Genomic DNA, 90,018 nt, shown 5'->3' with positions numbered 1-90,018 from the left:
CGCCGCGGACCGGGCCCGCCGCCGGTGCGCGGGCGGGGGCGGGCTCCGTACCCGGATCACCCGGCTCACCCGGCTTGCCCGGCGGCAGCGGGCCGCCTCCGCTGGGGCGGTTCCTGGTCAAGGCCGCCGCCGTGACGGCCGGGCTGACCGCCGCCGGGGCGGTGTTCGGGCTCGTACGGGACCAGACCATCGCGCACCTCTTCGGCGCCGGCCACGACAGCGACGCGTTCCTGATCTCCTGGACCGTGCCCGAGATGGCCTCGACGCTGCTGATCGAGGACGCCATGGCGCTGCTGATGGTGCCCGCCTTCAGCCAGGCCCTGGCCCGCCGGGCCGCCAGCCGGGCCGGGCTCACCCGCAGGGAGGCCCGCGTGGCCGACCCCGTACGCCTGCTCGTGGGGGCGACCCTGCCGCGTCTCGCGGTACTCCTGGCCGCCGTCGCGTCGGTGCTGATCATCGCCGCGCCGCTCGTGGTCTCCGTGCTCGCCCCCGGGCTGCCGGACCCCGGACTCGCCGTCGAATGCACCCGGATGACGGCCCTGACGGTCCTGTCGTTCGGGATCGCCGGGTACTTCAGCGCCTCGCTGCGGGCGCACCGCTCCTTCGTGCCGCCCGCGGCCATCTACGTCTCGTACAACGTGGGCATCATCGGCACGATGGTGGCCCTGCACGCCGTGTGGGGAGTGCGGGCCGCGGCCGCCGGGGTCGCCGTCGGCGGGCTGCTGATGGTCGTGGTCCAATTGCCCGCCTTCATCCGGAACGTGGGCTTCGGGCCGCCCCGGACCCGCTGCGCCCCGCGCAGCCAGCGCGACCGCGACCGGCCCACCCTCATCGCCTTCGGCGTCATCGCCCCGGTGATCTTCTTCGCCGTCTTCCGGCAGTCCCAGGTCCTCGTCGAGCGGTTCCTCGCCGCCTCGCTGCCGCCCGGCGCCATCTCGCACCTGAACTACGCCCAGAAAGTGGCGCAGATGCCGATGGTCCTCTCCCTGATGATCTGTACCGTCACCTTCCCCGTCGTCGCCCAGGCCATGGCCGGCGGCGAGCCGGAGAAGGCCAGGCGGCGCGTCGAGCAGGACCTCGCGCTCGCCTCCCTCGCCGTCCTCACCGGCACCGCCCTCGTCATCGGCTACGCACCCCAGATCATCCAAGTCCTCTTCGAACGCGGCGCGTTCACCCACCAGGACACCACCGCCACCGCATCCGTCATGCGGGTCTACGGCATCGGGCTCCTCGGCCACTGCCTCGTCGGGGCGCTGTCCCGGCCCTTCTTCTCGACCGCCCGGCCCACCTGGTTCCCGGCGCTCGCGATGGGTGCCGGACTCCTCGTCAACATCGTGGCCGGAGCCTTCGCCGTCGGCTGGTGGGGGACCTACGGCATCGCCGCCGCCAACGCCGCCGGCATCACCACCACCGCCGCGCTGCTGCTCACCGGCCTCGGCTCGCGGATCATCGCCATCCAGGTCCGCCGGGTGGCGATCAGCATCGGCCGGCTCTCGGTCGCCGCGGTCGCCGCCTGCGCCACCGGCTGGATCGCCGGGCCGATGGTCGCCGACCCGATGGTCAGCGCCGCCCTCGGCTGCCTGCTGGTCCCGGCCATGTTCGGGGCCACCGGCATGGCCATACGGGCCCTCGAGGTCACCGCCATGCCCGCCCAGATCGCCAAGCTCACCGCTTCGATCACCGCCCAGCTCACCCAGAGGTTCCGCAATGTCCGCTGACATCGACACGGCGCATTCCGCCGCGGTGGTACCCGCCCGCCGGACCGCATCGCCGTGGGTCCTGATGTACCACTCGGTCGCCGAGTTCACCGACCCCGCCGAGGACCCGTACGGCATCACCGTCACCCCGCACGTACTGGAGGCCCAGCTGCTGTGGCTGCGCTCCCGGGGACTGCGCGGGGTGTCCGTGGGCGAGCTGCTCCGGGCCCGCGCGGCCGGGCGCGGCGCCGGACTGGTCGGCCTGACCTTCGACGACGGCTACACCGACTTCCTCACCAACGCGCTGCCCCTGCTGCGCCGCCACGACTGCACCGCCACGCTGTTCGTCCTGCCCGGCCGGCTCGGCGTGGACAACGTGTGGGACCCGCTGGGCCCCCGCAAGTCCCTGCTCACCGCCGAGGGCATCCGCGAAGTCGCCGCCGCCGGGCAGGAGATCGGCTCGCACGGGCTGCTCCACCAGGACCTCACCACCACCCCCGACGACGTGCTCCAGCAGGAGCTCCGGGGCAGCCGCGACCTTCTGCGCGAGCTGACCGGACGGCTGCCCGAGGGGTTCTGCTACCCGTACGGGCACCTCGACGCCCGGGTCGTGGCCCAGGTGCGGGCCGCCGGGTACACGTACGCCTGCGCCATCGACCCCGGGCGGCTCGCGGGCCCCTGGGCCCTGCCGCGTACGCACATCAGCCAGGCGGACGGCGGGTCCCGGCTGCGCGTCAAGCGGCTGCGCCACCGGGTACGCGAGCTGCGGCGGGCGGTGACCCACCGGTGACGCTGAAGGCGCTGCACATCATCACGGGCCTGGGCGTCGGCGGCGCCGAGCAGCAACTGAGGCTGCTGCTGCGGCACATGCCGATGCGCTGCGACGTGCTGACGCTGACCAACCCGGGTCCGGTGGCCGAGGGGCTGCGGGCCGACGGGGTCCGGGTCGTGCACCTCGGGATGCGCGGGAACCGGGACCTCGGGGCGCTGCCGAAGCTGGTGACGTTCATCCGCCGCGGCCGCTACGACCTCGTGCACACGCACCTGTACCGGGCCTGCGTGTACGGGCGACTCGCGGCCCGGCTCGCCGGCGTCGGGGCGACCGTCGCCACCGAACACTCCCTCGGCGAGGGCGAGATCGAGGGCCGGCCCCTGTCGGGCGGGGTACGGGCGCTGTACCTGGCCAGCGAGCGGCTCGGCGCCGCGACGGTCGCCGTGTCGGACACGGTCGCCGCGCGGCTGGAGGGCTGGGGGGTGCCGGCCGCGCGGGTCCACGTCGTGCCGAACGGGATCGAGGCCGTCCGCTTCCGCTTCGACGAGGGCGTCCGCCGGGCCACGCGGGCCCGGACCGGGCTGTCGGACCGGGCGTTCGTGGTGGGCGGCGTCGGCCGACTGGTACCGGGCAAGCGGTTCGACGTACTCGTACGGGCGGTGGCCGCGCTCCCGGGGGCGCACCTGCTGCTCGCCGGGGACGGGCCGGAGCGGGCCGCGCTGCGCAGCCTGGCCGCCGAGCTGGGCGCCCAGAGCCGCATCCACCTGCTGGGGGAGCGGGACCCGCTCGGCGACAGCGCGGACGGGCGCACGCCGGGCATCCCCGCGCTGCTCGCGGCGATGGACGTCTTCGTCTCCCCGTCGCGGGAGGAGGCCTTCGGCCTCGCCGTGGTCGAGGCGCTGGCCGCCGGGCTGCCCGTGCTGCACGTGACCTGCCCGGCCATCGACGACCTTCCCGCCACCCAGGCTCCCGGCGCGCGCCGGATCGGTACCGGGACCGAGGAACTGGTCGCCGCCCTGCGCGGGCACATGGAGGCGGGGGCCCGTCGGCTTCCGCCGCCGCCCGTGGTCCGGCGCTACGACATCGCGCGCAGCGCGCAGCAGCTGCTGTCCGTCTACTCCGTCGCGCTGGCCGCGCCGGTGGATCCGGGCTCCGCCCGGGCTCCCTGGGGCTCCGCCCCGGACCCCGCGCCTCAAACTCCCCCAGCCACCGCTGGGAGGGGCCCCCAGGCGGGGCTGGATTCGCCCCGTACGGGATCCCACGAACCCCCTTCACTCAGGAAGTGAGCACCCTCATGGCCGACACCGCCGATCAGAAGAAGACCGCCCACCGCCGCCGGGGCCGGCTGCTGCCGCCCCCCGCTTGGTGGCCACTGCCCGCCTGCGCGCTGCTGGGGCTGGCCGCCGGCGGGGCGTACGGGGTGCTCAAGACGCCCGAGTACGCGGCCACCAGCTATGTCGTCGCCGTCCCGGACGACACCACCGAGCCGGCCACCGCCCTCGGCTTCGCCCAGGCCTACGCCCGCATCGCCACCAGCAGTTCCACCCTCGCGTACGCCCAGCCGCGCGCGGGCATCGGCGCCCGGCAGCTGCGTACCCAGGTGCGCGCCGAGACCTCCCCCGAGTCCCCGATGATCGCCATCACGGGCACCTCCAAGAGCCCCGCCGAGGCCGCCGACATCGCCAACGCCGTCGCCGACGCCCTCTCGCTCAGCAGCAACCAGGCCGCCAAGAACACCGGTGTCCAGCTGCTCCTGTTCAACCAGGCCGTGGCGCCCAGCGACCCCGCCTCGCCGTCCGCGCCCGTCAGCGGGGCCGTCGGGCTGTGCGCCGGCGGGCTCCTCGGCGGCCTGTGGCTCCTGGCCCGGCCCGGCCGGCGCAAGGAGGACGCGCCTGCGGAGGCCGCGGCGCCCGCCGTGGAGGAGTACGCCTCGCTGCCCGCGCAGAGCGAGCACACCGAGACCAAGGAGAAGGAGTCCGTTCGATGACGTCGGGCTCCGCCGGGGCCCTGTCGGTGACGCTGTGCCGCGACCCCCGGCAGTTCGCCGCGCTGGAGGAGCCGTGGAACAGGCTCGTCCGCGGCTGCCCCACCGCCACCCCCTTCCAGAGCCATGCCTGGCTGCACTCCTGGTGGCTCTCGTACGGGAAGGAAGGCCGGCTCCGGATCGTCCTCGTACGGCGCGGCGAGGAGCTGGTCGGCGTGGCCGCGCTGATGCTCGTGCACCGGCCGCTGCCGCTGCTCGTGCCGCTCGGCGGCGGCATCACCGACTACTTCGACGTGCTCGTGGCCGCGGAGTACGCCGACCAGGTCGTCCCGGCGCTGGCCCGCGGCCTGCACCGGGCCGCCCGGCGCGCCGTGGTGGACCTGCGCGAGGTACGGCCCGGGGCCGCCGCCGAGGCGGTGTACGGGCAGTGGCCCGGGGTGCGCAGGAAGCTGGCCGACTCCACTTGCATGGAGCTGCCCGCGATGCCGTTCGACGATCTGGTCAAGCGGATGCCGGCCTCCGGCGCGCAGCGGGTGCGGGCCAAGCTCCGCAAGACCGACGCGGCCGGGATCGAGGAGCACGAGGTCACCGAGCAGGAAGTGCCGCGTGCCGTACGGACGCTGCTGCGGCTGCACGAGAAGCAGTGGCGCGGCCGCGGGGTGACCCCCGAGCACCTCAAGCCGCGCTTCGCCGAGCACCTGACCCGGGCCACCCGGCGGATGGTGCGGGAGGGGGAGGGCAGGCTGGCCGAGTTCCGTCTCGACGGGAAGGTGGTGGCCGCCAACCTCACGCTGCTGTCGGGCTCGTTGAGCGGCGGCTACCTGTACGGGGCCGACCCGGACCTGCGCAACCGGAAGGTGGACGTGGCGACGCTGCTGCTGCGCTACGAGACGGCGCGGGCGCTGGAGGAGGGCCGCCCGGTGGTGAGCTTCCTGCGCGGCAACGAGCCGTACAAGAACCACTGGCGGCCCGAGACCGTCGTCAACCAGCGCCTGTTGATGTCCACGGCCGCGCTCGCGCCCCTGCTGCGGCTGCACGAGTCGCAGGTGGCGGGGCGCGGGCGGGTGGTGGACGTGCTGCGGGAGGCGCTGCCGGCGGCCCGGGACTGGCGGGCCCGGCTCAACGAACTCCGGGTCCGATGAGCGGACCGCCGTGCCGGGGCCGGGGCCGCAGCGGGGGCCGGGGGCTAGAAGGGCCAGAAGCCGGACCCCTTGCCCCAGCCGAGCTCTACGCAGACCGACTGCCTGCCGACCAGCTTGGAGAGCCATTCGCCGAAGTTGAGCGGCACGCACCACTGCGTGTTGTTGAGCGGCGGCTTCGGCGCGGGCGGCTCGGGCTGCGGCTCGGGCTGCGGCCGCGGCGCGACCGGGCCCGGCGTCACGGGCGCCGGGACCGGGGTCGGGACCTGCGGGGACGGCGCCTCGGGCTTCGGGACCACGGGCGGGGGCTCGGGCGCGGGGACGGACACCTCGGGCTCGGGCGCGGGCACCTCGGGCTCGGGCACGACCGGGCCGGGCACGAGCGGGCTGGGCACGGCCGGGCTGGGTACGAGCGGGCTGGGTACGAGCGGGCTGGGCACCGGGACCGGGGCCTCGGGGGCCGGGGCCACCGGCGACGGCAGGGGCAGCGGGACCTCGGGTGTGGGGACCGCCGGGGTCGGCACCACGGGCGTCGGGAGCTGGGGCATCGGGATGGCCGGCGTGGGGATCTGCGGTGTCGGCACCTCGGGCGTGGGGATCTGCGGCATGGGGATCTGCGGTGTCGGGATGACCGGCGTCGGGATCACCGGCGTGGGAATGACCGGCGTGGGAATGACCGGCGTCGGGATCACCGGGCCGGGCTTCTCGGGGGTCAGCGCGTCGCGGAAGGCCCTCGCGGACTCCGGGTTCTGCTTGCACTGCCACACGCCGTGCGGGCAGTAGTCGGTGATGGTGTGGTAGATCGGCCTGTGCTGTTCGATCCACTTCAGCATGCGCCGCACGTACTCCGGGTTGTCTCCCCGCCGGTACAGCCCCCACTCCGGGAACGAGATGCGCTTTCCGTGTGCTTTCGCGAAGTCGACGTGCTCCTGGAGCCCGTACGGCTGGCTGATCTGTTCGTCGAACGTCTGTCCGGGAGCCTGGTCGTACGAATCCATCCCGATGATGTCCACCACGTCGTCGCCGGGGTAGCACTTGCTCCAGCCGATGGCGTCCGCACCCCGGTTCGGGGCGAAATCGAACTTGAACTGCTGACCGGGCACGGAACGCATGGTGTTGACGACGCGCTTCCAGTACGCCTTCCAGTTCTCCGGGTCCGGCCCGCAGCGGTGGGTGTAGGTGGTGCCGTTCATCTCCCAGCCGAGCACGATCACCGTGTCCGGGACGCCCAGCGCCACCAGCCGCTCGGCGAGCCTCTTGAAGTGCTGGTCGTACTGGCCGCCGGCGCCCGCGCGGATCAGCTGGGCCACCTGGTAGTCGGGCACCCGGGACTCGTTGCGCTCCTGCATCGGCACGTTGAGGACGAACATCCGGTCGGCCTTCGCCCCGCGCCACTGCGCCCAGCTCTCCAGGAAGCCGACGTTGCCTTCGATGCCGGCCCACCGGTCACCGGGCAGATAGGTGTGCCCGACCCGGACCTCCTTGCCGCCCAGCCAGCGCGACAGGTACGGGATCCGGGCCACGCCCTGCGGCCCGTAGTGGAGATAGGCGCCCATGGCGATGTCGGAGTCGTCGGGCCGGCCCCGGTCGGGTGCCGCGAGCGCGGCCCCGGAGGCCAGCAGCCCGGCCGTGACCGTACCGATGCAGGTGCTGGCCAGTCGGCGGTTTGGTCTGGGCATGGCGTCTCCCGAGCTTTGCCGAATCGGTGTGCTTACCAGAGACGTTAGGCATCACATCCGACGAATGGCCTGTCCGGTGATCGCCGCATAGGCCATTCGCAGGTGCGCACACTCCCCGCTTGGTCCGACTAGGTGAAAGACACCGTTTCCATGCACGCGTATGCCAACCATGTGCCCGCTGTTCTGCTCAGACTCGATCGGAATCCGTTCCACCACGGAACCCTCGGCGCCGTCAGATCCCTTGGGCGCAAGGGCGTGGAGGTCCATGCCGTCGTCGAGGCCGGGGGAGGTCCCATGGGGCGTTCGCGCTATCTGCGTGCCGTGCATCCCGGACCCGACTGCGGTGCGGACGGGCTGGATCCCGAGGCGCCCGAGGCACTCCTCGAATGCCTGGTCGGCGTCTCCGAGCGGATCGGGCGGGAGGCGGTGCTCTTCGCCATGGACGATCTGAGCGCCATCGCCGTCGCCAGGATGGCGCCGATGCTCGCGGGCCGGTTCCGGATCCCCCATCAGCCGGACGGGCTGCCCGCGCGGGTCGCCGACAAGGCCGAGTTGTCACGGCTGTGCGCGCGGTGGGACATCCCGCACCCGGAGACCGTGATCCCGGCGGGCGGCGCCGAGGCGGCGGACGCCGCGTGGCGGCTCGGGCTGCCGGTGATCGCGAAGTGGAGCCGGCCGTGGCTGCTGCCGGCCGGCACGGACCTGCGCAGCACCACGCTCGTGCAGACCGCCGCCGAGGCGCGGCGACTGTACGAGCGCTCCGCCGAGGCGGGGAGCCGGCTGCTGCTCCAGCGGTTCCTGCCGGCCGGGCCGGACACCGACTGGTTCTTCCACGGGGCCTTCGCCCGCGGCGGGCGTCCGCTGCTGACCGGGTCGGGGCGCAAGGAGATGTCCTGGCCGGTGCGGACCGGCCTGACGGCGGTGGGGCGCTGGCTGCCGGACCCCGCGGTGGAGGAGGCCGGGCTGCGGATCGCCGAACGGCTGGGCTACCAGGGCATCTTGGACCTGGACTTCCGCCGGGACGAGCGGGGCTGCTTCCGGCTGGTGGACTTCAACCCGCGCCCGGGCGCGCAGTTCCGGCTGTTCACGGACGCGGCCGGGCTGGACGTGGTCCAGGCGATGTACCTGGATCTGACGGGCCAACGGGTCCCGGAGCCGTCCGGGGGTCCGGGCCGGGTGTTCGTGGCGGAGAACTACGCCCTGCTGGCCGCGGTACGGGGCCGGTCGCTCCCGCGGCGGCGCGAGCCCGCGGCGGCGCCGGAGCGCGGGCGGGTGGAGGCGGCCTGGTTCGCCGCCGACGACCTGCTGCCGTTCGCGGCGATGCTCGCCGCCTTCCTGGGCCGGGGCGCGGGCAAGGGCGTACGGGCGCTGCGCGGCGTACCGGAGCACGGGCGGCGGACCGCGCGGGCGGTGGTGCGCGCCCCGCGCCAGCGCGGCCGGGACCTGCCGGCGGCGTCGGGCGGGCCGGCGCCGGGCGGGCCGGTCTCCCGTAGCGCGCCGCCGGAGGCGTCGGCGGAGCCGGACGAGCTGGTGACCCGGTGACCCGGTGACCCGGTGAGTGGTGACCTCGTGAACGTGAAACTGGAAGGACGGCCGTGACGCGGATGCACGATCTCGTGGTGGTCGGCGCGGGCCCGTACGGGCTGTCGATCGCCGCGCACGCGGCGGGCGCGGGACTCGACGTACGGGTGCTCGGACGGCCCATGGCGTCCTGGCGGGACCACATGCCCGACGGCATGTACCTGAAGTCGGAGCCGTGGTCCTCCAACCTGTCCGCGCCGGGCGGCCGCCACAGCCTGGCCGACTACTGCGCCACCCGCGGGATCCCGGCGGAACACGGCACTCCGCTGCCGATCGCCACGTTCAGTGAGTACGGGCTCTGGTTCGCCCGGAACGCCGGGCCCGAAGTGGAGGAGGTCACCGTCACCGAGGTCACCCCGCACGGCGAGGGCTTCCGGGTCCATACCACCGAGGGGCCGCCGCTGCTCGCCCGCACCGTCGCCCTGGCGGTCGGGGTCATGCCCTTCGTCAACCACCCCGAGGCCCTGCGGGACCTGCCGCCCACGCACTACTCGCACAGCAGCGACCACCGAGACCTGACCCGGTTCGCAGGCCGGGAGGTCGCCGTGCTCGGAGCCGGGCAGGCGGCCCTGGAGACCGCCGCCCTGCTCGCCGAGAGCGGCGCCCGGCCCTGCCTGGTCGCCCGGCGCTCCCGGCTGAACTGGAACACCGTCCCCCAGCCGCTGCTGCGGCCCCCGCTGCGCGCCCTGCGCGACCCGCACAGCGGCCTGGGCACCGGCTGGCGCAGCTGGGCCTGGTCGGAGCTGCCGTGGGCGGTGCGCCACCTGCCCGCCCCGACCCGGGAGCGGATCGCGGCGACCGCGCTGGGCCCGGCCGGCGCATGGTGGCTGCGGGAGCGCTTCGAGCGGCGGGTGCCCGTCCTGCTCGGGCACCGGCTGCACCGGGCGGTCGCGGTGGGCGAGCGGACCCGGCTGGGGCTGACCACGGCGGCCGGGGAGTCCGTGGTCCTGGACACCGCGCACGTGATCGCGGCGACCGGCTTCACCCCGGACCTGGCCCGGCTGGGGCTGCTCGACGCGGGGCTGCGGGACGCCCTGGCCACGGTGGGGGAGGGCGGGACGCCGGAGCTGAGCCCCGGCTTCGAGTCCTCCTGGCCGGGGCTGTTCTTCGCGGGGCTGCTGACCGCTCCCTCATTCGGCCCTTCCATGCGATTCGTGCACGGTGCGGGCTTCACGGCGGGGAGACTGGTGAAAGGAGTCCGAAAGCGCCTCGGCGCCCGGGGTCCGCTGCCGGGCTCGACCGGTGGGGCGCGGCCGGACCGGACCACTGCCGGCAATCCGAGCACGTATCTGCGGTGAGAGGGGTCCGCGATGAGCGCGGAGCGAGCACAGGGGCGTGGCTGGGTACGCATTCCCGCCAGCCGCGGGGAACAGCCGGCCGGGGCCGCCACGGCAGGCACCGCCACGGCGGGGCCCTCGCCGTACGAGTCGTACAGACCGTACGAGCCGTACGAGCCGTACGAGCCGTACGAGCCGTACGAGCCGTACGAGTCGTACCGGCCGTACGAGGCGCCCGCGTACCCCCCGCATGCCCCGTACCCCCCGTACGCGAGCTCCTCGTACGGGGACCAGACCATGATCTACATGTCCCTGGTCAAGCGCTGGCAGGAGGCCGGACGCACCCTTCCGGGGCATCCTGACGAGGAGTGGGAGCGGCTCATCTCCCAGCCGTGCTGGCCCGGCCGTTAGGTGGTGTGACCTTTGGCAGCGAAGGACCGCCCGAACCCGGCGGATCGCCCGGAGCCCGTGACCGGGCCCGGGGAGCGGCTCGCGCTGAACGGCATGGGCAGCTTCGAGTGGGACCTCGACGCGGGGACGCTGGCGCTGGACGAGGCCGGGATGGCCGTCTTCGACCTGGGACCGGGCGAGTTCGACGGGACCCCGGAGGGTCTCGGGCTGCGGATCCCGGCCGAGGACGGCCTGCGGCTCGCGGACACCGTGATCGCCGTCCTGGAGGCCGGAGAGGAGGTGTACGGCGCGTACTTCACGGTGCAGCGGCGCGAGGGCCGCGACCAGTGGACGCACACCCAGGGCAGGGTGATCCGGCACCCGGACGGCCGGCCGCAGCGGATCCTCGGGATCGTCCGGGACGCGACCGCCGAACTGGAGCACGCCACGTTCCTGCGGAAGCTGGAGGCGGCGCGGGCCCAGCAGACGTCCATCGTGCAGCGGACGACGGAGGCCCTGTCGCGGGCGGTGACCGTGGACGACGTCACGGCCACGCTGACCGGCGCGGGCGCGCTGGAGCGGCTGGGGGCGGAGGGACTGGCGCTGGGACTGGTCGAGAACGGCGCCATCAAGATCATCGCGCTGAGCGGGGAGTCGCTGGAGATCCTCAGCGAGCGCAAGTTCACCCGGCTCGACGGCTCGCTCCCGCTGTCGCAGGCCGTGATCACCCGGCAGGCACGCTTCGTCACCTCGCTCACGGAGCTGGCGGAAGAGTTCCCCCTGCTCTCCGACTACCTGAGCCGGATCCGCTACGACGCGGCCGCCTACCTGCCGCTGATCGCCCAGGCCAAGGCGATCGGCGGGCTGGTGCTCTTCTACCGCCGGCGCAGCGGGTTCAGCCCGGAGGAGAAGAACCTCTGCCTGGGCCTGGCCGGCATCGTCGCCCAGTCGCTCCAGCGGGCGCTCCTGTTCGACCAGGAGCGGGAATTCGCGACGGGCCTGCAGGCGGCGATGCTGCCGCGCCGGATCCCGGAGATCACCGGCGGGGAGATCGCGGTCCGCTACCACTCCGCGTGGAGCGGACGGGAGGTCGGCGGGGACTGGTACGACGTGATCTCCCTGCCCCGCGACCGGGTCGGCATCGTGGTGGGCGACGTACAGGGCCACGACACGCACGCGGCGGCCATCATGGGCCAGCTCCGGATCGCCCTGCGGGCGTACGCGGGCGAGGGCCACCCGCCGTCCACGGTGCTGGCGCGGGCCTCGCGCTTCCTCGCCGAACTGGACACCGAGCGCTTCGCCACCTGCATGTACGCGCAGGTGGACCTGGAGACCGGAGGCGTACGGGCCGTCCGCGCGGGCCATCTCGGCCCGCTGATCCGGCACACGGACGGGCGCACCGGCTGGCCCAACGTGCGCGGCGGCCTGCCGCTGGGGCTGGCCTCGGTCTTCGAGCAGGAGGAGTTCCCCGAGACCCGGCTCGACCTGGTCCCCGGGGAGACGCTCGTGCTGTGCACGGACGGACTCGTGGAGGAGCCCGGCACCAACATCACCCAGGGCATGGAGGCCCTGGCCCACGCGGTCCGCAGCGGCCCCCAGGAGGCCGGCGCGCTCGCCGACCACCTCTCGGACCGGCTCTGGGAACGCTGGGGCTCCGGCGACGACGTGGCGCTGCTGGTGCTGCGCCGGGCTCCCGACCCGGGCACCCACCGGGCCCCGCGCATCCACCAGTACATCCACCAGGCGGACCCCGAGGGGCTGTCCGAGGCCCGCTTCGCCCTGCGGCAGGCGCTGCGGGACTGGGGCATGCCGGAGCTCGCCGACGACGTCGAGCTGGCGGCGGGGGAACTACTGGTCAACGCCCTGCTGCACACCGACGGCGGGGCGGTGCTGACCATGGAGGTGCTGCCCGAGCCGGTCCGGCGGATCCGGCTGTGGGTCAAGGACCGCTCCAGCGTGTGGCCGCGCCGGCGCACCCCCGGGGAGTCGGCGACGACGGGGCGCGGGCTGCTGCTGGTGGACGCGCTGGCCACGCACTGGGGGGTCGAGTCCCGCGGCGACGGCAAGGCGGTGTGGTGCGAGTTCGACGCCGCGGGCAGCGCGGCCCGCAGCGCCGGGTGACGGGCCGCTCACGCCGAGTTGTGGGGCGGGGGGAGTGGAGTGATGATGCGGCCATGGAACGGATCGTGCTGTGCGCAGGCTGAGCAAGAGTGCCGCGACGGGCGTCCTGGCCCTGCTCCTGCTGGCCGCCGGGGTGCCGAAGGTCGTGGACTGGACGACGGGACGTCCGCACGCGGACCCCGGCTGCCAGTCGGTGGCGTTCATGTCGATGACCGACGTCGCGCCCGACTGCCGCTGACGGCGGGCCGGTCCGGCCGGTCCGGGCGGGCCGGGCGGTCCGATCGGGCGGGGCGGTCCGGGCCCCGAGTGCCCGGGGCCCGGCAGCGCTCAGTTCTCCGCGTGGACCTCGACGTCCCGCGTGTCCTGGGCGAGGGTGGTGACCGACTTCGGCATCAGGCCCGAGAGGCGGATCTCCTGGAGCTCCCCCGTGACCGTCGCGCGGCCCGGGTGCACGCTGCCCGAGGCGAAGCCCGGCGCGTGCGCCACCCACCTGCGCTCCGTGCCGTCGCAGACGACCTGCTCCCCGCCGATGCTGAGCCGGCTGCCGTCCTGTTCGACGGTCGCCTTGATCTGCATCGCCCCCGTGGGTGAAGCGCCCTCGCAGTGGTAGCTGCCTGAAAGGGTGACGGCGCCGTCCTCGGCGATGTGCGCCTCGGGATGCACGGAAATGCCTTGGTTGAAAACGGTGGCGCCGGCCGGAGCGGTGAATACCGTGGTGGCGGCCAGTGCGGACAGGGCTGCCAGTGCCATTCGGCGGGGGGACAGGTGCATTTTTCCTCCGGGTGATCGCGGGGGCGGCGGGATTCCGCCGGAACGCATTGTGCTGGCAATCGGCGGGCAACTCGCTGCGCACGCTCGTGTCGGTGTGTGCAATTGCCCGCTCGGGCGCGTGAGACTGGCCGAAATACATCCCCGGAGGGATCCCGCATGCGTCAGTCCGCTTCCGTCATCGCCGCCGCTCTCGTCCCGCTCCTCCTGCTCGGTGCCACGGCCTGCCAGAGCGCTCCCGAGGGAGCCGCGCTCGCCCCGGCCGCGGCGCCCGCCGTCCCGGTGGACGACGGGGCGCCGGGCGGCGAGGACGCTCCCGTGCGGGCAGCCGCCGAAGCCGCCCGTGTGGGCGAGTCCGTACGGGTGGACGGGGCGCAGGTGGGCCGCCACCTCCAGGCGGTGCTCCACGCGTACGTGGACCCCGCCGTCAGCGTCGAGAAGAACTTCGCCCCGGCCGCCGGCAAGCGCTGGGTGGCCGCCTCGATGTCGTTCGTCAACGTCGGCGGGACCTCGTACGGGGCGCTCGGACGCATGTGGGCGCTCGACGGCGCGGGGCAGCGCCATCCGGTGGTGCCGACCGGTGCACTGACCACGGGCAAACCGCTCGTCTTCGATTCCCTCGAGGTCGGTGAGCGGGCCGAGGGGTGGGTCGTGTTCGAAATTCCGGAAAACGCGCGCATTGTGCGGCTCCAGTACCAGGACGCGAACATGCAAGCGAATTCCGGAGGTGGATTCTGGGCGGTCTAGCCCGGCCGGGTGAAACGCCGTGAAAGCTCCGGGGGAGAGACCACTAGGGTGCGCGCATGACTTCAACCAAAGCCGAAATCGACCGGTCCAAGCTCGGCACCCTTTCCGTGCTCGCCTGGATCGGCGACCCCGATGAGGCTCACGACATCCCGTACCTCCTCGCCTACACCCTCGGTGACGGCCCCGACGGTCCGCAGGCCGCCGAGGAGGCTGCCCGCGGGCTGCTGGAGGAGCTCGGCCTGCCCATCGGTGACGTGGTCATGGACGGCGTGCGCAACCCGGCCGGCTTCCCGGTGCAGATCCTCCTGGAGGGCAATCAGATCGCGCTGACCATGCCGGGTCTGAACGCGAAGTGCATCGCGCCGCCGGAGTGGGTCACCGCGGCGAACGACAGCGGGCAGGCCTACTTCCTCTTCGCCACGCGCGCCTGGCCCGAGGCGGTCCCCGGCCAGCCGGTCTCCGCGGAGACCCTGCAGGCCTTCGCGGGTGACGAGGAAGTGCTCACCGGGAGCGCCCACGCCGTCCTCGCGGTGCGGCGCCTGCAGAAGTAGCGCCCGCGGAGGGGAAACCATTCGCTCCGGCCGCCGGGCTTCCAGCCCGCCCGGTGGCCGGTTCTTTCGTACGCGGCTGCGCGGGTGCGCAGCCGCGGGACTACGGGGCTACGGGCGCTCGAAGGCGAACTTGAGCGAGCGGACGCGGTTGTCGAAGTTTGACCCCGCCAGATCCGGCAGGCCCGCCGCGCGCAGGCCCACCGGCCGGGTCAGCAGCTCGCGGAAGAGGGCCTTCATCTCCACCCGGGCCAGGTGCGCGCCCAGGCAGAAGTGCGGACCGCCGCCGCCGAAGCCCAGGTGGGGGTTGGGTGAGCGGGTGATGTCGAAGGCGTCGGGGTCGGGGAAGACCGCCTCGTCACGGTTGGCGGAGGCGTAGTACAGCACCACCTTGTCGCCGGGCCGCAAGAGGTGTCCGCTCAGGGTGTGTTCGGCGGTCAGCGTGCGGCGGAACTGGATGATCGGCGTCGAGTGCCGGATCATCTCGTCGACGGCGCCCTCGCCGTACTTCTCGAAGTCCGAGAGCAGCAGGTCCCGTTGCTCGGGGAAGTCGGTCAGCAGGGTCAGCCCGTGCGTGATGGCGTTGCGGGTGGTCTCCACGCCCGCGACCATCAACAGGGAGAAGAAGGCGCCAAGTTGGCGGGCGCCGAGCGCCTGCCCGTCGACGTTCGCGCAGACCAGCGCCGAGATCAGGTCGTCGGTGGGGTTCTTGCGCCGCTCCCGGCCGATGCCCGCGACCATCCGCTGCATCCGGGCCAGGGCGCGCAGCCCGCGCCCCGGCATCCGCAGCCGGGAGGCCAGGCCGCGCTCCACGCCGATGTTCTCGGAGGCGTGGTTGACGCGGTCGGCGATCTCGGCGCGGTAGCGCTCCGGGATGCCCATCATGTTGCAGATGACCTCCAGCGGCAGCCGGGAGGCCACCGCCGAGACGAACTCGTCGGGCCGCTCGGCCAGTACGTCGTCCACGATCCGGGCCGCCACCGTGTGGATGTCCTGCTCGGCGGCCGCCAGCAGCCGGGGCGTGAAGGCCCGCTGCACGATCTTGCGCAGCTGGGCGTGGTCCGCGCCGTCGAGGTTGACCATGGAGTCCCCGAACAGCGCCCGCACCCACCGGGCCGGCTCGGGGGTGGTCACCCCGGGCGCGCTGGCGAACACCTTGGGCAGCCGGCTCGCCTCCTGCACGTCCGCGTGCCGTACGAGGGCCCAGTGGCCCCGGCCGCGCCCCTCGGGTACGTACACCGGGGCGTCCAGTGCCCGCAGCCGTGCGAAGACCGCCAGGCGGTGGGCCGGGGGAGCCTGCCAGAAGCCCGGGTCGGCCAGTTCCGCGCCGCTGCTGTCGTGTCTCTGTGCCGGAACCGTCATGTCTGTGCCTCTTCCTGTCGGGCGCCGTGCCGCTGTGGTGCAGAACGGTGTCGGGGGCACGGGGGTGACGGGTCCGGCGCGTCGGGCTGGGTCAGGCGGCGTGAGCGGATGCCGCGGTGCCGCGTACCGACAGGGTCAGGCCGACCGCGACCGTCGCCGCCGCGATCAGGCCCGCGTACAGGACGGCGTACGTGCCCGCCCAGGTGCAGACGAGCACCGCGAGGGCGGAGAGCGGCAGGGTCAGCTGCTGGGCGGGGCCCCGCTTGAAGTGGCGGGAGTGCAGGAGCCAGACCATCAGCAGGAAGAGAGCGGCCGGGACGGTGACGGCGGCGTTCGCGGCGACCTGCGAGATGTGGGCCTTGCCGACCGCGTGCTCGACCGCGACCTCGATGCCCGCGCCGATCGCCGCGCCCGACGCGAAGATCAGCAGGTGCCCGTAACCCCACGGGATCGCCTCCCGGTTGGAGGTCAGCCGCTCGTGCATCGGCACCGCGAAGTAGATCCACCAGGCGGCGAAGACGATCAGCAGCCCGCCCGCGGCGATGGGCAGCAGCTCGCCCAGGGCCTCGTGCTCGTCGATCGCCGACTGCACGGCCACCGTGCTCGCGGCGATCGTCTCGCCCAGCACGATGATGGTGAACAGCCCGTACCGCTCCACGATGTGGTGGGCGTGCCACGGCGTCTGGTGGCCGCGCTCGGCCAGCACCGGCACCATCAGCTCCGCGGCGCCCACGACCAGGAACAGCCAGCGCTTGGCGTCGTCCGGCGCGAACAGCAGCGCCACCCAGCCGGCCTGGCAGACGACCAGTCCGGCCGCGTACTTCAGTGCCGCCGTGCGGGCCTCGCCGCTCTCGCCCGCGGCGGCCCGCAGCCACTGGGCGGTGAGGGCCACGCGCATGATCAGGTAGCCGATGACGGCCACCGCCCAGTCGTTCTGGTCGAAGGCCTGGCTCACGCCCGCCGCGTAGACGAGCACGCCGGCGATCTGGACGAGCGTCGCGATCCGGTACGGCACGTCGTCGCAGTCGTAGGCGGAGGCGAACCACGTGAAGTTCATCCACGCCCACCACACGCCGAAGAAGACGAAGAAGTAGCCGATCACGCCGGTGCCGGGATGGCCCTCGGCCAGCGCGTGCACCAGCCGGGCACCGGCCTGGGCGATGGCGACGACGAAGCAGAGGTCGAAGAACAGCTCCAGCGGTGTGGCCGCCCTGTGGTCCTCGTCAGGGCTGCGGGCGGTCATGGGGAGGTAGGCCATGGCGCACAGCAGACCAGACGGCCGCCGCTTCGGCAGGCGAGGCGCGCGGCCCTCGGCGCCCGCGTGCCCCGGGCGGACTTTCCCCGGGCGGGCTCTCCCCCCGGTGGACTTTCCCCTGGCCGCCGCCGGGCGGGTGAGACGGCCCGGGGCGGACAGGCGCGAGGCGACCAACGCACCGTGGGCGACAAAACAAGGTCCCGTCGCCCACGGTGCGTTGGCCTCCGCCGCGGGCCGAGTGCGCGGCGGAATCCAGAAGGCCGACGCGACCGGGATCGACGGCTGCCTGGGCAACCGGGGCGTTTCGGTGGTCCAGCTGCTCACCCCGATCCTGATCACGTCGTCGGTCCTGGCGATCGGCGCGGGTCAGAAGAAGGCGGACGGCTCCGAGGTCTGCCTGCAGAACGCCGCCTTCGTCTGGGTGCCCGCCCTGATCGTCCTCGCCGCCGTCGCCTGGTCCTGCCGGAACGGCCTGAAGGCCGCCGCCACCCCCTTCACGCACCGGACTGGGCAACGGCTCGGCCTTCCCGAGGCGCAGGCCGCCGCGCTGAAGCAGTCGGAGATGGAGGCGGGCGCCGTCACCGGCTTCTCCTCGGCCATCGCCGCCTACGGCTTCTTCTTCATCCCCGCGACGTCCGCGGCGATGGCGGTCACCAGCGCGCTGTGGATGTTCACCGGCTCCTACGCCACCTGCCTGGCGGTGTGCTGGTGGTTCTACGCCCGCCAGGGCGCGGAGGCTCCCAGCTGAGCGGGGGCGGGGGCGGCCGTACCCTGGAGGCATGAGCACCGCCCCCGCCCGCGACCCGCAGGACCCGAAGCCCGAGGGCCCGATCGAGCCGCGGCCCGCCGCGAAGCCCGGGCCGAAGCCCCGGATCGACTTCGACGACCCGCTGGACCAGCAGTCCTCCGACGACACCGACCGCGGCTGGGGCGAACGGCCGTCCGCCGGAGGGAGCGCGGCCGACCTGGCCCGGTTCCTCGACGAGAAGCCGCCGCACCACATCTGACCGTGACCGGCCGGGCCGGCCGGGCCGGCCGGGCCGGCCTGGGCGGCGGGCCCCGCCGGTCCCGTCGGCCTCGCCGGTCCCGCTAGAACGCGTCGTGCGAACCCGGAGGGCGGCCGTTACCGCCGCCCGCGGCGCGCTGCGCGACCAGGGTGTCCCGGATCTCCTTGAGGACCTCCAGCTCGGTGATCTCCATGGTCTCCTTGACGCCCTCCTTCGCCTTGCGGCGTGCCTCCACCTTGGCGAGGTACTTCGCCATCGGCAGGACCATCAGGAAGTACACGACCGCCGCGGTGACCAGGAAGGTGAGCGTGGCGTTGAGGACCGAGCCCCACAGGATGTTGACGCCGGTCGGCTCCCCCTTGGCGTCGATGCCGCAGGGGTCCTTCAGGCACGAGGAGTAGACGTCCAGGTTCTTCGTCCCCACGGCGCCGACCAGCGGGCCGATGATCCCCTTCACCACAGAGTTCACGATGTTCGTGAACGCGGCGCCGATGACGACGGCCACCGCCAGATCGACCACATTGCCGCGCATCAGGAAGGCTTTGAAGCCCGCCAGGACGCTCTCCTTCTTCTTCTCGCTCACCACTGAGCCCTTCTTCACATGTGCCGAACACGGAGCCAACGGTTCCGAAAACTACGGCAGTCCGGGCCCGGCGTGTCCAATCGGCCCCCATTTTGCGTCGACTTGACCGCGCATCCGCCCGATTCGTCACGAACGGCACGGCGCGCGTCAACACAGCGTCACCGCCAGTCGCGCCACGGCGCCCGCCCCCACGAGATCCCGCGCGACGTCCCGGGGCACGGACAGGACCACCAGCGCCCCACCGTCCCCGACACCCAGGTCGGGATCCGGCACCTCGGCAACCCGGGCCCCGGCGGCCACCACCCGCGGCGGCCCGGTGCGCTCGGCCGCGACCACGTCCACCCGGTCCCCGGGGTGCAGCAGCCGCACCGTCGCCGCGTCCGCGATGCGCACGGGCGCCGACACCGTCCGCACCACCGCGGGAGGGGGCTTCACCTCCGGCGGCGGGGCGCCCCGGGAGGCCTGCGCCTCGGTGCCGCCCACCGCCAACGCGGCCGCCACGACGGCCAGTCCGGCCGCGGCGCTGCGCCGCCGCCGACGCAGGGCCCTGCGCAGCCGGTACCCGCCGCGCCCCACGCGGAGCGGGGGGAAGAGCGGCACGGTGCGCGCGGGGGGACACGTACCGGAAGGGGTGTGGGTGTGGGTGACGTGCGGGACGCGGGACGTTGCGGACATGGCGACCACCACCAAGCTGAGTGCGTTGCGGCGTCCGGCCCCGGCGGCCGGACACCCCTCACGATCCGCCGACCCGCCCGATCCCGCTCGCGCCTGTGGACGATCCCCAGCCTGTGGGCAACGCCGTCACCCACACGAGTTATCCGGCGGCCCCGAAGCGCGCCAGGGCGGCCACCGGATCCGCGGCCCGCGTCACCGACCGCCCGACCACCACGTACGAGGCCCCGCCGGCGAAAGCGGCCTCCGCGGTGCCGCTCCGGGAGTGCCCGCCATCCGCCCCGCCCGACAGCGCCGGCCCGCCCGACAGTGCCGCCCCGCCCGACAGCGCCGCTCCGCCCGACAGCGTCACCCCGGGCGTCACGATCAGCGGCCGCGGCCCCAACTCGGCCCGTAGCGGCCCGGCCTCCCGCGGCGAGGCGATCACCCCGGCGCACCCGGCGCCGGCCGCGAGCCGCGCGAGGCGCAGCACCTGTTCGTCGGGGGTGCCGCCGATCCCGACGTCGGCGAGGTCGCTCCCGGTCATGCTCGTGACCACCGTCAGCGCGAGCACCCGTAGCCGCGGGAACTCCCGCGCCGCCTCCACGGCCGCCGCCATGATGCCCGTACCGCCCATGGCGTGGACGGTCACCATGGACGCGCCGAGGCCGCCGGCGGCGCGGACGGCGCCCGCCACGGAGTTCGGGATCTCGAAGAGCTTCAGGTCGAGGAAGACCTCGTGGCCCTGCGCGACCAGCTCCCGCACCAGGCCCGGCCCGGCGGCCGTGAGCAGTTCCAGCCCCACCTTGTAGAAGCCGCACGCGCCGCCGAGCCGCGCGACGAGCTCCAGCGCGTCCCGGCGGTTGTCGAAGTCGAGGGCCACGATGACCCGGCTCTGTCCGTCCACGAGCGGTTCTACGGCAGCTCGATGCCCAGGTCCCAGCCGTCGTGCGCGTGCGTGCACAGGCAGGCGCGGGTTTCCGTCGCCGGGAGGGCCGCCACCGCGTCGAAGAGCACCTCGCGCAGTCGGCCGACGTTCTCGCCGAACACCTTCAGCACCTCGGTGTGGGAGACGCCCTCGCCTGTCTCGGCGCCCGCGTCCAGGTCCGTGACCAGCGCCATCGAGGTGTAGCAGAGCCCCAGCTCACGGGCGAGCACCGCCTCCGGGTGGCCCGTCATGCCGACCACCGACCAGCCGGCCGCCGCGTGCCAGCGCGACTCGGCGCGCGTCGAGAACCGCGGCCCCTCGATGACGACCATCGTGCCGCCGTCCACGGGCTCCCAGTCCCGCCCCCGGGCCGCCGCCAGCGCGACCGAGCGCCCCACCGGGCAGTACGGGTCCGCGAAGGTGGTGTGCACGACGTTCGGCACGGATCCTCCCGGCAGCGGCTCCCCGTCGAAGAACGTCTGGGCGCGGGACTTCGTACGGTCGACCAGCTGGTCGGGGACGAGCAGCGTGCCCGGACCGTACTCGGCGCGCAGGCCGCCGACCGCGCACGGGCCGAGGACCTGGCGGACGCCGACCGAGCGCAGGGCCCACAGGTTGGCCCGATAGTTGATCTTGTGCGGGGGCACGGTGTGGCTGCGCCCGTGCCGCGGCAGGAACGCCACGGACCGGCCCGCCAGATCACCTATGTACAGGGAGTCGCTCGGGGGTCCGTACGGGGTCTCCACCTGGACCTCGGAGACGTCCTCGAGGAAGGAGTAGAAGCCCGAGCCGCCGATGACACCGATCTCTGCGTTCGCCATGGATCCCACCCTAACGGGGCATGCGCGAGGCCCCACTGCCCGGAAGGGCGGTGGGGCCTCGCGAAAGACTGTCGGGCGGGTCAGGCAGCCGAGGTGGAGCTGCTGCTCGTGCTCGTGCTCGAAGAGGCCGAGGACGAAGACGTCGACGAAGAGGACGCGGCGGGGGTCGACGTCGTGGACGCCGGCTTCGAGGCAGGGGTGCTGCTCGACGAAGCGCCACGGCTGTCGTTCCGGTAGAAACCGGAGCCCTTGAAGACGATGCCGACCGCGGAGAACACCTTCTTCAGGCGTCCGTCGCAGTTCGGGCACACGGTCAGTGCGTCATCGGTGAACTTCTGCACGGCCTCAAGGCCCTCACCGCACTCGGTGCACTGGTACTGGTAGGTCGGCACGAATTTCCTCCTGGCACTCTGACTCAATGAGTGCTAACGACGCTCCATGGTGACGTATTCCGGCGGATCAGTCCACCGTCACCGGCACGCGGTGACCCATCCCACGCTCGTTCACCCGGTTCCGGGCGGCCGGCGCGGTCTCCGACGGGGCGGAAGCCGGGGCCGCCGACGCGGACGCGTTCACGATCCGGGTCGGGGCGTTCGGCGCCAGCTTCGCGCGCAGGGCCAGCAGGGTGACCAGCGCGACCGCGGTGGCCACCAGGGGCACCAGGAAGCCGTACGAGGAACCGTGCGCGTCCGTGAGCCGCCCGGCCACGGTCACCGCGGCGGCCTGCCCGAAGGCGACCGCTCCGGTGAGCCAGGTGAAGGCCTCGGTGCGCGAGGCGGCCGGGATCAGCTGCTCGATCATGGTGTAGCCGGTGATGAGCGCCGGGGCGATGAACAGGCCGACGACCAGGCCGAGCGCGCCCAGCAGGATCATCGAGTTCGCGGCCCACAGGACCGAGGCGGCGGCGGTGAGGCCGATGTAGCCGAGGATCAGGCGGCGGCGCGGGCCGATCTTCCAGGCGACGGCGCCCATGGCGATGCCGGCGACCATGTTGCCGGCCGCGAAGACGCCGTAGAGCAGGCCGTTGGCGCCCGGGTTGCCGATCTCCTCGGAGAAGGCGGCGAGCGAGACCTGCATGCCGCCGAAGACGGCGCCGATGCCGATGAAGGCGACGATCAGGACGCGCAGGCCCGGGAAGGACAGGGCGGAGGCGTGCTTCTCGCCGTCGGCGGCGCGGGGCGCCGCCTTCGGCTCGGTGGAGCGCTGGGCCGCGAAGAACAGGCCGCCGAGCAGCGTCAGCGCCGCCTCGGTGGCCAGGCCGGCCGCCGGGTGGATGCCGGTGCACAGCGCGGTGGCGAGCACCGGGCCGACGACGAAGGTGAACTCGTCGGTGACGGACTCGAACGCGGCCGCGGTCGGCAGCAGCGGGGAGCCTTCGAGCTTGGCCGCCCAGCGGGCCCGGACCATGGGTCCGACCTGCGGGACGGAGGCGCCGGCCGGGACGGCGGCCAGCGCGAGCGCCCACAGCGGGGCGCCGATGAGGGCCAGCGCGGTCAGCAGGCTGACGGCGGCGGTGTGGCTGAGCACGACGGGGACCAGGACGGCGCTCTGGCCGCGGCGGTCGGTGAGCTTGCCCATGACCGGGGCGAAGAGGGCCATGGAGACGCCGGTGACGGCGGCGACGATGCCGGCGTCGCCGTAGGAGCCGGTGGCGTGCTGGACGAGCAGCAGGATGCTGATGGTCAGCATGCCGAAGGGCAGTCGCGCTGCGAAGCCGGGGAGAACGAAGCCGAGGGCGGCGGGAGTGCGCAGAAGCTGTCCGTAGCCGGGGCGGGCGGACGTGTCGGTCGTGACCGCGGATGTCACGGCCTTGCCTTTCCGCTGCCTGGTAGAACTCCCCGTCTGCGGACGGTGCATCACCTTGTGAGCGATCGCACCCGTACATGTGGGAGCCCCGAGAGCTGTCCTCTTGCGCAGAACCGAGTGATACCTGGGCGCCCACTGCGGGAGGGTGCCACGGCCGCTTTGCGGTCGCGCCAGCTCTGCGTCAGGCAGAGTTGGTTCGATGTGGTGTGCCTTTATCGTACAGGCAGGCCTCGTCTTACGCCCTGTGATTCCCGTGACAAGGTGTGTCTTCACCTGCGATTAACTGGAATTTCGCATTCCGTCCCCGGTCAAACGCGAGTGAACCCAGGCAGGACCCATCGAATTCGGCCGAATTAGAACGCCGCTCTAAGGCCGGCTACCGCTGCCCCGGCTCCTCGCCCGTCCCCAGCCAGCCGGCCAGCTTGCCGCCCCGGGCCACCGCCCGCAGCCGCGCCTCCGCCGCGTCCCGCACCGGATCCGTGGCCACCACCAGCAGCTCGTCCCCGCGCCGCAGCACCGTCTGCGGCAGCGGCACGAAGCTCTTCGCGTCCCGGACCACCAGCGTCACGGAAGCCCCCGGCGGCAGCCGCAGCTCGCTCACCTCGACGCCGTGCATCCGCGAGGCAGCCGGGATCGCGAAGGACAGCAGGTGTCCGCGCAGCTTCTCCAGCGGGGCCGACTCGATCCCCAGGTCCGAGGCGCCCTCGTCGCTGCCGCCGAGCTTCAGCTTGCGCGCCAGCCACGGCAGCGTCGGGCCCTGCACCAGGGTGTAGACGACGACCAGCACGAAGACGATGTTGAAGACCCGCTCGCTGCCCTCGATCCCGGACACCATCGGGATGGTCGCCAGGATGATGGGCACGGCTCCGCGCAGGCCCGCCCACGACATCAGGGCCTGCTCCTGCCAGGGCAGCCGGAACGGCAGCAGGGAGAGGAAGACCTCCAGTGGCCGCGCCACCATCGTGAGCACCAGTCCGATGATCACGGCGGGCCAGAAGTCGCCCGCCAGCTCGTGCGGGGTGACCAGCAGTCCCAGCAGGACGAACATGCCGATCTGGGCGATCCAGCCGAGCCCGTCCGCGAAGCCCCGCGTGGCCGGCCAGTGCGGCAGCTTCGCGTTCCCGAGGACCATGGCCGCCAGGTAGACGGCGAGGAAGCCGGAGCCGTGCGCGATCGCCCCGGCGGCGTACGCCGTGATCGCGATGGCCATGACGGCGATCGGGTAGAGGCCCGAGGCGGGCAGTGCCACGTGCCGCAGGCCGTACGAGCCGAGGAAGCCCACGGTCAGGCCGATCGCGACGCCGATCGCCAGTTCCAGAGCGATCTTGCCGAGCAGGACGTACCAGTCGTCCACCGGCCCGACGGTCGAGAACGCCACGACCAGGATGACCACGGGGGCGTCGTTGAAGCCGGACTCGGCCTCCAGCACACCCGTCACGCGCGAGGGCAGCGGGACCTTGCGCAGGACGGAGAAGACGGCCGCGGCGTCGGTCGAGGAGACGACCGCACCGATCAGCAGGGCCTGGCGCCATTCCAGGCCGACCAGGTAGTGCGCGCCCGCCGCCGTGACGCCGACGCTGACCGCGACGCCCACCAGCGACAGCACGATCGCCGCCGGAAGCGCCGGTCTGATCTCTTTCCACTTGGTGCCCAGACCACCCTCGGCGAGGATCACGACGAGTGCGGCATAACCGATGACCTGCGTCAGCTCGGCGTTGTCGAATACGACGTTGCCGATGCCGTCCTGGCCTATCGCGATGCCTATGCCGAGGTAGATGAGCAGGCTGGGCAGGCCGCTGCGTGAAGAGACGCGCACCGCCGCCACGGCGACGAGCAGCACGAGCGAGCAGACCAGCAGAAGCTCATTGAGCGTGTGGACAGTCAGCGGGCGGCCCTTTCCTCAATGCGCGCCCGGCGGATCGTTCCTCCCGGCGGCGTATTCGGCAAGTACTTCGTTACCTTACCTAATCTTTGACGTCTCTTTACGTGATAACCACATTGTGAAACGCCTGTTGCCCCCTGTCCTCAGCACCCTCGACCCCTGGCGGATCAACGAAGGCAGTCCTGCGCCTATGGTTGCTCCCAGCACTCCCAGGACCACCCTGCCCCTCTAAGGACAGCGATGCCCGCCAACGAAACCGCCCCTTCCGTCAAGAAGAAGGGGCGACGCGCCCGTCTGATCGTGCTCGTGCTGGTCCTGGCGCTCGTCGCGGGCCTCGGCTACGGGGCGTACTGGAGCCTGGACAGCCTGCGCGCCTCGTTCCCCCAGGCCACCGGCTCCCTCAAGGTGCCCGGGCTGACCGGGACCGTGGACGTCAAGCGCGATTCCCACGGCATTCCGCAGCTCTACGCCGACAACGACGAGGACCTCTTCCGCGCGCAGGGCTTCGTCCACGCGCAGGACCGGTTCTGGGAGATGGACGTACGCCGCCACATGACCTCGGGGCGGCTCTCCGAGATGTTCGGCTCCGGCCAGGTCGAGACCGACGCCTTCCTGCGCACGCTGGGCTGGCGCCAGGTCGCGCAGCAGGAGTACGACACCAAGCTCACGCCGGAGACGAAGAAGTACCTGCAGGCCTACGCCGACGGGGTCAACGCGTACCTGAAGGGGAAGTCCGGCAAGGACCTCTCCGTCGAGCACGCCGCCCTCAAGCTCACCGCGAGCTACCAGCCCGAGCAGTGGTCCCCGGTGGACTCGGTGGCCTGGCTCAAGGCGATGGCGTGGGACCTGCGCGGCAACATGCAGGACGAGATCGACCGCGCGCTGATGTCGGGCAAGCTCTCGCAGGCGCAGATCGACGACCTGTACCCGCCGTACCCCTACGACCGGAACAAGCCGATCGTCGAGGGCGGCAAGACCGAGGGCGGGAAGTACACCCCCCAGGCGGGCGCCGGCTCCGGTTCCAACCCGGGCGCCCAGGGTGCCGCCGGCTCCCCGGTCTCCGCGAACGGCGCCACCGAGAGCGGTCTCGCCGGCAACGCCACCGCCCAGGGCGCGGCCGTGGGCCTGCGCACGCACATGAGCGCGCTGGCCAACACCCTGGACCAGATCCCCGCGATCCTCGGCCCGAGCGGCAGCGGCATCGGCTCGAACTCCTGGGTCATCGCGGGCAAGTACACGACGACCGGCAAGCCGCTGCTCGCGAACGACCCGCACCTCTCCCCGCAGCTGCCCTCGGTCTGGTACCAGATGGGCCTGCACTGCCGCACCGCCTCGGCCCAGTGCCAGTTCGACGTGAGCGGCTTCACCTTCTCCGGCATGCCGGGCGTGGTCATAGGCCACAACGCCGACATCGCCTGGGGCATGACCAACCTCGGCGCCGACGTCACCGACCTCTACCTGGAGCAGGTCAAGCCCGAGGGCTACGTCTACGACAACAAGGTGCTCCCCTTCACCACCCGTGAAGAGGAGATCAAGGTCGCCGGCGGCAAGAGCAAGAAGATCACCGTCCGCACCACCAACAACGGCCCGCTGATCTCCGACCGCAGCGACGAGCTCGCCACGGCCGGCGCCCGCGCCCCCGTCGCCAGCTCCGCCCCCGACCGCGGCGACGGCTACGCCGTCGCGCTGCGCTGGACGGCCCTGGACCCCGGCAAGTCGATGGACGCGGTCTTCAAGATCAACCGGGCCAAGGACTTCAACAGCTTCCGCGCCGCCGCCCGCGACTTCGAGGTCCCGTCCCAGAACCTGATCTACGCCGACAGCAAGGGCGCCACCGGCAACATCGGCTACCAGGCGCCCGGCCGGATCCCGATCCGCACCGCCGGCGACGGCCGGATGCCCGCCCCCGGCTGGGACTCGAAGTACGCCTGGAAGGGCGGCAAGGACGGCAACGCCGGCTACATCCCGCAGGACGAGATGCCCTGGGACCTCAACCCGGCGCGCGGCTACATCGTCACCGCCAACCAGGCCGTCGCGGAGCCCGGCACCGGCCCGGGCAAGTACCCGTACCTGCTGACCACCGACTGGGGATACGGCGCCCGCAGCCAGCGGATCAACGACCTCATCGAGGCGAAGATCAAGGACAGCGGCAAGATCTCCACCGACGACATGCGCACCATGCAGATGGACAACAGCAGCGAGATCGCCGCGCTGCTGACCCCGATGCTGGCCAAGATCGAGGTCTCGGACCCCGACGTGCGCTCCGCGCAGAAGCTCCTGGAGGGCTGGAACTACACCCAGGAGCCCGACTCGGCGGCCGCCGCCTACTTCAACGCGGTCTGGCGCAACATCCTCAAGCTGTCCTTCGGCGACAAGATGCCCAAGGAGCTGCGGATCGAGGGCAGCTGCATGAACGTCCGCGGCAACGGCACCGGGCCGGCCGACGACCTCGCCAAGACCGTCCGCGAATGCGGCACCCGCGGCCCCGACTCGGCACAGCCCGACGGCGGCGACCGCTGGTTCGAGGTGGTCCGCCGGCTGGTCAAGGACGAGAAGTCGCCCTGGTGGAGCTCGCCCAGGAAGGGCCTGACCGTGCCGGCGACCACCACCCGCGACGAGCTCTTCGCCCGGGCCATGGAGGACGCCCGCTGGGAGCTGACCGCCAAGCTCGGCAAGGACCAGTCCACCTGGAGCTGGGGCCGGCTGCACCAGCTGACGCTGAAGAACCAGACCATCGGCACCGAGGGCCCCGGCTTCATGCAGTGGCTCCTCAACCGCGGCCCCTGGAACCTCGGCGGCGGCGAGGCCACCGTGAACGCGACCGGCTGGAACGCCTCCGGCGGCTACGGGGTCACCTGGGTCCCGTCGATGCGGATGGTCGTCAACCTCAACGACCTCGACAAGTCCCGCTGGATCAACCTGACGGGCGCCTCGGGGCACGCGTACCACGACAACTACACGGACCAGACGACGATGTGGGCCAAGGGCGAGCTGCTGGACTGGCCCTTCGGCAAGGACGCGGTCGACAAGGCGACGACCGAGACCCTGACCCTCAAGCCGGCCGGTTCGAACTAACCGAAGCGCACCACCCCCGACGGGGTGGCCACCGCCTGGACGGGGTGGTCGTGCGGTTCCTCCGGGACCCGCGCGACCACCTCTTCGTCGTAGAGGAGCACCACCAGCGCGGGGTGCGCCCCGGCCCGCTCCAGCCGCTCCAGCACCCGGTCGTACGAGCCCCCGCCGCGGCCGAGCCGCATGCCGCGCCCGTCCACGGCGAGCCCGGGCAGCAGCACGGCGTCGGCTCCGGTCACCGCGCCGGGACCCAGCCGCGGCCCGGCCGGCTCCAGCAGCCGCATCTTCCCCGGGTGCGCGGTCTCGGCGAGGCTGCCCGGGCCCTCGTACGCCGCCCAGTCGAGGTCGTTGTCGGGCAGCAGGACGGGCAGCAGCACCCGCTTCCCGGCCCGCCGCAGCGCGTCGAGCAGCTCGTGCGTACCCGGTTCGCCGCCCACGGAGACGTACGCCGCGACCGTGCGGGCATCGGCCAGCTCGGGCAGTGCGAGGGCGGAGCGGGAGAGCGCGCGGGCCGCCGTACGGCGGGCTTCCTCGGACAAGGCGCGGCGGGCGGCGAGGAGTTGCCCGCGCAGCTCCGCCTTCGCGTCGGAGGGCGGGCGGTTCGTGCCGGTGGGACGGCTCTCTTTCATGGCTGATTCACAGTTCCTTCCATACTGGCCTGAACATGGACTTTCTCCTCTGAATCCAAAGGGGGCAGTCCCGGGGACCGACTATCGTTCTGCCCATGACTCAGTTGCACCCCGTGATCAAAAAGGCCGTCATCCCGGCTGCCGGCCTCGGTACCCGCTTCCTCCCGGCGACGAAGGCCACCCCCAAGGAAATGCTCCCCGTGGTGGACAAGCCGGCCATCCAGTACGTGGTCGAGGAGGCCGTCTCGGCGGGCCTGGACGACGTCCTGATGATCACAGGGCGTAACAAGCGTGCGCTGGAAGACCACTTCGACCGCAACTACGAGCTGGAGTCGGCGCTCATCGCCAAGGGCGACGACGACCGCCTGAAGAAGGTCCAGGAGTCCAGCGACCTGGCCACCATGCACTACGTCCGCCAGGGCGACCCGCGCGGCCTCGGCCACGCCGTGCTGTGCGCCGAGCCGCACGTCGGCGACGAGCCCTTCGCCGTCCTCCTCGGCGACGACCTCATCGACCCGCGCGACCCCCTGCTGCGTCAGATGGTCGAGATCCAGCTCCGCACCGGCGGCACCGTCGTCGCGCTGATGGAGGTCGACCCGGACCACGTCCACCTCTACGGCTGCGCCGCCGTCGAGCCCACCGACGAGGAGGGCGTCGTCCGCGTCACCGGCCTCGTCGAGAAGCCGGACGCGGCCGACGCGCCCAGCAACTACGCCGTCATCGGACGCTATGTCCTCAACCCCGCGATCTTCGACATACTGCGGGAGACCGAGCCGGGCCGCGGTGGGGAGATCCAGCTCACCGACGCCCTGCAGAAGCTGGCCGCGGACGAGACCGTCGGCGGCCCGGTGCACGGCGTGGTCTTCCGGGGCCGCCGCTACGACACCGGCGACCGCGGGGACTACCTGCGGGCCATCGTCACCCTCGCGTGCGAGCGTGACGACCTGGGCCCGGAGTTCCGCACCTGGCTTCACCGTTACGTCACGGAGGAGATGTAGCACCTTGAGCAGTTCCGCACCGCAGGACACCGACCAGCACCGACTGTGGTCCGTGGACGAGCACCTCGCGGACGTCCTCGCCGCCGTCCGGCCGCTGGAGCCCATCGAGCTCCAGCTGCTCGACGCCCAGGGCTGTGTCCTGGTCGAGGACGTCACCGTGCCCGTCGCCCTCCCGCCCTTCGACAACAGCTCCATGGACGGCTACGCCGTCCGCACGGCCGACGTCCAGGGCGCGAGCGAGGAGTTCCCCGCGGTGCTGACGGTCATCGGGGACGTGGCGGCGGGCAGTGGCGGGCTACCCGATGGCGGCGCGGTCGGCCCCGGCCAGGCCGCCCGCATCATGACCGGCGCCCCGCTGCCGCCCGGTGCGGAAGCCGTCGTCCCGGTCGAGTGGACCGACGGCGGCACGGGCGGCGGCGCGGCTTCGGGGATGACCCCGGCCAGCGCCGCCCCCGAGGGTGCGGCCGGCGAGGTACGGGTGCACCGCGCCGCCGAGGCGCGGGCGCACGTCCGCGCGCGCGGCAGCGACGTACAGGCCGGGGACCTCGCGCTGGCCGCGGGCACGGTGCTGGGCCCGCCGCAGATCGCGCTGCTCGCCGCCATCGGGCGGGGCACCGTGCGGGTGCGGCCGCGCCCGCGGGTGGTCGTCATGTCCACCGGCAGCGAGCTGGTCCAGCCGGGCGAGGCACTGACCGCCGGGACGATCTACGACTCCAACAGCTTCGCGCTGGCCGCGGCCGCGCGGGACGCCGGGGCCATCGCCTACCGCGTCGGCGCCGTCGCCGACGACGCCGAGACCCTGCGCGCCACCATCGAGGACCAGCTGATCCGGGCGGACCTGCTGGTGACCACGGGCGGCGTCAGCGTCGGCGCGTACGACGTGGTCAAGGAGGCCCTCACCGCGGTCTCCACCGGCGCGGAAGGCGTGGACGGAGCCGGGATCGACTTCCGCAAGCTCGCCATGCAGCCCGGCAAGCCGCAGGGCTTCGGCACCATCGGCCCCGACCACACCCCGCTGCTGGCCCTGCCCGGCAACCCGGTCTCCTCCTACGTCTCCTTCGAGCTGTTCGTGCGCCCCGCGATCCGCGCGCTCATGGGCCTGCCGCAGTCCGAGGTCAGCCGGCCGAGCGTGCGCGCGGTGCTCGACGCGGACAAGGCGCTGGCCTCCCCGGCCGGCCGCCGCCAGTTCCTGCGCGGCAAGTACGACGCCGCCGCCGGCACGGTCAGCCCGGTCGGAGGATCGGGCTCGCACCTGATCGCCGCGCTCGCGCACGCCGACTCCCTGATGGTCGTGCCGGAGGACGTCACCTCGGTCGAGCCGGGGACCGATCTGGAAGTGGTCCTGCTCGGCTGAGGCCCGCCGGATGCGGGTAGCGTGTGTCGCACCACACAGGCCCCCCACCGGGCCCAGAGCGGAGCGGCACAGCATGAGTACCGAGAGCAGGCTCACCCACATCGACGAGGCCGGCGCGGCCCGGATGGTCGACGTCTCCGCGAAGGACGTCACCACCCGCACGGCGCGGGCCAGCGGGCGGGTACTCGTCTCCCCCCGGGTGATCGAGCTGCTGCGCGGCGAGGGCGTCCCCAAGGGCGATGCCCTCGCCACCGCGCGGATCGCCGGGATCATGGGCGCGAAGAAGACCCCCGACCTGATCCCGCTGTGCCACCCGCTGGCCGTGTCCGGCGTGAAGGTGGACCTGTCGGTCGCCGATGACGCCGTCGAGATCCTCGCCACCGTGAAGACGACCGACCGCACGGGCGTCGAGATGGAGGCGCTGACCGCCGTCGCCGTCGCCGGGCTCACCGTGATCGACATGGTCAAGGCCGTCGACAAGGGCGCGGTCATCACGGACGTACGGGTCGAGGAGAAGACGGGCGGCAAGTCCGGCGACTGGGCGCGCTCGTGAACGCCCCCCGCGGCGGCGAGGTCCACAGCCACGCCCACGCGCACACCGACACCCCCGCGGGCGGTTCGCCCGCCGCGGGCGAAGCCTGGGCGGCGCAGGCCCCCGCAGCCGGCGCCCCGGCAGTGCTGCGGGCCTTGGTGGTCACGGCCTCGAACCGCGCCTCCAAGGGCGTGTACGCGGACCGGGGCGGCCCGGTGCTCGCCGAGGGGCTGGGCGCGCTCGGCTTCGCGGTCGACGGCCCGCGCGTCGTTCCTGACGGGGATCCCGTCGAGCAGGCGCTGCGCGAGGGCGTGGCCGCCGGGTACGACGTCATCCTCACCACCGGCGGCACCGGCATCTCGCCGACCGACCGCACCCCGGACGCCACCGCGCGGGTGCTGGACTACGAGATCCCGGGCATCCCGCAGGCCATCCGCGCCGAGTCCCTGGCGCAGGTGCCGACCGCGGCGCTGTCCCGGGGCCTCGCGGGCGTGGCCGGACACACCCTGATCGTGAACCTGCCGGGTTCGACGGGCGGGGTCCGCGACGGCCTCGCCGTGCTCTCGCGCGTGCTGCTGCACGCCGTCGACCAGATCCGGGGTGGCGACCACCCGAGACCCACGGGGAGCCCGAGCTGAACGGCCCTTCCTGGCCGGTGGTGCTGACCGACGGCGACGTCACGCTCCGGCCGATAAAGCTGCGGGACCAGGCCGCCTGGCGCGAGGTCAACCGCCGCAACCGCGACTGGCTGCGGCCGTGGGAGGCGACGATCCCGCCGCCCGCGCCCTGGGGGCCGGTGATCCAGCGGCCCACGTACCGCCAGATGGTCCGCCATCTGCGGGCGGAGGCGAACGCGGGGCGCATGCTGCCCTTCGTCATCGAGTACCAGGGCCGGCTCGTCGGCCAGCTGACGGTCGCCGGGATCACCTGGGGATCGATGTGCGCGGGCCACGTCGGCTACTGGGTGGACCGCGAGGTGGCGGGCCGCGGGGTGATGCCGACGGCGGTCGCGATGGCCGTGGACCACTGTTTCGCGAAGGTGGGGCTGCACCGGATCGAGGTGTGCATCCGCCCGGAGAACGGGCCGAGCCGGCGGGTCGTGGAGAAGCTGGGCTTTCGCGAGGAGGGACTGCGCCCGCGCTATCTGCACATCGACGGGGCGTGGCGGGACCACCTCGTGTACGCGCTCACGATGGAGGAGGTGCCGGAGGGGCTGCTGCGCCGCTGGCACCGCGGACGGCACCCGCACGCGCCGCCCAAATAAAAAGCGAATATCCGTTCGAATTTGAGCGTTCGGGAACCGATTCGCCCATAACTTGATCCGAAGAATCACAAAAAAAGTCCGTGATATCAGCCGGATCGTGCGACACACCGGCTCAATTGGCGGATTCCCTCGGCCGCGCCCCTCTACGGTGTGAGGTGTGAGCAGCAGCGGCCTCATCTACGCAGTCATTGTCGGGGCCTGGGCCGCCTACTTGGTGCCCATGTGGCTCCGGAGGCAGGACGAGCTGAACGAAGCCCGTCCGACGGAACGCTTCTCCACTGCCATCCGGCTGTTGTCCGGCCGGGCGGGAATGGAGCGCCGTTACGCCAAGGGACTGCGCGGGCGCAGTGACGAAGAGGCGCAGCCCCAGCCCCCCGCGGACCCGGACGCCGCGACGGAAACGGTGAATTCCGTGGACGCCGACGCCCGGGTCATCGCCGTGCCCCCGACCAGGGCGGAGCCGAGATCGGCCGCGTCCGAGCGGGCGGACCGGGCTGAGCGCGCCCGGCGCGAGCAGCGCCTCCAGGTGCTCGCGCGCCGGCGGCGCACCACCGCGCTCCTCTTCCTGATCTTCACCCTCGGTGCCGTCGCCGCGGCCGTCGGCGGCCTGCAGTACCTGTGGGCCCCGGCCGTCCCCGCCCTGCTGCTGAGCACGTACATCGTGCACCTGCGGGTCCAGGAGCGGCGGCGCTACGAGTTCACCATGGACCGGCGGCGCGCCGAGGCCGCCGCCCGCCAGCTCCGCGAGAACCGTCCGCGGCGGCGCGAGGCCGAATACCCCGAATACCCCGAGTACCCCGAAGACGCCACCGCGGCCGGCTCCGAACCGGACCCGGCGCCACCGGTCTCCCCGCAGGAGGCCGGGCGCCGCGCACTGGTCGAGCAGACCGATCACGCCGAGTGGGTGGACCAGCAGCGCGAACGCGAGCGCGGCCCCGCCCGCGGTGACAGCTGGGAGCCGGTCCCGGTCCCGCTGCCGACGTACGTGACGGCCCCGGTGGCCCCGCGCGCCACCGGCCCGGCGGCTCCCGACGCCTGGAGCGCGGCCCGCTCCAGCACCGCGGAGCCGACGGAACCGCGCCTGCGCGCCCAGCCCCACCCCCAGCAGCAGCCCCCGTCCCGGCCCCGCACCCGTGACACGGCCCGCACGCCGCTGTTCGACCAGTACGAGAGCGACGAGCGCCCCCGCGCCGCGAACGAGTGATCGGTGACCTGCGCGGACGCTCCTGGCTATCGGTTTTGGAGCACCCGCGCGGGGATGCTAATGTTTCACACGTCGCAAGGGCCTGTGGCGCAGTCTGGTAGCGCACCTCGTTCGCATCGAGGGGGTCTGGGGTTCAAATCCCCACAGGTCCACAAACGACAGTTCGCGAGTAGCTCTCGGGAACGTCAAGAGATCCCGTCCGGTCGCAAGACCGGGCGGGATCTCTGCATTTCCGGGCCGGTTGACGCCCCGCCGTCCCCGCCCGTCCGCCCGCGCCCTCGGAGCCCTCGCGGCGGGTACGCCCGCACGGCTGATCGCCGCCGTCGACGCATTCAAGTGCTCAATTCACGCACGTAAACAATGTATAGGATCTGCGTAGTTTCAACCGCGTTGCACGGCAGGCCCTTTGGGCGAGGCGTGTGCCCATGTCTGGCAATCCTGCTGGTGGTTCGCGGTCTGAAGCGCCATGCACGCGGTCTTCGGCTCGCGGGGCGGTCGCCGGGGGGCGTTGCGCAGTCCATTGCAGCTGCGTGCAACGGGGTTGTCCCCATCAACGAGTGAGGACCTGCCGGAATGAAACGGCGCATATCCTTCACCGGGACACCACGTTCCGGTAGTCGACGGCGCGCGCGGGAAAGGGCTGCCCTGCTGCGCGGCGCTTTCGGAGTGCTGCTGCCCGCGGCGCTGTCGGACCGGACCCAGGCCGTCGCGTACTGGCAGACCGGCGGCGTCGGCATCAAGGAGGCCGCCGAGCGCGCGCTCCTCGGATCCGACGCGGACATCAAGAAGTACCTCGAAGACGGCCCGGACATCGAGTACGACGACAACTACATCGAGGCCAGCCGGTTGTTCGCCACCGGCGGCCTGGCTGTGAGCGGCTGATCGCCGAGGCATCGGGCATCGCGGCCAAGGCGATGGAGAACCGCTGGAAGGCCGCCGAGGCCGCGTTGCGGGCCAACCAGGCCGAGGGCGACGCCGACGCGGCGGCGCGGGCCGACCGGGACGCCGACGCGGCCGAGGAGTCGGCCGCACAGGCCGAGTTCTCGGCGCAGTACGCCCATGACTCCGCGGCCTCGGCCGACGAGTCCGCGGCCAAGGCCCGCGATTCGGCGCTGGCCGCGGGAAAGAGCGCCACGGAAGCGGCCGACCTGGCCATCGCGGCCTGGAACGACGTCCATGGGAGAGACATGCCCCGCGAGAGATTCACCGACTTCGACTTCGGCCTGACCCGGCTGGCGGGAGCCTTCCACCAGGACTGGGGCCATGCCGGGGAGGTCGAGGACGTGGCGCTCGGGTGTGTCGGGTCGAGCGAGGGGGCCGCGGCCCTGGAGCACGACGCCTCGCTGCTGATGGGCTCCGCGTTGAGCGACGGCCAGATCGAGCTGCTCTGGGAAGCGGCGACGTCCGAGAACTACCGGTTCGGGCCGTCCGAGTCGGGGCGTGACCTGCTCGGCCGCTTCCAGGCGGTCGGCCGTGACGGGCAGCGCACCCACGGCAGCGCCCGGCCCGAGACCGACCCGCTGTGGGAGGTCCCGCAGCTGCGGGACCGGGTGCTGCGGGCCGTCGGGGCGGCGCCGCTCCCGGTGGAACTCCGGGAGGTGCTCGCCGTCTGCGCGCGGACGGTCTCGGCGGAGCTGGCGTTCCGGCTGCTGCTGCGGCTGCACGTCGCGGGTTCGGCCCCGGTCGCACCCGCGGCCTGGACGGAGTACCAGGAGATCAATGCCGCCTTCACGCTCGGCGAGTACGTGATCGAGACGGTCGAGTACCTCGTCGAGGACCCGCGCTAGCGGGCTCGCGGAACGCATGGAAAAAGGACCGGCCGTCCGTCTTCGGACTGGCGGCCGGTTCGTGCGTTCACGGGGGCGGGGTCACCGGCTGAGCGGCTTCGTCATGCAGCGGCTCGAGTCGTAGAAGCGGTAGTGGCCGAACTTCTCGGACGTCGTGTAGCCCGACGAGAGGTAGAGGGCTATCGCCTCCGGCTGCTGGTCACCCGTCTCCAGGGCCATGCGGACGCGGCCCGCCGCGCGGGCGTCGGCTTCGAGTTCCGCCAGGATCCGGCGGGCCAGGCCCAGGCCGCGGGCCTCGGGGACCACGTACATGCGCTTCAGCTCGGCGTCGCCGTCCGAGTAGCCCTCGTCGTTCGCGTCCTGGCTGCGCCAGCCGCCGCTGGCGACCGGCGCGCCCGTGGCGTCGTACGCGAGCAGGTAGAGGCCGCTCGGCGGGGCGAACATCGCCGGGTCGAGGAATGTGACATCGCCCTCGCCGTCGTACCGCACCTGGTACTCGAGCTGGACCTGGTCGTTGAGTTTGACCGCGTCCGGGTGGTCGTACGGCACGGGGCGGACGTTTATACCGTGAGACATTCGAATATCGTACGGAACCCTCCCGCTAGGGTGCAGGGATGCTCACTGTGACCTCCGTGAATGTGAATGGGATCCGCGCCGCCGCCAAGAAGGGCTTCGTGGAGTGGCTCCAGGGATCCGACGCCGACGTCGTCTGCCTGCAAGAGGTACGGGCCGAGGAAGGTCAGATTCCGGCGGAGGCCCGGGAGCCCGAGGGCTGGCACACCGTGTTCGCGCCGGCCGCCGCCAAGGGCCGCGCCGGGGTCGCGCTCTACACGCGCCGCGCGCCCGAGCGGGTGCGGGTCGGCTTCGGGAGCGAGGAGTTCGACTCCTCCGGGCGGTACGTCGAGGTGGACCTGCCTGGTGTGACCGTGGCGAGCCTGTACCTGCCCTCCGGGGAGGCCGGGACCGCGAAGCAGGACGAGAAGTACCGGTTCATGGAGGAGTTCGCGCCCTACCTCGCCGGGCTGAAGGCGCGGGCCGCCGCCGACGGGCGCGAGGTCGTGGTGTGCGGTGACTGGAACATCTGCCACCAGGAAGCCGACCTCAAGAACTGGAAGACCAACCGCAAGAACGCCGGCTTCCTGCCCGAGGAGCGGGAGTGGCTCGGCAAGGTGTACGCCGAGGCCGGATACGTCGACGTCGTACGCAGCCTGCACCCCGACACCGAGGGGCCGTACTCCTGGTGGTCCTACCGCGGGCGGGCCTTCGACAACGACGCCGGGTGGCGCATCGACCTCCAGGTCGCGAGCCCGGGGCTGGCCGGCAAGGCCGTGAAGGCCTTCGTCGAGCGGGCCGAGACGCACCCCGAGCGGTGGTCCGACCACGCCCCCGTGACCGTGGTCTACGAGCTGGGCGCCTGAGCGGGCGGGTCCTGGGCCACCCGCTCCTGCGCGGAAGGCTTGTGCAGGCGGTCCATCGCCATGGTGAGCTCGGCCTCGACCACGCTCTTGGCCAGCGGGCGCAGCCGGGGCAGGGCCTCCTCCCCGATGTGCGCGGAGATCAGCTCGGTGAACAGGGCCGCCATCGCGTCCGCGTGCTCGCGGACCCGGCGGCCCGTCTCCAGCACGGCGGACAGCGGGACCCCCTCGCGGACGAGCGCGGAGGAGACGTCCAGCAGCCGGCGGCTGACGTGCACGATCTCCTCCCCGTCGGTGGCGAGGTAGCCGAGGTCCAGGGAGGCCGCCAGGTTCTCCGGGGTGACCTCGCCCTCGAAGTAGTCGGCCAGGGCCTCCGGCGTCAGCCGGACCGGGGTCTCCTCCGACCAGCCGATGCCGAGCAGCTCGCCCAGCTGGCTGACGTCGCGGCCGCTCTCGAAGGCGGCGGTCAGCTCGGCGATGCCGCCGAGGGTGTGGCCGCGCTCCAGCAGCGCGGCGATGGTGCGGAGCCGGGCCAGGTGGTGGTCGTCGTACCAGGCGATGCGACCCTGGCGGCGCGGCGGCGGGAGGAGTCTGCGCTCCCGGTAGAAGCGCAGGGTGCGTACGGGTATGCCGGCCGCCTCGGCCAGTTCCTCCGTACGGTATTCGTGCACTGCTGTCCCCGCTTCCGTTTCAGCCACGGTCGAAGCCTATGGCGTACCCGCAGTAACTTTCCGGGCGTGACCCCTACCCATGGGTACGGGGCTGCTCTACTCTCCCGATTGTGCCAGTGATTGCTGGCAAGGTTGCAGATGCGGAAGGCGGCGGGCATGGGCGGCACGGTCGGCAACGACATCGCGGGACGCGAGCACGTACGGGTGGCGGTGATCGGGTCCGGGTTCGGCGGACTGGGCGCCGCCGTGCGACTGCGGCGCGAGGGGATCACGGACTTCGTCGTACTGGAACGGGCCGGTTCCGTCGGCGGGACCTGGCGCGACAACAGCTACCCCGGGTGCGCGTGCGACGTCCCCTCGCACCTCTACTCCTTCTCCTTCGCGCCCAACCCCGACTGGCCCCGGACCTTCTCCGGGCAGCCGGCCATCCGTGAGTACCTGGAGCACGTCGCCGACACCTTCGGGCTGCGCCGGCACATCCGGCTGAACCACGAGGTCCGGATGATGCGCTGGGACGCCGACGCGCTGAGGTGGGAGATCGAGACCTCGGGCGGCGACCTCACCGCCGATGTCGTCGTCTCCGCCACCGGGCCGCTGTCCGACCCGAAGATGCCCGAGGTCCCCGGACTCGCGGGATTCCCCGGCAAGGTCTTCCACTCGGCCCGCTGGGACCACGACTACGACCTGCGCGGCAAGCGCGTCGCCATGATCGGCACGGGCGCCTCCGCCATCCAGATCGTGCCCGCCGTCGCACCCGACGTGGAGCGCCTCACGCTCTTCCAGCGGACCCCGCCGTGGGTGATGCCGCGCACCGACCGGGCCATCAGCGCCGTGGAGCGCTGGCTGCACCGCCAGCTGCCCTTCACCCGGGCGGCGCGGCGCGGGCTGCTGTGGGGGATACGGGAACTGCAGGTCAGCGCCTTCACCAAGCGGCCGAACCAGCTCGGGCTCATCGAGTCGCTGGCCAAGGCGAACATGGCGCGCTCGATCAAGGACCCGGCGCTGCGGGCCAAGCTGACGCCCTCGTACCGGATCGGCTGCAAGCGGATCCTGCTGTCGAGCGAGTACTACCCGGCGCTGGCCCGGCCCAATGTGGACCTGGTCGCCTCCGGGCTGAAGGAGATCCGCGGGTCGGTGCTGGTCGCGGCCGACGGGACGGAGACCGAGGTCGACGCGATCGTCTTCGGCACCGGCTTCCACGTCACGGACATGCCGATCGCCGACCGGGTGGTGGGCGCGGAGGGCAAGACCCTCGCGGAGGTATGGAAGGACGGGATGCAGTCGCTGCGCGGGGCGACGGCGGCCGGCTTCCCGAACTGGATGACGATCATCGGGCCGAACACCGGGCTCGGGAACAGCTCGATGATCCTCATGATCGAGTCGCAGCTCGCCTACATGGCCGACTACATGCGGCAGCTCGACGTCCTCGGCGGCCGGGTCGCGCTCGCGGCCAGGCCCTCGGCCGTCCACACCTGGAACCGCCGGGTCCAGGACCGGATGCGGCGGACCGTGTGGAACACGGGCGGCTGCACCAGCTGGTACCTGGACGCGCAGGGCCGCAACACCACGGTCTGGCCGGGGACCACCGGCGAGTTCCGCAAGGAGACGCGGAGCGTGGACCTGAGCGAGTACGAGGTCGTGCGCGTCCGGGAACGCGAGCCCGCGGCCGCCGCGATGGAGGCGACGCCCGCCCCGCGCACCGCCAAGGCCGCCCCCGCAGAGGAGGGCGCCGCGTGAGCCGCCTGACGCACGTCACGGCCGGGCCGTACGCGCCCCCGGCCGCGCGGCGGGAGCTGGTCGCCACCTCCGCCGACGGGGCACGGCTGCACGTCGAGGTGCACGGGGAGGAGGGCGCGCCGGCCGTGGTGCTGGCCCACGGCTGGACCTGTTCCACCGCCTTCTGGGCCGCGCCGATACGGGCCCTGGCGAGCACCCACCGGGTCATCGCCTACGACCAGCGCGGGCACGGCCGCAGCCCCGCCGCCACCGCGTACGGCGTCACCGCCCTCGCGGACGACCTCGTCGCCGTCCTGCGGGCCGTCCTGGCCCCCGGCGAGCGGGCCGTGGTCGCGGGCCACTCCATGGGCGGCATGACGATCATGGCCGCCGCCGGGCGGCCGGAGTTCGACGAGCACACCGCGGCCGCCCTGCTGTGCAGCACCGGCAGCAGCGGGCTGGTCCAGGAATCGCTGGTCCTGCCGGTCCGCGCCGGGCGCGCGCGGACCCGTATCACCGGCGCGGTACTCGGCTCGCGCGCCCCGCTCGGACCCGTCACGCCCGTGGCCAGGATGGTGCTGAAGTACGCCACCATGGGCCCCGGTTCCGCTCCCGACAAGGTCGAGGCCTGCGCCCGTATCGTGCACGCCTGCCCCACCGGGGTCCGCCACGCGTGGTCCCGGGTGCTGGCCGAGCTGGACCTGGACGCGAACCTGGCCGCGCTCACCGTGCCCACCGCCGTCATCGGCGGCAAGAACGACCGCCTGACGCCGATCGTGCACGCCCGCGGGCTCGCCGCCGCGCTGCCGAACTGCGTCGGGCTCACCGAGCTGACGGGCATGGGGCACATGACCCCGATCGAGGCCCCGGAAGCCGTCACCAACGCCGTGCGGGAACTGGTCGACTCGTACCTTCCCGCCCCCGAGAAGGAGAAGACGCCGTGAGCGCTCGCAGGAGTCTGGAAGGCCAGGTCGCCGTCGTCACCGGCGCCGCCCGCGGGGTCGGTGAGCTGCTCGCCCGCAAGCTCTCCGCGCGCGGCGCGAAGATCGCCCTGGTGGGGCTCGAACCGGAGGCCCTCAAGGAGGTCTCCGAGCGGCTGCACACCGACAGCGACCACTGGTACGCCGACGTCACCGACCACGAGGCCATGGCCCGCGTCGCGCAGGAGGTCAAGCAGCGCTTCGGGAAGGTGGACATCGTCGTCGCCAACGCGGGCGTGGCCGCCGGCGGCCCGTTCGTCGACTCCGACCCCGACGCCTGGCGCCGCGTGATCGAGGTCAACCTCATCGGCGGAGCCGTCACCGGCCGGGCCTTCCTGCCCGTCCTGATGGAGAGCCGCGGCTACTTCCTCCAGATCGCCTCGCTCGCCGCGATCACCCCGGCGCCGATGATGACGGCGTACTGCGCCTCCAAGTCGGGAGTCGAGGCCTTCGCCCACTGCCTGCGCGCCGAGGTCGGCTACAAGGGCGTCAAGGTGGGCGTCGGCTACCTCTCCTGGACCGACACCGACATGGTGCGCGGCGCGGACCAGGACGAGGTCATGCGGGAGCTGCGCCAGCGGCTGCCGTGGCCGTCCAACCGCACGTACCCGCTGGGACCGGCCGTCGACCGGATCGTGGCGGGCATCGAGCGGCGCTCGGCGCACGTGTACGCGCAGTGGTGGCTGCGCGGGATGCAGGGGGTCCGCGGCTACCTGCCGGGGATCATCGGGGCGGTCGGCCAGCGCGAGATGAAGCGGTTCGAACCGCGACTGGCCGGTGTCTCCAAGGGACTTGTGGGAGCCGGCGGGGCCGCGGACGAGCAGGAGCGGGTACAGCGCGGCTAGTCGGAATGCGGCCTTTGTCGGCCCGTGCCAGGCTGGGTCGGGCCAAGCCCCGACACCCCTCCAGGAGGGAACAGCATGGGTCTCAAGGACCAGTTCCAGGACAAGGCGAAGCAGCTCGCGGAGCAGGCCAAGGCCAAGGCCGAGGCGCAAGGCGCCGAGGGCGAGGCCTCGGAGCGTTCCTCGCGGGCCGAGCGGGACCCGAAGGCGCGGCCCCAGAAGGCCCGTGAGGCCTTCGACGACGACTTCGACAAGTAGCCGGGCGACCCGCGAGGGGCGCGACCCTCCGTTCCGGACGGGTCGCGCCCCTCGCGCGCGTCCTACTCCCGCGGCGGCAGCTTCGGACGGCGCCGGTCCGGTACGTCCGTGTACCCGGGCGGCTGCAGGGCCGGGTCCTGCTCCAGCAGCTCCAGCGCCAGGTGCACCGCGTCGTCGAGCTGCGCGTACCGCCCCTCCGCCCAGTCGAGCGGAGTGCGCAGGATCGCCAGGTCCGGCTCCACGCCGTGGTTCTCCACCGACCACCCGTACTCCGGGAACCAGGCCGCGTTCATCGGCACCGTGATCACCGTGCCGTCGCCGAGGGTGTGCCGGCCGGTCATGCCCACCACCCCGCCCCAGGTGCGCTGGCCGACCACCGGGCCGAGACCCAGCAGCTTGAAGGCCGCGGTGATCATGTCGCCGTCGGAGGACGTCGCCTCGTCGGCCAGCGCCACGATCGGACCCCGGGGCGCGTTCGAGGCGTACGAGACCGGCTGGGCGTTACGGGTCAGGTCCCAGCCGAGGATCGAGCGGGTCAGCTTCTCCACCACCAGCTCGCTGATGTGCCCTCCCGCGTTGCCGCGCACGTCCACGATCAGGGCCGGCCGGGACATCTCCATCCGCAGGTCGCGGTTGAACTGCGCCCAGCCCGAGCCGCCCATGTCGGGGATGTGCAGGTAGCCGCACCGGCCCCCGCTGATCTCGCGGACCACCGCGCGCCGCTTGGAGACCCAGTCCTGGTAGCGCAGCGGCCTCTCGTCGATCAGCGGTACGACCGCCACCCGCCTGGCCCGGCCCTCGCCCTCCGCGGGCTCGAAGGTGAGCTCCACCGTCGTGCCGCCCGCCGCCGTGAGCAGCGGATAGGGCCCGGCGACCGGATCCACCGGCCGGCCGTCCACGTGGGTGAGGACCGCGCCCTCGCGGATGCCGGTGCCGGCGAGCGGGGAGCGGGCCTTGGAGTCGGAGGACTCGCCGGGCAGGATCCGGGCGATGACCCAGGCCCCGTCCCGGGGGACCAGGTTGGCGCCGAGCAGCCCGATGGCCCGCTGGTAGTGCGGGGGGCCTTCGTTGCGGCGCGCGGGGGAGACGTACGCGTGCGAGGTGCCCAGCTCGCCGAGGACCTCGCGCATCAGGTCGGCGAACTCGTCCGGGGAGGCGACCCGTTCGACCAGCGGGCGGTACTGGCGCAGCACCCCGTCCCAGTCGATGCCGCACATGCCCGGCTCCCAGAAGTAGGCGCGGATGAGTCGCCCGGCCTCCTCGAAGGCCTGGCGCCACTCGGCCGCCGGGTCCACCTCGTGCAGGATCCGCCGCAGGTCCAGGTAGACGGTGGAGTCACTGTCGCCCGACTCGGTCGTGGGGACCGCCCGCAGGTCCCCGTCGTCGTTGACCACCAGCCGCGTGCCGTCGCCGCTGACCGCGAACCAGTCGAGCCCGGCGGCCAGTTCGGTCTTGCGGGCCTTGGTGATGTCGAAGTACTCCAGCGTCGGCTTGCCGCTGGTGTCGGCCGGGTTGGCGAAGGTCTCGCCGAGCGCCCCGGAGATGGGCCAGCGCAGCCACACCAGCCCGCCGCCGCTCACCGGGTGCAGGGCCGAGTACTTCGAGGCGGACACCGGGAAGGGCGTGACCCGGCTCTCCAGCCCCTCCACCTCCACGGTCACCGCGCCGTCGCCGGAGTCGGAGTCCCCCTCGCCCGGGTCGAGCCCGCCCGCAGCGGGGCGGCCGTCGGCCGAGTAGGCGAAGGGCGAGGGGGTCGCCGAGGAGAGCGGCACGAGGTACGGGCGGCAGCCCAGCGGGAAGGACAGGTCGCCGGTGTGCACGTCGTAGACCGGGTCGAAGCCGCGCCACGACAGGAAGGCGAGGTAGCGGCCGTCCCGGGTGAAGACCGGACTCTCGTCCTCGAAGCGGCCGTTGGTGACGTCCACGACCGTGCGCGCGCCGGGACCCGAGATCCGGGCCATCTTGATCTGCCGCAGCGAACGCCCGACGCCCGGGTGCGACCAGGTCAGCCAGGTCCCGTCGGGAGAGAACGCCAGGTCGGTGACCGGCCCGTTGACGGACCGGATCAGCTCGCTGGCCTCCCCGTCGGAATCCTCGGACGCGTTGAGCAGGAGCAGCCGCCCGTCGTTGGAGGCGATGGCGAGCCGCTCGCCGTCCGGGTCCGACAGCAGTTCCAGTACGCGTCCCAGCTCGCCGGAGGCCAGCCGGCGCGGCTCCCGCTCCCCGGAGGCCCGCGGCAGGTAGGCGATCTCGATCGCGTCCTCGCCCTCCGCGTCCGTCACGTACGCCACCTGCCCGCCGCTGCCCAGCATCTCGGGCAGCCGGACCCGCACGCCCGGGGTGTCCGCGATGGTCCGGGCGGGCCCGTCGCGGTGCGTCAGCCAGTACAGGCTGCCGCGCACCACGACGGCGCTGGCCCGCCCGGTGGCGTCGACGGACAGCGAGTCGACGTGGCTGGCGGCCGGCACCTGGTAGGTGCGCCGCCCCGCGCGGGGGCCGCCGAGGCGGACCTCGAGCTTGCGCGGGGCGCTGTCGGGGGCGAGGGAGTCGACGAGCCAGATGTCCCCGGCGCACTGGTAGACGATCCGGGAGCCGTCGCTGGAGGCGTGCCGGGCGTAGAACTCCCCGTGGTCGGTGTGCCGGCGCAGGCCGCTCCCGTCGGGCAGGCAGGAGTAGAGGTTGCCGATGCCCTCGTGGTCGGAGAGGAAGGCGATCCGGCCGTCGACGAACATCGGGGAGTCGAGGTGGCCCTCCAGACCTTCCAGCAGCCGCTTGCCGTGCAGCCACAGCCGGCCGGTGGCGCCGCCCCGGTAGCGCTTCCAGGCGGCGGGCTCGTGCGGGGGCTTGCCGGTCAGCAGCAGGGTGCGGCGCTCGCTGCCGGGCCCGTCGCTGTCGTGGACGGCGATGTCCGAGACCGGGCCCCAGGGGAGCTTGCCGCCGGGGGAGCCGTCGGTCGGCAGGCTGTAGGCCCAGGCGAAGTAGGAGAAGGGCTGGTTCTGCGAGGACACGGCCAGGATGTCGCTGCGGCCGTCCTCGTCGGGCGGGGTCCAGCCGCAGACGCGGGTGTCGGTGGCGCCCCAGTAGCTCAGCTGGCGGGCGGGGCCGCCTTCCACGGGGGCGAGGTGGATCTCGGGGTCGAGGCTGCGCCAGGTGGTGAAGGCGATGTGCCTGCCGTCGGGTGAGAAGCGGGGGTGGCTGACCCGGGTCCGGTCGACGGTGATCCGCCAGGCCCGGCCGACCGGATCTCCAGGGGGAACCAAGGGCGCCACCCAAAGATCGTCCTCGGTGGCGAAACACAGCAGGTCGTCGTGCAGGTGCGGGAACCGGAGGTACGCGACGTCGTGACTCACCCCCCAATGCTTTCCGCGCCGAGGGAGGCTGGCAACTCGTACAGGTGATCCAAGGTGACCCACGCCACTGCGCAGAACGAAACGGAACGGTTTCGTTTCGCTTGGTCGAGGGGTATCGTCTTAGCCGTACGAAACAGTTTCGTCTCGATGGGCGACGCCGGAAGGAGATGCCGGGATGGCCGAAGAAGCCATGTCGCGCCGCAGCCGGATCACCCCCGAGCGGGAAGCCGAACTCCACGGGGCGGTCCTCGACCTCCTGCGCGAGGTCGGCTACGAAGCGCTGACCATGGACGCGGTCGCCGCCCGGACGAAATCCAGCAAGGCCACCCTCTACCGCCAGTGGGGGAGCAAGCCGGAGCTGGTCGCGCGAGCCCTGCGGTGCACCCAGCCGGTCTCCCTGCGGGAGATCGACACGGGGAGCCTGCGCGGAGACTTCGCGCTCATGATCGAGCACTCCGACGACGACCAGATGGCGAAGGACACCGCGCTCATGCGGGGCCTGGCCCACGCGGTCCACGAGAGCCCGGAGCTCCACAAGGCGCTGCGGGACCTGCTGGTCGACCCGGAGATCACCGGCCTGCAGCTGATGCTGCAGCGGGCGGTGGACCGCGGCGAGATCGCCCCGGACTGTCCGGCCCTGGCCTTCGTACCGCACATGCTCATCGGGGCGTTCATCGCGCTCCCGCTGATCGAGGACCGGTCGGTCGACCGGTGCTTCCTCGGTGACTTCATCGACGCCGTGGTCTTCCCCGCCCTCGGCGTCTGATCTGCCCGCTGTTCCTGACACGCCGCTCTCGTCGTCGGACCGGCTCACCATGCCCTGATCCATCCACGACCCGAACGGGAGAACCACCGACGTGGCCACCTTCCTTTACCGACTCGGCAGGGGCGCCTTCCGGCGCCGCCGTTTCGTCGCCCTCGTCTGGGTGGCGCTGCTGTTCGCCGCCGTCTTCGGCGCGGCGTCGGCGTCCGCGCCCACCTCCGGCTCGTTCTCGATACCCGGCACGGAGGCCCAGAAGGCCTTCGACCTGTTGGACCAGCGCTTCCCGGGGATGGCCGCCGACGGCGCCACCGCCCGTATCGTCATCAAGGCTCCGGCGGGCGAGAAGGTCGACTCCCCGGCCGTCAAGGACCAGGTCAACAAGATCGTCTCGGACCTGAAGAACGGCCCGGGCAAGGAGCAGATCTCCTCGGTCGCCGACCCGTACGAGGCCAAGGCCGTCAGCCAGGACGGCTCCACCGCGTACGTGAGCGTCAAGTACACCGTCAGCGGCATGGAGCTCAAGGACCCGACGCGCGACGCGCTCAAGGAGTCGGGCGACGCGGCCAAGGCCTCCGGCCTCACCGTCGAGATCGGCGGCGACGCGCTGATGGCGGCCCCCGACACGGGCTCCGGCGAGATCATCGGCATCGCCATCGCCGCGATCGTCCTCGTCATCACCTTCGGTTCGCTGATCGCGGCCGGACTGCCGCTGGTGACCGCGCTGATCGGCGTGGGCATCGGCGTCTCCTCCATCACCGCGCTGGCCAACGTGCTGGACCTGGGCTCCACCACCTCCACCCTCGCGATGATGATCGGCCTGGCCGTCGGCATCGACTACGCCCTCTTCATCGTCTCCCGCTACCGCGCGGAGCTCGCCGAGGGCCGCGAGCGTGACGAAGCGGCCGGACGGGCCGCCGGAACCGCTGGCTCCGCCGTCGTCTTCGCCGGTCTGACCGTGGTCATCGCCCTGGTGGGCCTGGCCGTCGTCAACATCCCGATGCTGACCAAGATGGGCTTCGCGGCCGCGGGCACCGTGGTCATCGCCGTCCTCGTGGCCCTGACGCTGGTCCCGGCCATGCTCGGCTTCGCGGGCAAGAAGGTCCTGCCGGCCGGTACGAAGAGCAAGCTGTTCGGCAAGGGCAAGGACGCTCCCGCCGACACCGATGCCAAGCCCAACGGCGGCACCCGCTGGGCCCGCTTCGTCCTGCGCCGCCCGGTGATGGTCCTGCTGGTCGGCGTGATCGGCCTCGGCGCCATCGCGATCCCGGCGAGCAAGCTGGAGATGGGTCTCCCGGACGACGGCGCCCAGCCGGTCTCCACCACCCAGCGCCAGGCGTACGACCTGCTGTCCGAGGGCTTCGGCCCGGGCTTCAACGGCCCCCTGATGGTGGTCGTGGACGGCGACAAGGCACTCGCCGAGAAGACGGCCGACCGGATCAAGGGCCTGGAGGGCGTGGTCGCGGTCACCCCGCCGACCACCAACGAGGCCGGTGACGCCTCGGTGATCACCGTCATCCCGAAGGACCGCCCGTCCTCCGTCGAGACCGAGAACCTGGTCCACACGATCCGCGAGGACAGCGGGGACGATGTCCTCGTCACCGGCGCGACCGCGATGAACATCGACTTCTCGCAGAAGATGAACGACGCGCTGCTGCCCTACCTGGCACTCGTCGTCGGCCTCGCCTTCCTCCTGCTGATGCTCGTCTTCCGCTCGGTCCTGGTCCCGCTCAAGGCGGCCCTCGGCTTCCTGCTCTCGGTGGTCGCCGCCCTCGGCGCCGTCGTCGCGGTCTTCCAGTGGGGCTGGCTCGGCTCGCTCTTCGGGGTGGAGCAGACCGGTCCGATCATGTCGATGATGCCGATCTTCATGGTGGGCGTGGTCTTCGGTCTGGCCATGGACTACGAGGTCTTCCTCGTCACCCGCATGCGTGAGGCCTACGTCCACGGCGAGCGCCCGGGCCAGGCCGTCGTGACCGGCTTCCAGTACAGCGCCCGGGTGGTCGTGGCCGCGGCGGTCATCATGATCGCGGTGTTCTCCGGCTTCATCGGGGCCAGCGAGCAGATGGTGAAGATGATCGGCTTCGGTCTGGCCGTCGCCGTCTTCTTCGACGCCTTCGTCGTCCGCATGGCCATCGTCCCGGCGGTGCTCGCACTGCTCGGCCACAAGGCCTGGTGGCTGCCGAAGTGGCTGGACCGGATCCTGCCGAACGTGGACGTGGAGGGCGAGAGCCTGCGCAAGCACCTTGAGGCGTCCTCCCCGCAGGGCCCGGACAAGGACCGCGAGCTGATCAAGGTCTGATCCTCGGATCCTCGGGTTCTCGGACCCTCGGATCGCATGACACCGGCCCCGCACCTGATCGACAGGTGCGGGGCCGGTGTCGTGGGAGTCGTCGTACGGCGTTGCGCTCAGCGGGTGACGGAGGCGTACGTGCGCCGCAGGAAGCGCCGCAGGGCGGCGATGTCGAACTGGATCACGGCGACGCCCTCGGGGGAGTGGAGCTCGACGATGGCCTGTACCCGCCCACAGGGCCAGATGCGTACGTCGCCGGTTCCCGTCGGGGCCTGGAGTCCGGCCTCCAGGAGGGCGCGGGGGAAGACCCACTCGTTGTCCGTGCCCTCGGGGGAGAGGTCGGCGGGGAAGACGATGCGTACGGCCAGGGGCTCGGCGGGGGCGAAGCGCAGGGCGACCGGGATGGTCCGGTAGAGGGGGTCGTCCGTGATGACGCGGGCGCGGACCCGCTCCTCGACGGCGGCGGTGACGGCGGCGGCGGAAACGGTGGCGGTCGCGGTCGCGGTCGCGGGTGGATTCTCGGCGGTCGCTGGCATCGACAGAACTCCTCGAATCGGAACATATCCGTCCGTATTGCCCCCAGCCTCGCACATTCCGACGAAAGTGCACGGCGCTATTTGTGACGGCGCCGCTCTTGCCAACCATTTGCAACTGGGCACTATTCTTGAACGGTTAAAGACTGTGTGAGAAGCGGAGCCACTCCATGCATGTGCCCGACGGATTCATCAACGCACCCGTCTCGGTGGCCGCCGGAGTGGTGGCCGCCGGTGCGGTGGCCGTCAGCCTCCGCGGCGCTCGCCGCGAGCTCGGGGGCACCTCCCAGGCCGAAGGCTTCGGGGGAGAGCGCGCGGCGCCGCTCGCCGGGCTCGTCGCCGCCTTCATCTTCGCCGTGCAGATGCTGAACTTCCCGGTCGCCGCCGGCACCAGCGGCCACCTGCTGGGAGGGGCGCTCGCCGCGATACTCGTAGGCCCCTACACGGGTGTGCTGTGCGTGTCCGTGGTGCTGCTCATGCAGGGCGTCCTCTTCGCCGACGGCGGCCTGACCGCCCTCGGCGTCAACGTCGTGAACATGGCCGTCGTGACCGTGGTCGTCGCGTACGCGATCTTCCGCGGGCTGCTCAAGCTGCTGCCGGACACCCGCCGCTCGGTGACCGCGGCCGCCTTCGCCGGAGCCCTGTTCTCGGTGCCCGGCGCGGCCGTCATGTTCTCCCTCTTCTACGCCCTCGGCGGCACCACCGACGTGCCCTTCGACAAGGTGTTCGGCGCCATGGTCGGGGTCCACGTCCTGATCGGCATCGGCGAGGCCGCCATCACCGCCGCGACCGTGGGCGCCGTACTGGCCGTACGGCCGGACCTGGTGCACGGCGCCCGAGGCCTGGCCGCGCCGCTCAAGCTGCGCGTCGGCGGCGTGCTGGTCGACGCCCCCGCCGCGGCCCCCGCCCCGGTGGCCGTCGCCGCCCGCTCCCCGAGGAAGCTCTGGGCCGCCGGACTGGTCACCGCCCTCGTGCTGGCCGGCTTCGTCTCCTTCTACGCCTCCTCCAGCCCCGACGGCCTGGAGAAGGTCGCCGCCGACAAGGGCATCGACCAGAAGGTGACCGAGCACGCCGCCGCCGGCTCCCCGCTCGCCGACTACAGCGTCAAGGACGTCGGCGACGCCCGTCTCTCCGGCGGCCTCGCCGGGGTCATCGGCGTCGGCGCGACCGTCGTCGTGGGCACCGGGATCTTCTGGACGGTGCGCCGCCGCCGCGCGGAGGACCTCACCGCCGCCTCCACGGCCTCGTCGGCGGTCTGAGGTGGGCGCGGGCCACGCCCACAAGCTCTACCGGCACGGGCACTCACCGATCCACGGTCTGCCGCCGCACTGCAAGCTCGCCGCGACCTTCGCCTTCGTCCTGGTCGTCGTGTCCACACCGCGCGAGGCGGTGTGGGCCTTCGGCCTGTACGCCGTCCTCCTCGCGGCGGTCACGGCCGCGGCCCGGATCCCGGCCGGCTTCCTGCTGCGCCGGCTGCTCATCGAGGTGCCCTTCGTCGCCTTCGCCGTGCTGATGCCCTTCGTGGCCGAGGGCGAGCGGGTCGACTTCCTCGGGCTCTCGCTCAGCGTCTCCGGCCTGTGGGGCGCCTGGAACGTGCTGGCCAAGGGCACGCTGGGCGTCGCCGCGTCCGTACTGCTCGCCTCGACGACCGAGCTGCGGGCGCTGCTGCTGGGCCTGCAGCGGCTGAAGCTGCCGCCGCTGCTCGTGCAGATCGCCTCCTTCATGATCCGGTACGGGGACGTGATCACCGACGAGCTGCGCCGGATGTCGATCGCCCGCCGCTCGCGCGGCTTCGAGGCGCGCGGGATCCGGCACTGGGGGGTGCTCGCCAAGACGGCCGGCGCGCTGTTCATCCGCTCCTACGAGCGCGGCGAGCGGGTCCACCTCGCAATGGTCAGCCGCGGTTACACCGGCTCCATGCCGGTGATCGACGAAGTCGCGGCCACGCGCGCCCAGTGGGCGTACGCGGCCGTACTCCCGGTGACGGCCCTCGCCGTCTGTCTGATGGGATGGACGCTGTGAACCCCTCCTCCACCTCGCCTTCGCTGGACGTGTCCGGCCTCGCCTACGCCTACCCGGACGGACACCAGGCCCTCTTCGGGGTCGACCTGACCGTGGGCCGGGGCGAGCGGGTCGCCCTGCTCGGGCCCAACGGCGCGGGCAAGACCACCCTGGTGCTGCACCTCAACGGCATCCTGGGCGGCGGGGTCGGCTCGGTGACCGTGGCCGGGCTGCCGGTGGGCAAGCGGCACCTCGCCGAGATCCGGCGCCGGGTCGGGATCGTCTTCCAGGACCCCGACGACCAGCTGTTCATGCCCACCGTCCGCGAGGACGTGGCCTTCGGGCCGGCCGCCGCCGGGATGCGCGGCGCCGAGCTGGAGACCCGCGTACGGGAGGCCCTGGAGCAGGTCGGGATGGCGGATTTCGCCGGCCGGCCGCCGCACCACCTGTCCTTCGGGCAGCGCCGCCGGGTCGCGGTGGCGACCGTACTGGCCATGCGGCCGGAGATCCTGGTCCTGGACGAGCCCTCGTCCAACCTGGACCCGGCTTCGCGGCGGGAGCTGGCCGACATCCTGCGCTCGCTGGACGTGACGGTGCTGATGGTCACGCACGACCTGCCGTACGCGCTGGAACTGTGCCCGCGCGCGGTGATCCTCAGCGAGGGGGTCATCGCGGCGGACGGCCGCACGCAGGACCTGCTGTGCGACGAGGAGCTGATGCGGGCCCACCGCCTGGAACTCCCCTTCGGCTTCGATCCGCGCTCGGTGTCGGTGGCGTAGGGGCCGACGGCTCGGAAGGCGCCGGCTCGGAAGGCGGCTCGGACGGCGCCGGCTCGGACGGCGACGGCATAAGCGCAGGCCCCGGCGCGTTGGAACGCTCGTGGACATCCAGGGTGTGGTGGCGGAGGGCTTCGAGCCCGTCAGGGACGCGTTCGTACGCAATTTCGAGGTGCTCGGGGACCGGGGCGCGGCCGTGTCCGTGTACCGGGACGGCCGCAAGGTCGTGGACCTGTGGGGCGGCACCAAGGACGCGAACGGCACGGAGCCCTGGACCGGGGACACCGCGCAGATCGTCCGCTCCGCGACCAAGGGCGTTGCCGCCGCCGTGCCGCTGCTGCTGCACCAGCGCGGGCTGCTGGACCTGGACGCGCCGGTGAGTTCGTACTGGCCGGAGTTCAAGGCGGGCGGCAAGGACAAGACCCTGGTCCGCCACCTGCTCGCGCACCAGGCCGGGGTGCCCGCGCTGGACCGCGGCCTGACCATGGCGCAGGCGGCGGACGGGGTGTCCGGACCGCGCGCGGTCGCCGCGCAGCAGGCCTTCTGGGAGCCCGGCACCGGGCACGGCTACCACGCGCAGACCTTCAGCTGGCTGCTGTCGGAACTGGTGCTGCGGGCGACCGGCCGGACCGTCGGCGGGATCCTGGCGGAGGAGATCGCCGAGCCGCTCGGGCTCGACTTCTGGATCGGCCTGCCGGAGGCCGAGGCGCACCGGGTGGGCCGGGTGGCGCCGGTGGAGCCGCCGCCGAGTGCGGGGCTGCTGCGGACCCGGCCGAAGAGAAACGTTTCGGAGGCCTACGCCGACCCGGACTCCCTCACCCGCCGCGCCTTCGCGGCCATCGACCCCCTGCCGGACGAGAACGACCCCGTCTACCAGGCCGCCGAACTGCCCGGCTCGGCCGGCATCGGCACGGCGCGCGCCCTGGCCCGCTTCTACGCCGCCACCATCGGCGTGGTCGAGGACGGCGCCCGGATCTTCACCCCGGCCACGACGGCGCTGGCCGGGCGGGAGTTCTCGGCCGGCCCGGACCGGGTGCTGGTGGTCGCCACCCGCTTCGGCCCGGGCTACATGCTGCACGGGCCCGCCTCGCCGCTGCTGTCCCCGGCCTCCTTCGGGCACCCGGGCCGCGGCGGCTCGCTGGCCTTCGCTGACCCGGAGGCGGGCATCGGCTTCGGTTACGTCACCAACGCCCACGCCCGGTCGGTCACCGCCGACCCGCGGGCCCAGACCCTGGTCCGGGCCCTGCGGTCGGCCCTCCAGCCCTCCGGGTCCTGCGGGTCCTAGCGTTCCCGTACGTCGGCCAGTACGGCCCCCGCATGCCCGATGAGGTCCCGCGGGGGCATCGGGAACACCGAGTCCGGGGTGCCGGCGGCCGCCCAGACCACCTCGTGCGCGAGCAGGGAACGGTCCGCGAGGACGCGGGTGCGGGTGCGGTGGCCGAAGGGCGGCACGCCGCCGATGGCGTACCCGGTGGTCTCGCGCACCAGCGCGGCGTCGGCGCGGGTCACCTTCCCCGCGCCGAGCTCCCGGCGCACCGCGTCCACGTCCACGCGGGAGGCCCCGTCCATCAGGACCAGCACGGGGACGCCGTCCGCGGCGAAGACCAGCGACTTGGCGATCTGGCTGAGCTCGCAGCCGATCGCCGCGGCGGCGTCGGCGGCGGTGCGGGTGCCGTCGGGGAAGGTACGGACGTCCAGGTCGCCGAGGCCGAGCTCGGCGAGGGCTTCGGCGAAGCGGGGGTGCGGAGTCGTCATGCGCCGACGCTACCGCCGCCCCCGCCCCGGGCGCGGCTGGATTGTGCGCGTGCGGCGCCGCTGCCGGGGCTCCGCAGACCAACGGAGCCCCGGGGAGCGGGTCAGGAGTTCAGGACCTGGGCCACGATCGGGCCCGCCGCGTCCGCGCCGTGGCCGCCGGCCTCGACCATCGCCGCCGCCGCCACGTCACCGCTGAAGCCCGTGAACCAGCTGTCCGGGCTGCCCGCGCCGTCGACCTCCGCCGAGCCGGTCTTCGCGCCCTTGTCCGAGCCGCCGACCGCGGCCATCGCGCCGCGCCCCGTACCGCTGGTGGCCGTCAGCTTCATCATCCGTACGAGCTGCGCCGCCACCCCCGGCTTCATCGGCCGCTTGGCCCGCACGAGGTCGCGGCCGTCCAGCGAGGCCTTGACGAGCACCGGCTGGCGGAACACCCCCGTCCGCGCGGTCGCCGTGATGGACGCGATGTTCAGCGGGTTCATCCGGATCTGGCCCTGGCCGATGTACTCCGCCGCCGCCGCGGCACCCGACGCGTCCGGGACCTCCCCGGGGAAGCTGGGGATGCCGATCTTCCACTGCTCGCCGATGCCGAAGACCTCGCGCGCCTCCTTCGGCAGCGCCGCGTTGTCGCCCACCAGCTTGATCTGCTTGATGAAAGCGGTGTTGCACGACTGGGCGAAACTCGTCGCGAAGGGCTCGTTGTCGAGCTTGAGGCCGTTCAGGTTCTTGAAGGTGCGGCCGTCCCACGGCACCGTCGCCGGACACTCGGCCACCTTGTCGGCCGCCACCAGCCCCCGGTCGAGCAGCATCGCCGCCGTCGCGATCTTCATCGTGGACCCGGGGGCGCGCCCGCCGAGCACGGCCGCGTTGTAGCCGTCCCTGCGGTGGTTGGCGATGGCCAGGATGTCCCCGGTGCTCGGCTTGACGGCGACCACCGAGGCCTCGGCGAACCGTCCCACCGCCTTCTCCGCGGCCGCCTGCACATCGGCGTCCAGCACGGTCTCGATCTGCCCCGGCTTGCCCTCCACCAGCGTCAGCAGGCTCCGCTTGGGGGCGTCCTGCGCGGCCGGCTCGATCCACACCTCGGCGCCGGCGGCGCCGCCCGCCTTCTCCCCGTACGTCTTGCGCAGGGCGTCCAGCACCGGGCGCAGGGACGGGTACTGCTCGGCCGTCAGCTCCTTGCCGTTGCGGTCGACGGCTTTGACCGGCGGGCTCGCCGGGGTGCCCGCGCGCAGTTTGTCGCCCCTCTGGAGCTGCGGGTGGATGATCTCCGGCTGCCAGTCCACCAGCGGCAGGCCGCTCGTGATCCCGCGCACCACCGTCAGCTTGGACTCGTACGCGAGGGGCTTGGTCACGCCCTCGTACGTGATCTCGGCGGCGACGGTGAACGGCACCGTGGTGCCGGCCGGCGTGCCCGCAGTGATCGCGGCCTTGGCCACGTAGGCCTTGGCCTTGTAGTCGGCGACGGCCGACCGGGCGTCCTGCGCGTTGTTCGTCAGGGCGGCGGCTGCCGGCGCGTCCCCGGCCGCCCACGCGGCGAGGAACGCCTTGGCGGTCTCGGCGATCTCCTTCTCGCTGACGGGCCCGCTGCCCTTCTCCGGTGTGTGCGCCGCCGCGCCGACCGCGCTGCTCTTCTTGCCGTCCCCCTGGTCGCCGGAGTCCCCGACCAGCGTGTACACCCCGTACCCGGCCCCGCCGAGCATCGCGAGCAATGTGCCACCGACGATGGCACCCTTCGTCGCCCCGTTCACGTACATCCCCGTCCCCCATTGATGGCTCCTGAACGTGTTCAAGAACCCTTGATGCGGACTCTACGTGAGCGAGCGAACGCACGTGCGGTTGTTACCGGACCGTCACATGCCGCCGGAGCTGCCGTCAGGCCCCCCTTCAGACCCAGGTGTCCAGCCACATCCGGCCCCGCCAGGAGTCCATGGGGAGGGTCTGTCCGGTGTAGATGGGCCAGAAGTAGATGAAGTTCCACACGATCAGGAGCACCAGGACCCCCGCCCCGACCGCCCCCAGCGCGCGCCGGCGTTCCGAGGAGCCCGCCGGGCCCAGCAGGGCGCCGATCATCATCGCCACCGCCAGGCACAGGTACGGGACGAAGACCACCGCGTAGAAGTAGAAGATGGTCCGCTCCTGGTAGTTGAACCAGGGCAGCAGGCCCGCGGCCAGCGCGCACGCGATCGCGCCCGCCCGCCAGTCGCGGCGCAGCAGCCAGCGCCACAGCACGTACAGCAGCGCGAAGCAGCCCGCCCACCACAGCAGCGGCGTGCCCAGGGCCAGCACCTCGCGGGCGCACTTGGCCGACTCCGTCGCCGGGCAGCCGTCGGTGCCGGGCGCGGGGGACTCGTAGAAGTAGGAGACGGGCCGGCCGAGGACCAGCCAGCTCCAGGGGTTGGACTCGTACGTGTGCCCCGAGGTCAGGCCGACGTGGAACTTGTAGACCTCGGTCTCGTAGTGCCACAGGCTGCGCAGCCACTCCGGCAGGAAGGACAGCGAGCTGCCCTGGTCGTTCTTGGCCGCCCAGTCGCGGAAGTAGCCGCCCTTGCCGTTGTCCGGGCTCAGGATCCAGCCCAGCCACGACATCAGGTACACGGCGACCGCCACCGGCACGGTCGACAGGAAGCCGGGCAGCGCGTCGCGGCGCAGCATCGCCGCGTACGGGGCGCCCGCGCCCGCGGTGCGGCGGGCCGCGGCGTCCCACAGCACGGTCAGGACGCCGAAGAAGGCCAGCACGACCAGGCCGTTCCACTTCGTGCCGAAGGCCAGGCCCAGGCAGACGCCGGCGAGGATCCGGTACGGGCGCCAGCCCAGGCCCAGCGTCTCGGCGATCCGCAGGTCCGGCCGGGTGCGGCCCTCCTCGTCCACCGGGAGCGCCGCCGCGAGCCTGGCCCGCGCCTTGTCCCGGTCGATGACCAGCGCCCCGAAGGCGGCCAGGATGAAGAACATCAGGACCAGGTCGAGCAGGGCGGTCCGGCTCATCACCAGGTGCAGGCCGTCCACCGCCATCAGCGCGCCCGCCAGACAGCCGAGGAAGGTCGAGCGGAACAGGCGCCGCCCGATGCGGCACAGCATCAGCACGGACAGGGTGCCGAGCAGGGCGGTCATGAACCGCCAGCCGAACGGGTCGAAGCCGAACATCCATTCGCCGAGCCCGATCACCCATTTGCCGACGGGCGGGTGCACGACGTAGCCCGGATCCAGGGGCAGCGGGATCCCGTCGGGGTTGGCGAGGATCGACTTGTCGATGTCCTTGGGCCAGCTCGCCTCGTAGCCCTGCCGGATCGTGGCCCAGGCGTCCTTGGCGTAGTACGTCTCGTCGAATATCACCGCCTTCGGGCTGCCCAGGTGCACGAACCGCAGCACCCCGGCGACCAGCGCCACCAGCAGCGGACCCGCCCACGCCAGCACCCGCTGCCAGGTGGCCCTCTCCGCGGCCGGGACGCCCAGGGCCGTCCACAGCTGCCCCGAGGGCCGCGCGTACGGGGGCACCAGCCGGGTACGGACGTCCGCGCGGCGGGCGGCCCCCGCGGGCGGCGCGTAGCCGAAGCCGCGCAGGCGGCGCAGCCAGACGGACGGCTGGGCGTCGGAGTCGCGCCCCGCCTCGGAGGCGGGCGGGGCCCCCGCGGGGCTGGGCGGCGGCGTCGCGGTACTGGTCACCGGGTCATCGTAGGGAACGCGGCTGTGCGTACCCCAGTGCCCGGGGGATCAAGGAGCGTCGCGGCGGGGCGGCGGGGCGGCTGAGAGGATGGGGCGGTGACCACTGACCAGCCCCGCGCCACCGACACCTCCCCCTCCCACGGCGCCCCGGGCGCCCCCGGCGCCCCCGGCGTCCTCGTCCTCGCCGGGACGCCGATCGGCGACCTCGCCGACGCCCCGCCCCGGCTGGCGGCCGAGCTGGAGCGGGCCGACGTGGTCGCCGCCGAGGACACCCGACGGCTGCGCCGCCTCACCCAGGGCCTGGGCGTGCACACCACCGGGCGCGTCGTGTCGTACTTCGAGGGCAACGAGTCCGCGCGCACCCCGGAGCTGGTCGAGGCGCTGGAGGCGGGCAAGCGGGTGCTGCTGGTGACCGACGCCGGCATGCCGTCCGTCTCCGACCCCGGCTACCGGCTGGTCGCCGCCGCCGTGGAGAAGGACATCAAGGTCACGGCCGTGCCCGGGCCCTCCGCCGTCCTCACCGCGCTCGCACTGTCCGGGCTGCCGGTGGACCGGTTCTGCTTCGAGGGGTTCCTGCCGCGCAAGGCGGGCGAGCGCCTGGGCCGGCTGCGCGAGGTGGAGGGCGAGCGGCGCACGCTCGTCTACTTCGAGGCCCCGCACCGGCTCGACGACACCCTGGCCGCGATGGCCGAGGTGTTCGGCGCGGGCCGCCGGGCCGCCGTGTGCCGTGAGCTGACCAAGACGTACGAGGAGATCAAGCGCGGCGGACTCGGCGAGCTGGCCGCCTGGGCGGCGGAGGGCGTGCGCGGCGAGATCACCGTCGTGGTCGAGGGCGCCCCGGCCGCGGCGCCGGGCGACGTGGACGCCGAGGAGCTGGTGCGCAGGGTGAAGGTGCGCGAGGAGGCGGGGGAGCGCCGCAAGGAAGCGATCGCCGCGGTCGCGGCGGAGGCGGGGGTACCCAAGCGCGAGGTCTTCGACGCGGTGGTGGCGGCAAAGAATGCGGCACAAAAGGTGCCGCAAGTCGGTAAAGAGCTAACCTGAAAAGCAAAGCTCAGACCGCGCGCCGGGCGCTTTGGGCATGAGTCGCCCAAAGACCGTCCAATACTGGACATGGCCTGATGCGCTCCCGCCCGAAGAGGCGTCCACTGGCAATGGCACCAGTGGAACAAGAGGAGCTGGCATGAGTGAGATCGCTGACACCCCGGTACCCGTACCCGTCGCCGTACCTGTCGCCGTACCCGCCGTCTCCACACCTGCCGTGCAGACCGTGCACGAGGCCTACTCGTTCGCCTGCATGAAGTGCGGGTACGGCTGGGAGCAGGCGTACGAGATCGAACACCACGTCGACGGCCAGGGTCAGCCGTTCATCATGTACACGGTCAACGGGGAGCGGGTGCCCTCTCCGCTGTCGAACCCGACCTGCCACAACTGCGGCGGCCACGTCGTGCGCATCATGCGGGCCGGCCAGGTCTCCTCCGTCCTCGGCATGATCGACCACCTCTACCACCACCGCATCGCCCCCGGGATCGCCGGACCGGTGCCCGCGGGCGAGAACGTCCCCCGGGCCCCGAAGCCCCCGAAGCCGCGCAAGGCGACTCACCTGCACGACGCGCCGGGACCCGTCTCCCTCGACGAGGCCGACCGGCGACGGGGCCTGTTCGCCCGCCTGATGGGGCTGCTGCGCCGGTCATAAGATCGGCCGTATGAGCACCACGAGCACCGCTTCGAAGGACGCCCCGCCGCCGCTGCCCGAACCCCTCCGGGTGGCGGTGGCGGATTCCCACACCCACCTGGACATGCAGTCCGGCACCGTCGAGGAGGGCCTGGCCAAGGCCGCCTCCGTCGGCGTGACCACCGTGGTCCAGGTCGGCTGCGACGTGAAGGGCTCGCGCTGGGCCGCCGAGACGGCCGCCGCGTACGAGAACGTCCACGCGGCCGTGGCCCTTCACCCGAACGAAGCCCCCCGCATCGTGCACGGCGACCCCGACGGATGGTCGCGGCAGGGCGCGCGGGCCGGCGGCGGCGAGGGCGCGCTCGACGACGCGCTGGCCGAGATCGAGGCGCTCGCCGCGCTCCCGCACGTGAAGGCGGTCGGCGAGACCGGACTGGACTTCTTCCGCACCGGCCCCGAGGGCATGGCCGCGCAGGAGCGTTCCTTCCGGGCCCACATCGAGATCGCCAAGCGGCAGGGCAAGGCACTCGTCATCCACGACCGCGAGGCCCACGCCGACGTGCTGCGCGTCCTGCGCGAGGAGGGCGCGCCGGAGCGCACGGTGTTCCACTGCTACTCCGGGGACGCGGAGATGGCCCGTGAGTGCGCCGCCGCCGGGTACTACATGTCCTTCGCCGGGACCGTCACCTTCAAGAACGCCGCGCCGCTGCGCGAGGCCCTGGCGGTGGCCCCCCTGGAGCTGGTGCTGGTCGAGACGGACGCACCGTACCTGACCCCGGCGCCGTACCGCGGACGGCCCAACGCGCCCTACCTCATTCCGCTGACGGTACGGGCGATGGCAGCGGTCCGCGGCCTCGACGAGGACGCCCTGGCGACGGCGCTGGCCGCGAACACGGCGCGCGCCTTCGGGTACTGACGCACACCCGTTCGCCACGCTGGGTAGCCGCACGACTTTGGTGAGTGACGGTCGCTCCGCTAGGGTGCCGTGCCCGAAGCAGCGGGTACGGACCAGTGGAGCGAGCGTCGTGAGCGATAGCCCTTTCACGGAGGTGCACGGGGGCGGGGCCGGCCCGGTGTCCTGGCCGGCCCCGTTCCCGGGCCCCGGCCCTGAGCCCCGTCCGGACCACCGGGAGCCCGGGCCCGGCGTGCCCTCGCCGCGGGGCGGCTCGGGGCGACGGGCCCGGGGCCGCGGGGCGCCCGAGCCGCAGGAGCAGCCGCCCACCGGCCGCCGCCGACGCGCCGAGACGGGCCTGCCCGTCCTGCCGGAGCCCTTCCCGCCGGAGCCCTTCCGGCCCGCCCCGGTCCGGCCCGCCCCGGTCCTGCCCCAGCCGGTCCTGCCGGCTCCGGGGCGCGGCACCGGGCGGCGTCGGGCTGCGCCCGCCGGGCTGGGAGCCCGACGCTCCGGCGCCCTCCTCGCGCCCACCACCACCGGGACCTGGCGGCGGATCGTGCCCCAGGCCCTGGTCGTCGCGTTCCTGGCGGGCGGCACCACGGCCTTCGTCGCCGCTGACAAGACGGTGCGGCTCACCGTGGACGGGGTTCCGCAGACCCTGCACACCTTCGCCGACGACGTCGACGAACTGCTCGCCGCCGAAGGCCTCGGCGTCGGCCCCCACGACCTCGTCGCCCCGGCCCCGGGAGACGCCCTGGATGACGGGGACCAGGTCGTCGTGCGCTACGGCCGCCCCCTGCGGCTCACCCTCGACGGACAGCAGCGCCAGGTGTGGACCACGGCCGGCACCGTGGACGGAGCCCTGCGCCAGTTCGGCATCCGCGCCGAAGGCGCCTACCTCTCCGCCCCGCGCACCGCCCCCGTACCGCGCGCCGGCCTGACCCTCGCGGTGCGCACCGAACGCAGCGTCACCTTCATGGCCGACGGCCGCGAGACCACCCTGCGCACCAACGCCGCCACCGTCCAGGAGGCCCTCGGCCAGGCGGGCATCACCCTGCACGGCCAGGACACCACCTCGGTGCCGCCCGGCGCCTTCCCGCGCGACGGCCAGACCGTCACCGTGCTCCGCATCACCGGCACCCGCGAAGTCCGCGAGGAACGCATCCCGTACGAGACCGAGAGGGTCAAGGACGCCGCCCTCTTCGCCGGCACCGAGGTCGTCGAGCGCGCCGGCCGGCCCGGGGCGCGCCGGGTCACGTACAGCCTGCGCACCGTCAACGGCGTCCGCCAAAAACCCCGCCGGATCGCCGAGGAGACGTTCCGCGAGCCCGTCACGCAGCTCGTCAAGGTCGGCACGACGCCACTGCCCGCCTCCGTCGCCGGAGCGGACGGCCTCGACTGGGGCGCCCTGGCCCAGTGCGAGTCCGGCGGCCGCCCCGCCGCGACCGACCCGTCAGGGACGTACGGCGGCCTCTACCAGTTCGACGTCCACACCTGGCATGCCCTCGGCGGCAACGGCCGCCCCCAGGACGCCCCGGGCCCGGAACAGACGTACCGGGCGAAGAAGCTCTACGTGCAGCGGGGGGCGAGCCCCTGGCCCCACTGCGGCCGTAGGCTTTACCGGTGAGCACCGCAGAGCAGCAGCCCGAAAAGACTTCCGACGCCCTTCTCGGCGCGGCCGACATCCGAGAGCTGGCCGACGCCCTCGGCGTACGCCCGACGAAGCAGAAGGGGCAGAACTTCGTCATCGACGCCAACACGGTGCGCCGGATCGTGCGCACCGCCGAGGTGCGGCCGGACGACGTGGTCGTCGAGGTCGGACCGGGGCTGGGCTCGCTGACGCTCGCGCTGCTGGAGGCCGCGGACCGGGTCGTCGCCGTCGAGATCGACGACATCCTGGCCGCGGCGCTGCCCGCGACCATCGAGGCGCGGATGCCGCAGAAGAAGGACCGTTTCGCGCTGGTCCACTCCGACGCGATGCTCGTGGAGGAACTGCCCGGCCCGGCGCCGACCGCGCTCGTCGCGAACCTGCCGTACAACGTGGCCGTCCCGGTGCTGCTGACCATGCTCGACCGGTTCCCGAGCATCGAGCGGACCCTGGTCATGGTGCAGGCGGAGGTCGCCGACCGGCTCGCCGCCGAGCCGGGCAACAAGGTGTACGGGGTGCCCTCCGTCAAGGCCAACTGGTACGCGCACGTCAAGCGCGCCGGGTCCATCGGCCGCAAGGTCTTCTGGCCCGCGCCGAACGTCGACTCCGGTCTCGTCTCGCTCGTGCGGCGCACCGAGCCGATCAAGACCACCGCCACCAAGGCGCAGGTCTTCGCGGTGGTCGACGCGGCCTTCGCGCAGCGCCGCAAGACGCTGCGCGCCGCACTGGCCGGCTGGGCCGGGTCGGCTGCGGGCGCGGAGGCGGCCCTGGTCGCCGCCGGCATCTCGCCGCAGGCGCGCGGGGAGTCGCTGACGGTGGAGCAGTTCGCCGCGATCGCCGAGCACAAGCCGGCGGCGGACAGGCCCGCGCTGTGAGCGCGGCGGCGCGGGTGACCGTACGGGTTCCGGCGAAGGTCAACGTGCAGCTGGCGGTCGGTGCGGCGCGGCCCGACGGATTCCACGACCTGGCCAACGTGTTCCTCGCGGTCTCCCTGTACGACGAGGTCACCGTGACCCCCGCCGACGGGCTGACGGTCACCTGCGCCGGCCCGGACGCCGACCAGGTGCCGCTGGACCGTACGAACCTGGCGGCGCGGGCCGCCGAGATCCTCGCGGCCCGGGGCGGGATCGACCCCGCCGTGCACCTCCACATCGCCAAGAACATCCCGGTCGCCGGAGGCATGGCGGGCGGCAGCGCCGACGGCGCGGCGGCCCTGCTGGCCTGCGACGCGCTGTGGGGGCTGGGCACCCCGCGCGAGGAACTGCTGGACATCTGCGCCGAGCTGGGCAGCGACGTCCCCTTCAGCCTGGTGGGCGGCGCGGCGCTGGGCACCGGGCGGGGCGAGGTGCTGAGCCCGCTGGAGGCGGGGGCGTTCCACTGGGTGTTCGCCGTGGCCGACGGCGGGCTGTCCACCCCGGCGGTGTTCCGGGAGTTCGACCGGCTGGCCGGGGGGCGCGGGATCCCGGTCCCGCAGGCCTCGCCGGCCCTGTTGGCGGCCCTCGCCTCGGGTGACCCGGACGCGCTGGCGGCGACCCTGGCCAACGACCTCCAGCCCGCCGCGCTCTCGCTGCGGCCGCGACTGGCCGACACCCTGGCGGCGGGCACCGAAGCCGGTGCGCTGGCCGCGCTGGTCTCGGGGTCGGGGCCCACGACGGCCTTCCTGTGCCGGGACCCGGAATCCGCCGAGAAGGTCGCCGCGGCCCTGCTCGCCTCGGGCACCTGCCGGGCCGCGCGTGTGGCGTCCTCCCCGGCCCCGGGCGCGACGGTCCTGCCGTCCTGAGGTCACGACCACAGCGGGTCTCGGCGACTGTCTCGTCGAGCGTTCCCCCCGGAGGGTGGCGTACTCAGACGGGAGTTGAGTACCCGCACCCTGGTGGGGGGAGCGGCGCGGGCGCGAGCGTACGGGTATGGGACACACCGCCTCCGAACTCGCCGCCGCGACGCCCCCCGCGCGGGACCGGTACGTCGACCTGTTGCGCGTCGCCTCGCTCGGTACCGTCATCTGCGGGCACTGGCTGATGGCCGCCGTCAGCGGGGACGGGATCGGGAACCTGCTCGCGGTGCTGCCGGCGCTGCAGGTGCTCACCTGGGGGCTGCAGGTCATGCCCGTGTTCTTCTTCGTCGGCGGGTTCTCCCACGCCCTGTCCTACCGGTCCGTGCGCCGCAAGGCCGACGGGCCCGTCTACGCCGCCTTCCTGCGGGCCAGGCTGCGGCGGCTGCTGCGGCCCACCCTCGTCTTCGTCCTCGTCTGGACCGCCTTCGCACTCGCCGTGCAGCTCGCCGGCGGCGGTGACGGGCGGCTGTCCGGGGCCGCGCTGCGGCTGGTGACGCAGCCGCTGTGGTTCATCGGGATCTACCTCGCCATGGTCGCCTTCACCCCGCCCCTGCTGAGGCTGCACGAGCGGTGGGGCTGGGGCGCCTTCGGGGCGCTCGCGGGCGCCGCGGCGCTCGTGGACGTACTGCGCTTCGCGCTCGGTGTGCCGTACGTCGACTTCCTGAACTTCGGCTTCGTCTGGCTCGCCGTCCACCAGCTCGGCTTCCTGCGCGCCGACGGCCGCCTGCGCCGCCCGCGGCGCCCCGCCGCTCTGGCCGCCGCCGGACTGCTGGGCGCCGTCGCCCTGGTCGCGTACGGGCCGTACCCGCTCTCCATGGTGGGGATGCCCGGCGAGAAGGTGTCCAACATGGCCCCGCCCACCCTCGCCCTGCTGTGCCACGGGACGTGGCTCGTCGGGGCGGTGGAGCTGCTGCGGCGCCCCGCCGGCCGGCTGCTGGCCCGGCCCCGCGCCTGGCGCGCGGTCGTCGCCGCCAACGGGATCGCCATGACCGCCTTCCTGTGGCACCTCACCGCCATGCTGGCGGTGTACGCCGCCCAGCTCGGCCTCGGCTTCGCACTCCCCGACCCGGCCTCCGCCGCTTGGTGGGCGCAGGTGCCGGTGCGGATCGTGGCCGCGGCCGCGCTGACCGGCGTACTCGTGGCCGCCTTCCGGCGCTTCGAGGCCCCCGGCAGCAGCAGCGCCGCACCCGGCCCGGGCCCCGGGCCCGTGGCCGCCGCCGGGATCACCCTGTGCCTGCTCGGGATTCTGGGCCTGTCCATGACCGGCCTCGGCGGCCTCCTGCACGGCCACAGCGCCACTCTGGTCGCGCTCCCGCTCACCGCGCCCGCCGCGATCGGCATGGCGCTGGGCGGCTGGCTCCTGGTGGAACGGTCCGCCGCCCCCCGGAGGGTTAGGCTGAGGGGCTGATCCACCCCCCTTACCTGGAGCGCGTCTGATGGCCGTCAATCTGGTCAATGTCGAGGCAGTCAGCAAGGTGTACGGAACCCGTACCCTGCTCGACGGCATCTCCCTCGGCGTGTCCGAGGGGGACCGGATCGGTGTCGTGGGCCGCAACGGCGACGGCAAGACCACCCTCATCCGCATGCTCGCCAAGCTGGAGGAGCCCGACACCGGCCGGGTCACCCAGTCCGGCGGCCTGCGCATGGGCGTACTCACCCAGCACGACTCCCTCGACCCCGCGGCCACCATCCGCCACGAGATCATCCGGGACATGGCGGACCACGAGTGGGCCGGCAACGCGAAGATCCGCGACGTGCTGACGGGCCTCTTCGGCGGCCTGGACCTGCCCGGCTTCGGGCAGGGCCTCGACACCGTCATCGGCCCGCTCTCCGGCGGCGAGCGCCGCCGCATCGCGCTCGCCCAGCTGCTCATCGCCGACCAGGACCTCCTGGTGCTCGACGAGCCCACCAACCACCTCGACGTCGAGGGCATCTCCTGGCTGGCCAAGCACCTCCAGGAGCGCCGCTCCGCCCTGGTCTGCGTCACGCACGACCGCTGGTTCCTGGACCAGGTCTGCACCCGCATGTGGGACGTGCAGCGCGGTGACGTCCACGAGTACGAGGGCGGCTACAGCGACTACGTCTTCTCCCGCGCCGAGCGCGACAGGATCGCCGCCACCGAGGAGTCCAAGCGGCAGAACCTGATGCGCAAGGAGCTGGCCTGGCTGCGCCGCGGCGCCCCCGCGCGCACCTCCAAGCCGCGCTACCGCATCGAGGCGGCCAACGAGCTCATCGCCGACGTGCCGCCGCCGCGCGACACCTCCGAGCTGATGAAGTTCGCCAACGCCCGCCTCGGCAAGACCGTCTTCGACCTGGAGGACGTCACCGTCCAGGCCGGCCCGAAGACGCTGCTCAAGCACCTCACCTGGCACCTGGGCCCCGGCGACCGCGTGGGCCTGGTCGGCGTCAACGGCGCCGGCAAGACCTCCCTGCTGCGGGCCCTCGCCGAGGCCGCCCGCACCCAGGGCGAGGTCCAGCCCGCGGCCGGCTCCGTCACCGTCGGCAAGACCGTCCGGCTCGCCTACCTCTCCCAGGAGGTCGGCGAACTCGACCCCTCCCTGCGGGTCCTGGAGGCCGTTCAGCGCGTGCGCGACCGGGTCGACCTCGGCAAGGGCCGCGAGATGACGGCGGGCCAGCTGTGCGAGCAGTTCGGCTTCACCAAGGAGAAGCAGTGGACGCCGGTCGGTGACCTGTCCGGTGGTGAGCGGCGCCGGCTGCAGATCCTGCGGCTGCTGATGGACGAGCCCAACGTCCTGTTCCTCGACGAGCCCACCAACGACCTCGACATCGAGACCCTCACCCAGCTGGAGGACCTCCTCGACGGCTGGCCCGGCTCGATGATCGTGATCTCCCACGACCGGTTCTTCATCGAGCGCACCACCGACACGGTGATGGCGCTGCTCGGGGACGCGAGCCTGCGGATGCTGCCGCGCGGTCTGGACGAGTACCTGGAGCGACGTCAGCGGATGATCGAGGCGGCCGCCCCGGCGCCCGCCCCGGCCTCGGCAAAGTCCACGGCATCGGGCGACTCCCGCGCCGCGAAGAAGGAGCTGCAGAAGATCGAGCGGCAGCTCAACAAGATGGCGGACCGGGAGAGCGGCCTGCACGCCCAGATCGCCGAGAATTCCACCGACTTCGACAAGGTCGCCAAGCTCGACGCCGAGCTGCGCGAACTGATCTCGGGCCGGGACGAGTTGGAAATGCGCTGGCTGGAGCTGGCCGAGGAGGCGTAGGCGCCCCCCTTTGCAACTGGCCGGATAACGACGGCGTCACGGGCCGGTCCTCCCTTGGGAACAGGGGGCGGACCGGCCCGTTGTATGCGCGCCGTCAGTGATAGAAAGGTCATCCCCCCACCACCCGACGCCGAAGGTTAGCGCTGATGACCGAGCCGCCCCAGCCGCCGAACCAGCCGCCGACGCCTTCCGGTTACGGGCACCTGCCCGGTCCGCCGCAGCCCGGTTACGGCTACCCGCCGCCCACCGGCCAGAACCCGTACGCCCAGCAGCCCCAGCAGCAGCCGCCGTACGGTCAGCAGCCCCCGGGCGGCGCCTACGGCTTCCCGCCGCCGCCCCCGCACATGCCGCCCGGCATGCCGATGGGCGCCCCCGGGATGCCGCCGCCGTCGAGGAAGCGGGCGACCGTGCTGATCGCGGCCGCCGTCGCCGGCGTGCTCGTCCTCGGCACCGGCGCGTACTTCGCCTTCTTCGAGGGCGAGGGCAAGGGCACGGACCAGCCCGTCGCGCAGGGCTCGACGCCCGCCGACGACAAGCCCTCCGCCTCCGCCTCCGTGGACAGCGGCGACGGCAGCGGCAACGGCGGGGGTACGCCGAGTGACCTCAACGCCGGCCGCAAGCAGGGCGAGGACAAGGTCCTCTGGCTCAAGACCAGCAAGATCGACGGACCCGGCGCGGGCGTCGACGCCACGGGCCAGTGGATCGTCGGCGGCACCGTCGTCAAGTCGGTCTGGAAGTCCCTCACCGGCTACGCGGCGGCCGACGGCAAGGAGAGCTGGACGCTGGCCTTCCCGGCGGTCGTCTGCGCCGTCACCGGCCAGACCACCGCCGACGGCAAGACCGTCGTCATGTACAAGGACGGAGAGTCCGACTCCGCCCACTGCAACCAGATGCGGATGGTCGACCTCAAGACGGGCAAGGAGGGCTGGTCGCACGAGGTGCCCAAGGAGGGCCTCTTCGACATCTTCACCTCCCCGAACCTCGCCATCACCGGTGACACGGTCGTCGTCAACCGGCTGGGGCAGAGCAGCGCGTTCAAGGTCTCCACCGGCGACAAGCTCTTCTCCTCCAAGCAGCCCGACGGCTGCCAGCCCGACGACTACGCCGCCGGCAACGGCAAGGTGATCGCGGTGGCGACCTGCCAGGACGGGGACCACACCGTCGAGGTCCAGGACGCCGACCCGGTCACCGGGAAGAAGACCTGGAGCTACCGGCTCCCCAAGGGCTTCAAGGTCACCACCGTGTACGGGCTGGACCCGATCGTCCTCGACATCGGCAACGACGAGAAGAAGGAACGCTCGATCATCGTCCTGGGCCCCGACGGCAAGCCGCGCGCGACCGTCGCCGGCCAGGGCAGCTTCGCGGCGAGCTGCGGGCGCGGCTTCGAGCGGTCCCTCCAGTCCTGCGGCTCCGCCTCCGTGGACTCCAACACCCTTTACCTGCCCACCGCGCCCGACGCGGGCAAGGGCAACGAGCTCGTCGCCTTCGACCTGGGCAGCGGCAAGGAGAAGTGGCGCACCCCGGCGGGCGAGGGCCGCACCTTCGTTCCGGTCAAGGCCGCCGGCGGCCAGGTGGTCGTCTACCGCCAGGCCGAGGACGACAAGGGCGGCGAGGTCCTCACCATTCCGGCCGGCGGCGGCACTCCCACCGCGGTCCTGCGCAACCCGTCCGGCCCCGCCGCTCCGATCGAGAGCTCCTTCAGCTCCCCGAGGATCGACTACGCGGACGGCCGGTTCTTCCTCTCCGCCTCCAGCCTGCGCGCCCAGGGCAAGGACGAGAAGTTCCTGATGGTCTTCGGCAAGTGAACGAGTCCACCGAGCGCCCACCGAGAGGCAGCAGTACACGATGAGCACCCCGCCGCCCCCCAGCCAGCCGCCGTCCGGCGGTTTCGGCGCGCCGCAAGACCCCCGGCCGTCCGTACCGCCCGTGCCGCCGACGGCCCCGCAGCCGCCGGCGCAGCCCCCGGCCGCCCCGGCGCAGCCGCCGACCGCCCCCGGGCAGGCCGCGTACGGCTACCCGCAGGCGAGCTACGGCTACCCGCAGCAGCCCGGCGCCCAGTCGCCGTACGGCGCGCAGACCACGCCCATGTACGCGGCCCAGGCCCCGGCCGCGGGCTCCGCGGCCGGCGGCAACGCGGTGCGCACCCAGCTGATGATCGTCGGAGCGGCCCTGCTGGCCATCGTCCTCATCGTCGGCGGCGGCTTCTGGTACGTCTCCGACGACGGCAAGGGCGGCGCTTCGAACACCACCGCCGACGGCGGTCCGAGCACCTCCCCGGGCGGTGACAAGGGCAAGTCCCCGGCCGGCGCGGTCGGCAGCGAGAAGCCGCCGAAGAGCACCAAGTCGAAGACGCTGCTCAACCTCGCGATGCCCAAGCCGGACGACATGGTCACCGTCCGCGGCTCCTGGATCACCGACACCACTTACATCAAGTCCGATGTGACGAAGGTCGTCGGCTACAACCTGGTCGACGGCGGCAAGAAGTGGGAGACGCCGCTCCCGGCCAACATCTGCGCGGCGACCTCGTACGTCTCCGACAACAAGACCGCCATCATGTTCGACGAGGCGCTGCCGACGGCCGACCGGAAGTACCCGCAGTGCACCCAGGTCGGCGTCATCGACCTGAACACCGGCAAGCTCCTGTGGTCCGCCACCGCCAAGTCCCAGACCAGCGGCGACAAGGCCGTGGTCTTCTCCGAGGTGACCCTCAGCGGCCAGACCGTCGCCGCGGGCGGCCTCTACGGCGGCGCGGCCTGGAACCTCGCCGACGGCAAGCCGCTGTGGACGCCCAAGGTCGACGGCGAGGGCTGCTACGACCTCGGCTACGCCGGCGGCCCGGCCCTCGCCGTGATCCGCAAGTGCGGCCGCATCCCGAACCAGACCCTGTACGCGCAGGCGCTCGACCCGGTCTCGGGCGCGCCGAAGTTCTCGTACAAGCTCTCGCAGGGCATCGAGTGGGCGAGCATCGTCTCGACCAAGCCGCTGATCGTCTCGGCCAACATCAACAACACGGCCAAGAACGCCACCGGCGTCAGCGACCTCTTCGTCCTCGACGACGCGGGCCAGCTGAAGGCGCGCATCCCGCTGACCTCGGGCAACTTCAACCCCAAGTGCGGGGGCACCGAGGTCGAGAAGTGCGTCAACATGGTGGTCGGCAACGGCAAGATCTACATGCCGTCGTACGAGCACCAGGGCACGGCGGAGGTCGGCAAGACCAACGAGATCGTCTCCTTCGACCTGGAGACCGGCAAGCAGACCAGCGACCGCGCGGACGCCGGTGAGCGGTACGAGATCATGCCGCTGCGGATGGACGGGTCGAACATCATCGCGTACAAGATCCCCCCGTACGACAAGGGCGGTCAGATCGTCACCATCGACACGGCGACGATGAAGGAGACCCTCCTCATGGAGAACCCGGCGGACAAGGCGTCCCAGCGCGCCGAGACCCAGTACCCGCCGGAGGGCGCGGAGTACCGCTACCACAACGGAAAGCTGTTCATCTCGCGTCCCTCGGTGCGCAAGTCCTCCTACGACAACGGCGATCCCGAGTACCTCTTCGTCTCCTTCACCGCCAGCTGACCGGCGCAGCCACACCCGAAGCCCCCGAACGGTCCGTACCGATCGGGGGCTTCTCTTCGGTATCCGCCTCGCGCCGTCGAACAAGCGTGTAGCTTGCCGGGTCAGAAGGGTGGGGGGTGGGTGGCGCGATGGGCGTACGGGTCATGGTGGTCGACGAGCACCGGCTGCTGGCCGAGGCGCTCGCCTCGGCCCTGAAACTGCGCGGCCACCGGGTCCTCGCGGCGGCAGCCCCGGCCGCGGGCGCCGCCGAACTGGTCATCAGCCGCGCCCCGGAGGTCTGCCTCCTGGGCACGGCGACCCCCGCCGAGCCCGGGGTCTTCGAGCCGATCGTGCGGATCAAGCGGGAACGCCCGCAGATCGCCGTGGTCGTGCTCGGCCCGGTGCCGAGCCCGCGCGGGATCGCGGCGGCCTTCGCCGCCGGCGCCTCGGGCTACGTACGGCACGACGAGCGCATCGAGGGCGTGGAGCGGGCGCTGGCCAAGGCGCGGGCCGGCGAGGTCGCGATCTCCCCGCAGCTGCTGCAAGGGGCCTTCGCCGAGCTGCTCAACCCCGCCGCCCAGCCCGACGACGAGGGCAGCAGACTGCTGCGGCTGCTCACCCCGCGGGAGGTCGAGGTGCTGGTCCGGGTCGCGGAGGGCGAGGACACCCGGCTCATCGCCGCCGGGATGGCGATCGCGCCGAGCACCGCCCGTACGCACGTGCAGCGGGTGCTGATGAAGCTGGGCGTGGGCTCGCGGCTGGAGGCGGCCGCACTGGCCGCGCGCACCGGCCTGCTGGACCGGGCGGGGCTGCCGTCCGGGGTCGCGCAGCTCTGAGGATTTCCCCGGCGGGGCGGAATCAGGTATCCAGTGTCAGCACGCGCAATCGCGCGCGCCCCCGCGCGAGAGGTAATGGACCGTTGAGCAAATACCTGGTGACCGGCGGCGCCGGCTATGTGGGCAGCGTCGTCGCGGCGCACCTCCTGGAGGCGGGCCACGAGGTCACGATCGTGGACAACCTCACCACCGGTTTCCGGTCGGGGCTGCCCGAGGGCGCCGAGTTCATCAACGCCCGGATCCAGGACGCGGCCGAGTACCTGGACTCCTCCTACGACGCGGTACTGCACTTCGCGGCCTCCTCGCAGGTCGCCGAGTCCGTGGCGAACCCCGGCAAGTACTGGGACAACAACGTCGGCGGCACCCTGGCCCTGCTCACCGCGATGCGCGGGGCGGGGGTGCGCAAGCTGGTGTTCTCCTCCACCGCCGCCACCTACGGGGAGCCGGTCGAGGAGCTGCTCACCGAGGCCTCGGTGACCGCGCCCTCCAACCCGTACGGGGCCTCGAAGCTGGCCGTCGACCACATGATCGCGGGGGAGTGCGCGGCACACGGCCTGGCGGCGGTGTCCCTGCGCTACTTCAACGTGGCGGGCGCGTACGGCCAGTACGGCGAGCGGCACGACCCCGAGACGCACCTGATCCCGCTGGTGCTGCAGGTGGCGCTGGGGGAGCGGGAGTCCATCTCGGTGTTCGGCGAGGACTACCCGACCCCGGACGGCACCTGCGTCCGCGACTACATCCACGTGGCCGACCTGGCGCGGGCCCACCTGGACGCGCTGCGGGTGGCCGCCGAGGGGGAGCACCTGATCTGCAACCTCGGCAACGGCAGCGGTTTCTCGGTCCGGGAGGTCATCGAGACCGTCCGCAAGGTCACGGGGCGGGAGATCCCGGAGATCGTCTCCCCGCGCCGCCCCGGCGACCCGGCGGTGCTCGTCGCCTCCGCGGAGACGGCCCGCGAGAAGCTCGGCTGGAGCCCGGCCCGCTCCGACCTCACCGGCATCGTGACGGACGCCTGGAACTTCGCGCGCACGCACCGCTCCTGACCGCTCGCGACCGTCGCGCCCGCGCGCACCGCTCCGCGTTCCATCCGCCCCCGGCGCCACCTCGGCGCCGGGGGCGCGTGTGTCTGCGGTGCGCGCCGTCGGGGGGCGCTGTGCGCGGGCGCCCGGCGTGCGCACGCCGAGTGAAATGCCCACCGTGCAACTGCCCGTGGCACAGGCCCTCCCGGAACCCCCCTTCCGGGCCTTCCGGACAGTCGAATTCGAGCCACCGCAAAGGCCGTTCGAGACCGCCCCGCCGGAAAATCGCGTGGAAAACTTCTGCTATTCGGCCAACCGCGAGCGGCCCCCGGCCCTACGCTGATGCGTGACACCGGTGGGGGCCGGTGTTGATTCAGGGGTCGAGACAAGTCGGGTACGACGTCCGGTCCGGGGTAGTTGCAGAGATGTCTCGGCGGCGGCCGCGGCAGCTGTGGGCCACCCGGTCCGGGCGCCGTACCCGCCGCCGTCCGTTCCCCGACCCTTGGGGGTTTTGTGGTTCGTATCCGTGTTCTCGTGGTCGACGATCACCGCATCTTCGCCGAATCCCTGGCCGCCGCACTGGCGGCCGAGCCGGACGTGGACGTGTCCGCGGCCGGCAGCGGCCCCGCCGCGCTGCGCTGCCTCGAACGCGCGGCGGCCGAGGGCCGCCGCTTCGACGTCCTGCTGGTCGACGCCGACCTCGGCGCGGTCGTCGGCGCCGTGCCCGCGCAGCGGGAATCCGGCTCCGGCCCGGGCGCCGGGCCACCGCCCGGCTCCGACGGCATCGCACTGGTGGCGGGCGTACGGGTGTCCCACCCCGGGGTCCGCACGGTCGTCCTGGCCGAGCGCGACGACCCGCGCCGGGCCGCCCTCGCCCTCCAGGCGGGAGCCTCCGGGTGGGTGGCGAAGGACTGCTCGCTCTCCCGGCTGCTGGCGGTCGTCCGCGGGGTCCTGCGTGAGGAGACGCACCTGCCGCCCGCGCTGCTCACCGGAGTGCTCCGGGAGCTGACGGCGGCGCGCAAGCACCGTACGGACAGCGAACGGCTCGTGGAGTCCCTCACCCCGCGCGAACACGAGGTGCTGCGCTGCATGGTGGCGGGGCTGGGCCGCAAGGACGTGGCCGCGCGGCTGTTCCTGTCCCCGCACACCGTCCGCACCCACATGCAGAACGTGCTGGGCAAGCTCGGCGTGCACTCCACCCTGGCGGCGGTGGCACTGGCCCGGCGGGCCGGCGTACGGCCCGCGGACCTAGCCGGGGACGTTGTCGAACGGAGCGGTCAACTGGCGTAGCAGCGCGGCCAGATCGCCGCGCTCGGTCCGCGAGAGCTGGGCCAGGATCGCCCGTTCCTGGGCCAGCAGCCCGGCCAGTGCCTGGTCGGCGCGGTCGCGGCCCTCGGGGGTGAGCCGCACCAGGACCCCGCGGCGGTCGCTGGGGTCGGGCAGCCGTTCGACGAGGCCCTTCTTGGCAAGGCGGTCGATGCGATTGGTCATGGTGCCCGAGGTGACCAGGGTCTGCGTCAGCAGCTGTCCCGGCGAGAGCTGGTACGGTGCCCCGGCACGTCGCAGGGAGGTCAGGACGTCGAACTCCCAAGGCTCCAGGCCGTGCTCGGCGAAGGCCAGTCTGCGCGCGCGGTCGAGGTGGCGCGCGAGCCTGCTGACGCGGCTCAGTACCTCGAGCGGTTCCACGTCGAGGTCAGGGCGTTCCCGCCGCCATGCCGCGACCAGTCGGTCGACCTCGTCCTCCATGCCGATCAGTGTAAGGGGTCTGTCGATGTGAAGTCTCTTCACATCAAGAATCTCGTGCTGATGTTTCTTGACGTCAAGATATATTCTGGGCGACCATGGGGCATGGAGGTGGCCGGAACGGCTTCCGTTTCCGACTGCCCCACCAGCAAGGAGGCTCGAACATGCATTCCGATACCGCCTCGGCCAGGATCGCCACCTCCACCGCACCGTCCGCACCGACCTGGGACCCGCAGCAGTACCTCCGACACGCCGGCCACCGAACCCGGCCCTTCCTGGACCTCCTGGCCCGCATACCGGAGCTGCCCGCCCGGCCCGCCCGCATCGCCGACCTCGGCTGCGGCCCCGGCAACGTCACCACCCTGCTCGCAGACCGCTGGCCCGAGGCCCGCATCACCGGCTTCGACCTCTCCCCGGAGATGCTCCACCGCGCGGACGCGGAGCACGCAGGCCCCACGCGCGCGGGCGGCAGCCTCGACTTCCGCCCGGGAGACCTGGCCGACTGGCTCCCCGAGGAGCCCTACGACCTGATCGTCTCCAACGCCGCCCTCCAGTGGGTCCCCAACCACCCCGGCTCCTTCGCCGCCTGGATCAACGGGCTGCGCCCCGGCGGGACCTTCGCCTTCCAGATCCCGGGCAACTACACCGCCCCCAGCCACCGGCTCCTCGCCGACCTCTGCGACACCCCGCGCTGGCGGGCGCGGCTCTCCGGGCACGGGGCGCGCTACGTCCACTTCCTCGAAGCCGCCGAGTACCTGGAGCGGTTGACCGAGCTCGGCTGCGCGGTCGAGGCGTGGGAGACGACGTACCACCAGCTCCTCGACGGCCCCGACCCGGTGCTGGACTGGGTCAAGGGCACCGCACTGCGGCCGGTGCTCACAGCCCTGGGGGACGACCGGGAGTCCGTCGACGCCTTCCTCGCCGAGTACCGGGACCTGCTGCGCGGGGCCTACCCGGCCGGGCCGCGGGGCACCGTGTTTCCGTTCCGCCGCATCTTCGCCGTCGCCCGCAAGGAGGCATGACCGTGCTCAGCGCCGTCGACCACGTGCAGCTCGCCGCGCCACCGGGCTCGGAGGACCGGCTGCGCGCGTACTACCAGGACGTCCTCGGCATGACCGAGATCCCGAAGCCGCCCGTCCTCGCGGCGCGCGGCGGGTGCTGGTTCGCCGCCGGGCCGGTGCAGCTGCACCTGGGCGTCGAGGAGGAGTTCCGGCCCGCCCGCAAGGCGCACCCGGGGCTTCGGGTGACCGGCATCGAGGCCTACGCGAGACGACTGGAGGAGCGGGGCGCGAAGGTCGTCTGGGACGCCGACCTGCCGGGCCACCGCCGTTTCTACTCCGAGGACCCCGTGGGCAACCGGCTCGAGTTTTTGGAACCCTTCACGACATGAATCGCCTGAGCCGCCTGAGCCGCCTGAGCCGCCTGAGCCGCATGTGACGCGACGGCGCCCCGCCACCGGATCCGCGGTGACGGGGCGCCGTCGTGTGCACGCCTTCGCGTACGGGGCTCAGCTCTTGCGGTGGCCCACCAGCCGCGGCTTGGACTCCAGCCCGTCCAGCCCGTGCCAGGCCAGGTTCACCAGGTGCGCCGCGACTTCGGCCTTCTTCGGCCGGCGCACGTCCAGCCACCACTGCCCGGTCAGCGCGACCATCCCGACCAGCGCCTGCGCGTAGAGCGGGGCCAGCTTCGGGTCGAAACCGCGCGCCTTGAACTCCAGGCCCAGGATGTCCTCGACCTGCGTGGCGATATCGCTGATCAGCGAGGCGAAGGTGCCCGTGGACTGGGCCACGGGGGAGTCCCGCACGAGGATCCGGAAGCCGTCCGTGTACGACTCGATGTAGTCCAGCAGCGCGAACGCCGCCTGCTCCAGCAGCTCCCGCGGGTGCCCGGCCGTCAGTGCGCCCGTCACCCCGTCGAGCAGCTGGCGCATCTCCCGGTCCACGACGACCGCGTACAGGCCTTCCTTGCCCCCGAAGTGCTCGTACACCACCGGCTTGGACACCCCGGCCTTCGCCGCGATCTCCTCCACCGAGGTGCCTTCGAAACCCTTCTCCGCGAACAGGGTCCGACCGATGTCCAGCAGTTGCTGACGCCGCTCCGCGCCCGTCATCCGGACCCGGCGGCCGCGCTTGGGCTTGTCGCTGCTGGAGGTACTGCCGTCGATCGCCACGCCCCCCATCATGCCGCGTTCGACTCGTTTTCCCTGCGCCGGGCGTCGAGGCGGGCCTCGGAGGGCCAGCGCACGTCCGAGGCCCAGCCGGCCTGCTCGAACCAGCGGATCAGCCGCGCGCTGGAGTCGACCTGGCCGCGCAGCACGCCGTGGCGGGCCGAGGTCGGGTCGGAGTGGTGCAGGTTGTGCCAGGACTCCCCGCAGGAGAGCACCGCGAGCCACCAGACGTTGCCCGAGCGGTCGCGGGACTTGAAGGGGCGCTTGCCCACCGCGTGGCAGATCGAGTTGATGGACCACGTCACGTGGTGCAGCAGCGCGACCCGTACCAGGGAGCCCCAGAAGAACGCCGTGAACGCGCCCCACCAGGACATCGTCACCAGGCCGCCCACCAGCGGCGGGATCGCCAGCGAGAGCATCGTCCAGAAGATGAAGTCACGCGAGATCCGACGGATCGCCGGGTCCTTGATCAGGTCCGGGGCGTACTTCTGCTGATCGGTCTGCTCCTCGTCGAAGAGCCAGCCGATGTGCGCCCACCACAGGCCCTTCATCAGCGCCGGCAGGGTCTCCCCGAAGCGCCACGGCGAGTGCGGGTCGCCCTCGTGGTCGGAGTACTTGTGGTGCTTGCGGTGGTCGGCCACCCAGCGCACCAGCGGACCCTCGACCGCCATCGAGCCCATCACGGCCAGCGTGATCCGAAGCGGCCGCTTCGCCTTGAAGGAGCCGTGCGTGAAGTAGCGGTGGAAGCCGATGGTGATGCCGTGGCAGGCCAGGAAGTACATGAACACCATCAGGCCGAGATCCAGCCAGCTCACCCCCCAGTCCCAGGCCAGCGGGATCGCCGCCAGCAGTGCCAGGAAGGGAACGGTGATGAAGAGCAGGAGCGCGATCTGCTCGACGGACCGCTTGCTCTCGCCGCCGAGTGTCGCGGACGGCTCGGACGGCTCGGACGTATCGGAGGGCGTGGCGCCCTCGATCACATCGGGGCTGGTGGTCATGGATGTCCCCTGGGGGTGAGGTCGGCAGGTGTCGCATCACGGTCCCTACGGACCCGTAACCTACGGCGACGTAAGTATGGCAAAGCTCAGCCCCGCGGCAAGAGGAGCTCGCCCGGGACCCCCGCCGAGCGGTTCCCCGTCCCGCCTGGTGACACGTATACCGAGGCACGAGGGCGGGACACCTATCCTGGTGTCGTCGGACAGCGCGGTCCGCACGGGCAGCCCGAGCTGCGCATCAGGATCGGCCACGGCCGCGCGCATCCCGGGAGCCCACCTCCCAGTAGCGCTCGAACACTGCAAGGAGCCGCACCTGTGAGCAGTGCTGACCAGGCCCCCGCCCGCACCACGGAAGCCGCCGCGAACGCAGAGCTGCGCGCGGACATCCGCCGCCTAGGCGATCTCCTCGGCGAGACCCTCGTACGCCAGGAGGGCCAGGAACTCCTCGACCTCGTCGAACAAGTGCGCGCCTTGACCCGCACCGACGGCGAAGCCGCCGCCGCGCTGCTCGGCGACACCGATCTGGAGACCGCCGCCAAGCTGGTGCGCGCCTTCTCCACCTACTTCCACCTCGCCAACGTCACCGAGCAGGTGCACCGCGGCAAGGAGCTGCGCGCCCACCGCGCCGCCGAGGGCGGTCTCCTCGCCCGCACCGCCGACATGCTCAAGGACGCCGATCCCGAGCACCTGCGCGCGACGGTCCGCAACCTCAACGTCCGCCCCGTCTTCACCGCGCACCCCACCGAGGCGGCCCGCCGCAGCGTCCTGAACAAGCTGCGCCGCATCGCCGCCCTGCTGGAGGAGCCCGTCGCGGGAGCCGGCGAGCGCCGCCGCCACGACCTGCGCCTGGCCGAGAACATCGACCTCGTCTGGCAGACCGACGAGCTGCGCGTGGTCCGCCCCGAGCCCGCCGACGAGGCCCGCAACGCCATCTACTACCTCGACGAGCTGCACGCCGGCGCCGTCGGCGACGTCCTGGAGGACCTGGCCGCCGAGCTCCAGCGCGTCGGCGTGGAGCTGCCCCCGGGCACCCGTCCGCTCACCTTCGGCACCTGGATCGGCGGCGACCGCGACGGCAACCCCAACGTCACCCCCGACGTCACCCGGGACGTGCTGATCCTCCAGCACGAGCACGGCATCACCGACGCCCTCGAACTCGTCGACTTCCTGCGCGGGCTGCTGTCGAACTCCATCCGCTACACCGGAGCCACCGAGGAACTCCTCTCCTCCCTCCAGGCCGACCTGGAACGCCTCCCCGAGATCAGCCCGCGCTACAAGCGGCTGAACGCCGAGGAGCCGTACCGCCTCAAGGCCACCTGCATCCGGCAGAAGCTCGTCAACACCCGCGAGCGCCTCGCCAAGGGCATCCCCCACGAAGAGGGCCGCGACTACCTCGGCACCGCCGAGCTGCTCGCCGACCTCACCCTCATCCAGACCTCGCTGCGCGAGCACCGCGGCGCGCTCTTCGCCGACGGCCGCATGGACCGTACGATCCGCACGCTGGCCGCCTTCGGCCTCCAGCTCGCGACCATGGACGTACGCGAGCACGCGGACGCCCACCACCACGCGCTGGGCCAGCTCTTCGACCGGCTCGGCGAGGAGTCCTGGCGCTACGCCGACATGCCGCGCGACTACCGGGGCAAGCTCCTGGCCAAGGAACTGCGCTCGCGCCGCCCGCTGGCCCCCACCCCTGCCCCCCTCGACGCCGCCGGGCAGAAGACCCTCGGTGTCTTCGGCGCCATCAAGGACGCCTTCGAGAAGTTCGGCCCCGAGGTCATCGAGTCCTACATCATCTCGATGTGCCAGGGCGCCGACGACGTCTTCGCCGCGGCCGTACTCGCCCGCGAGGCCGGGCTGCTCGACCTGCACGCCGGCTGGGCCAAGATCGGCATCGTCCCGCTCCTGGAGACCACCGACGAGCTGCGCGCCGCCGACGTCATCCTCGACGAGATGCTGGCCGACCCGTCCTACCGGCGGCTGGTCTCGCTGCGCGGCGACGTCCAGGAGGTCATGCTCGGTTACTCCGACTCCTCCAAGTTCGGCGGCATCACCACCTCCCAGTGGGAGATCCACCGCGCCCAGCGCCGGCTGCGCGACGTCGCCCACCGCTACGGGGTGCGGCTGCGGCTCTTCCACGGCCGCGGCGGCACCGTCGGCCGCGGTGGCGGCCCCTCGCACGACGCGATCCTCGCCCAGCCCTGGGGCACCCTGGAGGGCGAGATCAAGGTCACCGAGCAGGGCGAGGTCATCTCCGACAAGTACCTCGTCCCCTCGCTGGCCCGCGAGAACCTCGAACTGACCGTCGCGGCGACCCTGCAGGCCTCGGCCCTGCACACCTCCCCGCGCCAGTCCGAGGACGCGCTGGCCCGCTGGGACGCGGCGATGGACATCGTCTCCGACGCCGCGCACGGCGCGTACCGGGCGCTCGTCGAGGACCCGGACCTGCCGGCGTACTTCTTCGCCGCGACCCCGGTCGACCAGCTCGCCGACCTGCACCTGGGCTCGCGCCCCTCGCGCCGCCCCGACTCCGGCGCGGGCCTCGACGGCCTGCGCGCCATCCCGTGGGTGTTCGGCTGGACCCAGTCCCGCCAGATCGTCCCCGGCTGGTACGGGGTCGGCTCGGGGCTGAAGGCCCTGCGCGAGGCCGGCCAGGGCGACGCGCTCGCCGAGATGGGCAAGCGCTGGCACTTCTTCCGCAACTTCCTGTCCAACGTCGAGATGACGCTGGCCAAGACGGACCTGCGGATCGCCCGCCACTACGTCGACACCCTCGTGCCCGAGCACCTCAAGCACGTCTTCGCCCGGATCGAGGCCGAGCACGAGCTGACCGTGCGCGAGGTCCTGCGGATCACCGGCGGCGAGCGGCTCCTGGACTCCAACCCGGTGCTCCAGCAGACCTTCTCCGTCCGCGACGCCTACCTGGACCCGATCTCCTACCTCCAGGTGTCCCTGCTGGCCCGCCAGCGCGCGGCGGCCGAGGCCGGCGAGGAAGTGGACCCGATCCTCTCCCGCGCCCTGCTCCTCACGGTCAACGGAGTCGCGGCCGGCCTGCGCAACACCGGCTGAGCGGGCCCGTACGGGAAGAGCCCCGCACCGGGACGGTGCGGGGCTCTTCCCGTGGACCCCTGTGGAGGCGCTCTCAGGAGTTGTACGCCGACTGGGCGCGCTCCAGGCCCTCGGCGATCAGGCATTCCACCGCGTCGGCGGTGCGGTCCACGAACCAGTCGAGTTCCTTGCGCTCCGTGGAGGAGAAGTCTTTCAGCACGAAGTCGGCGACCTGCATGCGCCCCGGCGGGCGGCCGATGCCGCAGCGGACCCGGTGGTAGTCCGGGCCCATCGACTTCGTCATCGACTTCAGGCCGTTGTGGCCGTTGTCCCCGCCGCCCAGCTTCAGGCGCAGCGTCGGGTAGTCGATGTCCAGCTCGTCGTGGACCGCGACGATCCGCTCCAGCGGCACCTTGTAGAAGTCCCGCAGCGCCGTCACGGGGCCGCCGGACAGGTTCATGAACGACATGGGCTTGGCCAGCACCACCCTGCGGTTCGCGGGGCCGGGCGGGCCGATGCGGCCCTCGACCACCTGGGCGCGGGCCTTGTGCGCCTTGAACTTCCCGCGCATCCGGTCCGCCAGGAGGTCGGCCACCATGAACCCGATGTTGTGGCGGTTGCCCGCGTACTCCGGCCCGGGGTTACCGAGGCCGACGACCAGCCAGGGCGCCGCCGCGTCGTCCGACATCAAAAGCTCCTTATACGAGAACGACCGCCGTCCCGCTCCAGTGGAGCCGGACGGCGGTCGGTCAGCAAGTGCTGAGGGGGAAGGGCGAGGCTCAGGCCTCGGTGCCCTCGGCCTCGGCGGCCGGCTCCTCGGCCTGCGGGGCGACGACCTGCAGGACGGCGATGTCACCGTCGACGGCCAGCGTGGTGCCGGCCGGCAGGACCAGGTCCTTGGCGTGGATGGTGTCGCCGGCCTGGAGGCCCGCGATGGAGACGGTGACCTCGGTCGGGATGTGGGTGGCCTCGGCCTCGACGGAGATGGTGTTCTGGAGGGTCTCCAGCATGTTGCCGCCGGCGGCCAGGTCGCCCTCGGTGACGATCGCGACGTCGACGGTGACCTTCTCGCCCTTCTTGACGATCAGGTAGTCGACGTGGGAGATCGAGCGCTTCAGGGGGTGCTTCTGCACGGCCTTCGGGATGACCAGCTCGGTGCCGGCGCCCTCGATGTCCAGGGAGATCAGGACGTTGGGGGTGCGGAGCGCCAGCTGCAGGCCGTGGCCCTCGACGTTGACGTGCTTCGGGTCGTTGCCGTGGCCGTAGATGACGCCGGGAACCAGCGCGTCGCGACGGGCCTGGCGGGCGGAGCCCTTGCCGAAGCTGGTGCGGAGCTGGGCGGAAAGCTTGACCTCGGACATGCTCACTCCTCGTGGGGTGACGGAAATCGGACGAGTCACCCGGCCGGAACGGCCTGCTACGAAGAGCGCGTCGATAACGGAGAGCCGGTACCCCAAAAGGTACGGCCTCCCTCGCCGAGCAACTCGCAGAGTCTACCCGGCGGGGAGGCCGTACCTCAAAAGGATCTTCTGTGGTCCCTGTTACTGCCGCTCTTCGTTACTGCTGCTCTTCGAAGAGGCTGGTGACGGAGCCGTCCTCGAAGACCTCGCGCACCGCGCGGGCGATCATCGGGGCGATCGACAGGACCGTGATCTTGTCGAGTTCAAGGTCGGACGGGTCCGGCAGGGTGTTCGTGAAGACGAACTCGCTGACCTTGGAGTTCTTCAGGCGGTCGGCCGCCGGGCCCGACAGGATGCCGTGCGTGGCCGTCACGATGACGTCCTCCGCGCCGTGCGCGAAGAGCGCGTCGGCGGCGGCGCAGATGGTGCCACCCGTGTCGATCATGTCGTCGACCAGGACGCAGACGCGGCCCTTGACCTCACCGACGACCTCGTGGACGGTCACCTGATTGGCGACGTCCTTGTCACGGCGCTTGTGCACGATGGCCAGCGGCGCGTCCAGGCGGTCGCACCAGCGGTCGGCCACGCGCACGCGGCCGGCGTCCGGGGAGACGATCGTCAGCTTGGAGCGGTCCACCTTGGCGCCCACGTAGTCCGCGAGGACCGACAGGGCGGAGAGGTGGTCGACCGGGCCGTCGAAGAAACCCTGGATCTGGTCGGTGTGCAGGTCGACCGTCAGGATGCGGTCGGCGCCCGCGGTCTTGAGCAGGTCGGCGACCAGGCGCGCCGAGATCGGCTCGCGGCCCTTGTGCTTCTTGTCCTGACGGGCGTACCCGTAGGACGGGACGATCACGGTGATGGAGCGTGCCGACGCGCGCTTGAGCGCGTCGATCATGATCAGCTGCTCCATGATCCACTTGTTGATCGGAGCCGTGTGGCTCTGGATCAGGAAGCAGTCCGCGCCACGAGCCGACTCCTGGAAGCGGACGTAGATCTCACCGTTCGCGAAGTCGAAAGCCTTGGTCGGCACGAGGCCGACTCCCAGCTGGTGTGCGACCTCCTCGGCCAGCTCGGGGTGGGCGCGGCCGGAGAAGAGCATGAGCTTCTTCTCGCCGGTCGTCTTGATCCCGGTCACAGCACTGTCTCCTCAGACGTGGGAAAGCTGCTCGCCCCCATGTGCGTCCGTCCCGCACACGGTGAGCCAGCCGAATTGCGTGCACTATCACGGTACGCCGTCTCCGACGCACCCGTTTCCGGTCAGTTCACCTCAGCGCTGGTCGGAGTCCTCCGAGGCCGCCGACTGAGCCGCTGTCGCGGCGGCACTTCCCGGACGCTTGCGGGCCACCCAGCCCTCGATATTCCGCTGCTGGCCACGGGCCACGGCCAGCGCGCCGGCGGGCACATCCTTCGTGATCACCGAACCGGCGGCCGTGTAGGCGCCGTCCCCGATGGTGACGGGAGCCACAAACATGTTGTCCGAGCCCGTCTTGCAGTGTGATCCGACGGTGGTGTGGTGCTTGTGCTCGCCGTCGTAGTTCACGAAGACGCTCGCGGCGCCGATGTTCGTGTACTCGCCGATCGTCGCGTCGCCCACGTACGACAGGTGGGGCACCTTGGTGCCCTCGCCGATCGTCGCGTTCTTCATCTCCACGTACGTGCCGGCCTTGGACTTGGCGCCGAGGTTCGTCCCCGGGCGCAGGTACGCGAAGGGCCCGACGGTCGCCGACTCGCCGACCACGGCGTTGTCGGCCACCGTGTTGACCACGGTGGCGCGCGGCCCGACGCGGGTGTCCTTCAGGCGGCTGTTCGGGCCGACCTCGGCCCCTTCGCCGATGTGGGTGGTGCCGAGGAGCTGGGTGCCCGGGTGGACGACGGCGTCCTGGCCGAAGGTGACCGTGACGTCGACGAGGGTGCTGGCCGGGTCGATGATCGTCACGCCGGCGAGCATGGCGCGCTCCAGCAGGCGTGCGTTGAGCAGCGCGCGGGCCTCGGCGAGCTGGACGCGGTTGTTGATGCCGAGGATCTGGCGGTGGTCGGCGCCGACGGCCGCGCCGACGCGGTGGCCGGCCTCGCGCAGGATGCCGAGTACGTCGGTGAGGTACTCCTCGCCCTGGCTGTTGTCGGTGCGGACCTTGCCGAGCGCCTCGGTCAGCAGGGCGCCGTCGAAGGCGAAGACGCCGGAGTTGATCTCGCGGATGGCGCGCTGGGCGTCGGTGGCGTCCTTGTGCTCGACGATGGCGGTGACCGCCCCGTCGGCGGCGCGGATGATGCGTCCGTACCCGGTGGAGTCCGGCACCTCGGCGGTGAGCACGGTGACGGCGTTGCCGTCGGCGCCGTGCGTGGCGACGAGGGAGCCGAGGGTCTCGCCGGTGAGCAGCGGGGTGTCGCCGCAGACGACCACGACGGTGCCTTCGACGGTGCCGCCGAGCTCTTCGAGCGCCATGCGGACGGCGTGGCCGGTGCCGTTCTGCTCGTGCTGGACGGCGGTGCGGACGTCGGCGTCGGTCCCGGCGAGGTGCAGGGTGACCTGCTCGCGGGCGTGTCCGACGACGACGACGAGGTGGGCGGGGTCCAGCTCACGGGAGGCGGCGACGACGTGACCGACGAGCGAGCGCCCGCTGATCTCGTGCAGAACCTTGGGTGTGGCCGACTTCATGCGGGTGCCTTCACCCGCTGCGAGTACGACGACGGCTGCCGGGCGGTTGGCGCTCACGGGTGTGCCCTTCGGCTTCGGGTGGTGGACCCGTGAAGGATACCGGTGCCCGAAGTGCCCCCGGACTGGCGGCCGTGGCCGTGCCGGGCGGGGAGAGCGCATGAGAAAGGGTCCCGACCGGTGGTCAGGACCCGAATTCTTGAGAAGCTCCCCTGTCAGGACTCGAACCCGAACATAAGGCACCAAAAGCCTCAGTGCTGCCAATTACACCACAGGGGATAGCGGATATCGCCTAATCGGACATTTCGCGAGACCGATCAAGCTGGCCGTCCCTACTATGCCGTACCACCTGCCCTCACCGCGACGGCACTCGGCCGAGCCGTTTCGAGGACAAGTAATGCCGGAGCCGAAAGGGAGGGCGCCCGTAGGCTGGACGGCATGACCGGTACGGGGGAAGAACAGGACGGGGCGGCAGAGCGGGACGGGCCGTTGTGGTGGGAGAGGCGGCGGGGAGCCGCACTGGATGTGGGGCTCGGCGGGGTGTCCGCCGTCGAGTGCGCCTTCGAGGGGGTGTCGTTCGCCCACGAGGCCGGGGTGCCCGTGGCCGTCGGGGTGCTGTTCGGGATCGTGGTCGGGGCCGCGCTCGTGCTGCGGCGGCGCTGGCCGATCGCCGTGGTGCTCATCAGCATCGCGGTGTCGCCGGCCGCCATGGGGTTCCTGCTGGGCGTGGTGGGGCTGTACACCCTCGCCACCTCCGAGGTGCCCCGGCGGATCACCGCGATCCTCACCGCGATGTCGCTGGCCGCGACGTTCGTGGTGATGTACATGCGGACCCAGGGGGACGTGGAGGCCGACCGCACGCTCGTCATCGTGCTCTCCGGCTTCGTGGCGGTGGCGCTGACCGTGCCGCCGGTGCTGCTCGGCCTGTACATAGGGGCCCGGCGGCGGTTGATGGAGAGCCTGCAGGAGCGGGCGGACTCGCTGGAGCGGGAGCTGTCGCTGCTGGCGGACCGGGCCGAGGAGCGGGCCGAGTGGGCCCGTACGGAGGAACGCACCCGGATCGCGCGCGAGATGCACGACGTCGTGGCACACCGGGTGTCGCTGATGGTGGTGCACGCGGCGGCCCTGCAGGCGGTGGCCGCCAAGGACCCGGTGAAGGCGATGAAGAACGCCGCGCTGGTGGGTGACATGGGGCGCCAGGCGCTGACGGAGCTCCGGGAGATGCTCGGGGTGCTGCGCGCCGAGTCGCCCAGACCGGTGCCCGCGATGGTGGCGCCCTTGGCGCTCGTCGGGAGTTTCGAGGACGGGCCGTCGCTGGAGGAGCTGGAGGCGCTGGTCGGGCAGTCCAGGGCCGCCGGGATGGCCGTGGAGCTGGACGTCCGGGGCGCGGGGGCCGGGGCGGGGCCGGCCGCCGGCTACCCGGCGGAGGTGCAGCAGACGGCGTACCGCGTCGTGCAGGAGGCGCTGACCAACTGCCACAAGCACGCGCCGGGCGCGAAGGTCGTCGTACGCCTGGCCCATCGCGACGGGGAAGTGGCCATGCAGGTGGAGAACGGGCCGTGCGACGGCAAGGCCGATGAGCCGGGGCTGCCGAGCGGTGGCAATGGGCTCGTCGGGATGCGGGAGCGGGTGCTCGGGCTGGGTGGGGTCTTCGTGTCGGGTCACACCGACGAGGGCGGGTTCAGGGTCTCGGCGGTGCTCCCGGTCCGGTAGGCGGCCCGGCGCCGCTGCCGGGGCTCCGCCCCGGACTCCCGGGGGCCGGCCCCCGGGAGCGGCGCCGCACCGTCAGGACGTCGTGAGGCGGATGGGCTGGAGGCCCGTCAGGAGGAGGGTGAGGGCCTCGTCCAGGCTTCCGCCCAGGTACCAGTCGCCGGTGTGGTCGATGCCGTAGACGCGGCCCTCGCGGTCCAGCGCCAGGTGCGAGCCCCCGTCGGCCTCGACGCCCAGCGGACACAGCTGCGTGGACAGCGCGCGCCCGAGATCGGCGAAGGTACGGGCCAGGTGCAGCCCGGTCAGGGGGTCCAGCCGCACAGCCGCCGGGGCTATCTGGCGGCCCGGACCGGGGGCGGTGACCGTCAGGCCGCCGAATTCGGCCCACGCCTCGACGGCGGCGGGGAAGACGGTGTGCCGGTGCCCGGCCCGGGTGGTGTGGTCGCGCAGCGCGTCGGCCCAGTACTCGGCCTGCTTGATGTCCCAGCGGCCGGGCTCCCAGCCGGCGGTGCGCAGGGCGGAGTCCACGGCGACCGGGAAACGGGTCGTCGAGGAGCGGTCGTAGGAGGCTGAGGTGGCGGTCATGGCGGCTACTCGGAATGGGTGAGGTCGACGGGGCGTACGCCGAAGTGGGCGAGGAGGGGGTCGCAGGAGCGGCACGGCGGTGCGTAGCTGCCGTGCAGCGGGTCGCCGTCCTCGCGGATGCGGCGGGCGGTGATCTTGGCGTGCTTCAGGGAGCGGCGCGCCTCGCTCGGGGTGAGCGGCTTGCGGGACGCGCGCTTGCTGCGGGCGCCCTCGACGGCGGCGAGGTGGCGGGAGAGCAGTATCGCCTCCGGACATCGGCCGGTGAAGCGTTCGCGCTGGCCGCTGGTGAGGGTGTCGAGGAAGTCCTGCACCAGGGGGTGGAGCACGGGCGGCTGGTCGGCCTTGCCGGCGGTGCCGGTGAGGGTCTCGCCGCGTACGGAGAGCGCGGCGGCGACCGTGGGGAGGATGCCGTCGCGGCGGAACCGCAGGGCGGGCGCGACGGGGCGGCCGTCCGGGCTGCTCCAGCGCAGGCGGGGGTCGCCGGCGGCCGCGCCGTCGGTGCCGGTGATTCCCGGCGGGCCTGCGGGACCCGGGTGTCCTGCGAGGTGTCCCGCGGGGCCCGGGGAGCCCGGGGCCGTCGCGGCCCCTTCGGCTCCCGCGGCGCCTGAAGCGGGGTCAGCCGGTTCTGTGCGTGTTGCCGTGTTGTGCATGGTTGCGCTTTCCCTCCCGTGGCCGCGGTGGTGGCCGCTGTCGCGCACGCCCCCGTGCTGCGGGGACAGCCTGTCAAATGTCCCCTGTCGTGTGGAAGCGGGGTCGAATATTCGTATCAATTCGGATCTTCCCGGCCGCTCGGCCGGTGCCCGCCCCGCAGGCGGGTGACGCTCTTGCCGAAGCACATAGGCTGTCTCGAACCAGCCAGATCCAGCAGGGGGCTACCGCCATGACGACAGGTCGGCTCGGGCAGCAGGCCGCGCCACCCAACGCCGCTTACTCGGGGCAGGTCGTGCATTTCCCGGACCCCGTCCGGGCCGCTCGGCATCCCCACGGAGTACGCATCGACGGGGGCGGGCATCCCGACTTCTCCCCGTACGCCCGCGCTGCGGTGGAGATCGCGGATCCGCCGGAGGGCTTCGGCGTGGACGAGCTGCGGCTGACGGACTACGTCTCCGCGAACGCCGCCATGCAGGCCGTCGGCCACGAACTGTGGGACACGGTCGGCCCGGTGGCGACCCCGCACGGCTGGACCTGGCACCACGTGGCCGGCAGCCGCCGGATGGAGCTCGTCCCGGTCGAGGTGAAGGCCCTGCTGCGGCACCACGCGGGACTGGCGACGGCGCCGGTGGACCACGACAAGCGCGGCACGCGGGCATTGCAGGAGCTGCGCCCGGTGCACATGGGGCTGCCGAAGTCGGTGGTCTCGGTGTCCGAGCAGCAGGTGCAGGGCATCGAGGAGGACCTCGGCTACCGGCTGCCGGAGGCGTACCGCTCGTTCCTGAAGGCGGCGGGCGGCTGCGCGCCGGTGGGCGCCGGCCTCGACGTGGACCTGGGGCTGCTGGTGGACCAGCCGTTCTTCACGGTCCGCGAGGAGGCGGCGGTCAACGACCTCGTGTACGTCAACAAGTGCCTGCGCGACCACTTGACTAAGGACTACCTGTGCGTGGCCTTCGCCCAGGGCGGGCTGCTCGCGGTCAAGGTGAGGGGCGAGGGCATCGGCTCGGTCTGGCTGTCCCCGTACGACGACGCGCGCGACCGGGACGGATGGTCGGTCCAGGAGCGTGTGGAGCGGCTGTTGCTGCCGTGCGGTACGGATTTCGACGCCTTTCTGGAGCGGCTGGCCGGCAATCCGCCGGAGCTGGAGACGGTGGCCGGTCTGATGGTGGACGGCGGATTCGCGCGTTCGGTTCCGGTGGTGACCGGCGCCGGTTCGGGGCCGGCGGCGACGCCGGTGGAAGGGTGACGGCGCGATGGTGACGTTTGCGCAGGCGCAGGAGCGCGCCGAGGAGTGGATCAACGGGGACGTGCCCGCCTATCAGCACCGTGAGGTGCGGGTACGGGAGTTCGGGCTCGGGTTCGTGGTGTGGGCCGAGGACCGCGCGGCGGCGCCCGTCTCGGGCGGCGGCCGGCAGCGGCTGGTCATCGCGCGCGACAGCGGGGAGGTGACGCTGTGGCCGGGGCTGCCGGTGGGTGAGGTGATCCGCCGGTACGAGGAGGAGTACGGGGCGTCGTCCGTGGCCGCGGCTTCGGAAGCCTCGGTTCCGCCGCCGCGGATCGACTCGGAGCAGACCTCGTTCATGCTGAGCCCGCCGGAGTGGCTGCAGGAGGCCGCGGACCGGGCCGGGATCCCGGCGGCGCCGGCGCCGGTGCCTGCGGCGGCCCCCGCGCCGGAGCCGGTCGCGGTTGCGGTTCCGGAGCCGGAACCGGTGGTGGAAGCTCCGGCCCCCGCTCCGGCTGCTGCCGCCGCCGCGGTCGCCGCTGACGTCGAGGCGCCCGAGCCGTTCGATGCCGGGCCGGCTCCCGTGCCGCTGCGGCGCGGGGGCGAGATCCCGTACGAGCCGACCGCCAACGACGGTGTGCCGGCCGGGGCCACGCCGTGGGCCGGGACCGATGTGAACTCCGGTTCGGACGACGCGTCCGTACCGCTGCCGGCGACGGTGTTCGCGCCGCCGCTGTCCGGTTCGGACCTGGAGGACGCGCCGCGCCCCGGGGTGGCCCCCGAGGCGAAGACGACCCTGATGGCGGGCGGCAGCCAGCTGCCGAAGACCGCTGTCGCGCCGGCCCTGAGCAGTGACATCGCCGACGCCCCGACCAGCAAGGCCCGGGTCAACCGCCCGGGGCCGGCCGCACAGCCGCCGACCCCGCCGACCCCGCCGGGCCCGCCCGGGGTTCCCGGCGCTCCCGGCCTGCCCGGCGCGGGGCCACTGGCCACGCCTCCCGGTCCGCCCGGAGCCCCCGGCGCGCCCGGTGGTGGGCTCGACCATGCCGCGACGATGCTCGCCGGTCCGGCCGTCGGGCAGCCGCCCGCGCCTCCGGGTCCGCCCGGGGCTCCGACGCCTCCCGGTCCGCCCGGAGCCCCCGGCGGGGGTGCGCACCATGCCGCCACGATGCTGGCGGGTCCCGGCGTACCGCAGCCGCCCGGTCCGCCCGGTCCGCCCGGCCCCGCGCCGCAGCAGCCCCAGCCGCACCCGGGGCCGCAGGCGCCCCCGGCCCCCGGGGTGCCCACCGTCGGTCCCGGCTACCAGGCCGTGCTCCGCTACCGCGCCCCGGACGGCTCCGAGCAGCAGCTCATCCGCCGCTCGGCGCCCGGCACCCCGCACCCGGAGTGGCAGATCCTGCACGAGCTGCGCGCGATGAACGTGCCGCCGCAGCAGGTGCTGGAGCTGCACACGGAACTGGAGTCGTGCGAGCTGCCCGGCGGTTACTGCGCCCGCATGATCCGGGAGACCTGGCCCCAGGTCCGGATCACGAGCGTGGCCCCGTACGGGACGGACCACACGGGCCGCCAGCAGGGCATGCGGCACCTGCTGACCCACCAGGGCGAGCTGCACCAGGTCGCGGACGGCCCGGCGCGCCCCGCGCCGGTACGGGCGCCGCTGCCGCAGGTCCCGCTCCAGCCGGCGATCCCGCTGGACGCCATCGCGCAGGAACTGGCGGGAGCGTTCGGCCCGCAGGGCGTGTTCCGCTTCGAGCCGCGAGCGGTGTCCCGCCAGGGCGTGCCGGAGATCGTGGCGCAGACGCTGATGTGGTCGGGTCTGCCCGTCGATTTCGGGCCGTTCTTCTGGGCGCAGGCGGTGCCGGGTGCGCCGCTTCCGACGCTGGCCGAGCTGGCGGCGCAGCGGCAGGTGCAGCCTTCGTCGGACGCCGGTTCCTACCTGGTGGTGGGCAGCGACTTCGGCAGGGCGCTGTGCGTGCAGTACGGCACCGCGCACATCGTCGCGGTGCCGGTGGAGGGCGGTCCGGGCGGGGCGTCCGTGCCGCCGCAGTTCGTGAACTCCAGCCTGCCGCAGTTCGTACGGTGCCTGGCGATGCTGGGTCACATGTGGCGGCTGCGCCAGCACCTGACGCCGGAGCAGGCGGGCCGCTGGACCGTCGATTTCCAGGCGAATCTGGCGGGGCTGGACAGTGCGGCGCTGGCCTCCGCGGAGAACTGGTGGTCGGTGCTGCTGGAGCAGATGTGGGACGGACTGCTCTGATCACCGGCTGAACGGATGATCGGCCGGGTGGCCGGGCCGGGACCCTCGAACGG

81 protein-coding genes and 2 tRNA genes are annotated in these 90,018 nt (G+C 72.6%); 54 read left to right on the top strand and 29 right to left on the bottom strand.

The window, feature by feature from the left end:
* The 5 genes from murJ to ACFWB8_RS15245 form a co-directional block, all read left to right on the top strand.
* A partial coding sequence (murJ, locus tag ACFWB8_RS15265) for a murein biosynthesis integral membrane protein MurJ (RefSeq protein WP_385226076.1) occupies positions 1-1,718 on the top strand: 1,718 nt, incomplete at its 5' end.
* The gene (locus tag ACFWB8_RS15260; RefSeq protein WP_385226074.1) at positions 1,708-2,487 is read left to right on the top strand and encodes a polysaccharide deacetylase family protein; all 780 of its coding nucleotides are present in this window, start codon (positions 1,708-1,710) and stop codon (positions 2,485-2,487) included. The genes murJ and ACFWB8_RS15260, both read left to right, overlap by 11 nt.
* 2 nt (positions 2,488-2,489) lie before the next feature.
* On the top strand, positions 2,490-3,755 hold the full coding sequence (locus ACFWB8_RS15255; RefSeq protein WP_385226096.1) for a glycosyltransferase: 1,266 nt from the start codon (positions 2,490-2,492) through the stop codon (positions 3,753-3,755).
* An 8-nt stretch (positions 3,756-3,763) separates the two neighbouring features.
* A complete protein-coding gene (locus ACFWB8_RS15250; RefSeq protein WP_385226094.1) occupies positions 3,764-4,456 on the top strand; it encodes a lipopolysaccharide biosynthesis protein in 693 nt (230 codons plus the stop codon).
* Positions 4,453-5,595 carry a GNAT family N-acetyltransferase gene (locus ACFWB8_RS15245; protein WP_385226072.1) on the top strand — a complete coding sequence of 381 codons (1,143 nt, stop codon included), beginning with the start codon at positions 4,453-4,455 and terminating at the stop codon, positions 5,593-5,595. The genes ACFWB8_RS15250 and ACFWB8_RS15245 overlap by 4 nt, the downstream gene beginning before the upstream one ends.
* A 44-nt stretch (positions 5,596-5,639) precedes the next feature.
* Here ACFWB8_RS15245 and ACFWB8_RS15240 read toward each other — a convergent pair whose 3' ends face one another.
* Positions 5,640-7,271, bottom strand: a complete 1,632-nt coding sequence (locus tag ACFWB8_RS15240; protein ID WP_385226070.1) for a glycosyl hydrolase — start codon at positions 7,269-7,271, stop codon at positions 5,640-5,642.
* Positions 7,272-7,565: 294 nt separating this feature from the next.
* Between ACFWB8_RS15240 and ACFWB8_RS15235 the strand changes: the two genes are divergently transcribed.
* The 5 genes from ACFWB8_RS15235 (at position 7,566) to ACFWB8_RS15215 (ending at position 12,878) form a co-directional block, all read left to right on the top strand.
* A complete protein-coding gene (locus tag ACFWB8_RS15235) occupies positions 7,566-8,813 on the top strand; it encodes an ATP-grasp domain-containing protein (protein WP_385226068.1) in 1,248 nt (415 codons plus the stop codon).
* 62 nt (positions 8,814-8,875) lie between these two features.
* Positions 8,876-10,150, top strand: a complete 1,275-nt coding sequence (locus tag ACFWB8_RS15230; RefSeq protein ID WP_385226092.1) for an NAD(P)-binding domain-containing protein — start codon at positions 8,876-8,878, stop codon at positions 10,148-10,150.
* Positions 10,151-10,162: 12 nt separating this feature from the next.
* Entirely contained in the window at positions 10,163-10,540 is a 378-nt protein-coding gene (locus tag ACFWB8_RS15225) for a hypothetical protein (RefSeq protein WP_385226066.1), read from the top strand.
* Positions 10,541-10,633: 93 nt separating this feature from the next.
* Positions 10,634-12,640: a SpoIIE family protein phosphatase gene (locus tag ACFWB8_RS15220; protein WP_385226090.1), complete on the top strand. Its 2,007-nt coding sequence runs from the start codon at positions 10,634-10,636 to the stop codon at positions 12,638-12,640.
* Between the two features lie 70 nt (positions 12,641-12,710).
* Positions 12,711-12,878 carry a hypothetical protein gene (locus ACFWB8_RS15215; RefSeq protein WP_385226064.1) on the top strand — a complete coding sequence of 56 codons (168 nt, stop codon included), beginning with the start codon at positions 12,711-12,713 and terminating at the stop codon, positions 12,876-12,878.
* Between the two features lie 89 nt (positions 12,879-12,967).
* Here the strand turns inward: ACFWB8_RS15215 and ACFWB8_RS15210 are convergent, their stop codons facing one another.
* On the bottom strand, positions 12,968-13,390 hold the full coding sequence (locus ACFWB8_RS15210) for a DUF6299 family protein (protein ID WP_385226062.1): 423 nt from the start codon (positions 13,388-13,390) through the stop codon (positions 12,968-12,970).
* Positions 13,391-13,567: 177 nt separating this feature from the next.
* On the opposite strand from ACFWB8_RS15210, the gene ACFWB8_RS15205 reads away from it, so the two are divergent.
* Positions 13,568-14,155 (top strand): DUF4352 domain-containing protein, encoded by a 588-nt coding sequence (locus ACFWB8_RS15205; RefSeq protein ID WP_385226060.1) that lies wholly within the window; start codon positions 13,568-13,570, stop codon positions 14,153-14,155.
* A gap of 56 nt (positions 14,156-14,211) precedes the next feature.
* On the top strand, positions 14,212-14,706 hold the full coding sequence (locus ACFWB8_RS15200; protein ID WP_385226058.1) for a DUF5949 family protein: 495 nt from the start codon (positions 14,212-14,214) through the stop codon (positions 14,704-14,706).
* Between the two features lie 108 nt (positions 14,707-14,814).
* Here the strand turns inward: ACFWB8_RS15200 and ACFWB8_RS15195 are convergent, their stop codons facing one another.
* Both ACFWB8_RS15195 and ACFWB8_RS15190 read right to left on the bottom strand, forming a co-directional pair.
* Entirely contained in the window at positions 14,815-16,065 is a 1,251-nt protein-coding gene (locus ACFWB8_RS15195; RefSeq protein ID WP_385226056.1) for a cytochrome P450, read from the bottom strand.
* Between the two features lie 91 nt (positions 16,066-16,156).
* The gene (locus tag ACFWB8_RS15190; protein WP_385226054.1) at positions 16,157-17,323 is read right to left on the bottom strand and encodes a low temperature requirement protein A; all 1,167 of its coding nucleotides are present in this window, start codon (positions 17,321-17,323) and stop codon (positions 16,157-16,159) included.
* A 214-nt stretch (positions 17,324-17,537) separates the two neighbouring features.
* Between ACFWB8_RS15190 and ACFWB8_RS15185 the strand changes: the two genes are divergently transcribed.
* On the top strand, positions 17,538-18,068 hold the full coding sequence (locus ACFWB8_RS15185) for a hypothetical protein (protein ID WP_385226052.1): 531 nt from the start codon (positions 17,538-17,540) through the stop codon (positions 18,066-18,068).
* Positions 18,069-18,099: 31 nt separating this feature from the next.
* Positions 18,100-18,327 carry a hypothetical protein gene (locus ACFWB8_RS15180; protein ID WP_385226050.1) on the top strand — a complete coding sequence of 76 codons (228 nt, stop codon included), beginning with the start codon at positions 18,100-18,102 and terminating at the stop codon, positions 18,325-18,327.
* Between the two features lie 82 nt (positions 18,328-18,409).
* Here the strand turns inward: ACFWB8_RS15180 and ACFWB8_RS15175 are convergent, their stop codons facing one another.
* From ACFWB8_RS15175 to ACFWB8_RS15145, 7 genes are all read right to left on the bottom strand, one after another.
* Complete coding sequence (locus ACFWB8_RS15175; protein WP_385226088.1) at positions 18,410-18,859, bottom strand: MscL family protein; 450 nt, start codon at positions 18,857-18,859, stop codon at positions 18,410-18,412.
* Between the two features lie 198 nt (positions 18,860-19,057).
* Complete coding sequence (locus ACFWB8_RS15170) at positions 19,058-19,585, bottom strand: hypothetical protein (protein ID WP_385226048.1); 528 nt, start codon at positions 19,583-19,585, stop codon at positions 19,058-19,060.
* Between the two features lie 139 nt (positions 19,586-19,724).
* Positions 19,725-20,468 carry an orotidine-5'-phosphate decarboxylase gene (gene pyrF / locus ACFWB8_RS15165; RefSeq protein ID WP_385226046.1) on the bottom strand — a complete coding sequence of 248 codons (744 nt, stop codon included), beginning with the start codon at positions 20,466-20,468 and terminating at the stop codon, positions 19,725-19,727.
* An 8-nt stretch (positions 20,469-20,476) separates the two neighbouring features.
* The gene (locus tag ACFWB8_RS15160) at positions 20,477-21,310 is read right to left on the bottom strand and encodes an S-methyl-5'-thioadenosine phosphorylase (RefSeq protein WP_385226044.1); all 834 of its coding nucleotides are present in this window, start codon (positions 21,308-21,310) and stop codon (positions 20,477-20,479) included.
* Between the two features lie 80 nt (positions 21,311-21,390).
* Positions 21,391-21,702 (bottom strand): FmdB family zinc ribbon protein, encoded by a 312-nt coding sequence (locus ACFWB8_RS15155; RefSeq protein WP_385226042.1) that lies wholly within the window; start codon positions 21,700-21,702, stop codon positions 21,391-21,393.
* Positions 21,703-21,769: 67 nt separating this feature from the next.
* Positions 21,770-23,116 carry an MFS transporter gene (locus ACFWB8_RS15150; protein WP_385226040.1) on the bottom strand — a complete coding sequence of 449 codons (1,347 nt, stop codon included), beginning with the start codon at positions 23,114-23,116 and terminating at the stop codon, positions 21,770-21,772.
* Positions 23,117-23,492: 376 nt separating this feature from the next.
* On the bottom strand, positions 23,493-25,001 hold the full coding sequence (locus ACFWB8_RS15145) for a potassium/proton antiporter (protein WP_385226086.1): 1,509 nt from the start codon (positions 24,999-25,001) through the stop codon (positions 23,493-23,495).
* A gap of 237 nt (positions 25,002-25,238) precedes the next feature.
* Between ACFWB8_RS15145 and ACFWB8_RS15140 the strand changes: the two genes are divergently transcribed.
* Positions 25,239-28,073 (top strand): penicillin acylase family protein, encoded by a 2,835-nt coding sequence (locus tag ACFWB8_RS15140; RefSeq protein ID WP_385226038.1) that lies wholly within the window; start codon positions 25,239-25,241, stop codon positions 28,071-28,073.
* Here the strand turns inward: ACFWB8_RS15140 and ACFWB8_RS15135 are convergent.
* Positions 28,070-28,699 (bottom strand): 5-formyltetrahydrofolate cyclo-ligase, encoded by a 630-nt coding sequence (locus tag ACFWB8_RS15135; protein ID WP_385226036.1) that lies wholly within the window; start codon positions 28,697-28,699, stop codon positions 28,070-28,072. The two genes, ACFWB8_RS15140 and ACFWB8_RS15135, sit on opposite strands and share 4 nt — an antisense overlap.
* Before the next feature lie 95 nt (positions 28,700-28,794).
* Here ACFWB8_RS15135 and galU point away from each other — a divergent pair, with 95 nt between their 5' ends.
* The 9 genes from galU to ACFWB8_RS15090 all read left to right on the top strand — a co-directional run bounded on the left by galU (position 28,795) and on the right by ACFWB8_RS15090 (position 35,838).
* A complete protein-coding gene (gene galU, locus ACFWB8_RS15130; protein WP_385226034.1) occupies positions 28,795-29,697 on the top strand; it encodes a UTP--glucose-1-phosphate uridylyltransferase GalU in 903 nt (300 codons plus the stop codon).
* Between the two features lie 4 nt (positions 29,698-29,701).
* A complete protein-coding gene (gene glp / locus ACFWB8_RS15125) occupies positions 29,702-31,051 on the top strand; it encodes a gephyrin-like molybdotransferase Glp (RefSeq protein ID WP_385226032.1) in 1,350 nt (449 codons plus the stop codon).
* Positions 31,052-31,124: 73 nt separating this feature from the next.
* The gene (gene moaC, locus ACFWB8_RS15120) at positions 31,125-31,604 is read left to right on the top strand and encodes a cyclic pyranopterin monophosphate synthase MoaC (protein ID WP_030662516.1); all 480 of its coding nucleotides are present in this window, start codon (positions 31,125-31,127) and stop codon (positions 31,602-31,604) included.
* Positions 31,601-32,221, top strand: coding sequence for a molybdenum cofactor biosynthesis protein B (locus ACFWB8_RS15115; protein WP_385226029.1), 621 nt, complete (start codon positions 31,601-31,603; stop codon positions 32,219-32,221). The genes moaC and ACFWB8_RS15115 overlap by 4 nt, the downstream gene beginning before the upstream one ends.
* A gap of 17 nt (positions 32,222-32,238) precedes the next feature.
* Positions 32,239-32,847, top strand: a complete 609-nt coding sequence (locus tag ACFWB8_RS15110) for a GNAT family N-acetyltransferase (RefSeq protein WP_385226027.1) — start codon at positions 32,239-32,241, stop codon at positions 32,845-32,847.
* A gap of 157 nt (positions 32,848-33,004) precedes the next feature.
* Positions 33,005-34,051 (top strand): hypothetical protein, encoded by a 1,047-nt coding sequence (locus ACFWB8_RS15105; protein ID WP_385226025.1) that lies wholly within the window; start codon positions 33,005-33,007, stop codon positions 34,049-34,051.
* Between the two features lie 78 nt (positions 34,052-34,129).
* Positions 34,130-34,203 (top strand) — tRNA-Ala (locus ACFWB8_RS15100).
* Between the two features lie 421 nt (positions 34,204-34,624).
* Complete coding sequence (locus ACFWB8_RS15095; protein ID WP_385226023.1) at positions 34,625-34,933, top strand: ALF repeat-containing protein; 309 nt, start codon at positions 34,625-34,627, stop codon at positions 34,931-34,933.
* A gap of 32 nt (positions 34,934-34,965) precedes the next feature.
* Complete coding sequence (locus ACFWB8_RS15090; protein WP_385226021.1) at positions 34,966-35,838, top strand: hypothetical protein; 873 nt, start codon at positions 34,966-34,968, stop codon at positions 35,836-35,838.
* Positions 35,839-35,919: 81 nt separating this feature from the next.
* Here the strand turns inward: ACFWB8_RS15090 and ACFWB8_RS15085 are convergent, their stop codons facing one another.
* Complete coding sequence (locus tag ACFWB8_RS15085; protein WP_385226019.1) at positions 35,920-36,414, bottom strand: GNAT family N-acetyltransferase; 495 nt, start codon at positions 36,412-36,414, stop codon at positions 35,920-35,922.
* A 38-nt stretch (positions 36,415-36,452) separates the two neighbouring features.
* On the opposite strand from ACFWB8_RS15085, the gene ACFWB8_RS15080 reads away from it, so the two are divergent.
* Positions 36,453-37,256 (top strand): exodeoxyribonuclease III, encoded by an 804-nt coding sequence (locus tag ACFWB8_RS15080; protein WP_385226017.1) that lies wholly within the window; start codon positions 36,453-36,455, stop codon positions 37,254-37,256.
* Here the strand turns inward: ACFWB8_RS15080 and ACFWB8_RS15075 are convergent.
* Entirely contained in the window at positions 37,238-37,951 is a 714-nt protein-coding gene (locus ACFWB8_RS15075; protein WP_385226015.1) for a MerR family transcriptional regulator, read from the bottom strand. The genes ACFWB8_RS15080 and ACFWB8_RS15075 overlap by 19 nt on opposite strands.
* A gap of 111 nt (positions 37,952-38,062) precedes the next feature.
* On the opposite strand from ACFWB8_RS15075, the gene ACFWB8_RS15070 reads away from it, so the two are divergent.
* From ACFWB8_RS15070 to ACFWB8_RS15055, 4 genes are all read left to right on the top strand, one after another.
* Complete coding sequence (locus tag ACFWB8_RS15070) at positions 38,063-39,661, top strand: flavin-containing monooxygenase (RefSeq protein WP_385226013.1); 1,599 nt, start codon at positions 38,063-38,065, stop codon at positions 39,659-39,661.
* Positions 39,658-40,584 (top strand): alpha/beta fold hydrolase, encoded by a 927-nt coding sequence (locus ACFWB8_RS15065; RefSeq protein ID WP_385226011.1) that lies wholly within the window; start codon positions 39,658-39,660, stop codon positions 40,582-40,584. Before ACFWB8_RS15070 ends, ACFWB8_RS15065 begins: the two co-directional genes overlap by 4 nt.
* Positions 40,581-41,465: an SDR family oxidoreductase gene (locus ACFWB8_RS15060; RefSeq protein ID WP_385226009.1), complete on the top strand. Its 885-nt coding sequence runs from the start codon at positions 40,581-40,583 to the stop codon at positions 41,463-41,465. The genes ACFWB8_RS15065 and ACFWB8_RS15060 overlap by 4 nt, the downstream gene beginning before the upstream one ends.
* Before the next feature lie 75 nt (positions 41,466-41,540).
* Positions 41,541-41,720 carry a hypothetical protein gene (locus ACFWB8_RS15055; protein ID WP_385226007.1) on the top strand — a complete coding sequence of 60 codons (180 nt, stop codon included), beginning with the start codon at positions 41,541-41,543 and terminating at the stop codon, positions 41,718-41,720.
* Between the two features lie 62 nt (positions 41,721-41,782).
* Here ACFWB8_RS15055 and ACFWB8_RS15050 read toward each other — a convergent pair whose 3' ends face one another.
* Positions 41,783-45,070, bottom strand: a complete 3,288-nt coding sequence (locus ACFWB8_RS15050) for a S41 family peptidase (protein WP_385226005.1) — start codon at positions 45,068-45,070, stop codon at positions 41,783-41,785.
* A gap of 175 nt (positions 45,071-45,245) precedes the next feature.
* Between ACFWB8_RS15050 and ACFWB8_RS15045 the strand changes: the two genes are divergently transcribed.
* Both ACFWB8_RS15045 and ACFWB8_RS15040 read left to right on the top strand, forming a co-directional pair.
* The gene (locus ACFWB8_RS15045) at positions 45,246-45,836 is read left to right on the top strand and encodes a TetR/AcrR family transcriptional regulator (RefSeq protein ID WP_385226003.1); all 591 of its coding nucleotides are present in this window, start codon (positions 45,246-45,248) and stop codon (positions 45,834-45,836) included.
* A gap of 91 nt (positions 45,837-45,927) precedes the next feature.
* Positions 45,928-48,129 carry an MMPL family transporter gene (locus ACFWB8_RS15040; RefSeq protein ID WP_385226001.1) on the top strand — a complete coding sequence of 734 codons (2,202 nt, stop codon included), beginning with the start codon at positions 45,928-45,930 and terminating at the stop codon, positions 48,127-48,129.
* A gap of 107 nt (positions 48,130-48,236) precedes the next feature.
* Here the strand turns inward: ACFWB8_RS15040 and ACFWB8_RS15035 are convergent, their stop codons facing one another.
* Entirely contained in the window at positions 48,237-48,656 is a 420-nt protein-coding gene (locus tag ACFWB8_RS15035; RefSeq protein WP_385225999.1) for an SsgA family sporulation/cell division regulator, read from the bottom strand.
* A 167-nt stretch (positions 48,657-48,823) separates the two neighbouring features.
* Between ACFWB8_RS15035 and ACFWB8_RS15030 the strand changes: the two genes are divergently transcribed.
* The 4 genes from ACFWB8_RS15030 to ACFWB8_RS15015 all read left to right on the top strand — a co-directional run bounded on the left by ACFWB8_RS15030 (position 48,824) and on the right by ACFWB8_RS15015 (position 52,715).
* A complete protein-coding gene (locus ACFWB8_RS15030; RefSeq protein WP_385225997.1) occupies positions 48,824-49,912 on the top strand; it encodes an energy-coupling factor ABC transporter permease in 1,089 nt (362 codons plus the stop codon).
* 1 nt (position 49,913) lies between these two features.
* On the top strand, positions 49,914-50,675 hold the full coding sequence (cbiQ, locus tag ACFWB8_RS15025) for a cobalt ECF transporter T component CbiQ (protein ID WP_385225995.1): 762 nt from the start codon (positions 49,914-49,916) through the stop codon (positions 50,673-50,675).
* On the top strand, positions 50,663-51,433 hold the full coding sequence (locus tag ACFWB8_RS15020; RefSeq protein WP_385225993.1) for an energy-coupling factor ABC transporter ATP-binding protein: 771 nt from the start codon (positions 50,663-50,665) through the stop codon (positions 51,431-51,433). The genes cbiQ and ACFWB8_RS15020 overlap by 13 nt, the downstream gene beginning before the upstream one ends.
* A gap of 100 nt (positions 51,434-51,533) precedes the next feature.
* Positions 51,534-52,715, top strand: coding sequence for a serine hydrolase domain-containing protein (locus ACFWB8_RS15015; protein WP_385225991.1), 1,182 nt, complete (start codon positions 51,534-51,536; stop codon positions 52,713-52,715).
* On the opposite strand, the gene ACFWB8_RS15010 is transcribed toward ACFWB8_RS15015, so the two are convergent.
* From ACFWB8_RS15010 to ACFWB8_RS15000, 3 genes are all read right to left on the bottom strand, one after another.
* Positions 52,712-53,185 (bottom strand): YbaK/EbsC family protein, encoded by a 474-nt coding sequence (locus ACFWB8_RS15010; RefSeq protein WP_385225989.1) that lies wholly within the window; start codon positions 53,183-53,185, stop codon positions 52,712-52,714. The genes ACFWB8_RS15015 and ACFWB8_RS15010 overlap by 4 nt on opposite strands.
* 101 nt (positions 53,186-53,286) lie before the next feature.
* Entirely contained in the window at positions 53,287-54,933 is a 1,647-nt protein-coding gene (locus ACFWB8_RS15005; protein WP_385226084.1) for a penicillin-binding transpeptidase domain-containing protein, read from the bottom strand.
* A 136-nt stretch (positions 54,934-55,069) separates the two neighbouring features.
* Complete coding sequence (locus tag ACFWB8_RS15000; protein WP_385225987.1) at positions 55,070-56,845, bottom strand: dolichyl-phosphate-mannose--protein mannosyltransferase; 1,776 nt, start codon at positions 56,843-56,845, stop codon at positions 55,070-55,072.
* Between the two features lie 96 nt (positions 56,846-56,941).
* Here ACFWB8_RS15000 and rsmI point away from each other — a divergent pair, with 96 nt between their 5' ends.
* From rsmI to ACFWB8_RS14935, 13 genes are all read left to right on the top strand, one after another.
* The gene (gene rsmI / locus ACFWB8_RS14995) at positions 56,942-57,886 is read left to right on the top strand and encodes a 16S rRNA (cytidine(1402)-2'-O)-methyltransferase (protein ID WP_385225985.1); all 945 of its coding nucleotides are present in this window, start codon (positions 56,942-56,944) and stop codon (positions 57,884-57,886) included.
* A gap of 139 nt (positions 57,887-58,025) precedes the next feature.
* The gene (locus ACFWB8_RS14990; protein WP_385225983.1) at positions 58,026-58,538 is read left to right on the top strand and encodes a hypothetical protein; all 513 of its coding nucleotides are present in this window, start codon (positions 58,026-58,028) and stop codon (positions 58,536-58,538) included.
* 10 nt (positions 58,539-58,548) lie between these two features.
* Complete coding sequence (locus tag ACFWB8_RS14985) at positions 58,549-59,433, top strand: TatD family hydrolase (protein ID WP_385225981.1); 885 nt, start codon at positions 58,549-58,551, stop codon at positions 59,431-59,433.
* Between the two features lie 334 nt (positions 59,434-59,767).
* A complete protein-coding gene (locus ACFWB8_RS14980; RefSeq protein ID WP_385226082.1) occupies positions 59,768-61,036 on the top strand; it encodes a ubiquitin-like domain-containing protein in 1,269 nt (422 codons plus the stop codon).
* Positions 61,033-61,932 (top strand): 16S rRNA (adenine(1518)-N(6)/adenine(1519)-N(6))-dimethyltransferase RsmA, encoded by a 900-nt coding sequence (gene rsmA / locus ACFWB8_RS14975; protein ID WP_385225979.1) that lies wholly within the window; start codon positions 61,033-61,035, stop codon positions 61,930-61,932. The genes ACFWB8_RS14980 and rsmA overlap by 4 nt, the downstream gene beginning before the upstream one ends.
* Entirely contained in the window at positions 61,929-62,837 is a 909-nt protein-coding gene (locus ACFWB8_RS14970) for a 4-(cytidine 5'-diphospho)-2-C-methyl-D-erythritol kinase (RefSeq protein ID WP_385225977.1), read from the top strand. The genes rsmA and ACFWB8_RS14970 overlap by 4 nt, the downstream gene beginning before the upstream one ends.
* A gap of 127 nt (positions 62,838-62,964) precedes the next feature.
* A complete protein-coding gene (locus ACFWB8_RS14965; RefSeq protein WP_385225975.1) occupies positions 62,965-64,299 on the top strand; it encodes an acyltransferase in 1,335 nt (444 codons plus the stop codon).
* A 28-nt stretch (positions 64,300-64,327) separates the two neighbouring features.
* Complete coding sequence (locus tag ACFWB8_RS14960; RefSeq protein WP_385225973.1) at positions 64,328-66,124, top strand: ABC-F family ATP-binding cassette domain-containing protein; 1,797 nt, start codon at positions 64,328-64,330, stop codon at positions 66,122-66,124.
* A 146-nt stretch (positions 66,125-66,270) separates the two neighbouring features.
* Positions 66,271-67,929 (top strand): PQQ-binding-like beta-propeller repeat protein, encoded by a 1,659-nt coding sequence (locus ACFWB8_RS14955; RefSeq protein ID WP_385225971.1) that lies wholly within the window; start codon positions 66,271-66,273, stop codon positions 67,927-67,929.
* 40 nt (positions 67,930-67,969) lie between these two features.
* Positions 67,970-69,703, top strand: a complete 1,734-nt coding sequence (locus ACFWB8_RS14950; protein WP_385225969.1) for a PQQ-binding-like beta-propeller repeat protein — start codon at positions 67,970-67,972, stop codon at positions 69,701-69,703.
* A 128-nt stretch (positions 69,704-69,831) separates the two neighbouring features.
* The gene (locus ACFWB8_RS14945) at positions 69,832-70,518 is read left to right on the top strand and encodes a response regulator transcription factor (RefSeq protein WP_385226080.1); all 687 of its coding nucleotides are present in this window, start codon (positions 69,832-69,834) and stop codon (positions 70,516-70,518) included.
* Between the two features lie 83 nt (positions 70,519-70,601).
* Positions 70,602-71,561, top strand: a complete 960-nt coding sequence (galE, locus tag ACFWB8_RS14940; RefSeq protein WP_385225967.1) for a UDP-glucose 4-epimerase GalE — start codon at positions 70,602-70,604, stop codon at positions 71,559-71,561.
* Positions 71,562-72,050: 489 nt separating this feature from the next.
* Entirely contained in the window at positions 72,051-72,827 is a 777-nt protein-coding gene (locus tag ACFWB8_RS14935; protein WP_385225965.1) for a LuxR C-terminal-related transcriptional regulator, read from the top strand.
* Here ACFWB8_RS14935 and ACFWB8_RS14930 read toward each other — a convergent pair.
* Positions 72,786-73,283 carry a MarR family winged helix-turn-helix transcriptional regulator gene (locus ACFWB8_RS14930; protein WP_385225963.1) on the bottom strand — a complete coding sequence of 166 codons (498 nt, stop codon included), beginning with the start codon at positions 73,281-73,283 and terminating at the stop codon, positions 72,786-72,788. The two genes, ACFWB8_RS14935 and ACFWB8_RS14930, sit on opposite strands and share 42 nt — an antisense overlap.
* 161 nt (positions 73,284-73,444) lie before the next feature.
* Between ACFWB8_RS14930 and ACFWB8_RS14925 the strand changes: the two genes are divergently transcribed.
* Together ACFWB8_RS14925 and ACFWB8_RS14920 are read left to right on the top strand one after the other, a co-directional pair.
* On the top strand, positions 73,445-74,302 hold the full coding sequence (locus ACFWB8_RS14925; protein ID WP_385225961.1) for a trans-aconitate 2-methyltransferase: 858 nt from the start codon (positions 73,445-73,447) through the stop codon (positions 74,300-74,302).
* Positions 74,303-74,304: 2 nt separating this feature from the next.
* On the top strand, positions 74,305-74,670 hold the full coding sequence (locus ACFWB8_RS14920) for a VOC family protein (protein ID WP_385226078.1): 366 nt from the start codon (positions 74,305-74,307) through the stop codon (positions 74,668-74,670).
* A 117-nt stretch (positions 74,671-74,787) separates the two neighbouring features.
* On the opposite strand, the gene ACFWB8_RS14915 is transcribed toward ACFWB8_RS14920, so the two are convergent.
* The gene (locus ACFWB8_RS14915) at positions 74,788-75,462 is read right to left on the bottom strand and encodes a TetR family transcriptional regulator (RefSeq protein ID WP_385225959.1); all 675 of its coding nucleotides are present in this window, start codon (positions 75,460-75,462) and stop codon (positions 74,788-74,790) included.
* Positions 75,459-76,445, bottom strand: a complete 987-nt coding sequence (locus ACFWB8_RS14910) for an acyl-CoA desaturase (RefSeq protein WP_385225957.1) — start codon at positions 76,443-76,445, stop codon at positions 75,459-75,461. The genes ACFWB8_RS14915 and ACFWB8_RS14910 overlap by 4 nt, the downstream gene beginning before the upstream one ends.
* 312 nt (positions 76,446-76,757) lie before the next feature.
* Between ACFWB8_RS14910 and ppc the strand changes: the two genes are divergently transcribed.
* On the top strand, positions 76,758-79,508 hold the full coding sequence (gene ppc / locus ACFWB8_RS14905; protein WP_385225955.1) for a phosphoenolpyruvate carboxylase: 2,751 nt from the start codon (positions 76,758-76,760) through the stop codon (positions 79,506-79,508).
* A 73-nt stretch (positions 79,509-79,581) separates the two neighbouring features.
* Here ppc and pth read toward each other — a convergent pair whose 3' ends face one another.
* From pth to ACFWB8_RS14880, 5 genes are all read right to left on the bottom strand, one after another.
* Positions 79,582-80,175 carry an aminoacyl-tRNA hydrolase gene (pth, locus tag ACFWB8_RS14900; RefSeq protein ID WP_385225953.1) on the bottom strand — a complete coding sequence of 198 codons (594 nt, stop codon included), beginning with the start codon at positions 80,173-80,175 and terminating at the stop codon, positions 79,582-79,584.
* A 91-nt stretch (positions 80,176-80,266) separates the two neighbouring features.
* Complete coding sequence (locus tag ACFWB8_RS14895) at positions 80,267-80,848, bottom strand: 50S ribosomal protein L25/general stress protein Ctc (protein ID WP_385225951.1); 582 nt, start codon at positions 80,846-80,848, stop codon at positions 80,267-80,269.
* A gap of 196 nt (positions 80,849-81,044) precedes the next feature.
* Positions 81,045-82,022 carry a ribose-phosphate diphosphokinase gene (locus ACFWB8_RS14890; protein ID WP_112451977.1) on the bottom strand — a complete coding sequence of 326 codons (978 nt, stop codon included), beginning with the start codon at positions 82,020-82,022 and terminating at the stop codon, positions 81,045-81,047.
* 132 nt (positions 82,023-82,154) lie between these two features.
* Positions 82,155-83,600, bottom strand: coding sequence for a bifunctional UDP-N-acetylglucosamine diphosphorylase/glucosamine-1-phosphate N-acetyltransferase GlmU (gene glmU, locus ACFWB8_RS14885; RefSeq protein ID WP_385225949.1), 1,446 nt, complete (start codon positions 83,598-83,600; stop codon positions 82,155-82,157).
* Between the two features lie 147 nt (positions 83,601-83,747).
* Positions 83,748-83,819: transfer RNA gene (locus ACFWB8_RS14880), tRNA-Gln, on the bottom strand.
* A 159-nt stretch (positions 83,820-83,978) separates the two neighbouring features.
* Here ACFWB8_RS14880 and ACFWB8_RS14875 point away from each other — a divergent pair.
* Positions 83,979-85,253 (top strand): histidine kinase, encoded by a 1,275-nt coding sequence (locus ACFWB8_RS14875; protein ID WP_385225947.1) that lies wholly within the window; start codon positions 83,979-83,981, stop codon positions 85,251-85,253.
* 72 nt (positions 85,254-85,325) lie between these two features.
* Here ACFWB8_RS14875 and ACFWB8_RS14870 read toward each other — a convergent pair whose 3' ends face one another.
* Together ACFWB8_RS14870 and ACFWB8_RS14865 are read right to left on the bottom strand one after the other, a co-directional pair.
* Positions 85,326-85,835, bottom strand: coding sequence for an SUKH-3 domain-containing protein (locus ACFWB8_RS14870; protein WP_385225945.1), 510 nt, complete (start codon positions 85,833-85,835; stop codon positions 85,326-85,328).
* 5 nt (positions 85,836-85,840) lie between these two features.
* Complete coding sequence (locus tag ACFWB8_RS14865) at positions 85,841-86,485, bottom strand: YwqJ-related putative deaminase (RefSeq protein WP_385225943.1); 645 nt, start codon at positions 86,483-86,485, stop codon at positions 85,841-85,843.
* A 230-nt stretch (positions 86,486-86,715) separates the two neighbouring features.
* Between ACFWB8_RS14865 and ACFWB8_RS14860 the strand changes: the two genes are divergently transcribed.
* Positions 86,716-87,732, top strand: a complete 1,017-nt coding sequence (locus ACFWB8_RS14860) for an SMI1/KNR4 family protein (protein ID WP_385225941.1) — start codon at positions 86,716-86,718, stop codon at positions 87,730-87,732.
* 7 nt (positions 87,733-87,739) lie between these two features.
* Positions 87,740-89,965, top strand: coding sequence for an SUKH-4 family immunity protein (locus ACFWB8_RS14855; RefSeq protein WP_385225939.1), 2,226 nt, complete (start codon positions 87,740-87,742; stop codon positions 89,963-89,965).
* Positions 89,966-90,018 lie beyond the last annotated feature (53 nt).

Origin of the sequence: Streptomyces sp. NPDC060031 (assembly GCF_042736805.1) — a bacterium.
GTDB lineage: Bacteria > Actinomycetota > Actinomycetes > Streptomycetales > Streptomycetaceae > Streptomyces.
Note: the sequence above shows the minus strand (reverse complement) of the source record. Positions and strands in the feature narration are given on the sequence as shown.

Coding starts and splice junctions, on each gene's coding strand:
- ACFWB8_RS15260 (WP_385226074.1), top strand. CDS start 1,708: ATGTCCGCTGACATCGACACGGCGCATTCCGCCGCGGTGGTACCCGCC.
- ACFWB8_RS15250 (WP_385226094.1), top strand. CDS start 3,764: ATGGCCGACACCGCCGATCAGAAGAAGACCGCCCACCGCCGCCGGGGC.
- ACFWB8_RS15245 (WP_385226072.1), top strand. CDS start 4,453: ATGACGTCGGGCTCCGCCGGGGCCCTGTCGGTGACGCTGTGCCGCGAC.
- ACFWB8_RS15240 (WP_385226070.1), bottom strand. CDS start 7,271: ATGCCCAGACCAAACCGCCGACTGGCCAGCACCTGCATCGGTACGGTC.
- ACFWB8_RS15235 (WP_385226068.1), top strand. CDS start 7,566: ATGGGGCGTTCGCGCTATCTGCGTGCCGTGCATCCCGGACCCGACTGC.
- ACFWB8_RS15230 (WP_385226092.1), top strand. CDS start 8,876: ATGCACGATCTCGTGGTGGTCGGCGCGGGCCCGTACGGGCTGTCGATC.
- ACFWB8_RS15225 (WP_385226066.1), top strand. CDS start 10,163: ATGAGCGCGGAGCGAGCACAGGGGCGTGGCTGGGTACGCATTCCCGCC.
- ACFWB8_RS15220 (WP_385226090.1), top strand. CDS start 10,634: ATGGGCAGCTTCGAGTGGGACCTCGACGCGGGGACGCTGGCGCTGGAC.
- ACFWB8_RS15210 (WP_385226062.1), bottom strand. CDS start 13,390: ATGGCACTGGCAGCCCTGTCCGCACTGGCCGCCACCACGGTATTCACC.
- ACFWB8_RS15205 (WP_385226060.1), top strand. CDS start 13,568: ATGCGTCAGTCCGCTTCCGTCATCGCCGCCGCTCTCGTCCCGCTCCTC.
- ACFWB8_RS15200 (WP_385226058.1), top strand. CDS start 14,212: ATGACTTCAACCAAAGCCGAAATCGACCGGTCCAAGCTCGGCACCCTT.
- ACFWB8_RS15195 (WP_385226056.1), bottom strand. CDS start 16,065: ATGACGGTTCCGGCACAGAGACACGACAGCAGCGGCGCGGAACTGGCC.
- ACFWB8_RS15190 (WP_385226054.1), bottom strand. CDS start 17,323: ATGGCCTACCTCCCCATGACCGCCCGCAGCCCTGACGAGGACCACAGG.
- ACFWB8_RS15180 (WP_385226050.1), top strand. CDS start 18,100: ATGAGCACCGCCCCCGCCCGCGACCCGCAGGACCCGAAGCCCGAGGGC.
- ACFWB8_RS15175 (WP_385226088.1), bottom strand. CDS start 18,859: ATGCGCGGCAATGTGGTCGATCTGGCGGTGGCCGTCGTCATCGGCGCC.
- ACFWB8_RS15170 (WP_385226048.1), bottom strand. CDS start 19,585: ATGTCCGCAACGTCCCGCGTCCCGCACGTCACCCACACCCACACCCCT.
- ACFWB8_RS15160 (WP_385226044.1), bottom strand. CDS start 21,310: ATGGCGAACGCAGAGATCGGTGTCATCGGCGGCTCGGGCTTCTACTCC.
- ACFWB8_RS15140 (WP_385226038.1), top strand. CDS start 25,239: ATGCCCGCCAACGAAACCGCCCCTTCCGTCAAGAAGAAGGGGCGACGC.
- ACFWB8_RS15135 (WP_385226036.1), bottom strand. CDS start 28,699: ATGAAAGAGAGCCGTCCCACCGGCACGAACCGCCCGCCCTCCGACGCG.
- galU (WP_385226034.1), top strand. CDS start 28,795: ATGACTCAGTTGCACCCCGTGATCAAAAAGGCCGTCATCCCGGCTGCC.
- moaC (WP_030662516.1), top strand. CDS start 31,125: ATGAGTACCGAGAGCAGGCTCACCCACATCGACGAGGCCGGCGCGGCC.
- ACFWB8_RS15095 (WP_385226023.1), top strand. CDS start 34,625: ATGAAACGGCGCATATCCTTCACCGGGACACCACGTTCCGGTAGTCGA.
- ACFWB8_RS15090 (WP_385226021.1), top strand. CDS start 34,966: ATGGAGAACCGCTGGAAGGCCGCCGAGGCCGCGTTGCGGGCCAACCAG.
- ACFWB8_RS15085 (WP_385226019.1), bottom strand. CDS start 36,414: ATGTCTCACGGTATAAACGTCCGCCCCGTGCCGTACGACCACCCGGAC.
- ACFWB8_RS15080 (WP_385226017.1), top strand. CDS start 36,453: ATGCTCACTGTGACCTCCGTGAATGTGAATGGGATCCGCGCCGCCGCC.
- ACFWB8_RS15070 (WP_385226013.1), top strand. CDS start 38,063: ATGCGGAAGGCGGCGGGCATGGGCGGCACGGTCGGCAACGACATCGCG.
- ACFWB8_RS15055 (WP_385226007.1), top strand. CDS start 41,541: ATGGGTCTCAAGGACCAGTTCCAGGACAAGGCGAAGCAGCTCGCGGAG.
- ACFWB8_RS15045 (WP_385226003.1), top strand. CDS start 45,246: ATGGCCGAAGAAGCCATGTCGCGCCGCAGCCGGATCACCCCCGAGCGG.
- ACFWB8_RS15035 (WP_385225999.1), bottom strand. CDS start 48,656: ATGCCAGCGACCGCCGAGAATCCACCCGCGACCGCGACCGCGACCGCC.
- ACFWB8_RS15030 (WP_385225997.1), top strand. CDS start 48,824: ATGCATGTGCCCGACGGATTCATCAACGCACCCGTCTCGGTGGCCGCC.
- ACFWB8_RS15020 (WP_385225993.1), top strand. CDS start 50,663: ATGGACGCTGTGAACCCCTCCTCCACCTCGCCTTCGCTGGACGTGTCC.
- ACFWB8_RS15010 (WP_385225989.1), bottom strand. CDS start 53,185: ATGACGACTCCGCACCCCCGCTTCGCCGAAGCCCTCGCCGAGCTCGGC.
- ACFWB8_RS14990 (WP_385225983.1), top strand. CDS start 58,026: ATGAGTGAGATCGCTGACACCCCGGTACCCGTACCCGTCGCCGTACCT.
- ACFWB8_RS14985 (WP_385225981.1), top strand. CDS start 58,549: ATGAGCACCACGAGCACCGCTTCGAAGGACGCCCCGCCGCCGCTGCCC.
- ACFWB8_RS14965 (WP_385225975.1), top strand. CDS start 62,965: ATGGGACACACCGCCTCCGAACTCGCCGCCGCGACGCCCCCCGCGCGG.
- ACFWB8_RS14960 (WP_385225973.1), top strand. CDS start 64,328: ATGGCCGTCAATCTGGTCAATGTCGAGGCAGTCAGCAAGGTGTACGGA.
- ACFWB8_RS14955 (WP_385225971.1), top strand. CDS start 66,271: ATGACCGAGCCGCCCCAGCCGCCGAACCAGCCGCCGACGCCTTCCGGT.
- ACFWB8_RS14950 (WP_385225969.1), top strand. CDS start 67,970: ATGAGCACCCCGCCGCCCCCCAGCCAGCCGCCGTCCGGCGGTTTCGGC.
- ACFWB8_RS14945 (WP_385226080.1), top strand. CDS start 69,832: ATGGGCGTACGGGTCATGGTGGTCGACGAGCACCGGCTGCTGGCCGAG.
- ACFWB8_RS14930 (WP_385225963.1), bottom strand. CDS start 73,283: ATGGAGGACGAGGTCGACCGACTGGTCGCGGCATGGCGGCGGGAACGC.
- ACFWB8_RS14925 (WP_385225961.1), top strand. CDS start 73,445: ATGCATTCCGATACCGCCTCGGCCAGGATCGCCACCTCCACCGCACCG.
- ACFWB8_RS14915 (WP_385225959.1), bottom strand. CDS start 75,462: ATGATGGGGGGCGTGGCGATCGACGGCAGTACCTCCAGCAGCGACAAG.
- ACFWB8_RS14910 (WP_385225957.1), bottom strand. CDS start 76,445: ATGACCACCAGCCCCGATGTGATCGAGGGCGCCACGCCCTCCGATACG.
- pth (WP_385225953.1), bottom strand. CDS start 80,175: ATGTCGGACGACGCGGCGGCGCCCTGGCTGGTCGTCGGCCTCGGTAAC.
- ACFWB8_RS14895 (WP_385225951.1), bottom strand. CDS start 80,848: ATGTCCGAGGTCAAGCTTTCCGCCCAGCTCCGCACCAGCTTCGGCAAG.
- ACFWB8_RS14875 (WP_385225947.1), top strand. CDS start 83,979: ATGACCGGTACGGGGGAAGAACAGGACGGGGCGGCAGAGCGGGACGGG.
- ACFWB8_RS14870 (WP_385225945.1), bottom strand. CDS start 85,835: ATGACCGCCACCTCAGCCTCCTACGACCGCTCCTCGACGACCCGTTTC.
- ACFWB8_RS14865 (WP_385225943.1), bottom strand. CDS start 86,485: ATGCACAACACGGCAACACGCACAGAACCGGCTGACCCCGCTTCAGGC.
- ACFWB8_RS14860 (WP_385225941.1), top strand. CDS start 86,716: ATGACGACAGGTCGGCTCGGGCAGCAGGCCGCGCCACCCAACGCCGCT.
- ACFWB8_RS14855 (WP_385225939.1), top strand. CDS start 87,740: ATGGTGACGTTTGCGCAGGCGCAGGAGCGCGCCGAGGAGTGGATCAAC.